The organism is Pseudomonas sichuanensis (assembly GCF_003231305.1).
GTDB classification, from domain to species: Bacteria; Pseudomonadota; Gammaproteobacteria; order Pseudomonadales; family Pseudomonadaceae; genus Aquipseudomonas; species Aquipseudomonas sichuanensis.
In genome coordinates, this window is the sequence record NZ_QKVM01000016.1 from 1 (window position 1) to 106,816 (window position 106,816).

94 protein-coding genes, 1 tRNA gene and 2 pseudogenes are annotated in these 106,816 nt (G+C 63.9%); 52 read left to right on the top strand and 45 right to left on the bottom strand.

All coding sequences use genetic code 11. The features are described 5' to 3' along the window. On the bottom strand, positions 1-930 hold a 930-nt coding region (locus tag DM373_RS10565), incomplete at its 3' end, for a site-specific integrase (protein WP_110993514.1). Between the two features lie 104 nt (positions 931-1,034). Here DM373_RS10565 and dusA point away from each other — a divergent pair. From dusA to DM373_RS10580, 3 genes are all read left to right on the top strand, one after another. Further along, positions 1,035-2,045: a tRNA dihydrouridine(20/20a) synthase DusA gene (gene dusA, locus DM373_RS10570; RefSeq protein WP_110993515.1), complete on the top strand. Its 1,011-nt coding sequence runs from the start codon at positions 1,035-1,037 to the stop codon at positions 2,043-2,045. Positions 2,046-2,509: 464 nt separating this feature from the next. After that, positions 2,510-3,436 carry a transaldolase gene (gene tal, locus DM373_RS10575; protein ID WP_110993516.1) on the top strand — a complete coding sequence of 309 codons (927 nt, stop codon included), beginning with the start codon at positions 2,510-2,512 and terminating at the stop codon, positions 3,434-3,436. A 183-nt stretch (positions 3,437-3,619) separates the two neighbouring features. Continuing rightward, entirely contained in the window at positions 3,620-5,482 is a 1,863-nt protein-coding gene (locus DM373_RS10580) for an alkaline phosphatase D family protein (protein WP_110993517.1), read from the top strand. A gap of 120 nt (positions 5,483-5,602) precedes the next feature. On the opposite strand, the gene rssC is transcribed toward DM373_RS10580, so the two are convergent. Both rssC and rssB read right to left on the bottom strand, forming a co-directional pair. Further along, a complete protein-coding gene (rssC, locus tag DM373_RS10585; protein WP_110993518.1) occupies positions 5,603-6,085 on the bottom strand; it encodes an anti-sigma factor antagonist RssC in 483 nt (160 codons plus the stop codon). Then, complete coding sequence (gene rssB, locus DM373_RS10590) at positions 6,082-7,266, bottom strand: two-component system response regulator RssB (protein WP_110993519.1); 1,185 nt, start codon at positions 7,264-7,266, stop codon at positions 6,082-6,084. The genes rssC and rssB overlap by 4 nt, the downstream gene beginning before the upstream one ends. Positions 7,267-7,640: 374 nt before the next feature. Here rssB and DM373_RS10595 point away from each other — a divergent pair, with 374 nt between their 5' ends. Further along, positions 7,641-7,940 carry a PilZ domain-containing protein gene (locus DM373_RS10595; RefSeq protein WP_110993520.1) on the top strand — a complete coding sequence of 100 codons (300 nt, stop codon included), beginning with the start codon at positions 7,641-7,643 and terminating at the stop codon, positions 7,938-7,940. Positions 7,941-7,964: 24 nt separating this feature from the next. Here DM373_RS10595 and DM373_RS10600 read toward each other — a convergent pair whose 3' ends face one another. Next, positions 7,965-9,266, bottom strand: a complete 1,302-nt coding sequence (locus DM373_RS10600) for a hypothetical protein (protein ID WP_167409822.1) — start codon at positions 9,264-9,266, stop codon at positions 7,965-7,967. 231 nt (positions 9,267-9,497) lie between these two features. Further along, positions 9,498-10,205, bottom strand: a complete 708-nt coding sequence (locus tag DM373_RS10605) for an MlaA family lipoprotein (protein ID WP_110993522.1) — start codon at positions 10,203-10,205, stop codon at positions 9,498-9,500. Positions 10,206-10,395: 190 nt separating this feature from the next. Between DM373_RS10605 and pcrP the strand changes: the two genes are divergently transcribed. Both pcrP and DM373_RS10615 read left to right on the top strand, forming a co-directional pair. Beyond that, positions 10,396-10,959: an HAD superfamily inactivated hydrolase PcrP gene (pcrP, locus tag DM373_RS10610; RefSeq protein WP_110993523.1), complete on the top strand. Its 564-nt coding sequence runs from the start codon at positions 10,396-10,398 to the stop codon at positions 10,957-10,959. A gap of 123 nt (positions 10,960-11,082) precedes the next feature. Further along, positions 11,083-11,346 (top strand): DUF4404 family protein, encoded by a 264-nt coding sequence (locus DM373_RS10615; protein WP_110993524.1) that lies wholly within the window; start codon positions 11,083-11,085, stop codon positions 11,344-11,346. 141 nt (positions 11,347-11,487) lie between these two features. Here the strand turns inward: DM373_RS10615 and queF are convergent, their stop codons facing one another. Further along, the gene (queF, locus tag DM373_RS10620) at positions 11,488-12,318 is read right to left on the bottom strand and encodes an NADPH-dependent 7-cyano-7-deazaguanine reductase QueF (protein ID WP_110993525.1); all 831 of its coding nucleotides are present in this window, start codon (positions 12,316-12,318) and stop codon (positions 11,488-11,490) included. 68 nt (positions 12,319-12,386) lie between these two features. Further along, positions 12,387-12,905, bottom strand: coding sequence for a cupredoxin domain-containing protein (locus DM373_RS10625; RefSeq protein ID WP_110993526.1), 519 nt, complete (start codon positions 12,903-12,905; stop codon positions 12,387-12,389). A 241-nt stretch (positions 12,906-13,146) separates the two neighbouring features. Here DM373_RS10625 and DM373_RS10630 point away from each other — a divergent pair, with 241 nt between their 5' ends. From DM373_RS10630 to DM373_RS10640, 3 genes are all read left to right on the top strand, one after another. Then, on the top strand, positions 13,147-13,827 hold the full coding sequence (locus DM373_RS10630) for a heavy metal response regulator transcription factor (RefSeq protein WP_110993527.1): 681 nt from the start codon (positions 13,147-13,149) through the stop codon (positions 13,825-13,827). After that, complete coding sequence (locus DM373_RS10635) at positions 13,827-15,176, top strand: heavy metal sensor histidine kinase (RefSeq protein WP_279630464.1); 1,350 nt, start codon at positions 13,827-13,829, stop codon at positions 15,174-15,176. Before DM373_RS10630 ends, DM373_RS10635 begins: the two co-directional genes overlap by 1 nt. A gap of 236 nt (positions 15,177-15,412) precedes the next feature. Continuing rightward, complete coding sequence (locus tag DM373_RS10640; protein ID WP_110993528.1) at positions 15,413-15,868, top strand: REP-associated tyrosine transposase; 456 nt, start codon at positions 15,413-15,415, stop codon at positions 15,866-15,868. 106 nt (positions 15,869-15,974) lie between these two features. On the opposite strand, the gene DM373_RS10645 is transcribed toward DM373_RS10640, so the two are convergent. The 3 genes from DM373_RS10645 to DM373_RS10655 form a co-directional block, all read right to left on the bottom strand. Beyond that, a complete protein-coding gene (locus tag DM373_RS10645; RefSeq protein WP_110993529.1) occupies positions 15,975-17,219 on the bottom strand; it encodes a lipoprotein-releasing ABC transporter permease subunit in 1,245 nt (414 codons plus the stop codon). A gap of 61 nt (positions 17,220-17,280) precedes the next feature. Continuing rightward, positions 17,281-17,964 (bottom strand): lipoprotein-releasing ABC transporter ATP-binding protein LolD, encoded by a 684-nt coding sequence (lolD, locus tag DM373_RS10650; protein WP_178125737.1) that lies wholly within the window; start codon positions 17,962-17,964, stop codon positions 17,281-17,283. 7 nt (positions 17,965-17,971) lie between these two features. After that, the gene (locus DM373_RS10655; RefSeq protein ID WP_110993531.1) at positions 17,972-19,222 is read right to left on the bottom strand and encodes a lipoprotein-releasing ABC transporter permease subunit; all 1,251 of its coding nucleotides are present in this window, start codon (positions 19,220-19,222) and stop codon (positions 17,972-17,974) included. A gap of 93 nt (positions 19,223-19,315) precedes the next feature. Between DM373_RS10655 and DM373_RS10660 the strand changes: the two genes are divergently transcribed. Then, entirely contained in the window at positions 19,316-19,900 is a 585-nt protein-coding gene (locus DM373_RS10660; protein ID WP_110993532.1) for a PilZ domain-containing protein, read from the top strand. Positions 19,901-19,931: 31 nt separating this feature from the next. Beyond that, complete coding sequence (locus tag DM373_RS10665) at positions 19,932-20,648, top strand: glycerophosphodiester phosphodiesterase (RefSeq protein ID WP_110993533.1); 717 nt, start codon at positions 19,932-19,934, stop codon at positions 20,646-20,648. Between the two features lie 48 nt (positions 20,649-20,696). Here the strand turns inward: DM373_RS10665 and sthA are convergent, their stop codons facing one another. The 3 genes from sthA to DM373_RS10680 all read right to left on the bottom strand — a co-directional run bounded on the left by sthA (position 20,697) and on the right by DM373_RS10680 (position 24,938). Beyond that, entirely contained in the window at positions 20,697-22,091 is a 1,395-nt protein-coding gene (gene sthA / locus DM373_RS10670) for a Si-specific NAD(P)(+) transhydrogenase (RefSeq protein WP_110993534.1), read from the bottom strand. 203 nt (positions 22,092-22,294) lie between these two features. After that, positions 22,295-23,293 carry an FAD:protein FMN transferase gene (locus DM373_RS10675; protein ID WP_110993535.1) on the bottom strand — a complete coding sequence of 333 codons (999 nt, stop codon included), beginning with the start codon at positions 23,291-23,293 and terminating at the stop codon, positions 22,295-22,297. 181 nt (positions 23,294-23,474) lie between these two features. Further along, positions 23,475-24,938 (bottom strand): glyceraldehyde-3-phosphate dehydrogenase, encoded by a 1,464-nt coding sequence (locus DM373_RS10680; RefSeq protein ID WP_110993536.1) that lies wholly within the window; start codon positions 24,936-24,938, stop codon positions 23,475-23,477. A 167-nt stretch (positions 24,939-25,105) separates the two neighbouring features. Between DM373_RS10680 and mfd the strand changes: the two genes are divergently transcribed. The 3 genes from mfd to DM373_RS10695 are packed head-to-tail and all read left to right on the top strand — an operon-like array spanning position 25,106 to position 32,459. Beyond that, positions 25,106-28,555 (top strand): transcription-repair coupling factor, encoded by a 3,450-nt coding sequence (gene mfd, locus DM373_RS10685; RefSeq protein ID WP_110993537.1) that lies wholly within the window; start codon positions 25,106-25,108, stop codon positions 28,553-28,555. A gap of 9 nt (positions 28,556-28,564) precedes the next feature. Further along, entirely contained in the window at positions 28,565-29,125 is a 561-nt protein-coding gene (locus DM373_RS10690) for a CsiV family protein (protein WP_110993538.1), read from the top strand. A gap of 1 nt (position 29,126) precedes the next feature. After that, a complete protein-coding gene (locus DM373_RS10695; protein ID WP_110993539.1) occupies positions 29,127-32,459 on the top strand; it encodes a DEAD/DEAH box helicase in 3,333 nt (1,110 codons plus the stop codon). A gap of 119 nt (positions 32,460-32,578) precedes the next feature. Here DM373_RS10695 and nagZ read toward each other — a convergent pair whose 3' ends face one another. From nagZ to DM373_RS10710, 3 genes are read right to left on the bottom strand one after another with little or no spacing between them, the layout of a single operon-like run. Beyond that, positions 32,579-33,577, bottom strand: coding sequence for a beta-N-acetylhexosaminidase (gene nagZ / locus DM373_RS10700; protein WP_208642791.1), 999 nt, complete (start codon positions 33,575-33,577; stop codon positions 32,579-32,581). Between the two features lie 22 nt (positions 33,578-33,599). Next, positions 33,600-34,124 (bottom strand): L,D-transpeptidase, encoded by a 525-nt coding sequence (locus DM373_RS10705; RefSeq protein WP_110993541.1) that lies wholly within the window; start codon positions 34,122-34,124, stop codon positions 33,600-33,602. A gap of 40 nt (positions 34,125-34,164) precedes the next feature. Beyond that, positions 34,165-34,869 (bottom strand): TetR/AcrR family transcriptional regulator, encoded by a 705-nt coding sequence (locus tag DM373_RS10710; protein ID WP_110993542.1) that lies wholly within the window; start codon positions 34,867-34,869, stop codon positions 34,165-34,167. Positions 34,870-35,088: 219 nt separating this feature from the next. On the opposite strand from DM373_RS10710, the gene lexA reads away from it, so the two are divergent. Beyond that, positions 35,089-35,697, top strand: coding sequence for a transcriptional repressor LexA (gene lexA / locus DM373_RS10715; protein ID WP_110993543.1), 609 nt, complete (start codon positions 35,089-35,091; stop codon positions 35,695-35,697). Between the two features lie 13 nt (positions 35,698-35,710). Continuing rightward, on the top strand, positions 35,711-36,187 hold the full coding sequence (sulA, locus tag DM373_RS10720) for an SOS-induced cell division inhibitor SulA (protein ID WP_110993544.1): 477 nt from the start codon (positions 35,711-35,713) through the stop codon (positions 36,185-36,187). A 51-nt stretch (positions 36,188-36,238) separates the two neighbouring features. Here sulA and DM373_RS10725 read toward each other — a convergent pair whose 3' ends face one another. The 7 genes from DM373_RS10725 to DM373_RS10755 form a co-directional block, all read right to left on the bottom strand. Then, on the bottom strand, positions 36,239-36,472 hold the full coding sequence (locus tag DM373_RS10725; protein ID WP_043215749.1) for a hypothetical protein: 234 nt from the start codon (positions 36,470-36,472) through the stop codon (positions 36,239-36,241). Between the two features lie 53 nt (positions 36,473-36,525). After that, a complete protein-coding gene (locus tag DM373_RS10730; RefSeq protein ID WP_110993545.1) occupies positions 36,526-37,047 on the bottom strand; it encodes a DUF6586 family protein in 522 nt (173 codons plus the stop codon). Positions 37,048-37,196: 149 nt separating this feature from the next. Beyond that, on the bottom strand, positions 37,197-39,806 hold the full coding sequence (gene topA / locus DM373_RS10735; RefSeq protein WP_110993546.1) for a type I DNA topoisomerase: 2,610 nt from the start codon (positions 39,804-39,806) through the stop codon (positions 37,197-37,199). 100 nt (positions 39,807-39,906) lie between these two features. Next, positions 39,907-40,158 carry a DUF1653 domain-containing protein gene (locus DM373_RS10740; protein ID WP_110993547.1) on the bottom strand — a complete coding sequence of 84 codons (252 nt, stop codon included), beginning with the start codon at positions 40,156-40,158 and terminating at the stop codon, positions 39,907-39,909. A 78-nt stretch (positions 40,159-40,236) separates the two neighbouring features. Beyond that, positions 40,237-41,412: an acetyl-CoA C-acyltransferase FadA gene (fadA, locus tag DM373_RS10745; protein ID WP_110993548.1), complete on the bottom strand. Its 1,176-nt coding sequence runs from the start codon at positions 41,410-41,412 to the stop codon at positions 40,237-40,239. A gap of 31 nt (positions 41,413-41,443) precedes the next feature. Next, a complete protein-coding gene (gene fadB / locus DM373_RS10750; protein ID WP_110993549.1) occupies positions 41,444-43,591 on the bottom strand; it encodes a fatty acid oxidation complex subunit alpha FadB in 2,148 nt (715 codons plus the stop codon). A 479-nt stretch (positions 43,592-44,070) separates the two neighbouring features. After that, positions 44,071-44,508: a hypothetical protein gene (locus tag DM373_RS10755; RefSeq protein WP_110993550.1), complete on the bottom strand. Its 438-nt coding sequence runs from the start codon at positions 44,506-44,508 to the stop codon at positions 44,071-44,073. Between the two features lie 110 nt (positions 44,509-44,618). Here DM373_RS10755 and DM373_RS10760 point away from each other — a divergent pair, with 110 nt between their 5' ends. Continuing rightward, the gene (locus DM373_RS10760; RefSeq protein ID WP_110993551.1) at positions 44,619-45,062 is read left to right on the top strand and encodes a universal stress protein; all 444 of its coding nucleotides are present in this window, start codon (positions 44,619-44,621) and stop codon (positions 45,060-45,062) included. A 62-nt stretch (positions 45,063-45,124) separates the two neighbouring features. Here DM373_RS10760 and DM373_RS10765 read toward each other — a convergent pair whose 3' ends face one another. Further along, the gene (locus DM373_RS10765) at positions 45,125-47,053 is read right to left on the bottom strand and encodes an ATP-binding cassette domain-containing protein (protein ID WP_110993601.1); all 1,929 of its coding nucleotides are present in this window, start codon (positions 47,051-47,053) and stop codon (positions 45,125-45,127) included. 207 nt (positions 47,054-47,260) lie between these two features. Between DM373_RS10765 and DM373_RS10770 the strand changes: the two genes are divergently transcribed. Beyond that, complete coding sequence (locus tag DM373_RS10770; protein WP_110993552.1) at positions 47,261-49,189, top strand: transglycosylase SLT domain-containing protein; 1,929 nt, start codon at positions 47,261-47,263, stop codon at positions 49,187-49,189. Positions 49,190-49,273: 84 nt separating this feature from the next. Here DM373_RS10770 and DM373_RS10775 read toward each other — a convergent pair whose 3' ends face one another. Both DM373_RS10775 and DM373_RS10780 read right to left on the bottom strand, forming a co-directional pair. After that, complete coding sequence (locus tag DM373_RS10775) at positions 49,274-50,077, bottom strand: MOSC domain-containing protein (RefSeq protein ID WP_110993553.1); 804 nt, start codon at positions 50,075-50,077, stop codon at positions 49,274-49,276. 61 nt (positions 50,078-50,138) lie between these two features. Beyond that, on the bottom strand, positions 50,139-51,074 hold the full coding sequence (locus tag DM373_RS10780; protein ID WP_110993554.1) for a chemotaxis protein CheV: 936 nt from the start codon (positions 51,072-51,074) through the stop codon (positions 50,139-50,141). Between the two features lie 353 nt (positions 51,075-51,427). On the opposite strand from DM373_RS10780, the gene DM373_RS10785 reads away from it, so the two are divergent. The 3 genes from DM373_RS10785 (at position 51,428) to DM373_RS10795 (ending at position 53,834) form a co-directional block, all read left to right on the top strand. Beyond that, positions 51,428-51,886: a histidine kinase gene (locus DM373_RS10785; RefSeq protein ID WP_244215056.1), complete on the top strand. Its 459-nt coding sequence runs from the start codon at positions 51,428-51,430 to the stop codon at positions 51,884-51,886. Positions 51,887-52,288: 402 nt separating this feature from the next. Beyond that, positions 52,289-53,185, top strand: coding sequence for a sensor histidine kinase (locus DM373_RS10790; protein WP_110993555.1), 897 nt, complete (start codon positions 52,289-52,291; stop codon positions 53,183-53,185). Further along, positions 53,175-53,834, top strand: coding sequence for a response regulator (locus tag DM373_RS10795; RefSeq protein ID WP_110993556.1), 660 nt, complete (start codon positions 53,175-53,177; stop codon positions 53,832-53,834). The genes DM373_RS10790 and DM373_RS10795 overlap by 11 nt, the downstream gene beginning before the upstream one ends. On the opposite strand, the gene yegS is transcribed toward DM373_RS10795, so the two are convergent. Continuing rightward, positions 53,818-54,711 carry a lipid kinase YegS gene (gene yegS, locus DM373_RS10800; RefSeq protein WP_110993557.1) on the bottom strand — a complete coding sequence of 298 codons (894 nt, stop codon included), beginning with the start codon at positions 54,709-54,711 and terminating at the stop codon, positions 53,818-53,820. The genes DM373_RS10795 and yegS overlap by 17 nt on opposite strands. A gap of 331 nt (positions 54,712-55,042) precedes the next feature. Here yegS and DM373_RS10805 point away from each other — a divergent pair. Both DM373_RS10805 and DM373_RS10810 read left to right on the top strand, forming a co-directional pair. Further along, a pseudogene (locus tag DM373_RS10805) lies at positions 55,043-55,162 on the top strand (hypothetical protein); the annotation flags it as partial. A gap of 64 nt (positions 55,163-55,226) precedes the next feature. Next, positions 55,227-56,462: a glycosyltransferase family 4 protein gene (locus DM373_RS10810; protein WP_110993558.1), complete on the top strand. Its 1,236-nt coding sequence runs from the start codon at positions 55,227-55,229 to the stop codon at positions 56,460-56,462. Here DM373_RS10810 and DM373_RS10815 read toward each other — a convergent pair. Together DM373_RS10815 and moaB are read right to left on the bottom strand one after the other, a co-directional pair. Then, positions 56,451-57,638: a molybdopterin molybdotransferase MoeA gene (locus DM373_RS10815; protein ID WP_167409824.1), complete on the bottom strand. Its 1,188-nt coding sequence runs from the start codon at positions 57,636-57,638 to the stop codon at positions 56,451-56,453. The two genes, DM373_RS10810 and DM373_RS10815, sit on opposite strands and share 12 nt — an antisense overlap. A 22-nt stretch (positions 57,639-57,660) precedes the next feature. Next, entirely contained in the window at positions 57,661-58,200 is a 540-nt protein-coding gene (gene moaB, locus DM373_RS10820; protein ID WP_110993560.1) for a molybdenum cofactor biosynthesis protein B, read from the bottom strand. A gap of 180 nt (positions 58,201-58,380) precedes the next feature. Here moaB and DM373_RS10825 point away from each other — a divergent pair, with 180 nt between their 5' ends. Next, positions 58,381-58,602, top strand: a complete 222-nt coding sequence (locus tag DM373_RS10825; protein ID WP_110993561.1) for a YgdI/YgdR family lipoprotein — start codon at positions 58,381-58,383, stop codon at positions 58,600-58,602. Positions 58,603-58,684: 82 nt separating this feature from the next. Beyond that, positions 58,685-58,761 (top strand) — tRNA-Pro (locus tag DM373_RS10830). Positions 58,762-58,885: 124 nt separating this feature from the next. Here DM373_RS10830 and mqo read toward each other — a convergent pair. From mqo to DM373_RS10845, 4 genes and pseudogenes are all read right to left on the bottom strand, one after another. Further along, positions 58,886-60,469: a malate dehydrogenase (quinone) gene (mqo, locus tag DM373_RS10835; protein WP_110993562.1), complete on the bottom strand. Its 1,584-nt coding sequence runs from the start codon at positions 60,467-60,469 to the stop codon at positions 58,886-58,888. Positions 60,470-60,634: 165 nt separating this feature from the next. After that, positions 60,635-61,402 (bottom strand): methyl-accepting chemotaxis protein, encoded by a 768-nt coding sequence (locus DM373_RS29625; RefSeq protein WP_371923647.1) that lies wholly within the window; start codon positions 61,400-61,402, stop codon positions 60,635-60,637. A gap of 165 nt (positions 61,403-61,567) precedes the next feature. Next, a pseudogene (locus tag DM373_RS29630) lies at positions 61,568-62,251 on the bottom strand (methyl-accepting chemotaxis protein); the annotation flags it as partial. Positions 62,252-62,442: 191 nt separating this feature from the next. Then, positions 62,443-64,206, bottom strand: a complete 1,764-nt coding sequence (locus tag DM373_RS10845) for an ABC transporter transmembrane domain-containing protein (protein WP_110993602.1) — start codon at positions 64,204-64,206, stop codon at positions 62,443-62,445. 268 nt (positions 64,207-64,474) lie between these two features. Here DM373_RS10845 and DM373_RS28935 point away from each other — a divergent pair, with 268 nt between their 5' ends. Then, entirely contained in the window at positions 64,475-64,648 is a 174-nt protein-coding gene (locus tag DM373_RS28935; protein ID WP_167409823.1) for a PA1571 family protein, read from the top strand. A 58-nt stretch (positions 64,649-64,706) separates the two neighbouring features. On the opposite strand, the gene pdxB is transcribed toward DM373_RS28935, so the two are convergent. From pdxB to rlmM, 3 genes are all read right to left on the bottom strand, one after another. Next, positions 64,707-65,849, bottom strand: coding sequence for a 4-phosphoerythronate dehydrogenase PdxB (gene pdxB / locus DM373_RS10850; protein WP_110993564.1), 1,143 nt, complete (start codon positions 65,847-65,849; stop codon positions 64,707-64,709). Positions 65,850-65,896: 47 nt separating this feature from the next. Next, complete coding sequence (gene tusA, locus DM373_RS10855; RefSeq protein WP_110993565.1) at positions 65,897-66,139, bottom strand: sulfurtransferase TusA; 243 nt, start codon at positions 66,137-66,139, stop codon at positions 65,897-65,899. A gap of 224 nt (positions 66,140-66,363) precedes the next feature. Continuing rightward, a complete protein-coding gene (gene rlmM / locus DM373_RS10865) occupies positions 66,364-67,428 on the bottom strand; it encodes a 23S rRNA (cytidine(2498)-2'-O)-methyltransferase RlmM (protein WP_110993567.1) in 1,065 nt (354 codons plus the stop codon). Positions 67,429-67,678: 250 nt separating this feature from the next. On the opposite strand from rlmM, the gene acnA reads away from it, so the two are divergent. From acnA to DM373_RS10880, 3 genes are all read left to right on the top strand, one after another. Next, the gene (gene acnA, locus DM373_RS10870; RefSeq protein WP_110993568.1) at positions 67,679-70,420 is read left to right on the top strand and encodes an aconitate hydratase AcnA; all 2,742 of its coding nucleotides are present in this window, start codon (positions 67,679-67,681) and stop codon (positions 70,418-70,420) included. 97 nt (positions 70,421-70,517) lie between these two features. Then, entirely contained in the window at positions 70,518-71,294 is a 777-nt protein-coding gene (locus DM373_RS10875) for a CPBP family intramembrane glutamic endopeptidase (protein WP_110993569.1), read from the top strand. Positions 71,295-71,493: 199 nt separating this feature from the next. Continuing rightward, positions 71,494-73,059, top strand: a complete 1,566-nt coding sequence (locus DM373_RS10880) for a methyl-accepting chemotaxis protein (protein ID WP_110993570.1) — start codon at positions 71,494-71,496, stop codon at positions 73,057-73,059. A gap of 91 nt (positions 73,060-73,150) precedes the next feature. Here DM373_RS10880 and DM373_RS10885 read toward each other — a convergent pair whose 3' ends face one another. The 4 genes from DM373_RS10885 to DM373_RS10900 all read right to left on the bottom strand — a co-directional run bounded on the left by DM373_RS10885 (position 73,151) and on the right by DM373_RS10900 (position 75,982). Beyond that, positions 73,151-74,035 carry a pseudouridine synthase gene (locus DM373_RS10885; protein ID WP_110993571.1) on the bottom strand — a complete coding sequence of 295 codons (885 nt, stop codon included), beginning with the start codon at positions 74,033-74,035 and terminating at the stop codon, positions 73,151-73,153. A gap of 30 nt (positions 74,036-74,065) precedes the next feature. Next, a complete protein-coding gene (locus tag DM373_RS10890; RefSeq protein ID WP_110993572.1) occupies positions 74,066-74,395 on the bottom strand; it encodes a transcriptional regulator in 330 nt (109 codons plus the stop codon). 67 nt (positions 74,396-74,462) lie between these two features. Further along, a complete protein-coding gene (locus DM373_RS10895) occupies positions 74,463-74,699 on the bottom strand; it encodes a glutaredoxin family protein (RefSeq protein WP_110993573.1) in 237 nt (78 codons plus the stop codon). 74 nt (positions 74,700-74,773) lie between these two features. Beyond that, positions 74,774-75,982, bottom strand: a complete 1,209-nt coding sequence (locus tag DM373_RS10900; protein ID WP_110993603.1) for an ammonium transporter — start codon at positions 75,980-75,982, stop codon at positions 74,774-74,776. 303 nt (positions 75,983-76,285) lie between these two features. Here DM373_RS10900 and DM373_RS10905 point away from each other — a divergent pair, with 303 nt between their 5' ends. The 6 genes from DM373_RS10905 (at position 76,286) to DM373_RS10930 (ending at position 83,255) form a co-directional block, all read left to right on the top strand. After that, complete coding sequence (locus tag DM373_RS10905; RefSeq protein WP_110993574.1) at positions 76,286-76,597, top strand: ElaB/YgaM/YqjD family protein; 312 nt, start codon at positions 76,286-76,288, stop codon at positions 76,595-76,597. Between the two features lie 9 nt (positions 76,598-76,606). Then, positions 76,607-76,981, top strand: a complete 375-nt coding sequence (locus DM373_RS10910) for a phage holin family protein (RefSeq protein ID WP_110993575.1) — start codon at positions 76,607-76,609, stop codon at positions 76,979-76,981. Continuing rightward, entirely contained in the window at positions 76,978-77,307 is a 330-nt protein-coding gene (locus DM373_RS10915; RefSeq protein ID WP_110993576.1) for a hypothetical protein, read from the top strand. Before DM373_RS10910 ends, DM373_RS10915 begins: the two co-directional genes overlap by 4 nt. Positions 77,308-77,380: 73 nt before the next feature. After that, positions 77,381-78,712, top strand: a complete 1,332-nt coding sequence (locus DM373_RS10920; protein WP_110993577.1) for a deoxyguanosinetriphosphate triphosphohydrolase — start codon at positions 77,381-77,383, stop codon at positions 78,710-78,712. Positions 78,713-78,991: 279 nt separating this feature from the next. Then, on the top strand, positions 78,992-79,612 hold the full coding sequence (locus tag DM373_RS10925) for a response regulator transcription factor (protein ID WP_110993578.1): 621 nt from the start codon (positions 78,992-78,994) through the stop codon (positions 79,610-79,612). 58 nt (positions 79,613-79,670) lie between these two features. Beyond that, complete coding sequence (locus tag DM373_RS10930) at positions 79,671-83,255, top strand: ATP-binding protein (RefSeq protein WP_244215057.1); 3,585 nt, start codon at positions 79,671-79,673, stop codon at positions 83,253-83,255. Positions 83,256-83,287: 32 nt separating this feature from the next. On the opposite strand, the gene DM373_RS10935 is transcribed toward DM373_RS10930, so the two are convergent. Then, entirely contained in the window at positions 83,288-83,632 is a 345-nt protein-coding gene (locus DM373_RS10935) for a YggL family protein (RefSeq protein ID WP_110993580.1), read from the bottom strand. Positions 83,633-83,817: 185 nt separating this feature from the next. On the opposite strand from DM373_RS10935, the gene dacB reads away from it, so the two are divergent. Next, positions 83,818-85,281, top strand: coding sequence for a D-alanyl-D-alanine carboxypeptidase/D-alanyl-D-alanine endopeptidase (gene dacB, locus DM373_RS10940; RefSeq protein WP_110993581.1), 1,464 nt, complete (start codon positions 83,818-83,820; stop codon positions 85,279-85,281). Positions 85,282-85,619: 338 nt separating this feature from the next. On the opposite strand, the gene uraH is transcribed toward dacB, so the two are convergent. Continuing rightward, positions 85,620-85,973 (bottom strand): hydroxyisourate hydrolase, encoded by a 354-nt coding sequence (gene uraH / locus DM373_RS10950; RefSeq protein WP_110993583.1) that lies wholly within the window; start codon positions 85,971-85,973, stop codon positions 85,620-85,622. A gap of 389 nt (positions 85,974-86,362) precedes the next feature. On the opposite strand from uraH, the gene puuE reads away from it, so the two are divergent. The 7 genes from puuE to DM373_RS10985 all read left to right on the top strand — a co-directional run bounded on the left by puuE (position 86,363) and on the right by DM373_RS10985 (position 93,408). After that, positions 86,363-87,289, top strand: a complete 927-nt coding sequence (gene puuE, locus DM373_RS10955; RefSeq protein ID WP_110993584.1) for an allantoinase PuuE — start codon at positions 86,363-86,365, stop codon at positions 87,287-87,289. Further along, the gene (gene uraD, locus DM373_RS10960) at positions 87,289-87,804 is read left to right on the top strand and encodes a 2-oxo-4-hydroxy-4-carboxy-5-ureidoimidazoline decarboxylase (protein WP_110993585.1); all 516 of its coding nucleotides are present in this window, start codon (positions 87,289-87,291) and stop codon (positions 87,802-87,804) included. The genes puuE and uraD overlap by 1 nt, the downstream gene beginning before the upstream one ends. Before the next feature lie 109 nt (positions 87,805-87,913). Beyond that, complete coding sequence (locus tag DM373_RS10965) at positions 87,914-88,417, top strand: ureidoglycolate lyase (RefSeq protein ID WP_046856488.1); 504 nt, start codon at positions 87,914-87,916, stop codon at positions 88,415-88,417. A 45-nt stretch (positions 88,418-88,462) separates the two neighbouring features. Continuing rightward, positions 88,463-89,782 carry a urate hydroxylase PuuD gene (locus DM373_RS10970; RefSeq protein WP_110993586.1) on the top strand — a complete coding sequence of 440 codons (1,320 nt, stop codon included), beginning with the start codon at positions 88,463-88,465 and terminating at the stop codon, positions 89,780-89,782. A 209-nt stretch (positions 89,783-89,991) separates the two neighbouring features. After that, positions 89,992-91,347: a nucleobase:cation symporter-2 family protein gene (locus DM373_RS10975; protein WP_110993587.1), complete on the top strand. Its 1,356-nt coding sequence runs from the start codon at positions 89,992-89,994 to the stop codon at positions 91,345-91,347. 140 nt (positions 91,348-91,487) lie between these two features. Continuing rightward, positions 91,488-92,273: an outer membrane protein OmpK gene (locus DM373_RS10980; protein ID WP_110993604.1), complete on the top strand. Its 786-nt coding sequence runs from the start codon at positions 91,488-91,490 to the stop codon at positions 92,271-92,273. Positions 92,274-92,625: 352 nt separating this feature from the next. Beyond that, entirely contained in the window at positions 92,626-93,408 is a 783-nt protein-coding gene (locus DM373_RS10985; RefSeq protein ID WP_110993588.1) for an outer membrane protein OmpK, read from the top strand. A 74-nt stretch (positions 93,409-93,482) separates the two neighbouring features. On the opposite strand, the gene DM373_RS10990 is transcribed toward DM373_RS10985, so the two are convergent. Next, positions 93,483-93,785 carry a hypothetical protein gene (locus tag DM373_RS10990; protein ID WP_110993589.1) on the bottom strand — a complete coding sequence of 101 codons (303 nt, stop codon included), beginning with the start codon at positions 93,783-93,785 and terminating at the stop codon, positions 93,483-93,485. A 149-nt stretch (positions 93,786-93,934) separates the two neighbouring features. On the opposite strand from DM373_RS10990, the gene DM373_RS10995 reads away from it, so the two are divergent. Continuing rightward, entirely contained in the window at positions 93,935-95,878 is a 1,944-nt protein-coding gene (locus DM373_RS10995) for an LTA synthase family protein (RefSeq protein ID WP_110993590.1), read from the top strand. Here DM373_RS10995 and DM373_RS11000 read toward each other — a convergent pair. Beyond that, positions 95,868-96,776, bottom strand: a complete 909-nt coding sequence (locus DM373_RS11000) for a DUF808 domain-containing protein (protein WP_110993591.1) — start codon at positions 96,774-96,776, stop codon at positions 95,868-95,870. The two genes, DM373_RS10995 and DM373_RS11000, sit on opposite strands and share 11 nt — an antisense overlap. A gap of 132 nt (positions 96,777-96,908) precedes the next feature. Here DM373_RS11000 and DM373_RS11005 point away from each other — a divergent pair, with 132 nt between their 5' ends. Next, positions 96,909-97,520, top strand: coding sequence for a TetR/AcrR family transcriptional regulator (locus DM373_RS11005; RefSeq protein ID WP_110993592.1), 612 nt, complete (start codon positions 96,909-96,911; stop codon positions 97,518-97,520). A gap of 122 nt (positions 97,521-97,642) precedes the next feature. Here the strand turns inward: DM373_RS11005 and DM373_RS11010 are convergent, their stop codons facing one another. Next, a complete protein-coding gene (locus tag DM373_RS11010) occupies positions 97,643-98,083 on the bottom strand; it encodes a GlcG/HbpS family heme-binding protein (RefSeq protein ID WP_110993593.1) in 441 nt (146 codons plus the stop codon). Between the two features lie 256 nt (positions 98,084-98,339). On the opposite strand from DM373_RS11010, the gene gcl reads away from it, so the two are divergent. The 7 genes from gcl (at position 98,340) to DM373_RS11045 (ending at position 106,812) form a co-directional block, all read left to right on the top strand. Further along, a complete protein-coding gene (gcl, locus tag DM373_RS11015; protein ID WP_110993594.1) occupies positions 98,340-100,115 on the top strand; it encodes a glyoxylate carboligase in 1,776 nt (591 codons plus the stop codon). A gap of 57 nt (positions 100,116-100,172) precedes the next feature. Next, on the top strand, positions 100,173-100,955 hold the full coding sequence (gene hyi / locus DM373_RS11020) for a hydroxypyruvate isomerase (RefSeq protein WP_110993595.1): 783 nt from the start codon (positions 100,173-100,175) through the stop codon (positions 100,953-100,955). Between the two features lie 176 nt (positions 100,956-101,131). Beyond that, a complete protein-coding gene (locus DM373_RS11025) occupies positions 101,132-102,025 on the top strand; it encodes a 2-hydroxy-3-oxopropionate reductase (protein ID WP_023631172.1) in 894 nt (297 codons plus the stop codon). A 215-nt stretch (positions 102,026-102,240) separates the two neighbouring features. Further along, positions 102,241-103,515 carry a glycerate kinase type-2 family protein gene (locus tag DM373_RS11030; RefSeq protein ID WP_110993596.1) on the top strand — a complete coding sequence of 425 codons (1,275 nt, stop codon included), beginning with the start codon at positions 102,241-102,243 and terminating at the stop codon, positions 103,513-103,515. After that, the gene (gene pyk / locus DM373_RS11035; protein WP_110993597.1) at positions 103,512-104,927 is read left to right on the top strand and encodes a pyruvate kinase; all 1,416 of its coding nucleotides are present in this window, start codon (positions 103,512-103,514) and stop codon (positions 104,925-104,927) included. Before DM373_RS11030 ends, pyk begins: the two co-directional genes overlap by 4 nt. A gap of 142 nt (positions 104,928-105,069) precedes the next feature. Beyond that, positions 105,070-105,945 (top strand): urea transporter, encoded by an 876-nt coding sequence (locus DM373_RS11040; RefSeq protein ID WP_110993598.1) that lies wholly within the window; start codon positions 105,070-105,072, stop codon positions 105,943-105,945. A gap of 45 nt (positions 105,946-105,990) precedes the next feature. After that, on the top strand, positions 105,991-106,812 hold the full coding sequence (locus DM373_RS11045; RefSeq protein WP_110993599.1) for an ion transporter: 822 nt from the start codon (positions 105,991-105,993) through the stop codon (positions 106,810-106,812). Positions 106,813-106,816 lie beyond the last annotated feature (4 nt).

The window sequence follows — 106,816 nt, forward strand, 5'->3', positions numbered from 1 at the left end:
GCGCAGATCGTGGAAGTGCAGGTCTTCCACGCCAACCATCTTGCATGCCCTGGACCAGGCCGTGCCGATTGAATCTGTGTTGTAAGGGAAGATCTCAGCGCACTGACGCGGCATGCTTTGCACAATCGCCCACGCCTCATCCGGTAGATGGCACCACACATCGTTGCCGATCTTCTGCCCAGGGTTCTTCATGTCTCGCACCTTCACCGCCTGGCGGTGCTCATCCAGATCCTCCCACAAGATGCGCGCGATCTCATCCATACGGCGCGTCGAGAAGATGGCAAACGCCACGACCTTGGGCATGTGAATGACGGTTGGGCGACGTGCCAGCATCTCGAAAAAATGCTCAAGCACCTTGTCGAGCTCTTCGAGGGTTGGCCGACGATCCCGCTCCCGGCTTTTCATGTTGTAACCGAGACGCTTCAACACAAGGCGCGCGTCGGGCATGGCTTGAGGGTTGACCACGTACTCCCACGCCGCCCTGGCCAGCGACAACACTGAGCCTAGGTGAGCCAGATCATTGCCGGCTGTCTGCGGCTTGATACCGCCGCCTTCAGGGCTCATACGCCATAGGGCGTAGTCCACCAGCACCTGCTGAGAGATGTCGGAGTCAACCACCTCGCCGAGGTAACTGTTCTTGATAGCCAGCAGGGTCTGCCGCTTAGTCTTGCCCAAGGGCCGGGCTTTCTCGGCCTCCACCAGGTAGCGATCGATCATGTCCTTGACCGCGTGCCCACCCCGGTTGGCCCGCTCGATCGCGCCAGGCTCTGCCAACTCGGTCTCTCGTCGCTTCGCCCAGGCTTGAGCCGCCTGCTTGCGGGCGAATGTCTGGGACTCTTGGTAGACTAGGACACCCTTTTTCTTGAGGCGGATCTGGACGGTATAGCTGACCGTTCCATCGGCCTTTTTCCTTGCTCTGATCGTTGCCATGATTTCCGGTGGTACAAGCCTGGTTGGCGGTGGTACATCGTACCACTGTCACTCCAAAAACGTCCCAAAACCGCGAAAAATGGTACAAGAATGTGTAGACCAGAATGCCCCTAGAAACTGCCTCAAAGCCACAAACCACGCGCCCTGAGCCGTCCCGCCGCTTCAGCGTTGCACCGATGATGGACTGGACGGACCGCCACTGCCGGTTCTTCCTGCGCCTGCTGTCGAAAAACGCCCTGCTGTACACCGAAATGGTCACCACCGGCGCGCTGCTGCACAACGACGCCCAGCGCTTCCTGCGCCACGACGTCTCCGAGCACCCGCTGGCCCTGCAACTGGGCGGCAGCGTGCCGGCGGACCTGGCGGCCTGTGCGCGGCTGGCCGAGCAGGCGGGTTATGACGAGGTCAACCTCAACGTCGGCTGCCCCAGCGACCGGGTGCAGAACAACATGATCGGCGCCTGCCTGATGGGCCACCCGGCGCTGGTGGGCGATTGCGTCAAGGCCATGCAGGATGCGGTCGATATTCCGGTGACGGTCAAGCACCGCATCGGCATCAACGGCCGCGACAGCTATGCCGAGCTGTGCGACTTCGTTGGCCAGGTGCGCGATGCCGGCTGTCGCAGCTTCACCGTGCATGCGCGCATCGCCATTCTTGAAGGGCTGTCGCCCAAGGAGAACCGCGAGATCCCGCCGCTGCGCTATGACGTGGCGGCGCAGTTGAAAGCGGACTTCCCGGACCTGGAACTGGTGCTCAACGGTGGCATCAAGACCCTCGAAGAGTGCCGCACGCACCTGCAGATCTTCGATGGGGTAATGCTGGGGCGCGAGGCGTATCACAACCCGTACCTGCTGGCCGAGGTCGACCAACAGTTGTTTGGCAGCGAGGCGCCGGTGGTGAGCCGCAGCGAGGCGATGGAGCGGCTGCGGCCTTATATCGTCGCGCACATGGAAAGCGGTGGTGCGATGCACCATATCACCCGGCATATTCTCGGGCTGGGCCAGGGGTTCCCGGGGGCGCGGCGCTTCCGGCAGTTGCTGTCGGCCGACATTCACAAGACCGACACGCCGCTGGCGGTGCTGGACCAGGCGGCGGAGTTGTTGCAGGGGCGGTGAGGCTGCCGTGGCCAAGTGAGGCAACCATTGCCTTTGTGCTGCGCACGATAGCGCCGGGAAGCACCCGTCGACTTTCGACTCGAATCGTTACCTTCGGCATATCCCCGGGCTGGCCTCGGGGCTGCTGCGCAGCCCATCGCGGGGCAAGCCCGCTCCCACGCAGACGCCGGGGGCCCTGTGGGAGCGGGTTTACCCGCAAATGCGTCGGCAACTTCACGACCGCCTTCGCGGGTGAACCCGCTCCCACAGCTCAGGTGTGCTGTCCATTGGCTTTGTGCTGCGTGCGATAGCGCCGGGAACCTCCGGTCAGCTTGCGACTCGAATCGTCACCTTCGGCATATCCCCGGGCTGGCCCCGGGGCTGCTGCGCAGCCCTTCGCGGCGCAAGGCCGCTCCTACACGGGGCCTTGAGCGGGCGTGAGGGCTCGGGTAATGTCGAGTCATTGCACAGGACAGAGCACGCCCATGACCTCCAAGCTGGAACAACTCAAGCAGTTCACCACCGTGGTCGCCGACACCGGGGACCTGGACGCCATCACCCGGCTCAAACCGGTCGATGCCACCACCAACCCGTCGCTGCTGCTCAAGGCCGCGGCCATCCCGGGTTACGCCGACCTGCTGAAAAAGGTCAAGGCCGAGGCCAAGGGCAATGTCGACCTGGCCTGCGACACCTTCGCCGTGGCGGTGGGCGCGGGTATTTTGAAAGCCATTCCTGGGCGGATCTCCACTGAAGTGGATGCGCGCCTGTCGTTCGACGAGCCGGCACTGCTGAAAAAGGCCCGCCTGCTGATCGAGCTGTACGAAGCCTCCGGCGTTTCCCGCGACCGCGTGCTGATCAAGCTGGCCTCCACCTGGGAGGGCATCCGCGCCGCCGAGAAGCTCGAGAAGGAAGGCATCCAGACCAACCTCACCCTGCTGTTCTCCTTCGCCCAGGCCCAGGCCTGCGCCGATGCCGGCGTGTTCCTGATCTCGCCGTTCGTGGGGCGCATCTACGACTGGTACAAGAAGAGCACCGGCAAGGACTATGTGGGCGCCGAAGATCCGGGCGTGCAGTCGGTCACGCGCATCTACGACTACTACAAGACCAACGGCTACAACACCGTGGTGATGGGCGCGAGCTTCCGCAATATCGGCCAGATCGAGCAACTGGCCGGCTGCGATCGCCTGACCATCAGCCCAGAGCTGCTGCAGCAGCTGTCGGACGACCAGGGCGAGCTGCCGCGCATTCTCAAACCGGGCAATGCCGGCGAAGCCAAGCAGCTGTTGAACGAAAGCCAGTTCCGCTGGGCGATGAACGAGGACGCCATGGCCACCGAGAAACTGGCCGAGGGCATCCGCCAGTTCGCCCGCGATCAGGAGAAGCTCGAGAAGCTGATGGCAGAAAAGGCCTGATACATATCGGGTTTGCCAATCGGGCGGGAAGTGCGCAGCATTTTCCGCCCGCTTTGTTTTACCACCCTGCATCAAGGGCCTCTTCGCGGGGCAAGCCCGCTCCTACAGGATCAGTCCTGTGCTGTAACTGTAGGAGCGGGCTTGCCCCGCGAAGAGGCCAGCTAAGCCCCCAGAGCCGTCTCGATGACCTCCCGCGCCCCATTGCCCCTTGTTCTTGCCGGCCCGGTACTGCGCCGCCTCGAACCCCAACGCCTGGCCATCTGGCTGGTCGGCTCGCAACCGCTGCAGCTCGAATTCATGCTCGGCTACCCGGGCATCACCCCTAGCCTGCACTGCACCACCCTCGCGGTCGGCGCACGGGCATTCGTACACTTGCTGGACATCCATTTCGACCGGGCGCTGCCCTGCGACATCGCGCTTGAATACGACCTGCTGATCAACGGCCAGGGCATCGGCGACTGGGCGCCACACCTGCTCTACCCCGGCACCACCCGGCCAGATCTCGTGCTGCGCGAGCGCCTCGACCAGGTGCTCCACGGTTCATGCCGCAAGCCGCACCACCCGGCGGCCGACGGCCTGCTATGCGCCGACCGCCTGCTGGCCGCCTGCACCCAGCCGCAACAACGCCCCGCCGTGCTGTTGATGACCGGCGACCAGGTGTACGCCGATGACGTCGCCGGCCCCATGCTGCGGGCCGTCCATGAGCTCATCGAGCGCCTGGAGCTGTTCGACGAGCCCCTGGAGGGCGCCGTGGTCGACAGCGGCGCGGCGCTCTACCGCCACCCGGCCTGCTACTACCACCGCGCCGACCTGCTGCCAGCCCAGCAGGGCAACGAAACCCTGCGCGAGCGCTTCTTCGGTGGCAAGCGCAAGCCGATCTTCTCGTCCAGCAATGCCGACAACCACCTGGTGACCTTCGCCGAGGTGATGGCCATGTACCTGCTGGTGTGGTCGCCGACGCCGTGGGCGCTGGTACGGATGGACATGCCGGCGGATCTCAGTGAGCAACGCCAGGCGCGCTACCGGCACGAACTGCCGCTGATCGAAGCGTTCGCCGATGGCCTGGGCCAGGTGGCGCGGGTCATGGCCCACCTGCCCTGCCTGATGATCTTCGACGACCACGACATCACCGATGACTGGAACCTCTCGGCGCAGTGGGAACAGACCGCCTATGGCCACCCGTTCTCGCGGCGCATCATCGGCAACGCGCTGCTCGGCTACCTGCTGTGCCAGGGCTGGGGCAACGACCCGGATGCCTGCGCGCCGCTGATCGAGCAGTGCCAACGCTTTGCTCGGCAGTGCACCTCCCAGGATGAACTGATCGGCGAGCTGCTGCGCTTCCAGGGTTGGCAATATGAGCTGCCCAGCAACCCGCCGCTGCTGGTGCTGGACACCCGCACCCGCCGCTGGCGCAGCGAAGGCAACCTGGGCAAACCGTCCGGCCTGCTCGACTGGGAAGCGCTGTGCGAACTGCAGCAGGCGCTGATCGACCACCGTTCGGCGGTGATCGTCTCGCCGGCGCCGATTTTCGGGGTCAAGCTGATCGAAACCGTGCAGCGGGTTTTCAGTGCGCTGGGCTACCCGCTGCTGGTGGATGCCGAGAACTGGATGGCCCACCGCGGCGCGGCACAGGTGATCCTCAACATCTTCCGCCACTCGCGCACGCCGGGGCATTACGTGGTGCTGTCGGGCGACGTGCACTACTCGTTCGTCTATGAAGTGCTGATCCGCCACCGCCAGCGCAGCCCGCACCTGTGGCAGGTGACCAGCAGCGGCATCAAGAACGAATTCCCCCGGCGCCTGCTGGATGTGCTCGACCGGCTCAACCGCTGGCTGTATTCACCGCGCTCGCCGCTCAACTGGTTCACCAAGCGCCGGGAGATGGAGGTGGTGCCACGGGTGCCCAGCCACAGCAAGGCCGGTGAGCGGCTGTGGAACAGCGCGGGGCTGGGGCAGGTGTTTTTCGATGAGCAGGGGCGGCCAGAGCGGGTGTATCAGCTCAATGCCGATGGGGCGGCAGCGACGGAGTTTGTGCGGCGGGAGTGAACGGCTGGAGGTTTTGCGGCTGTTTTGCCGGCCTCTTCGCGGCTAAAGCCGCTCCCACAGGGATTTCGCTGTTCCTGTGGGAGCGGCTTTAGCCGCGAAGAGGTTTGTGCAGGCGCTGGATCAGGAACGTTCGAGCGCGCTCACCAGGTCGTGGAACGCCTCGCGGTTGGAGTCGTTAAGCCCCATGAGGATCTTGTGCGCCTCCAGCACCTTGGAACGTACCACGTCTTCGCTCTGGTCCTGCGACGGCAGGTCGGTCAGGCACTCGGGGCATGGCACCGGGCGGTCGACGATGTTGAACACCTGGTCGAAGCCCATGGACTGCAACAGGCGCGAGATGTCCGGGTTGGTGGTGACCACGGTCGGCAGCAGGCCGATTTTCTGCCGCGACAGGATCGACAGCTTGGCCAACAGGCCCAGCGTGGTGCTGTCGATGCTTTCGGTTTCGGTCAGGTCGATGACGATGGCCGAGAAGTTCAACGCAGTGAAAATCTTCTCGATCGTCGCATCCAGCGCCGAACACAGGGTCAGGCGCACTTCACCGACAAATTTCAGAACGAAGGTGCCGCTCTGTTCGGCGAACTGGATTCTACCGGTACTCATTCAAGGTTCCTGCTCAACACCAATAGGGCGATATCATCCGGCATCTCCCCAAGCGTAGCCAATTCGAATCGTTGGCGCAGCCCCTCCAGGCTACCCCCCGCTTCCTTGACGATTTCCGGCAAGGTCGCTTCCTTATCTTTGAGTGTGCCCCCTGGCAAAAGGTCCAGAATGCCATCGGACATGAGCGTGAGGCTGAACTGCGGTGGCAGCTCCAGCACCAGGTCCTGGTAACTGGCCTCTTCGAACAGCCCCACCGGCAGGCCGCGGCCCTCCAGGTAGCGGACTTCACCCGGGGTGTACAGCACCGGCAACGGCAAATGGCCGCCGACGCTGTAGGTGAGCAGGCCGGTTTCCTCGTCGATGACGCCACCGACCATGGTCACATGCTTGCCCAGCTTGCAGTTGATCAGCCCGCGGTTGATGTGGCTGAGCACTTCCGAAGGCTTGAATTCACGCACCTTGCTGCCGCGCTTGAATTCGAACAGCAAACGCGTGGTCATGAACTTGAGCAGCACGGTGACGAACGCCGACGACGCACCATGGCCGGAAACGTCTGCCAGGTAGAACGCAATGCGCCGTTCATCCACGCGGAAGTAGTCGGCAAAGTCGCCCGACAGGTACAGCGACGGGATGATTTGGTGCTCGAAGGTGTATTCGCCGGCAACCCAAGGGTTCTCGGGCAGCATGTTCATCTGCACCTGGCGCCCGGCGGTCTGGTCTTCCTGCAGCAGGTGCAGGCTGGCCTCGAGCTCGCGGTTGGCGGCTTCGAGCTTGTCGCGGTAGCGCTGGTTCTCCAGCACCAGGCGCGAGCGGTCGAGCGCGCGGCGCACCGAGTGCTCGAGCACGGCGAGGTCTTCAAGCGGCTTGATCAGGTAATCGGCGGCGCCCAGGCGCAAGGCCTCGACCGCGTCGCTCATGACACCGGCACCGGACACCACGATCACCGGCAACTGCGGCGCGCGCTCGCTGATCTGGCGGATCAGTTCGAGGCCGCCCATCTGCGGCATGCGCAGATCGCAGATCACGAGGTCGGGCTGGTGTTCTTCGAAGACCTGAAGGCCCTGCTGGCCGTTCCCGGCCTGGAGGACGCTGAAGCCACTGTCTTCCAGATAGGCGGCGAGGCTGGCACGGACCACATCGTCGTCATCGATAATCAGCAGCGTTGCACTGGTTTTCTGCATGTGGGCGAACGGCGCCGATTTGGGTTGGCGTAGCGGGCGTCGGCAAGCCGACGCAAAGCTACTGGAATACTGTGTGATCACTCACTCTCTGAGTTGTAGGACAAGAAAACTCGCCCGGCAAATAGCAGTGGTGCCCTGTAAGGCGCAGACGGTACTCCCATCCGCCGGGCGTTTCAAGCATGCAAGGGTCGAGTGCTGCGCAGTAATCACTCGTGGTTATTAAGGGCTCTGTTTCGCAGACTGATATGCATATCCGCAGGCCCTGCAGACGCTGCTGGCCTGCCGTGCAACTGAAGATTGCCGATGCAATTTGCCTGGACGTATGATCGGCCCTACAGCCTGCACAGCGGCGCAACCGATGGAAAGGACCGAGCATGCACCTGACGCCCGACAGCCACAGTGAAAAACGCGATTTCATTCGCATGCGCATCGACACCGAGGTCAGCCTGCTGCATGAGGGCCAGGTAATTGCCGCCGTCTGCCTGGACCTGTCCAGCAGCGGGATGCAAGTGCAGGCGCCACAGCGCTTCCAGGTGGGCGACCGCGTCGAGGTACGCATCGACTCCGACCACCCTGCCCTCAAGGGCCTGCATGCCAGCACCGAAGTGGTATGGATCGCCGACCAGCCGGGGGGTGTGCAGAAGTTCGGGCTGCGCATCCTGGCGATGCACTGAAGGGGTGGCCCAATCGAATGCCACTCAAGAGCCAAGCAACCAATAGATGTCATCCAGCGTGGTATGTATCAAGTCGCCATCTGGTGTGACAGGCTCCAGAAAAGTGGGCATCAATAGGGCAAAACCTTCACTCTGCTTCCTTGGCAATGTCACAATTCCACTTTCTCCGAAATGGCTGTCCGCAAGCCCGGATTCCAGATATCGTCGCACTTGAGTCCGCTCTGCCGACTCCGCCAAAGTAGCGGAGTGAAAGACGAATCGATAAGTTTCTCCAACCCCATGGGAGCGGAGATTCGAGCCAAAAATGGTTTCCGGCGGCGCGGGAATTATCAATTCCTGACCATTATTGAAACCACCATCTAATTTTCCATCCTTGCTCAACCCAATAATGCGCAGATCAGCCCGCCCTGGATAGATTCCGTGCAACTTGATGCGTTGATCTTCATCAACAAAAAAATCGACCCCCTCCATCTCATCCATTTCGAAAGTATAAAAACCATTCTCGCCGAATTGTTCGTCTATCGTCTCTCCCCCCGTGAAACGAACCAGATAGCCCTTGAGCCCAGGCTGCCCCAGGTATTCTCCCGTTTGCGTAAGCATCAGCAGCAAGTCTTCGCGCCCAGGCAACGTTTTCTGACGATCAACCCCACGGGGCAGCGAAAACCCAAATTCTTTACTGTCAAAATGATAAACGCCGTTTTCTCCAAATGCCTGATCAAGTACGCCGTTTTCATTCAGACGTGCCACGACGGTCCTAAAGCCTCCCCACCCACCCCATACGCTTGCACTTACAAGGTAAAGGCTTTTGCCGCTCAACATGGCAGTCACACTATCGCCTATTTCCGGAAACCGTGAGGCGTGGCTCACATCTGCGACGCTCCGCTGATCTACCGGAGCGAAGTCGACAATCGCTACCCCATCTTGACCGTAACTTGAGTCGAGATTTCCATTTGGCAGGTATTTCTGCACAAACAACCGGGCACGATCGAGCTTATCAGCCATATAAAAACTTCCATCGCCGGCGACCTGTAGCGACTGGAATGCGTTTACATCGATGACCCCATCCTCTCCGAAGGCCTGATCCCGATTACCGGCCTTGGTAAATTTGGTGATGCATCGAGCACCACTGAGCAAAGTGCCCCCGGCAACCAGCAATGCGCCATCAAGGGTGGGTTTCAGCGCCACCAACTTGACTTTATCATTCGGCAGCTTGAGCAAATGAGAGAGATCAACTTTGCCACCATTGAACTCCAGATTGAGATCGCCGGGTTTGTATTTGGATACCCTCTTCATAGCACCACGCCGCCTTTTCATACCGAGCTGCATTTATATAAGCCCGATCTGCCCTGCGATGAAACTAGCAAAAATGCCAGGTCGCAGGCATTTACCTCAGTACGAGCAGGCCAAGACCGTGAGAGAAGGCGTTGTGCTTCATTTGATCTGTAAAAGCGGGACGCAGACAAACAAACGCCCCGAATCAATCGAGGCGTTCATGGGTGCCGGGAGAGCGGCTTGCCCATGCCATGAGGCATGGGCGTCGCGCAATGATCTCAGTGATCAGAAATCGTCTTCGACTTCGCCATCCTTGACCTTGAACTCACGGTTTTGCAGGTAGGCGTTGCGGATGAAGATGTACTTGTCACCCTGGATCAGCTTCTCGGCAGGCAACAGGCTGGCGCGGGTATCGATCACGTCCAGGGCGAAGATCGAGTTGCGCGTCGGCACGTGGTCGATATAGCGGTAGGGTTCGGTGTAGGTGTCCGGGTACTTGGCCAGGCCGTCACGCACGGTGCTTGGGCCAAGCAGCGGGATGACCACGTAGGGGCCGCTGGGCACGCCCCAGTAACCGAGGGTCTGGCCGAAGTCTTCGTCGCTGCGCTGCAGGCCCATCTTGGTGCCGACATCGAAGAAGCCGCCCAGGCCGAAGGTGGTGTTGACGATCAAACGTGCCGTGTCGATGCCCGCCGCACGCGGCTTGAGCTGCAGCACGTTGTTGGCCAGGTTGGTCACATCGCCCAGGTTGCGGAAGATGTTGTGGATGCCATCTTCGAGGAACTGCGGGGTGACGGCCTGGTAACCCTGGGCCAGGGGCTTGAGGGCGTAGGTATCCAACACATCGTTGAACTTGAAGATCGGTCGGTTGACCGTCTCCCACGGGTCGTCCTCGGTGGCCGCCTGGGTGGCTGCCACGGGCGCCAGCAACAGGCTGGCGCAGACACAGGCCTGGGTGAGTCGCTCGATCACTCCGGCACCGATCCTACGCATAGATGTTTCTCCCTCGGATTTCACGGCCGCAACGGCTGATGGCGCGCTGCAGAACAAGGCGCCAGTATAATGGGTCGCTGGCTGATAAACAGCTTTACATAAATTAGCTCAACATTTTGTGAACAACTGTTGCAGTCATCGCTCGGTAACAAACGCTGGATAGCCTGCAGGGTATTTCAGGGAAGTAGCCATGCAAGACGCACCTGCCTTCACTGCCGTGCTGTTCGGCCTGCGTGGCTGCCTGGTCCATGCCAGCGACGGCAGCCCCCTGCCCGCTCCCGGCGCCCTGGCCTTGCTGGCCAGCCTGCGCGCCCGCCAAGTGCCCTGCATCTGGCTCGACGAGGTCAGCCCCAGCGCGGGCAAACGCCTGACCAGCGTACTCCCTGAGTGGCTGCCGGGCCTGCCCAGCAACGGCTGCAAATGGCCGGCGCCAAATGCCTGCTGGCAGGCCCTGATGGCCCTCGAAAGCCAGCAACTGGAAGGCTGCGTGCTGATCAGTGGCGAGCCGCTGCTGCTGCAGTCGGGCCTGAACGCCGGGTTGTGGACCGTCGGCCTGGCCGCCTGCAGCCCGTCCTGTGACCAGGCCTCAAGCCAGTGGCAGGCCATGACCCAGCAGGAGCAGGAGCGTGCCCGCGGCAAGGCCACGCTCGAGCTGTTCGGCCTGGGCGTGCACTCGGTCATCGACCATCTGGAAGCCCTCGACACCTGCCTGTCGGACATCGCCCTGCGCCGGCACAAGGGCGAGAAGCCCTGACACGTCCGCGTTGATACGGGTCATGCAAAGCACCGGCAGGTGGATTACGCTAGAGGTCAGGCACGAACCTTTACCATTGCGCCGAGGTCCATGCCTTGCCAAGCCATTGATGGAGAACGAACAATGCCTGCCCGCGAACTGCAAGAGCGCCTCAACAGCCTGCGCGAGCAACTGGACCGCAACGTGCCGCTTTCGGATGAAGAACTGGCCAACCTGCATGAAGAAGCCCGACAGATCGAGGCTCAACTGAAACTTGAGGAAGCCACGCCGGACAACAATCTGGTGGATGGCGTAAACCTTGCCATCGAACGCTTCGAGGCCGACCACCCGGACCTGACCGCCACCCTGCGCAGCATCGTCAATTCGTTGCACAGCATGGGGATCTGAGCCTTTCAAACACCGCTGGGGCTGCGTTGCAGCCCTTTCGCCGGCAAGCCGGCTCCCACAGAAGCAGCACATGGCTTGAAGTGTGCCGTCGGTGTGGGAGCTGGCTTGCCAGTGATGGGCCGCAACGCGGCCCCAATTGCCTTACTGACGAACCAGGCGCAGGTTCGCCGGGCTGATCGGCCTGGTGCTGCGGTACGGGTTGATGTCCAGCCCACCCCGGCGCACATACCGCGCGTACACCGTCAGGTGCTCCGGCTGCAGCAGCTTCTTCAGGTCCAGGTAAATACGCTCCACGCACTGCTCATGGAAATCGGCATGCTGGCGGAAGCTGATCAGGTAGGTCAGCAGGCTGGCGTGATCCAGCGCCCGCCCCTTGTACTCCACCACCACGCTGCCCCAGTCCGGCTGGCCGGTCACCGGGCAGTTGGACTTGAGCAGGTGGCTGTGCACGGTCTCTTCCACCACGCGCTCCGCAGAGCAGCGCAGCAACTCAGGCTGTGGCTGTTCATAGTTGCTGATGGTGATGTCCAGCGCATCGATGCACTGGCCTGGCAAGGCGGTCACGCCCTGCGCTTCGACTTCGGCCAGGGTGCGGACCTTGACCAGCACCGGCTTGCCGGCAGCGCCGGACAGGTCTTTCTCAAGGCAGGCCTGCAACTCGGCCACAGACGCGAACACGGTCTGGTTCAGCGAGTTGAGGTACAGCTTGAACGACTTCGATTCGATGATGTTCGGCGAGTCGCAGGGGATGGCGAACTCGGCGATGGCCACCACCGGCTTGCCCGACGGCAGCAGCCAGGACAGCTCGAAGCAGTTCCAGAAATCCACGCCCTGCCACGGCAGGGCGTCGCCGCTGACCCCCAGCTCGGCCCACTTGGCCAGGCGCGGAATGGGGAACAGCAGCGCGGGGGTGTAGGTGGCGATGTATTCGCTGGACTTGCCCAGCGGGGAGTGTTCGGCGGCGGGATGCATGGAAACTGACCTGAGGGTTCGAAAATGCCCTTAGTCTACCGGTTTTACACCCCGCCTTGGAGCGCAAGCTACTCGATGGTCAGTGGGCCGACCATGCCAGCCTGGTAGTGCCCGGGTACGTTGCAGGCGAACTCGATGGGCGCCGAGCTGCGGAAGGTCCAGGCCAATTCGGCGCGCTGGCCGGGCTGCACCAGCACGGTGTTGCCGCCGCCGTGCGCGTGGCCGCCCTGGCTCATCTGGCCGTGGCCCATCTGGCCATGGTCCATGCCCTCGTGGTTCATGCCGGCGGTGAAGATCTTGCCCTGCATCGCCACCATCTCTTTCTGGTGCTCTACATGCATGGCCTTGTCACCCAGGTTGAACTCGTGGGGCAGCTTGCCTTCGTTGACCAGCACGAAACGTACCGTCTCACCGGCCTTGACCTTGAGGCTCTTGGGCTCGAAGGCGATATCCTTGAGCACGACCTCGACGGTGCGGGTGGCCTTGGCTGCCGGCGCCGGCTCGCCGAAGGCGAAGTGCTGTGCTTGGTCGGCGAAGGTGGGCAGGCTGGCCAGCGCAAGGGCGGCGGTGATGAACAGGTGCTTCATGTGAACTCCGGGAACTGCAGCGAGAATGAGGCCATTCTGGAAAGCGCCGGCTGGCAGCTGGCTGACGGGAAGATTACAACTTTGTCAGCTTGGGCGAGGCAGCGGATCGTCACGTATGATTTCGAGCACTGTCTTTGTGGGAGCGGGTTTACCCGCGAATGCTGCAGTGAATGCACCGACGTATTCGCGGGTGAACCCGCTCCCACAGGGCCCGAGTGAATCTTCAGAACTGTGGACGCCCATGAAACTACTGATCGTCGAAGACCAGGCCAAGACCGGCCAATACCTGGCCCAGGGCCTGAGCGAGGCCGGCTTCAACACCGAGCTGGCCGGTGACGGCGACACTGGCCAGCACCTGGCGCTGACTGGCGACCACGACCTGCTGATCCTCGACGTGATGCTGCCCGGGCGCAATGGCTGGCAGATCCTCCAGGCGGTGCGCCAGGCGGGCCTGGCCACCCCGGTACTGTTCCTCACCGCCCGCGATGCCGTCGAAGACCGCGTGCACGGCCTGGAGCTGGGCGCCGACGATTACCTGGTCAAGCCCTTCGCCTTCTCCGAGCTGCTGGCCCGCGTACGCAGCCTGCTGCGCCGCGGCGCCAGCGCCAGCCAGGACACCTGCCTGCTGCTCGCCGACCTGCGCCTGGACCTGATCCGCCGCCGGGCCGAACGCTCGGGCCAGCGCATCGACCTGACCGCCAAGGAGTTCGCCCTGCTCGAACTGCTGCTGCGCCGCCAGGGCGAGGTGCTGCCCAAGTCGCTGATCGCCTCCCAGGTGTGGGACATGAATTTCGACAGCGACACCAATGTCATCGAAGTGGCCATCCGCCGTCTGCGCCTGAAGATCGACGACAGCCACGCCACCAAGCTGATCCATACCGTGCGCGGCATGGGTTATGTGCTCGAAGAGCGCCAGGACTGATGCGCCGCCTGTCCCTCGGCGGCCGCCTGGCCCTGCTGTTCGCCGCCTGCACCGCCAGCGTCTCGTTGGGTGCCGGGCTGTTGTTCAACCGCGCCAGCGAACAGCACTTCGTCGAACTCGACCAGCAGTTGCTCAGCGGCCGGCTGTCATTGATGCGCAGCCTGCTCGAGGGTGTGGCCACGCCTGAGCAGCTGCGCTCACGCCTGCCCCTGTTGCGCGACGAACTGAGCCACCAGTCCGAGCTGGCCCTGCGTTTGCGGGGCGCCGACGGCACAACCTGGTTCGACAGCCGTCCCGGCCTGCCGGACGAACCGCGCGACGCAGGCCTTGCGACCCTGCATACCAGCGGCATCGACTATCGCAGCCTGAGCACCGCGCTGGCAGACCATCAGCCAAGCGCCCCGCAGCTGACCCTGTTTCTCGACATCACCCATCACCAACACTTCCTGCAGAGCATGCAGCGCCTGATCTGGCTCACCGTCGGCCTGTCCGCGCTGGCCACCGCGCTGCTCGGCGCCTGGGCCGCGCGCCGCGGGCTCAAGCCGCTGCGGCAGATGGGCAAGGTGGCCGCCAGCGTCAACGCCCGCTCACTGACCACGCGCCTGCCGCTGGCGCAATTGCCCGAGGAGCTGGCCGAGCTGGGCGCCACGGTCAACGCCATGCTGCAGCGCCTGGATGACGCCTTCCAGCGTCTGTCGGCGTTCTCTGCCGACATCGCCCATGAGCTGCGCACGCCGCTGTCCAACCTGCTCACCCACACCCAGGTCACCCTCACCCGCCCGCGCAGCCTCGAGGAGTACCGCGAAGCGCTGCACGGCAATCTGGAAGAGCTGCAATGGATGGCCCAGCTGGTCAACGACATGCTCTACCTGGCCAAGGCCGACCACGGCCTGCTGATGCCCAGCCGCCAGCCTCTGGACCTGGCGGCGGAGGTGGACGCATTGCTGGAGTACTACGCGCCGCTGGCCGAAGACGCCGAGGTGCGGCTGCAGCGCGAGGGTACGGCGCACACCGAAGGCGACCGGCACATGCTGCGCCGGGCGCTGTCCAACCTGCTGGACAACGCCCTGCGCTTTACCCCTGCCGCAGGCGAGATACGCGTGACGCTGGAGCCCAGGCTGCGCATCGTGGTGGCCAATCAGGGGCCGGCGATTGCGCCACCGCTGCTGGAGCGATTGTTCGACCGTTTTTATCGGGCAGACCCGGCCCGCCAGGAAGGCAGCAGCGAGCATGCGGGGTTGGGTTTGGCGATCACCCGCTCGATCGTGCAGGCGCATGGGGGAAGCATCAGGGCAGAGTGCGCGGATGGCTGGACACGGTTTGTGATCGAGCTGCCTGACAAGCCGTGAACTGGGGCTGCTTTGCAGTCCTTCGCGGGGCAAGCCCGCTCCCACGCCTTCGACTGCTCCAAGAAGTTGCATACAAATGCAACACGTGAGGCCACTGCACTGCATCTGGTATCGAATTTCGGCGTGGGAGCGGGCTTGCCCCGCGATAGGGACGCACTGGAAACATGCAGTAGCGCTTCGCATAGATGGCAATTGCACCAGCCATCTAACTTGAAGTTTTACCTTAAGGAGGCGCTATGGACTGCCCTGCTTCTCACCGACTGCGCCGTGGCCGATTCTCCGAGCCAGGTCGGGCCTATCTGCTGACTACAACCACCAAAGACCGTTTCCCGTACTTTGCAGACTTTCAAGCCGCCCGCAGCCTGCCTCTGCATTTCAACCAAGCCGAACAGGAAGGATCCTTGCAAAGCCTGGCGTGGGTGATCATGCCAGATCACGTGCATTGGTTGATTGAACTGGGTGAAGACACGCTTGCCACGGTCATGCGCCGCTTCAAGTCACGTAGCCGATGTTCACTGTTCAAGCTGGGAATGCTCAACGGGCCGCTGTGGCAGCCGGGGTATCACGACAGGGCGTTGAGACGCGAGGAAGACCTTCGCGAGTTCGCCAGGTATGTGCTGGCAAATCCCTTGAGGTCAGGGCTCGCCAAGCGTTTGGGGGAGTACCCGCACTGGGATGCCGTATGGGTCTGATCCATCGCGGGGCAAGCCCGCTCCCACGCCGAAATTCGATACCAATCGATGGCGTGGGGGCGGCGCGTCGCCACCGCGAACTGCCCCGCGATGAAAATCTGAAGCCTTACTCGTAGCGCAACGCCATCGCCGGCTCGATCTGCGAGGCGCGATACGCCGGGTAGATCGTCGCCAGGAAGCTCATCACCAGGCCCGCCGTGCAGATCAGCGCCACGTCGCCCCACTGCAGCTCGGACGGCAGGCTGCTGATGAAGTAGATGTCGGACGTGAAGATGTGCTGGCCGCTGACCCGCTCCAGCCAACCGACCACCGCGCTGACGTTCAACGCCAGGGCCACCCCGAGCACACCGCCGAGCAGGGTGCCGACGATGCCGATCAGGCTGCCCTGGACCATGAAGGTGCCCATGATCTGCGCCGGGGTGGCGCCGATGGTGCGCAGGATGGCGATGTCCGCGCCCTTGTCGTTCACCACCATCACCAGGGTGGCGATGATGTTGAACGCCGCCACCGCGATGATCATCATCAGCAGCAGGCCGATCATGGTCTTTTCCATCTTCATGGCGCTGAACAGGCTGCCCTGGGTGTGCGACCAGTCATCGGCGCGGTAGCCATCACCCAGGCCTGCGGCAATGGCCTTGGACACCTGCGGCGCGGCATACAGGTCATGCAGCTTGAGGCGCACGCCCTGCACCTGGCCAGGGGCCCAGCGCTGCATCTCGCCGGCATCGGCGATGTGGATGTAGGCCTGGGAGCCATCCAGTTCGGCGCCCACCTTGAAGATACCGACCACGGTCAGGCGCTGCATGCGCGGGGTGATGCCACCCGGCTCCTTGCTGACTTCGGGGACGATCAAGGTCAGCTTGTCACCGGTGTTCAGGCGAAAGCGCCGAGCCGTCAGCTCGCCGATGACCACCCCGTAGTCACCCGGCTGCAGCGCCTGCAGGCTGCCTTGGACGATGTGCTGGGTGACGATGGAGACCTTGGCTTCCTCGGCCGGGTCGATACCGGCGACCTGGATCGGCTGCATCGCCCCCCGGTACGACAGCATGCCTTCCATTTCGGTGATAGGCGCCGCGGCCATCACCGCCGGGTTGCCTTCGGCAGTGCCGGCGACCTTGCGCCAGTCATCCAGCGGCTGCACGCCAAGGATGGCGGCATGCGGCACCAGGCCGAGCACGCGCGAGCTCATCTCGCGCTGGAAGCCGTTCATCACCGACAACACCGTGATCATTGCCAGCACGCCAAGCGACAGCCCGATCATCGAGGTCATGGAGATGAACGAGATGAAGTGGTTGCGACGCTTGGCACGGGTGTAGCGAGCACCGATGAACAAGGACAAGGGTCTGAACATGAACCGGGATACCCAATATAAGTGTGAACCGGGGCGCCTCAGGGCGCCCCGCGCAGGCGATTCAGATCGCCACCAGGCGCCCGTCTTCCAGGCTCAGCACGCGGTCCATCTGGCGCGCCAGGTTGAGGTCGTGGGTCACCACCAGGAACGCGGTCTGCGATTGAGTGGACAGCTCGCGCATCAGTTCCTGGATACCCAGGGCCGTGTGGTGGTCGAGGTTGCCGGTCGGCTCGTCGAGCATCACCAGGCCCGGGCGGTTGACCAGGGCGCGGGCGATCGCCACGCGCTGGCGCTCACCGCCGGACAACTCGGCCGGCTTGTGATTCAGACGATGGCCCAGGCCGACGCGCTTGAGCAGCGCTTCAGCGCGCTCGCGGGCCTCGGCGATCGGCGTCTTGCCGATCAGCAGCGGCATGCAGGCGTTCTCCAGCGCGGTGAACTCTGCCAGCAGGTGGTGGAACTGGTAGACGAAGCCCAGCGCGCGGTTGCGCAGCAGCCCACGGGCACGCTCACCGAGCGCCGAGAGCTCTTCACCGGCCAGCCAGACACTGCCCTGGGTTGGCGTGTCGAGGCCGCCCAGCAGGTTGAGCAAGGTACTCTTGCCCGAACCCGAACTGCCGACGATGGCCACCCGCTCACCCGGGTGCAGCTCAAGGTTCAAGCCGGACAGCACCTGGACCGACTCCGGGCCCTCGTCGTAGCTCTTGCCCAGGTTGCGGCAACTCAACACGGCTTTATCACTCATGCGCGACTCACTCATAACGTAGCGCCTCTGCAGGCTGGGTGCGCGAGGCACGCCAGGCCGGGTACAGGGTGGCGAAGAAACTCAGGACCAATGCCGCACCGCAGACCATCCACACATCCTGTGCCTGGAGCTGCGAGGGCAGGTAATCGATGAAGTACACGTCGGCGTTGAGGAACTTGTGCCCGATCAGCGTCTCGATGCCGGCGATCGCCGCACTGACGTTGAGTGCGCCGAGGATGCCGACGACCGCGCCGATCAGGGTGCCGACCACGCCGATCACCGTGCCCTGGACCATGAAGATGGCCATGATCTGGCCCGGCGTTGCGCCCAGGGTACGCAGGATGGCGATGTCGCCGCGCTTGTCGTTGACCACCATCACCAGGGTGGAAATGATGTTGAACGCCGCCACCGCCACGATCAGCAGCAGCAACAGGCCGATCATGGATTTCTCCATGCGGATGGCCTGGTAGAGGTTGCCGTGGGTGCGGGTCCAGTCACGCGGATAGAACTCCTGCTCGCCCAGCTGCTGGGCGATGGCCCAGGCGGCACGCGGGGCCTGGAACAGGTCGTCGAACTTGAGGCGGATACCCTGGACCTGGTCGGATTTCCAGCGGTGCAGGCGCGACAGGTCGGCAATGTTGGTGAGGCCGAGGTAACCGTCGATCTCGCCGGCGCCGACATGGAAGATGCCGACCACGGTGAAGCGCTTCATGCGCGGGAACATGCCCGCCGGCGTGACGCTGACTTCGGGGGCGACAAAGGTCAGCTTGTCGCCGATGCCGACGCCAAGCTTCTGCGCGGCCTTGTCGCCGATCATGATGCCCCACTCGCCCGGTGCCAGCTTGTCGAGGCTGCCATCGAGCACGAACTTGTCGATGATCGACACTTCACGCTCGCGCGCCGGGTCCACGCCATTGAGCAGCACTTTCTGCACCTTGCCTTCGTGCGTCAGCAGGCCCTGCATCTGGGTGAAAGGCGCAACCGCCAACACCTGCGGATTCTGCTTTACTTTGGAGGCAAGGCCCTGCCAGTCGTCAATCGGCTGACCGGTCTCCAGCGTGGCATGGGGGATCATCCCCAGCACGCGGGTACGCATCTCGTGATCGAAGCCGTTCATGACCGACAACACCACGATCATCACCACCACGCCCAGGGCGAGGCCGATCATCGAAGTGAGTGAAATGAACGAGACAAAGTGATTGCGACGTTTGGCACGGGTGTAACGCGTACCAATGAATACGAAAAGAGGTCTGAACATGTCGGGGCTTGTTCGGATGAAAGGGAACGTCCTTGTGGCGATGCGCCTACGGCGGCTTTACACTCGGACCACCGCCGTAACCTTGGGTTCGCCATGACGACATTAGACGAAGAAGATCGCCGCGAATACTACCGCATCGAAGATCGGATCGCACTTCAAATCAGCCCACTCAGCGCGGCCGAAGCCCTTGAGACAGAACTGTTGCAGGATGATTCAGAGCTGTTCAACCTGCTCAGCGAACTGCACTTGTCCGACTTCGAGTCGCAACACCTGCTGCGTCAGCTGAGTGAGAAGGACCGCACCCTCGCCGCCTTCCTGCGCGCCCAGAACAAACGCCTCGACCTGCTCAGCGCCGTGGTCGCGCAAACCCTGCTCGGCGAAGTCGGCCAACCGCAGCCGGTGATCATTTCCGAAGGCGGCATCGAGTTCACCCAGCGGCAACCGATCAGCGCCGGCACCCGGGTGAAAGTGAAGATGGTCCTGATGCCCCGCGCCCATGGCTTGCTGCTGCGCGGCCGCGTCACCCATTGCGACCCGCGCCCCGATGGCAGCTTCGAGGTAGGCACCGAGTTCATCGACATGACCGACGCCCAGCGCCAGCTGCTGGCGCGCTACATCCTGCAGCGCCAGCAACAGCAGCGGCGCCAGGCACTGGAACAGAACAACCCCGCCTCCTGAGCCATTTTTTCTCTGATTTGAAGGAACGAACGTGACCCTGATCTATGGCCATCGCGGCGCCAAGGGCGAAGCCCCCGAGAACACCCTGACCAGCTTCCGCCAATGCCTGTCCCACGGCGTGAACCGCTGTGAACTCGACTTGCACCTGTCGGCCGACAACGAACTGATGGTGATCCACGACCCTACGCTCAAGCGCACCACCGGCCGGCGCGGCAAGGTGGTCGAGCACCCGGCAGCCGACCTGGTCACCTACGACGCGCGCCAGGGCGGCCCGGGCCACGTGCAGCCTTGCACCATCCCGCGCCTGGAAGAGCTGTTCGAGAAATGCCCGTTCGAGCATTGGCAACTTGAAGTGAAAAGCGCCTCGCGCACCCGCGCCGCCACCACCGTGCTGGCGATTCGCGAACTGGCCCAGCAGTACGGTCTGCTGGACAAGGTCACCATCACCTCGAGCTCACGGGAAGTGCTGGGCGCCGCCCAGGAACTGGTGCCCGACGTGAAGCGCGGCCTGGTGGCCGAATACGCCTGGCTCGACCCATTGAAGGTCGCACAGAACTACGGTTGCGAGATGCTGGCGTTGAACTGGACGCTGTGCACCCCCGAGCGCCTGATCAAGGCACAGCGCCAGGGCTTGCACGTGTCGGTGTGGACGGTCAACGAACCGGCACTGATGCGCCGGCTCGCTGATTTTGGCGTGGACAGCCTGATTACAGACTTTCCCGGTTTGGCCAAGACCACCCTCGGGTAGGGCTGAAATCGGTCTCCCCGACCGGCTCAGGCCACCGGCCGGAGCCGCTCAAAAAAGCCGGTTCAGACCGTCGTAGGCAGCTACCCGATAGGCTTCGGCCATGGTCGGGTAGTTGAAGGTGGTGTTGACGAAGTACTTCAGATTGTTCTGCTCACCCGGCTGGTTCATGATCGCCTGGCCGATGTGGACGATCTCCGAGGCCTGGTAGCCGAAGCAGTGCACGCCGAGGATCTCCAGGGTTTCGCGGTGGAACAGGATCTTCAGCATGCCTTGCGGCTCACCGGCGATTTGCGCGCGGGCCATGCTCTTGAAGAAGGCCTTGCCCACTTCGTACGGCACCTTGGCCTGGGTCAGTTCCTGCTCGTTCTTGCCGATCGAGCTGATCTCCGGAATGGTGTAGATGCCGGTGGGCACGTCATCGACGAAGCGCCAGCTGCCGTTGTCGACGATGCTGCCAGCGGCGGAGCGGCCCTGGTCGTGGGCGGCACTGGCCAGGCTCGGCCAGCCGATCACGTCACCGGCGCCGTAGATGTTCGGCACGCTGGTGCGGTAGCTCTTGTCGACTTCGATCTGGCCACGGCTGTTGACCTTGATACCGATGTTTTCCAGGCCCAACTTGTCGGTGTTGCCGGTACGGCCGTTGCACCACAGCAAGGCGTCGGCCTTGATCTTCTTGCCCGACTTCAGGTGCAGGATCACCCCGTTGTCCAGCCCTTCAACCCGGTCGTACTCCTCGTTGTGGCGTACGGTGATGTTGTTGTTGCTGAAGTGATAGCTCAGCGCCTGGGAGATCTCCGAGTCGAGGAAGCTCAGCAGTTGGCCACGGTTGTCGACCAGCTCCACCAGCACGCCCAGGCCGCTGAAGATCGAGGCGTATTCGCAACCGATCACCCCGGCACCATAGACGATCAGCTTGCGCGGGGTGTGGCTGAGGCTGAGGATGGTGTCGCTGTCGTAGACGCGCGGGTGGTGGAAGTCGATGTCGGCCGGGCGGTACGGGCGCGAGCCGGTGGCAATGATGATCTGCTTGGCGTTGAGCTTCTCGACCACGCCGTTGGGGCAGACCACTTCGACGGTCTGCTCGTCGGCGAAGCTGCCGGTGCCGGTGAACACGTCGACGCGGTTACGGGCGTAGTAGCCGGTACGCGAGGCGACCTGCTTGCTGATCACCTTCTCGGCGCTCTTGAGCACGTCGGGGAACGAGAACCAGCGCGGTTCGCCGATGGCGCGGAACATCGGGTTGGTGTTGAACTGCATGATCTGCCGCACGGAGTGACGCAGCGCCTTGGACGGGATGGTGCCCAGGTGGGTGCAGTTGCCGCCGACCTGGCGACGGCTGTCGACCATGGCCACCTTGCGCCCTGCTTTGGCGGCGTTCATTGCCGCGCCTTCTCCGGCCGGGCCGGAACCCAGCACCACTACGTCGTAGTTGTAGACAGCCATGCGTACTCCTTCAGAACTGGCCCGCCGGCCGGTTGGCCGCGGGGCGCGATCATGTCGCCTTAGCGCCATGAGAAAATTCGGGTGCAGTCTAATCAAGCGTGAACGCCGCGCACATTAACCCTTGGTCGCGTCGTAGGCCACTTTTGCCTGCACTACATGTGGTTTCACCGAATCCATGGTGGCGATCATCCGTGGCTTGCCTTTCACTCGCCTTTCAGCGCCCGCTCGAACGCCGGGGTGGAACGGGAGACGAAACCACCTTCGGCCCGAGTCACCAGCACCGCGGCGATGCCTTGGGCGATGGCGAAGTCCCAGCCCTGCTGCGGCCCCAGGATCAACAACAGGGTCGAGTAGCCGTCGGCCAGCAAGGCCGAGGCGTCGAGCACGGTCACCGACGCCAGGTCATGTTCGACCGGGCGCCCGAGGCGGGCATCGAAGGTGTGCGAATAGCGCCGGCCATTGTCCTCGAAATACTGCCGATAGTCACCCGAGGTCGACACCGCCAGCCCTTGCACGGCAATGACCTGGCGGGCGACCTGGCGATCTTCGCGGGGCAGCTCCAGGGCCACCCGCCAGGGGCTGCCATCGGGCTTGCGACCTACGGCCTTGAGCTCGCCGGTGGCCTCGGCGAGGAAGCTGTCGATGCCCATCCTTTGCAGGTGCGCAGCGATCAGGTCGACCGCATGGCCGGCGGCGATGCTGTTGAAATCCAGTTCGATCGGCGCGTCCTTGCACAGGTTTTCGCCCTCGATGCGCAAGTGGCGGTAGCCAACCCGCTGGCGTGCCAGGGCCTGCGCCTGCGCATCCGGCACGTGCAGCGCGCGGGCCTGCGGGCCAAAGCCCCAGAGGTCCAGCAGCGGCTCGACGGTGAGGTCGTAGGCGCCTTGGCTCTGCTCGGCCAGGCGCTGGGCGAAGGTGACCAGTTCGAGCATGTCGGCATCGACGGGCAGGCACTGGTTGGCCGGCAACTGGTTGAAGCGGCTGACGGTGGAGTCACCGCGGTAGGTGGAGTAATGCGCGTCGATGGCCTGCAGGATGCTTTCGACGGCCGCCTGCACCTGCTCCGGTGCCGGGCCGCCGGCCTGGCGCACGTACTGGATGCTGTAGCTGCTGCCCATGGTCGGGCCGCCGAAGCGTTCGAGGGTGGGCGACGGGTCACAGGCTGACAGCAACAGCAGGATGAACAGAAGCACGATGCGCAAATTGAATGTCTCGATAGTCAGGGCCGACCTCATCGCGGGGCAAGCCCGCTCCCACGCCGATCGCGGGACACCTCGTGGGAGCGGGCTTGCCCCGCGATAAGGCCATTACAAAAACACCAATGCCAGGCGAAAAAAAACGGGAACCCGAAGGTTCCCGTTTTTTCAACGCATTACAAGCGGATCAGCGTGGAAACGCTGGCGGGTTCACACCGGCCATGTCTTCCATCACACGAACCACCTGGCAGCTGTAGCCGAACTCGTTGTCGTACCAGACGTACAGGACAACGCGGTTGTCGCTGCAGATGGTCGCTTCAGCGTCGACCACACCGGCGTGGCGCGAACCGACGAAGTCGGTGGAAACCACTTCCTGGGAGCTCACGTAGTCGATCTGCTTGTGCAGTTCGGAGTGCATGGCGGTCTGGCGCAGGTACTCGTTGAGCTCCTCGCGGTTGGTGGCCTTCTCAAGGTTCAGGTTGAGGATGGCCATCGACACGTTCGGCGTCGGCACGCGGATCGCGTTGCCGGTCAGCTTGCCCTTGAGCACTGGCAGTGCCTTGGCGGCAGCGGTGGCAGCACCGGTTTCGGTGATGACCATGTTCAGCGGCGCGGCACGGCCACGGCGGCTGCCCTTGTGGAAGTTGTCGATCAGGTTCTGGTCGTTGGTGAACGAGTGAACGGTTTCGACGTGGCCGTTGACGATGCCGTACTGGTCGTTGATGGCCTTGAGCACCGGCACGATGGCGTTGGTGGTGCAGGAAGCAGCGGAGATGATCTTGTCATCGGCGCTGATGTCGCCATGGTTGATGCCGTGCACGATGTTCTTCAGCGCGCCCTTGCCCGGTGCGGTGAGGATCACGCGGGCAGCGCCCGGGCAGGCCAGGTGCTGGCCCAGGCCGTCGGCGTCACGCCATACGCCGGTGTTGTCGACGATCAGTGCATCCTTGATGCCGTACTGGGTGTAGTCGACTTCGCTCGGGCTCTTGGCGTAGATCACCTGGATCAGGTTGCCGTTGGCGGTGATGGTGTTGTTGGCTTCGTCGATGGTGATGGTGCCATCGAACGGGCCGTGCACCGAGTCACGGCGCAGCAGGCTGGCGCGCTTGACCAGGTCGTTTTCGGCGCCCTTGCGCACGACGATGGCGCGCAGGCGCAGGCCGTCGCCGCCACCGGTCTTCTCGATCAGGATGCGCGCCAGCAGGCGGCCGATACGGCCGAAGCCGTACAGCACGACGTCGGTGCCCTTGCGTGCGGAGGCGTTCTGCTGACCGACCACATCGGCCAATTCTTCACGCACGAACTGCTCGGCAGTGCGGCCATTGCCTTCCTGCTTGAACTTGTTGGCCAGCTTGCCCAGGTCAACCGAAGCGGCGCCCAGTTTCAGCTCGCTCATGGCCTTGAGCAGGGGGAATGTCTCGTGGACGGACAGTTCGGTTTCGTCGGTCTGACGGTGACGCGCAAAGCGGTGGGCCTTGAGAATCGAGATAACCGAACGGTTGATCAGGCTGCGGCCATAGATCGAGCTCACCACATTGTTGTTGCGGTAGAGCTGACCGATAAGCGGGATCATCGCTTCAGCCAGGGCTTCACGATCGATCCACTCACCAAGACACTGGTCGGGCTTCTGAGTCACGGTAACCTTCCACATGTAGGGGAACAAAAAAGGGGCTACATTATGACGCCCCGCGGCGTATCGGGCAATGAGCGCCTGTCGCCGGCCACAAGCCCCGTCGCCACGCCCTTTCGAGCCTGACAGCGCGCCCGCTCACCGGTACAATCGACCTCTTTGCCGCAACGCTTGGAGTCCGATCTCCCGTGTCAGTTCTGCGCCTACCGCAAATGTCGGCCACGGCCGGCAAACATACCTGGGGCAACCTGCCCGGTGCCGCCTTGAGCCTGGCCATCGCCGAAGCCGCCAGCAGTGCCGGCCGCTTCACCTTGCTGCTGACCGCCGACAGCCAGGCCGCCGATCGCCTGGAGCAGGAGCTGCGCTTCTTTGCCCCGGACCTGCCGGTGCTGCCCTTCCCCGACTGGGAAACGCTGCCCTACGACCTGTTCTCGCCGCACCAGGACATCATCTCGCAGCGCATCGCCAGCCTGTACCGGCTGCCGGAGCTGGACCACGGCATCCTGGTGGTGCCGGTGACCACCGCCCTGCACCGCCTGGCCCCCACGCGCTTCCTGCTGGGCAGCAGCCTGGTGCTGGACGTGGGCCAGAAGATCGACGTCGAGCAGATGCGCACGCGCCTCGAGGCCAGCGGCTACCGCTGCGTCGACACGGTGTACGAGCATGGCGAGTTCGCCGTGCGCGGGGCGCTGATCGACCTGTTCCCCATGGGCAGCAAACAGCCGTACCGCATCGACCTGTTCGACGACGAGATCGAGACACTGCGCACCTTCGACCCGGAGACCCAGCGCTCGATCGACAAGGTCGACTCGGTACGCCTGCTGCCGGCCCGCGAGTTCCCCATGCACAAGGACGAGGTGACCCGCTTCAAGGCCCGCTTCCGTGAGCGCTTCGATGTGGACTTCCGGCGCAGCGCGATCTTCCAGGACCTGACCAGCGGCATCATCCCGGCCGGCATCGAGTACTACCTGCCGCTGTTCTTCGAAGAAACCTCGACCCTGTTCGACTACCTGCCGGCCGACACCCAGGTGTTCTCCCTGCCGGGCGTGGAGCAGGCCGCCGAGCACTTCTGGAACGACGTGCGCGGGCGCTACGAAGAGCGCCGCGGCGACCTCAGCCGCCCGCTGCTGCCGCCGGCCGAGCTGTTCATGCCGGTCGAGGACTGCTTCGCCAAGCTCAAGCAGTGGCCCCGCGTGGTAGTCAGCACCGATGACCTCGAGCCCGGCGCTGGTCGTGAGCGTTTCCCGGCGCGTGCGCTACCCAACCTGGCCATCGAGGCCAAGGCCAACCAGCCGCTGGCGGCGCTGTCGAACTTCCTCGAGCAGTTCCCAGGCCGGGTGCTGTTCACCGCCGAGTCCGCCGGCCGGCGCGAAGTGCTGCTGGAACTGCTCGAACGCCTGAAGCTGCGCCCGCAGACCGTCGAGGGCTGGGCCGACTTCATCACCGGCAGCGAGCGCCTGGCGATCACCATCGCCCCGCTTGACGACGGCCTGCTGCTGGACGACCCAGCCATTGCCCTGGTGGCCGAGAGCCCCTTGTTCGGCCAGCGCGTGATGCAGCGCCGGCGCCGCGACAAACGCGGCGAGGCGGCCAACGACGCGGTGATCAAGAACCTTACCGAGCTGCGCGAAGGCGCGCCGGTGGTGCACATCGACCATGGCGTAGGCCGCTACCTGGGCCTGGCCACGCTGGAAATCGACAGCCAGGCCGCCGAGTTCCTCACCCTGGAATACGCCGAGGGCGCCAAGCTCTACGTGCCGGTGGCCAACCTGCACCTGATCGCCCGCTACACCGGCAGCGACGACGCCCTGGCGCCGCTGCACCGGCTGGGTTCGGAAGCCTGGCAGAAGGCCAAGCGCAAGGCCGCCGAACAGGTGCGCGACGTCGCCGCCGAGCTGCTCGACATCTATGCCCGCCGTGCCGCGCGCAAAGGCTACGCCTTCGCCGACCCGGCCGCCGACTACGCCACCTTCAGCGCCGGCTTCCCGTTCGAGGAAACCCCCGACCAGCAGAACGCCATCGAGGCCGTGCGCGAGGACATGCTCGCCGCCAAGCCCATGGACCGCCTGGTGTGCGGCGACGTCGGCTTCGGCAAGACCGAGGTGGCCATGCGCGCCGCCTTCATCGCCGTGCACAGCGGCCGTCAGGTGGCGGTGCTGGTGCCGACCACCCTGCTCGCCCAGCAGCACTACAACAGCTTCCGCGACCGCTTCGCCGACTGGCCGGTGACAGTCGAGGTGATGAGCCGCTTCAAGTCGGCCAAGGAAGTCAGCGCCGCCGCCGCCGAACTCGCCGAAGGCAAGATCGACATCCTCATCGGCACCCACAAGCTGCTGCAGGACGACGTGCGCTTCAAGGACCTGGGCCTGGCGATCATCGACGAGGAACACCGTTTCGGCGTGCGCCAGAAAGAGCAGCTCAAGGCCCTGCGCAGCGAAGTGGACATCCTCACCCTGACCGCCACGCCGATCCCGCGCACGCTGAACATGGCGGTGTCGGGCATGCGCGACCTGTCGATCATCGCCACCCCGCCGGCGCGACGCCTGTCGGTGCGCACTTTCGTCATGGAGCAGAACAAGAGCACGGTCAAGGAAGCGCTGCTGCGTGAACTGCTGCGCGGCGGCCAGGTGTACTACCTGCACAACGACGTGAAGACCATCGAAAAATGCGCCGCCGAACTGGCCGAGCTGGTACCGGAAGCACGCATCGGCATCGGCCACGGGCAGATGCGCGAGCGCGAACTCGAACAGGTGATGAGCGACTTCTACCACAAGCGTTTCAACGTGCTGATCGCCTCGACCATCATCGAGACCGGCATCGACGTGCCCAGCGCCAACACCATCGTCATCGAGCGCGCCGACAAGTTCGGCCTGGCGCAGCTGCACCAGTTGCGCGGCCGGGTCGGGCGCAGCCACCACCAGGCCTACGCCTACCTGCTCACGCCACCGCGCCAGCAGATCAGCGCCGATGCCGAAAAGCGCCTGGAAGCCATCGCCAACACCCAGGACCTGGGTGCCGGCTTCGTCCTGGCCACCAACGACCTGGAAATCCGCGGCGCCGGCGAGCTGCTCGGCGACGGCCAGAGCGGGCAGATCCAGGCGGTCGGCTTCACCCTGTACATGGAAATGCTCGAGCGCGCGGTCAAGGCCATCCGCAAGGGCAACCAGCCGAACCTCGAGCAACCGCTTGGCGGCGGCCCGGAGATCAACCTGCGCCTGCCGGCGCTGATCCCCGAGGATTACCTGCCGGATGTGCATGCGCGCCTGATCCTCTACAAACGCATCGCCTCGGCGGCGGACGAGGAAGGCCTCAAGGACCTGCAGGTCGAGATGATCGACCGCTTCGGCCTGCTGCCCGAGCCGAGCAAGAACCTGATGCGCCTCACCCTGCTCAAGTTGCAGGCGGAAAAGCTCGGCATCAAGAAAGTCGATGCCGGCCCCAATGGCGGCAAGCTCGAGTTCGAGGCGCAAACCCCGGTCGACCCGCTGACCCTGATCAAGCTGATCCAGGGCCAGCCCAAACGCTACAAGTTCGAAGGTGCAACCCAGTTCCGCTTCATGGTGCCGATGGAACGCCCCGAAGAACGCTTCAATACACTGGAGGCGCTGTTCGAGCGCCTGACCCCACAGCCAAACTAAGGAAGCTCCATGCGTGCCATTCGTTGCCTGACCCTGCTGCTGGCGTTGTTCGCCCCGACCGCCTTCGCCGCCGGCCCCTATCAGGTGGAAATGATCCTGGTGCGGCAGAACGCCGTGCCGGCGATCACCAGCCCGTTCGCCCCGGAAGACTGGAGCGCCGGCGCGCCGCGCCTGGAAAAAGGCGCCGAGCGCCCGGCCGGCCTGGGTGACGAAATCACCCGCCTGCAGGCCACCGCCGACTACACCGTGCTGTTGCACAAAGCCTGGCAGCAGGACGGCGAGACCATCGCCCTGGGCGCCGGCGACGAGCAGTTCGGCCACTTCCCCATCGAAGGCAACCTGAGCATCAAGGAAGATCGCTTCATCGCCGTCGACGCCAACTTCTGGGTCAACCAGCTCGACAGCAACGGCAGCGTGATGCAGAGCGAACAGCTCAAGCAGAGCAACAGCAACATGAAGGCTGGCCAGCTGACCTTCCTCGACGGCGGTCACCTGGCCGTGCTGATCAAGGTATCGCCTGCCGGCATGCGCAAGATGCCGCTGCCGGACCCGGAGATGATGGAGCAGTGAGGTGAGTGAAAGCGATGCGCAGTTCCTCGTCCGCAATCACGACGGCTGGACATTCGCGTTCGACCGCGGGGCACTGCAACGCGGCCTGAAGTATGCCGAAGAGGGCAGAAGCGAGATCGTGTCGATCCTCGACATGACCATCCGCGCCCAATGCCATGGCTCCGCTGGCAGCGTCTATTACCAGCGGATCACGCTGGACATGACCGAGGACGGCCTGGCGTGTGACGGCACCTGTTCATGCCCGGTAGGCAAGAACTGCAAGCACTGTGCAGCTGCACTGTTTGCCCTTGAGCGCGGCGCTGACCATGTCGAAGGTGATCAACACCTCCCGGCCGCGTCACACTCCCTGGACTTGCCGCCCGAGCTTGCGCACTGGGTGGAGGCACTCGAGGTACCGGCGACGCCCGCCAGCGAGCCGGCCAAGCGCAAGGGCCCATCGCTGTACTACCTGCTGGGTATCGATCACGGTCGCTGCATGCTCAGCGTGTTCAAGGGCACGCGCCAGGCCGACGGCAGCTTGAAACTGACACGCCCCGGCTCGATGCCGGAGCTGATCTATTACACGCCGCGCTACGTGACTGACGAAGACCTGCGCACACTGCGCCTGATCGACGCCATGAGCAAGGATTACGCCCTGCCCATTGCCCGCCTTGAAGGCAAGAAAGGCGCGGATCTATACGAGTACGCGCTGGCAACGGGCCGGCTGCTGTACAGCGAACAGCAGACCCCGCTCGCCCCAGGGCCCGACCTGCATGCCGATTTTCGCTGGGTGCGGCTGGACAATGGCAGCTACCGCGGCGCGTGGCACCATGAAGACAAGGCGCACTGGCTGGCATTGCCGCTCGAACCGCTCTACTACGTAGACCCGCAAACGGGACAGACCGGCAAACTGCTGCACGATCTCGACCCGTTCATCGCCAGCCAGCTTGCCAGCGCCCCTACGGTCCCGGAACACCTGATCGTGCCGTTGAGCCACCGCCTGAACGCCCTGAATCGCCAGGTACCGACGCCCACGACAGTGCGCAGCGAGCAGATAGAAGACATCCAGCCCACGGCGCGCCTGACCCTCGGCAGCCTCGAATACAGCGCCTACACACCGAAGACCGGGCGCATGCAGCGGCAGATGCAACACCGTGCAGCGCTGTCGTTCGATTACGACGGCCTGCGCACCAGTGGCAACGACAGCAAGCCGCTGACCCGCCTGGTCGACAGCACCAGCCAGCGCATCCGCCGCCAGCCCCAGGCCGAGCAGGCGCTGCGCAATACGTTGCGCGATGCCGGCTTCAAACCCGCCACCCGCCAGAGCAAAGCGCTGCCCGACAGCGCCGGCGAGATGTATCAGCTAGCCGATGACGAAGCCTGGCTGCGCTTTGCCCGCGAGGGCCTGCCGCGCTTGCGCGAAGCCGGCTGGGCAGTGGACGTGCACCGCGACTTCGCCTTCAACCTGCACGAGGTCGACGACTGGTACGCCACCATCGACGAAGCGCCGGGCCACGAATGGTTCGATCTGGAACTGGGTATCGTGGTCGAGGGCCAGCGCCACAGCCTGCTGCCCATCGTCCTGCAGTTGCTGCGCAGCAGCCCGGAACTGCTGCGCGCCAGCGAGCTGGCACGGCGCAGCGACGACGAACACCTGCTGATCGACCTCAACCGCGCCCGCCACGACAGCCCTGCCCTGCGCGTCGCCCTGCCCTACGGGCGCATCAAGGCGGTGATGGGCACCCTCGGCGAGCTGTACCTGCACGAAGACGCCGTCGGCCCGAGCCTGCGCCTGGAGCGCGCTGACGCCGCGCGCCTGAACGACATCGAACACCTGCCCCTGCTGTGGGAAGGTGGCGCCCAGGTGCGCGACCTGGGCCGGCGCCTGCGCGATGCCCGCGACCTGCAGGTGCAAGCACCCAAAGGCCTCAATGCAACCCTGCGCCCCTATCAACAGCAAGGCCTGAACTGGCTGCAAGCCCAGCGCGAGATGGGCACCGGCGCAATCCTCGGCGACGACATGGGCCTGGGCAAAACCCTGCAAACGCTTGCCCACCTGTTGCTGGAGAAGGAGGCCGGGCGCCTGACCCATCCAGCCCTGGCGGTGATGCCCACCAGCCTGGTGCCCAACTGGCTCGACGAAGCCAAGCGCTTCGCCCCCAAACTGCGTGTGCTGGCCCTGCACGGTCCAGGCCGCAACAAGCATTTCCCCGCACTGGGCGACTACGACCTGGTGCTGACCACCTACGCGCTGGTACCCCGCGACCTTGAGCACCTCAAGCCACAACCCTGGCACCTGCTGGTACTGGACGAGGCGCAGAACATCAAGAGCAGCACCAGCAAGGCTGCCCAGGCGGTGCGCGAATTGCAGGCCACCCAGCGGCTGTGCCTCACCGGCACGCCCATGGAAAACAACCTGGGTGAGCTGTGGTCGCTGTTCCATTTCCTGATGCCCGGCTGGCTGGGCGACAGCAAGCGCTTCACCCAGGACTATCGCACCCCGATCGAACGCCACGGCGACACCGAGCGCATGGCCCATCTGGCCAGCCGCATCCGCCCGTTCCTGTTGCGCCGCACCAAGGAACAAGTGGCCACGGAACTGCCGGCCAAGACCGAGATGATCCACTGGGTCGAGCTCAGTGACGCCCAGCGCGACACCTACGAGGCGGTAAGGGTGGCGATGGACAAGAAGGTCCGCGACGAGATCGCCCGCAACGGCGCGGCGCGCAGCCAGATCATCATCCTCGACGCCCTGCTCAAGCTGCGCCAGGTGTGCTGCGACCTGCGCCTGGTCCAGGGCACCGAAAGCAGGGGCAACTTCGCCGACAAGGGCAAGCTGGGCAGCCTGCTGGAGATGCTCGAGGAGTTGCTCAGTGAAGGGCGCAAGGTCCTGCTGTTCTCGCAGTTCACCTCGATGCTGGCGCTGATCGAGTTCGAGCTGGAAAAACGCGGCATCCGCTACAGCCTGCTGACCGGCGACACCCGTGATCGCCGCGCCCCGGTGCAGCAGTTCCAGAACGGCGACAGCGAGGTGTTCCTGATCAGCCTCAAGGCCGGCGGCACCGGCCTGAACCTGACCGCGGCCGACACCGTGATCCACTACGACCCGTGGTGGAACCCGGCCAGCGAAAACCAGGCCACCGACCGCGCCTATCGCATCGGCCAGGACAAACCGGTGTTCGTGTTCAAGCTGATCACCCGGGGCACGGTTGAAGAGAAGATCCAGCAACTGCAGCAGGAGAAGGCGGCGCTGGCGGCCGGGCTGCTCGATGGTGGCCAGGCCGGGCAGTGGCGATTGGGGGATGAGGAGATTGACGCGCTGTTCGCACCGCTGCCGGGCAAGCGCGGCCGTTAAACCAGGTTTCCCTGTGCCGGTCTCTTCGCGGGTAAACCCGCTCCCACAGGGACAGTGCCAGTCTCAAGGGCGGCACGAATACTGTGGGAGCGGGTTCACCCGCGAAGAGGCCGGTGAGGTCAATCGACCAGTTGTGCCTCTTTCAACGCCCCCAGCGCCTCCAGCCAACGCGGCTGCTGGCGGTAATCGGTGCATGCGAAGCCCTGCCCGCGCATGCGCGCGATGCGCGGCGACGGCTTGACCTTCATGCGCTGTGCTGCGCTCAGGGCCAGCTCGGCCGCCGCCCGGTCATTGCACACCAGGCCCATGTCGCAACCGGCGCTCAACGCGGCTTCGATGCGGCTGGCGGCATCGCCCACCACGTGAGCGCCAGCCATCGACAGGTCATCGCTGAAGATCACCCCATCGAAGCCCATCTCGCCACGCAGGATGTCCTGCAACCAGCGGCGCGAGAAACCAGCCGGCTGGTTGTCGACCTGCGGGTAGATGACGTGGGCCGGCATCACTGCCGCCAACTGGCCGCTGAGGCGGCAGAACGGCACCAGGTCCGCGGCGCGCAGTTGCTCCAGGCTGCGCTCATCGACCGGGATGGCAACGTGGGAGTCGGCCTCGGCCCAGCCGTGCCCGGGGAAGTGCTTGCCGCAGGCAGCCATGCCAGCGGCATTCATGCCACGGATGAAGGCCCCGGCCAATTGCGTGGCACGCTCGGGGTTACCTTCAAAGGCCCGGCTGCCCACTACGGCGCTGCGCTGGTGGTCGAGGTCGAGCACTGGCGCGAAGCTCAGGTCCAGGCCAACCGCCAGTACCTCGGTCGCCATCAACCAGCCGCATTGCTCGGCCAGGTACTCGGCGTTGTCGTTGTCGGCGATCGCGCGCATGGCTGGCAGGCGCACGAAACCTTGACGCAGGCGCTGCACCCGGCCGCCTTCCTGGTCCACGGCAAGGATGAGCTCGGGGCGCACGGCGCGGATCGATGCGCACAGCTCGCGCACCTGGCGCGGGCTGTCGATATTGCGGGCGAAGATGATCAAGCCGGCCACTTCGGGCTGGCGCAGCAGATGGCGGTCTTCGGCGGTCAGCCATTTGCCGGCGATATCTACCATCAGAGAGCCTTGCAGGCTGGCGGTCATAGCGAGTCCTTCATTGAAGATTCAGGGAGGCCCAATGCGGGCAAGCGGCCTCGTCTATCCGTACCGGGCAATGGGCGGGTACGCGATCGAACAAGGCAAGCAGATCGTCGTTGCGCAGGCGTACACAGCCATGGGACAGCGCAGTGCCCATAGGTTCAGTGTCGGGCGTGCCATGCAGATAGATGTAACGCTGGAAGGTATCGACCGGACCCAGCCGGTTGTACCCCGGCTCGCAGCCGCTGAGCCAGAGAATGCGCGTGAGGATCCAGTCGCGATCCGGAAACTGCGCTTGCAGCGCCGGCGACCAGACCTCGCCCGTCCAGCGCCGGCTGCTGAGCACCGCGCCCATTGGCAGGCCGCTGCCGATCCTGGCGCGCACCTGATGCAGGCCACGCGGCGTGCACCCAGAGCCTTTGCGCTCTCCCGCGCCATTGAGCGCCGTGGAAATCGGCAGGCGCAGCAGCAGCACGCCATGGGCGAAGCCATAGAGGCATTGATCAGCGAGGGAAATGTGCAGGAAATCGAGGTCGGGCATGGCGCTAGCTTATCTGAAGCGCCCTGCTCCGCCCAGTGAGTCAGGCCTTGGCCGGGGCGCTGGCTTTGCTGCGCGGGCGCAGTTGTGCGCCAGCCATGGCCGCGTCGGTAACGCCGGTGTCGGCGCGCATGCCGGCTGCCAGGAACGGCACCATCAGGCGCATCACCTGCTCGATCGAGGTATTGATGCCGAAGTCGGTCTCGGCGATGGCGCGCAAGGCCTTGATCCCGGACATGCTGAACGCCGCAGCACCCAGCATGAAATGCACACGCCAGAACAGCTCCAGCGGAGGAATGCGCGGGGCGGCCTCGTTGACCAGCAGCATGTAGCGGCGGAACACCTTGCCGTACATGTCTTCCAGGTAACGCCGAAGGTGCCCCTGGCTCTGGCTGAACGCCAGGCCCAGCAGGCGCATGAAGATTGACAGGTCGTTGTTGCTGCGCGGCTGTACTGCAAGGGCCTGCTCGACCAGCATCTCCAGCAGTTCTTCAAGCGAGGCCTTGTGCTCGGGGCGCGCCTGGTGGCGCTCCAGCTCGCGTTCGAGGCTGGCGCAGAACGGCCCGAGGAATCGCGAGAACACCGCCTGGATCAGGGCCTTCTTCGAACCGAAGTGATAGTTCACCGCCGCCAGGTTGACCCCCGCCTTGCTGGTAATCAGCCGCAGTGAGGTTTCTGCGAACCCGCGCTCCGCGAACAGCTGCTCCGCCGCATCGAGGATGCGTTCAACGGTTTCCGATTGGGCCATGACTACTCCGCCTGACAAACAGTTGTTTGAAACATACGTTTCAGGCCTGCTGATGTCAAGGCTCGGTGACCGGGCAGTCGCCATTTAAAAGCGCCAAGCCACAAGCTGCAAGCGACAAGATGCGCGGGGCTTTTGATCTTTCTTGCAGCTTGCGGCTTGCAGCTCGCAACTCACTGTATATAATCCCAGTCACTGTATAAAAAGACAGAGTCCTCGCCCATGCTGAAACTGACGCCACGCCAAGCCGAGATCCTGGCTTTCATCAAACGCTGCCTCGAAGACAACGGCTTCCCTCCGACCCGTGCCGAGATCGCTCAGGAACTGGGCTTCAAGTCGCCCAATGCGGCCGAGGAACACCTCAAGGCACTGGCGCGCAAGGGCGCCATCGAGATGACCCCCGGCGCCTCGCGCGGCATCCGCATCCCCGGCCTGGAAGCCAAGGCCGAAGAGCACGGCCTGCCGATCATTGGCCGAGTCGCCGCAGGTGCGCCGATCCTCGCCGAACAGCACATCGAAGACTCCTGCAACATCAACCCGGCATTCTTCCACCCCCGCGCCGACTACCTGCTGCGCGTGCACGGCATGAGCATGAAGGACATCGGCATCTTCGACGGCGACCTGCTCGCCGTGCACACCACCCGCGAGGCCCGCAACGGCCAGGTGGTGGTCGCGCGCATCGGTGACGAAGTAACCGTCAAACGCTTCCAGCGTGAAGGCAGCAAGGTCTGGCTGATTGCTGAAAACCCGGAATTCGCCCCAATCGAAGTCGACCTGAAAGAGCAGGAACTGGTGATTGAGGGCTTGAGCGTTGGCGTCCTGCGCCGCTGATCGAGGAGGCGTCATGCAGCCGTTCATCCCTGCACCGCAACAAGTCCAGTTGCCACTGTTCGAGGCATTTTTCGCCAATCCGGTTCTGCCGGGCTTCAAGGCCCGCGAACAGCCGCGCAAAAGCATCCAGCCCGAGCTGTTCAGCGAACTGGCTCTGCGCGGCGCCCCTGGCCATTGCCAGAGCCTGCTGGCACCTGTTTTGCGCGAGCTCAGCGAAGAGGACGACAGCCGCTGGCTCACCTTGATCGCCCCGCCTGCCAGCCTCACGCAAGCATGGCTGCGCGACGCCGGCCTCAACCGCGAACGCATCCTGCTGCTTCAGCCAGGCAGCAACCAGAACGCCCTGCAGCTGGCTTGCGAAGCTTTGCGCCTGGGGCACAGCCATACCGTCGTCAGCTGGCTGGGCAGCGTGAGCAGCAGCGCCCGGCAACAACTGCTGCGCGCCGCCGCCAGCGGAAAAGCACAAAGCCTGAACATCCGCCTTGGCTGATGTTCAGGCTTTGCCTGTCATCCGTTTGTAGCCGTGAGCCTCTAGCGTGGCTCAGTGAAGGACGCGCGGCCCTTCATCACGCTCGAAATCGCCCTCTACCAAGCGACCGGCCATTTGCACACCGACGCTGAGCATGGCCTTGGCCACTTCCACATGCTGTCCTTGCAGGAATGCCTTGGCATCCTCGGAGAAATCCAGGGTTACCAGGGAACCTTCATCCTCGGCGCGGCGCAGCTCGATCCGGCCATCAGGCAACTCGACAATTTCTAGAAAGGACGTTGACATACTTGGGGCCTGCTTTTCACGAAAGGCCGATAGTGTATCAGCCATGATTGCTGTCAGCACTCACTCAGCGCGTCGCGGAATCGTCTCACCAAGCCCTTCAAATGCTTCCGCCAATCTTCAAGCTCTTCTTGCGAGAGCTCTAGCGGCTCGGGCTCATCCAGATTGACCGCCTGGATCAATGGCTGGGTTACATCGGTTTTCGCGCTTTTCTTCGCGACCGGCGGTCGGAACAAATCGGCATAAGCTGCAAGCAGGCGAGCCAGCCAGGTTTCCGGCTGCCGTGCCAGTTCCAGCATCTCTGCCATCTCCGGAATTGCCACGCTCTGCAGCACCTCATCGTTGAGCAGCAGCTCAGCCCGTGCCGCGGCCGCTTGCGGCAAGCGGTAGAAACCGGCGATTTCATGGCACAAGCCCAGCAACGCACCATACAGATGGAACAACGCCGCTTCGCGCTCGGCCTGGACCAACCCCTGGGCGTTCATGGCACCGCTTGCAGTGGCCTTGGCCATGGACTCCAGCGCAAGGCCAGCAAAGAACAGTTTCTGATTGGTGCGGGTGTAGAGTTCCTGGGCCATTTCGGGTGACCTCCTGAAGGCTGCAAGGCGATTGCCTGCAGTTTCAGGGATTGCGCTTTGCTTGTCATCAAATGAGTGGGGCCGCTTGGCCCCCATCGCCGGCAAACCGGTGATGGGGGCCAAGCGGCCCCGATCAAAGCGCTGATCGATCAGCGCTTGTCTTCGACCTTCCACGCCTTGCCGTCGTAGAACGCCTTCCAGCCAGTCGGCTTACCGTCGACTTCAGACTGAACGTACTGCTCCTTGGTCTTGCGGCTGTAGCGGATCACCGCCGGGCGACCTTCAGGATCCTTCTGCGGCGCTTCGCAGAGGAAGTGGTATTTCGGATCGATCTCGTGCTTGTGCGGCACGATCTCCAGCACCAGCGGCGCACGGGTTTCGCGATTCTTGGGGAACTGGCTGGCGGCCAGGAACAGACCTGAGGCACCGTCACGCAGCACGTAGGTGTCGTCGACCTTCTCGCACTTGAGCTCGGGCATGTCCACCTTGTCCATCTTCGGTGGCGCCGCCTCGCCGCTCTTGAGCAGCTTGCGGGTGTTCTTGCACGTCGCATTGGTGCAACCGAAGAACTTGCCGAAACGGCCGGTCTTGAGCTGCATCTCGCTGCCGCACTTGTCGCATTCCAGGCTCGGCCCTTCGTAACCCTTGATGCGGTAGCTGCCCTCTTCGATCTCGTAGCCGACGCAATCCGGGTTGTTGCCGCAGATGTGCAGCTTGCGCTTCTCGTCGAGCAGGTAGGCGTCCATCGCGGTCGAGCAGATAGGGCAGCGATGCTTGCCACGCAATACCAGCGACTCGGACTCACCTTCGTCGTCGGCAGCAATCTCGTCGCCCGGCACCAGGTTCACAGTGGCCTTGCAACGCTCTTTGGGTGGCAGGCTATAGCCCGAGCAGCCAAGGAATACGCCGGTGGAGGCCGTGCGGATCATCATCGGCCGCCCGCATTCCTTGCACTCGATATTGGTTGGGGTCGGCTGGTTGGCACGCATGCCATGCTCGGTGGACTCGGCGGTTTGCAGCTTCTTGCTGAAGTCACCGTAGAACTCGTCCAGCACGTTCTTCCAGTCACGCTCGCCCTGGGCTACGTCGTCGAGGTTCTCTTCCATGCCAGCGGTAAAGCCGTAGTCCATCAGGTTGGAGAAACTCTCCGACAGGCGTTCAGTGACGATGTCGCCCATTTTCTCGGAGTAGAAGCGGCGATTGTGCAGGGTCACATAGCCACGATCCTGGATGGTCGAAATGATCGCGGCATAGGTCGATGGTCGGCCGATACCGCGCTTTTCCATTTCCTTGACCAGGCTGGCTTCGGTGAAACGCGCCGGCGGCTTGGTGAAGTGCTGGCTAGGGTCGATCTGGATCAGTTTGAGCGCTTCGCCCTGCGCCATGTCTGGCAGCACGTCGTCTTCACCTGGCTTGCTCTGCTGCGGCAATACACGGGTGTAACCGTCGAACTTGAGGATACGGCCTTTGGCACGCAGCTCGAAATCGCCAGCCGCCACGGTAACGCTGGTGGACAGGTACTGCGCCGGCGGCATCTGGCAGGCCAGGAACTGGCGCCAGATCAGCTCGTACAGGCGCTCGGCATCACGCTCCATGCCGGTGAGCTTGGTCGGGTGGGTGTTGACGTCGGACGGGCGAATCGCCTCGTGCGCTTCCTGGGCCCCTTCCTTGCTACCGTAGACGATGGGCGCGGCCGGCAGGTACTGCTTGCCGAACTCTTTCTCGATGTAGCTGCGCGCCATTTCCACGGCATCGACCGACAGGTTGGTCGAGTCGGTACGCATGTAGGTGATGTAACCGGCTTCATACAGACGCTGGGCCATCATCATGGTTTTCTTCACCCCATAGCCCAGGCGGTTGCTCGCGGCTTGCTGCAGGGTGGAGGTGATGAACGGTGCCGAGGGCTTGCTGCTGGTCGGCCGGTCTTCGCGCTTGCTGACGCTGTAGCTCGACGCCTTGAGCTTCTCCAGCGCGGCCATGGCCTGGGCTTCGTTGAGTGGTTTGAAGGCTTCGCCCTTCTCGCGCGCCACTTCGAAGCGCACCTTGGCGTTCTTGGCGGTACCCAGGTCGGCGTGGACTTCCCAGTATTCTTCCGGGTTGAAAGCGCGGATCTCGCGCTCACGCTCGACGACCAGCTTCACCGCCACCGACTGCACACGGCCAGCGGACAGGCCACGGGCGATTTTAGCCCACAGCAACGGCGAAACCATGTAACCCACCACGCGATCGAGGAAACGACGCGCCTGCTGGGCATTGACCCGATCGATATCGAGCTCGCCCGGCTGCGAGAACGCTTCCTGGATGGCTTTCTTGGTAATTTCGTTGAACACCACACGCTTGTAGCGGCTGTCGTCACCACCGATGGCTTCGCGCAGGTGCCAGGCAATGGCTTCCCCCTCGCGATCCAAGTCGGTTGCGAGATAGATGGTGTCGGCATCCTTGGCCAGGCGGCGCAGCTCTTCGATCACCTTCTCCTTGCCGGGAAGGATCTCGTACTTGGCTTTCCAACCGGCCTCAGGGTCGACGCCCATGCGTGCCACCAGCGTGCGGCGGGCCTTTTCCTTGGGCGTCAGTGCCGGAGCCTCAGCTGCGGCCTTGCCACGCTTGGCCGCCGGTTCCTTGCTCGCACTGGCGGAACCGCTGGTGGGGAGGTCGCGGATATGGCCGATACTCGACTTCACCACGTACTGGTTGCCCAGGTACTTGTTGATGGTCTTGGCCTTGGCCGGGGATTCCACAATGACCAGCGATTTGCCCATGGATCGGAGTATTCCTGAATCTGAAGATGAAAAACGCGTCAGGTGCCAGACGCGGCACCGCTATATATAGTGGCAAAACAGTGAGGTCAAGCGCGAACGCTCAGTCGCCGGCCTTGGCCAGCAACCCGGACAGCCCTTCTTCGGCCTCGACCAAAGCAAAGCGTGGCACCTGCTCGCCGTCAACCTCGACCGACTCCAGGAACATCGAAAGCGGCCTCACCCACAGGCCGAACTCGCCGTACAGAGCCTGGTAGAACACCACCCACTCTTCGGTCTCGGAGTGGCGCGCAGCGCCGAACACACGATACTCGGGGCCCTTGTAGTGCCGGTACACACCGGGTTGTATCTGCATGTCGCCCTGCCTCTTGAACAAATCCTGTAAAAAACAAAAACCGGGGCACAGGGCCCCGGTTGCTGCCTTGCAACGCGATCAGACGCGTTCGAAGACAGTGGTGATGCCTTGGCCCAGGCCGACGCACATGGTCGCCACGCCGAGCGTGCCGCCATTCTGCTTCATGACGTTGAGCAGGGTGCCGGAAATTCGCGCACCCGAGCAACCGAACGGGTGGCCCAAAGCGATGGCGCCGCCGTGCAGGTTAACCTTCTCATCCATCTTGTCGAGCACTTTCAAATCTTTCAGCACCGGCAGGGCCTGTGCAGCGAAGGCTTCGTTGAGCTCGATGAAGTCGATGTCGGCCATGCTCAGGCCGGCGCGCTTGAGGGCTTTCTGCGTCGAAGGCACCGGGCCGTACCCCATGATGGCCGGGTCCACGCCCGCCACCGCCATCGAGCGGATCACCGCCAGCGGCTGGATGCCCAGGTCCATGGCGCGCTGGCCGGACATGACGATCATGCACGAAGCGCCGTCGGTGATCTGCGACGAAGTACCGGCGGTAACGGTGCCCCCTTTCGGGTTGAAGGCCGGCTTGAGCGATGCCAGGCCTTCGAGGGTGGTTTCCGGGCGAATGGTCTCGTCGAAGTCGAAGACCTTCAGGAAGCCGTTCTCGTCATAGCCCTGCATCGGGATGATCTCGTCCTTGAACTTGCCTTCCACCGTCGCCTTGTGGGCAAGCTGGTGCGAACGCAGGCCGAACAGGTCCTGCTGCTCGCGGCTGATGCCGTGCATCTTGCCCAGCATCTCGGCGGTCAGGCCCATCATCCCGGAGGCCTTGGCGGCGTGCAGGGACATATGCGGGTTCGGGTCCACGCCGTGCATCATGCTGACGTGGCCCATGTGCTCAACACCGCCGATGACGAACACGTCACCGTTGCCGGTCATGATCGCCTGGGCGGCGGTGTGCAGCGCGCTCATCGACGAGCCGCACAGGCGGCTGACGGTTTGCGCGGCAGAAGTGTGCGGGATCTGGGTCATCAGCGACGCCATGCGCGCGATGTTCCAGCCCTGCTCCAGGGTCTGGTTGACGCAGCCCCAGATCACGTCCTCGACTTCTTTCGGGTCGACCTTGTCGTTGCGCTCCAGCAGCTTGCTGATCAGGTGCGCAGACATGTCCTCGGCGCGGGTGTTGCGGTGCATGCCACCCTTGGAGCGGCCCATCGGCGTGCGACCGAAGTCGACAATCACCACGTCTCTTGGATTCAGGCTCATATCAGTATTCTCGCTCTAGCTCGTTGGGCGCTCAGTTGAAGAAGCGCTGGCCGCTCTTGGCCATTTCGCGCAGCTTCGCGGTGGGGTGGTACAGCGGCCCCAGGTCGGCGTACTTGTCGGCCAGTGCGACGAACTCGGCGACCCCGATCGAATCGATGTAGCGCAGCGCGCCACCGCGGAAAGGAGGGAAACCGATGCCGTAGACCAGGCCCATGTCGGCTTCGGCGGCGGTTTCGACGATGCCGTCTTCCAGGCAGCGCACGGTCTCCAGGCACAGCGGGACCATCATCCAGTTGATGATGTCTTCGTCGGTGACCTCACGCTGTTCGAAGACTACCGGCTTGAGCACGTCGAGCACGTCGGCATCAAAGACTTTCTTCGGCTTGCCGCGCTTGTCGGTCTCGTAGGCGTAGAAGCCCTTGCCATTCTTCTGGCCCAGGCGGTTGGCCTCGTACAGCGCGTCGACGGCCGAGCGACGGTCGTCCTTCATGCGGTCCGGGAAGCCTTCAGCCATCACGTCACGGCCATGGTGGCCGGTGTCGATACCGACCACGTCCATCAGATAGGCCGGGCCCATCGGCCAGCCGAACTTTTCCATGACCTTGTCGATGCGCACGAAGTCGACACCGGCGCTGACCAGCTTGGCGAAGCCGCCGAAGTACGGGAACAGCACGCGGTTGACCAGGAAGCCCGGGCAGTCATTGACCACGATCGGGTTCTTGCCCATTTTCTTGGCATAGGCCACGGTGGTGGCAACGGCCACTTCACTGGACTTCTCGCCACGGATGACTTCGACCAGCGGCATCATGTGCACCGGGTTGAAGAAGTGCATGCCGACGAAGTTCTCTGGACGCTTGAGTGCCTTGGCCAGCAGGTTGATCGAGATGGTCGAGGTGTTGGAGGCCAGGATGGCGTCCTCTTTCACCTGCCCTTCCACCTCGGCCAGGACCGCTTGCTTGACCTTCGGGTTCTCGACCACGGCCTCGACCACGATGTCGACGTTGGCGAAATCGCCATACGACAGCGTCGGGCGAATGGCGTTGAGCGCTTCGGCCATCTTCGCCGGGGTGAGGCGGCCTTTCTCGACGCGCTTGCCGAGCAGCTTGGACGCTTCGTTCAGGCCCAGCTGGATGGCTTCCTCGCGGATGTCCTTCATCAGGATCGGCGTGCCCTTGACGGCCGACTGGTAGGCGATGCCGCCACCCATGATGCCGGCGCCGAGCACGGCGGCCTGCTTCACGTCGTGGGCGATCTCGTCATGGGCCTTGGCCTTGCGCTTGAGCTCCTGGTCATTCAGGAACAGGCCGATCAGGCTCTCGGCAACCGAAGTCTTGGCCAGCTTGGCGAAGCCCGCGGCCTCGACTTCCAGCGCCTTGTCACGACCGAAGTTGGCGGCCTTCTGGATGCTCTTGATGGCTTCGACCGGCGCCGGGTAGTTCGGGCCGGCCTGGCCTGCAACGAAGCCCTTGGCGGTCTCGAAGGCCATCATCTGTTCGATGGCGTTAAGCTTGAGCTTCTCAAGCTTGGGCTGGCGCTTGGCCTTGTAGTCCAGCTCGCCGCTGATGGCGCGCTTGACCAGGTCCAGTGCACCCGCCTGCAGCAGCTCAGGGGTAACCACGGCATCGACGGCGCCGACTTTCAGGGCGTCTTCGGCACGGTTTTCCTTACCCGAGGCGATCCACTCGATGGCGTTGTCCGAGCCGACCAGGCGCGGCAGGCGCACGGTGCCGCCGAAGCCTGGGTAGATGCCCAGCTTGACTTCCGGCAGGCCGATCTTGGCAGTGCTAGACATGATCCGGTAATCGGCGGCCAGGCACATCTCCAGGCCACCGCCCAGGGCGATGCCGTTGATGGCGGCAACCGTCGGCACTTCGAGGTCTTCGAAGGCGTTGAAGATACGGTTGGCTTCCAGGTTGCCGGCAACCAGCTCGGCCTCGGGCAGCTTGAAGTTATCGACAAACTCGGTGATGTCGGCGCCGACGATGAACACGTCCTTGCCACTGCTGACGATGACGCCCTTGACCGAAGCGTCGGCCTTGATGGCGTCGACGGCCTCGCGCAGCTCGTTCAGAGTGAGGCGGTTGAACTTGTTGACGGACTCACCCTTGAGGTCGAACTTCAGTTCGACGATGCCGCTTTCAAGAGCCTTAACCGTGATGGCTTTACCTTCGTAAATCATCAACTGATCTCCACGATATGGAAGCTGAACTGTACACGCCGATCGCTGGCGCAAGAGCCGGTCTGCCGGTGTCTTGCCGCAGGCACACCCGTCGGCGCGCTAATCGGGGTTCTGTAAGAGCGATCTGACATACAAACGCTCAATTCATACGCCCGTTTGATTTGGGTGTGCACACATTCTCCGAAAAGATCGGCGTTGTCAAATGCTCTCAAGCACCTTGAAAACGCGACTTTCCAGTCATTTTGTACGCAGCAGGCATCAAGCATGATGACAGTGATCGCCGACCATTCATGTCAGCGATAGACCATGGGCAAGCGCCAACGGCCGCATTTTATTAAACACGCTCGCCAACACTGGCTACACTGGCAGGTGTTCAACGTGTTCCCGGCCTGCCTGGCCTTTTCTGCGCAGCAGAACGCAAAGCGGCGCGCAGGAGCCTTCCGGTTCCTGCGCGCCGCTTTGTCGTTGTCGAGAAGGGATCAGGCGAGAGTTTCGAGCACCTTGGCAATATCCTGCAAAACAGAATCTTCGCCGCGCTCACCCCAGAACAGGGCGATCATCCGGGCGTCGGCCTCGACCTTGTAAACGCTTTCTGGCAATCCAGCAAAGGCTTCGAGCAGCCGCGGGTCCTCACAGGGTTCACGGTAACGGTTCCACCACACACCTGGGCTGACCTGCCAGTAACACCAGCTGTCGTCACGCCCCTTGCGCCGTGCCCGGTGGTACTGCGGGCACGGGCTGGGCGGCTGTTTTTCCAGCCAGTGCGGCCAGTCCTGCGGCGCCAGCTGCATGGCCAGGCCCATGCGCCGCCCCTCCAGGCGCAGGTTCATCTGCCGGCTCTGCTTGCGCGAGGGGCGCAACCAGGCGAGCGGGCTGAGAATCAGCGCAAGGATTGACACCACCAGCCATACCGTCATATCTGTAGACCTTATAAAGCGTTGCAAATGAGCGGGTTACTCATGCTTCACGGACGACCCGCGCGAAAGCGACCATACTTCTTCTATCGCGATTGTCAGGAGTACAGCTCATGTCCTACGAACATCTTCTGGTCGCCGTCGACCTGACCGAAGAATGCGACCCGGTGATCAAGCGCGCGAAAGCGATCGCCTTGGGCAGCGGCGCGAAGGTCTCCCTGGTGCATATCGTCGAGCCAATGGCCATGGCCTTTGGCGGTGACGTGCCGATGGACCTCTCGCAACTGCAGCAGCAACAGTTCGATCAGGCCAAGGAGCGCATGGACCGCCTGTTCAACAAGTATCCGGACATCAACCGAGGCGATTCGCACCTGGTGTATGGCCAGCCACGCCAGGAAATTCACCAGTTGGCGAAAGACCAGAAGTGCGACCTGATCGTGGTGGGCAGCCATGGCCGGCATGGCCTGGCACTGCTGCTGGGCAGCACCGCCAACGATGTGCTGCACGGCGCGCCATGCGACGTATTGGCAGTACGCCTGCTGAAAAAAGCCGAATGATGCCTTGATCGCGGGGCAAGTCGGAGCGGCAGTGTGGCGATCCGACTTGCCCCGCGATGATGTCAGCCCTCCAGCTCAGCCCAGCGTTCCACCAGCGCATCCAGCTCGCCCTGCAGCTTCTCGATCTTGGCCAGCACCGCCGAAGTCTCGGCGATCGGCCGCTGATAGAAGCCCGCAGCGTTCACTTCTTCCTGCGCCTCGGCCATGCGCTGCTCCACCTCGTCGATTTGCCCTGGCAGCATCTCCAGCTCACGCTGCAGCTTGTAGCTGAGCTTTTTCTTCGACGCGTCAGGGGCCGCAGCAACCGGTGCCGGGGCCACCGGCTCCGCCACCTTCTCGACCACTGCACTGTTGAGCTCGGACTTGCCGCCCTTGCTTTCGGTCACACCCAGCAGCTTCGGCGAACCACCCTGGCGAATCCAGTCTTCGTAGCCGCCCACGTACTCGCGCACGCGCCCTTCACCTTCGAACACCAGGGTGCTGGTGACCACGTTGTCGAGGAAGGCCCGGTCGTGGCTGACCATCAGTACCGTGCCTTTATAGTTCGACAGCACCTCTTCGAGCAGCTCGAGGGTTTCCACGTCCAGATCGTTGGTCGGCTCGTCCAGCACCAGCAGGTTGGCGGGTTTGCTGAACAGCTTGGCCAGCAGCAGGCGGGCACGCTCACCACCGGACAAGGCCTTGACCGGGGTACGGGCACGCTGCGGGCTGAACAGGAAATCGCCGAGGTAGCTCAGCACATGGCGGCTCTGGCCATCGATATCGATGAAGTCGCGGCCTTCGGCCAGGTTATCGATGACGGTCTTCTCCAGATCGAGCTGGTGACGCATCTGATCGAAGTAGGCCACTTCCAGCTTGGTACCGATCTCGACCTTGCCCGCTGTCGGCTGCAGATCACCCAGCATCAGCTTGAGCAAGGTGGTCTTGCCAGTGCCGTTGGCGCCGAGCAGGCCGATACGGTCCTGGCGCTGCAGCACCATGGAGAAGTCCTTGACCAGCTTCGGTCCACCCTGGTGCGCGAAGCTGACGTCTTCCAGCAGCATTACCTGCTTGCCGGATTTGTCCGCCACTTCGATCTGGATGTTCGCCTTGCCCTGACGCTCGCGGCGCTCGCCACGCTCCACGCGCAGCGCCTTGAGCGCGCGCACGCGGCCTTCGTTACGGGTACGCCGGGCCTTGATGCCCTGGCGGATCCACACCTCTTCCTGGGCCAGGCGCTTGTCGAACAGCGCGTTGGCGGTTGCCTCGGCTGCCAGTTCGGCCTCCTTGTGCACCAGGAAGCTGGCATAGTCGCCGTTCCAGTCGATCAGGCCGCCACGGTCCAGTTCCAGGATGCGCGTCGCCAGGTTCTGCAGGAATGAACGGTCGTGGGTGATGAACAGCACGGCACCGTTGAAGCTGTTCAAGGCCTCTTCCAGCCAGGCGATGGCGCCGATGTCCAGGTGGTTGGTGGGCTCGTCGAGCAGCAGCAGGTCCGGCTCGGACACCAGCGCCTGGGCCAGCAGCACGCGGCGGCGCCAGCCACCGGACAGCTCGGCCAGGGTCTTGTCGGCCGGCAGCTGCAGGCGGCTGAGGGTGCTTTCGACCACCTGCTGCAGGCGCCAGCCATCGCGAGCTTCCAGCTCGTGCTGAACGTGCATCAGCTTGTCCAGGTCTTCGGCAGTGTGGATGTTCAGGCTCAGGTGATGGTATTCGGCCAGCAGCTCACCCACGCCGTCCAGGCCAGCGGCCACCACATCGAACACCGTACGCTCGTCGGCCACCGGCAGTTCCTGCGGCAGTTCGCCGATCTTGAGGCCCGGGGCACGCCAGATATCGCCATCGTCGGCCTTCTGCTCGCCCTTGATCAGGCGCAGCATGCTCGACTTGCCTGTACCGTTGCGGCCGATGATGCACACCCGCTCACCACGGGCGATCTGCCAGGAAACCTTGTCCAGCAACGGCATGGCGCCGAATGCGAGGGACACATCGCTGAATTTGAGCAGGGTCATGATCATCTCCAAAAACTGGGCGCGCATTCTACCCGACTTGCCTGCGCAGGGCATTAAAACCGCGTTGCCGGCAGCATCGCGTCGGATAACAACTCGATACAAGCACAGTGCTTTCACCGGCCCACAGCAAACGGCTAAGCTAGGCAGTAATACCCAACAGTGCTGGCTCCGCCGTCACTCTCTATGGTTCAACTGCCCGGACGTATCATGCGCAGCCGCCTGTTACAAATTGCTTCCTGCCTATTGCTCACCGCAACTGCCGCGAGTGCCGCACAGGCCGCCGATCTCACCCAGCAGCGCCAGTACTACGACGAAGCCAAGCGCGCCCTGGCCAAAGGCGACAAGGGCCCCTACCTGCGTTACGCGCAAGCACTGCGCGACTACCCGCTGACGCCCTACCTCACCTATGACGAGCTCACCGCACGGCTCAAAAGCGCCAGCAACGAGGAAATCGAAGGCTTCCTCGCCGCTCACGGCGACCTGCCCCAGGCCAACTGGATGAAACTGCGCTGGTTGCGCTGGCTGGCCGAACGCGGCGAATGGAACACCTTCGTCAAATACTACGACCCCAAGCTCAACTTCACCGAGCTGGACTGCCTCAACGGCCAGTACCAGCTGAGCCACGGCCAGCGCGCCCAAGGTTTCGCCACGGCAGACAAGCTATGGAACGTCGGCAAATCGCAACCAGAGGCCTGCGACACGCTGTTCGCCATGTGGGCAGCCGAAGGGCAGTTGACCGAGGCCAAACGCTGGCAGCGCGCCAAACTGGCGGCCCAGGCGCGTAATTACGGGCTGGCCAACAACCTGGTGAAAACCCTCACCACTTTGGCTCCCCAGGGCAAGCTTCTGATCGATGTGGCGCAGAAGCCCGAACTGCTCAACCAGCCTTCGCGCTTCACCCCGGTCAACGAAGCCATGTCCGACGTGGTCAGCCTCGGCCTGCGCCGTCTGGCACGCCAGGATCCGGAGCAAGCCATGGCGCTGCTCGATGACTACGCCCAGCGCATGCACTTCTCCCGCGACGAGAAGGTTGCCATCGCCCGCGAGATCGGCCTCACGCTTGCACGTCGCTATGACCCACGCGCGCTGGACCTCATGACCCGTTACGACCCCGAACTGCGCGACAACACCGTCAGCGAGTGGCGCATGCGCCTGCTGCTGCGCCTGGGCCGCTGGGAAGACGCCTACGAGCTGAGCAAACGCCTGCCGCAGGACCTGGCCAGCAGCAACCGCTGGAAGTACTGGCAAGCCCGCAGCCTGGAACTGGCGCAACCCAACAACCCGCAGATCCCGCTGCTGTACAAGACCGTGGCCCGCGAGCGTGACTTCTATGGTTTCCTCGCCGCCGACCGGGCACAGACCGCCTACCAGCTGAACAACAAGCCATTGCAGCTCAGCCAGCAGGTGATCAACAAGGTGCGCAACACTCCCGGCGTGCGCCGTGCCCTGGAGTTCCATGCCCGCGGCCAGATCGTCGAAGGCCGGCGCGAGTGGTACCACGTCAGCCGCCACTTCAGCCGTGACGAAATGGTCGCCCAGGCGCGCCTTGCCTATGACATGCGCTGGTACTTCCCGGCCATTCGCACCATCAGCCAGGCCCAGTACTGGGACGACCTGGACATCCGCTTCCCCATGGCCCACCGCGACACCCTGGTGCGCGAAGCCAAGGTGCGCGGCCTGCACTCGAGCTGGGTGTTCGCCATCACCCGCCAGGAAAGCGCATTCATGGAAGACGCCCGTTCCAGCGTTGGCGCCAGCGGCCTGATGCAACTGATGCCCGCCACCGCCAAGGAAACCGCACGCAAGTTCAGCATCCCGCTGGCCTCCCCGGCCCAGGTGCTCAACCCGGACAAGAACATCCAGCTCGGCGCCGCCTACCTGAGCCAGGTCCACAGCCAGTTCAACGGCAACCGCGTGCTGGCCTCGGCCGCCTACAACGCCGGCCCCGGCCGCGTACGGCAATGGCTCAAGGGCGCCAAGCACCTGAGCTTCGACGTGTGGGTCGAGTCGATCCCGTTCGACGAGACACGCCAGTACGTGCAGAACGTGCTGTCGTATTCGGTGATCTACGGGCAAAAACTCAATTCGCCGCAACCGCTGGTGGATTGGCATGAGCGGTACTTCGACGACATGTGATCGGAGCTCTGTCGCGGGGCAAGCCCGCTCCCACGCCACCCTATGTACCTTATGGCGTGGGAGCGGGCTTGCCCCGCGATGACACTATTCGAGAACCTCGACGTTCATCCCCACTTTCAGCTCGCCCGCGCCATCCACTGCCAGGTTCTGGCCGAACAGCACATCCCCCTCTTTCTCGCGGAATGTCTTGAGCGTGGTCAGCGGCTCACGGTCCGGGCTGCGCTCGCCCGTGGCGGGGTCGAGGGTGGTGAGGATGCAACGCACGCTGGGTTTGAGCACACGGAAGGTCATGTCGCCAATACGGATGCGCTTCCAGCGGTCTTCGGCAAATGCCTCGGCGCCTTCGACCACCAGGTTCGGGCGAAAACGCAGCATCTCCATGGGGCGCCCGATACGCGCGCTCAGCTCGTCCAGGGAGGCCTGGCCGATCAACAACAACGGAAAACCATCAGGGAATGCGGCGCGGTCGCTGTTCAGGCCATAACCGCTGGGCAGGTACCTCGCCCGCTGGTCAGGGCAATGCACCAGCCGCACCGGCTTGCCCAACAGCTCGCTGAGCCATGCCGCTGCCGCATCCCCCGCATCGGGCACGCGCAGGGTGTCACGCCAGATGGTGACACCACGCAACTCATCGTCGGCAGGTGGCACTGGCACGCTCAATGCCGCCCGCCCCGGCGCGGTGAGCAGCAATTGGCCATTCGCGCCGTAGTCGGCCGTGATCTGCCCGAGTGCAGGCCACGCCCGCTGCGTGAGGAAACGACCGTTCTCGGCCTCTACCACCAACCAGCGCCGATCGCCGTGCAGGCCCAGGCAATCAACCGGCGAGCGTTGCAGGCTCTGCGCCTGCGTCGACTTCACCGGGTAACGATACAACGCACTCAGAATCATCCCTGCCTCACCCTGTGCCGGTAAAAGCCCAAGCTTATACCGGACACCACTGATCCAGGTATCAGGCCGAAGCGGTGTCCATGCTCAGGCGCTGACGGACCACATCCACCAAACGGTCGGGCTGGAACTTGGAGAGGAAGTTGTCGCAACCGACCTTCTTCACCATCGACTCGTTGAAGCTGCCCGACAGCGAAGTGTGCAGCACCACGTAAAGGCCGCGCAGGCGCGGGTCGTTGCGAATTTCGGTGGTCAGCCGGTAGCCGTCCATCTCAGGCATTTCCGCATCGGTGAAGATCATCAGCAGCTTCTCGCAGACATCCTCCCCGGCATCGGCCCAGCCTTTGAGCAGACGCAGCGCCTTCAGGCCATCACTGGCCACGTGCAGCTTCACGCCCAACTGCGACAAGGTATCGCGCAACTGGGCCAGGGCCACGCTGGAGTCATCCACCAGCAGCACTTCGCGGCCACGGGCACGGGCCAGCACCGGGTCTTCGAGCTTGTCACGGGACACCTTGGCGCTGTAGGGCACGATCTCGGCCAGGACCTTTTCCACGTCGATGATTTCCACCAACTGCTCTTCGACCTTGGTGATCGCCGTCAGGTAGTGCTGGCGGCCGGCGCTGGTCGGCGGCGGCATGATGGCCTCCCAGTTCATGTTGACGATCCGGTCGACGCCCCCCACCAGGAAGGCCTGCACCGAACGGTTGTACTCGGTGACGATGATGGTGCTGCCTGGCCCCGGTTGCAGTGGCCGCATGCCGATCGCCTGGGACAGGTCGATCACCGGCAGTGTCTGCCCACGCAGGTTGACCACGCCACAGACGAATGAATGGCGCTGCGGCATCAGCGTCAGCTTGGGCAGTTGCAGCACCTCCTGCACCTTGAACACGTTGATGGCGAACAGTTGCCGGCCAGCCAGACGGAACATGAGGATTTCCAGGCGGTTCTCACCTACCAGTTGCGTACGTTGGTCTACCGTGTCGAGAATGCCGGCCATTTGGACAACCCCCTGGCTTGTGTCGGGAAAATTGATTGCATCCGCCGGTGTATCGGCGGGTATGTGCGCAGCTTGACCCCGGATGGAAAAAGCCGGGATCAGAGATTGATATCACTTTACCATCATGCTTTACTGCCGCCACGCCCCACCACAAGACAACCCTCACAACGAAGCATTCGCCCCTATCTTCATCAGGGAAACCCCTACCCGCAATCGGGTGCAACCTGATGTTCGCAATATCCTTTAGCCATTAATGTGACGCCATTCTCAATGCATGAATGGAGTCAGGCTTTTGCTCGCGATCGCCCAGGTGTGGCCCACCCAGCTCCAGCCCCGCGCGCTGGAGTGTCATGATGGATAACGCACCACTGCAGGACTTCCTGCTGGATGCACAGTCCCTGCTGAGCAAGGCCCAGGAATGCCTGCAGCACCTCGAACTCATCGGCAACGACCCCGACGCTTGCCATTGCCTGAACGAAAGCCTCGACCTCCTGGCCTTTCGAGCCGACGCCCTCGGCCTGCTCGAAGTGGCCCATTACGCCCACACCCTGCAACAGCTGCTCGCCCCTGCGTGCAGGCAACGACACTTGCAGGGCAAGACATTGCCGGCACTGGCGGCCTGCCTGACACTGCTGGCGTGGCAGCTGGAACTGGTTGACCCGCTCACCGGCCGGCTGAGCCTGGACAGCGAAGAGCAACATCTGCTGCTCAACGAGCTGGCCAACGCCCTCGGCCAGCCATGCCTCCCCTGCCCGCCCAACGGCGGCAACTGCACGGCTGCGCATGCTGGGCAGGCAACAACGGGACTCTGATGTTGCAAGCGCAGCAAGCAACAACTAACCGGCTGCTCTTGCGCAGCAACTAAGCCAGACCATCGCCCAACTTGCAAAGTTGCACAAGTTGCGTACGGCCCACACCCCAGGGTTTACCTTAGTTGCACTTGCCCCCTCTCACGCGCACCGCGATCATGGCACCTCGAGATCCAGCGGATTGGCCTCACGCGTCGCAATAACCAGTAAATTCTGAGGTTTCAAGCAGTTGCACCCCCGCGACCAAAGCAGACCGAAGTGTTAACATGCGTACACTCGAACTCGCGCAGTGCCGATACCGGGCCATTGAATTCGTACCCGACGCTCGATTGAAAGCGGCAGCCAAACCGCTGGCCAGACTTGTGCAACGCCCCCAACAGCAACAACTTAGTGGCCTCCCTTTCTATGCTCCCAGGCTTGAAGCTTTTCCAGCGCTGCCGCTCCAGCATCACCCTGCTGCGCTGGGCAACCGCGTTGTTGTGCCTGGCCTCACTGGCGGCCAACCTGTTTTTCTACTGGCACGCGCAACCACTGCCCGGCAGCCTGCTGCTGTTGCAATTGCTGGCGATGCTCGGCGCGGCCTGGCAACTGCGGCACGGCGCCCGCTCGATCAGCCTGCGCCCCGCGGAACTGGCGGACCGCATGCTCAAGGTACAGGAGAGCGAGCGCCAACGACTGAGCCGGGAACTGCACGACGACATTGGGCAGTTGTTAACCGCCGCCATGCTGCAGGTCGACTGGCTGCAACGTCGGGCACCCGAGGCACAGCAGACGCAGTTCACAACCCTGCGCGCTACCCTGGACCAAACGTTGGCTAACGTTCGCGACGTGTCCGCCATCCTCAATCCGCGACAACTGGCGAGCCTTGGGCTCGAGGCCAGCCTGCGCGCACACCTGTTGCGCACCTTGCAGAACAGTGACCTTCACTGGAGCCTGGACTGCCACCAGCGCCTGGGCGGCATCAGCGAAGACGTCTCCATGGCGGCCTTTCGCATCACCCAGGAAGCGGTCACCAACGTGCTGCGCCATGCCAACGCCCGCAACTTGCTGATTCGCCTGCAACGCACGCCGCCAGGCCTTGCCCTGACAATCCAGGACGATGGTCGTGGCTTCGTGCCCGCCCAGGCCCCGGCCGATGCTGGCCAACGCGGCATGGCTGGCATGCAGGAGCGGGCCACCGCACTGCAAGGCAGCCTGACCGTCAACAGCCAGCCAGGCCAAGGCTGCCAGATCGACGCCCTGTTCCCGTGGCCGCCACGCAGCCAGGAACGTGCCAGGACCTCCCCCCATCATGACGTGTAGATTGCTGCTGGTAGACGACCATTCGCTGATTCGCGCCGGCGTGCGCGCGCTGGTATCGGACCTGCCCGATTACCAGGTGGTCGGCGAAGTCGAGGATGGCGGCCAGTTGCTGGAGCAGGTCCTGCGACTGGCGCCGGACATTGTCCTGCTGGACATATCCATGCGCTCGACCAGCGGCCTGGACGCGCTTGCGCAGTTGCGCGCAAACGGTTGCGCTTGCAAGGTACTGATGCTGTCCATGCACACCGACCCCGACCTGATCATGCGTGCCCTGGAAAGCGGCGCCCATGGCTACCTGCTCAAGGACACCAGCGCCACCGAGCTGGAACAGGCCCTCGCCGCACTGCGCAACAACGAGCGTTACCTGAGCCCGGCCATCGCCCATACCGTGATCAACCAGGCGCTGCTGCGCGCGCAGAGCGGCAAGCCACCCAGCGAAGAGCGACATAACCTGACCGCTCGCCAACTGGAGATCCTGCGCCTGATCGTGCGCGGCAAATCCACCCGCGAGATCGCCAATGGCCTGGGGCTGTCGATCAAGACCGTGGAAACCCACCGTTCGCAAATCATGAAACGCCTGCAGATCTACGACGTGGCAGGCCTGGTGCTGTTCGCCGTGCGCGAAAAGATCATCAGCCTGGACGACTGAGCAACGGCGAATCCGCCGGCAGGTGCACGCGCAGTGCCCGGGGCACGGCCTCGAAACGCAGGCTGTCAGCCTGCAGCGGCTCGCCGTCGAGGTTGATGTCCAGGCCTTGGGCGCTCTTGATCTCCACCCATGGCAACCGCGCCCGCACGAACAGCTCCTCCCCTGCCAGCAGGCCACGCAAAGCCCCCACCATTTCCTGCGGCGCCGGCAGGATGCCGATGTCCAGCAAGCCATCGTCAGCCTTGGCGTCCGGACAGAGCACATGCCCGCCTCCGGCCTGGCGCCCGTTGCCGATGCCCAGCGCCAGCAGCTCGCCCTGCCACTCGAAACCCGGCCCGTGCAAGGTGACCGAGGCGGCCTGCAACTCACTGAAGCGCGACAGGCCGGTGAACAGGTATGCCGCCGCCCCCAGCACTTTCTTGAGGTCTTCCGAGGTGCTGGCCGTGACCTGGCTGCCAAAGCCGCCGGTCGCCATGTTGAGGAACAGCTGGTCGCCCACCTGCCCCAGGTCGATCGGCTGCGCCGGCACGTCCAGCAGTGCAAGTGCCGCCGCCGGCTCCAACGGCACCCCGGCGGCCCTGGCGAAGTCATTGGCCGTCCCAAGGGGCAACAACGCCAGGCTTGGCCGCGTGTTGGCGGCCCCCTGTGCCACAGCCTCGGCCACGTCACGCAAGGTGCCATCACCACCACCTGCCACCACCAGCGGATAGCCTGCGGCCTGCGCCTCCTCGACCAGGCGCCTGGCATCGCCGGCCTCCCAGGTGAGGCGCACATCCAGTTGCCAGCCGCGCTCACGCAACTGGCCCACGGCCTCGCGCACCTCGCCGTTGGTCGCCTGCTTGCCATGCAGGATCAGCAGTGCCTTGCGCTCATTCATCGTTGTTCTCCATGGAAAAGCCCTACCGCAATCTCGACCACCATCAACCCGAGATTGCTCCCTGAGCCAAGCGATTAAAGCTGACTTCACACAATTGACATTGAAAGCCTAAGGCTACGGGCGCATGATTCGACAAATATTTGGCCATCGATGACGATCAAAGCCGAGAAAGTCATTTTATTGACTTTTACCGCCAGATGCCTGACAGGTCGTGATTTCCGTTCGTTGCGCTGCCCCAGCGCCCTGAGTAGAGGCTATGACTATGAGCGTTCTGCCCCCCTTTATCATCGCTGGCACCCGATCGTGGCCGGCTTCCCGTGAAGCCGTGCCCGAACCCGGCGTCATCGGCCTGGTGATGATCGAAGTGCAGAGCGGCGAGCACCTGGGCGAGGACGGCATCGTACGCTTTACTGATATCCATGGACGCGCCCCGGCAGCCGCCATCGGTTGACTGCCAGCGGGCGCGTCTTGTCTTCCAGGGCCGACAGCCGGCCACGCAACGAGGAATCGGGCTCATGCGCATACTCTGGACCCTGCCCTACCTGCCCTGGCCAACCACCAGCGGCAGCAAGACCCGGCAATATCATCTGCTGCGCCAACTGGCGCAGCGTGGTCACCGGATCACCTTGCTGGTGCAGTCCAAGGTGCCGCTGGGCGATGCGGCGCGCGAAGCCCTGGAGCCCTTGCTCGAACGCCTGATCGTGCTGCCCCGGCGCCCGCTGCACAGCCCGCTGAACCTGCTGGCCTCACCGATCATCGACTACCCCATGCGGGCGATCGTCAACGGCCTGGCACCGTGCCTGCGGCATCGCTTCGAGCAGTTGCTGGACGAACCCTGGGATGTCATCCAGATCGAGCACAGCTACGGTTTCCAGCCCTTCGAAAAGGCCCTGCAGGCCCGCGGCCTGCCCTTCATGCTCAGCGAACATACTCTTGAATCGGTGATGGGCGGCGCCTGCCATGACCGCCTGCCGCTATGGCTGCGCCCCTTCAATGCCTTCGACCGCTGGCGCTACCGCCGCTGGGAGCAGCGCGTGCTGCGTCAACCCAGCGAAGTGGTGGCGGTCAGCAACCACGATGCCGAACTGATCGAGCAGATCAGCGGGCGAGCGGTCAACGTGGTGGTCAATGGCGTCGACTGCGACTACTTCGAGGCTGTCCGGCCGTGCCCCCACAGCCAGCGCCTGCTGTTCGTCGGCAACTTCGAGTACGGGGCGAACCTCGAGGCCATCGAGTGGGCCCTGGAAGAAATCCTGCCACAGGTGTGGATGAGCAACCCGGCCGTCCGCCTGGCCATTGCCGGGCATGCGCTGCCGGCCAGCTGGAAACTGCATTGGAACGACCCGCGCATCGAGTGGCTAGGCTACCGCCCCGACCTGCGCGAAGTGCAACGGCGCTCGGCGCTGTTCTTCGCACCGCTGCGCTATGCCGGCGGCTCCAAGGTGAAAATCCTCGAAGCGATGGCCGCGGGCCTGCCGGTGATCAGCACCGGCAAGGGCGTTTCGGGCCTGGTGGCCAACAACGGCGAGCACTATCTGGGCAGCGACGACAGCGGCCAGCTGGCCTTGCTGATCACCCAACTGCTCAACCAACCCTGGCGCATGGCCCAACTGGGTGAAGCCGGCCGCCAGTTCGCCCGCCAGCGCCACGACTGGAGTGTCGCGGCGCAACAGCTGGAGAACGTGCACATGCGCCTGACCCAACTGGCGCCCGCTGGCGCATCGCCCACCGGTGAGGTGCTAGCCGAGTAGCTCACTGAAGGGAATGAACGGCACCAGTTCGCCCTGGCGCGGCATGCTGCCCTCACGCACCTCCACCACGCCTTCGGCCCAGGCCGCGCTGCGCAGCACCCCGGAGCTCTGGTTCTTGTAGATGCGTACCTGGCCGTCTTCGATGCGCGCCCTCAGGTATTCCCGACGATTGCCCGGCTTGGGCCAGTCGAAACCCGCCGGTACGCTGAAGCGCAGCGGCGCGACATTGGCCACGCCCTGACGACGCAGCAGGTACGGACGGGCCAGCAGGCCGAACGTGACCAGGGTCGATGCAGGATTCCCCGGCAGGCCGATTACCGGTACACCCTGGTAATGACCGAAGGTCAGGGGCTTGCCCGGCTTGATCGCCAGCTTCCACAACGCCAGCTCACCGGCTTCGCGCAGGGCCAGGCCAAGGTAATCGGCCTCACCCACCGACACGCCGCCGGTGGACAGGATCAGGTCGACATTGCCCAGCCCGGCCAGGCATTGGCGGGTGCGCTCAAGGTCATCGGCCAGAATGCCGGCATCCACCACTTCACAACCCAGGCGCTGCAACCAGCTGACCAGCAGGCGCCGGTTGCTGTTGTAAATCTGCCCCGGGCCCAGCGGCAAGCCGGGCTCGACCAGTTCGTCGCCGGTGGACAGCACCGCCACCCTGGGCCGGCGCACCACGTCGAGGCGAGCAAACCCCAGGGTCGCCGCCAGGCCCAGCTGGATCGGCCCCAGGCGTGTGCCGGCGCTCATCACCTGCTCGCCGGCACGGGTTTCCTGGCCTTTGGGGCGCACGTTCTGGTCGACGGCCAGCGGCTCGAGGAAGCGCACCCGGCCATCCTCCAGCACTTCGGCGTTTTCCTGCATCTCGACGCAATCGGCCCCTTCCGGCAATGGCGCGCCGGTGAAGATACGCGCACAAGTGCCTGGCTGCAGGGGCTGCGGCGCGTGACCGGCAAAAATGCGCTGGCTCACCGGCAGCGCCTCGCCCTGCCAATCGGCCAGGCGCAGCGCATAGCCATCCATGGCACTGTTGGGCCAGGGCGGCAGGTCGAGCCCGGCTACAAGCTCACGCGCCAACACGCGGCCTTCGGCATCGGCCAGCGCCACCGCTTCAGAGTCACCGATCGGCGCGGCCTCGGCCAACGCCAGCAGGCGCTCGAGGGCTTCTTCCACCGGCATCAACGGCCGGGCGGGCGCAGCCTCAGCCACGGCTTTCACAGGCCGCTGCCTGCTTCAGGTGAGGGACGAAGTTGCAGGGGCGATGGCGGGCGTCGAGCTGTTCGGCGAGGATGCCATCCCAGCCGGTGCGCACGGCATTGGTCGAACCCGGCAGGCAGCACACCAGGGTGCCATTGGCCAGGCCCGCCAAGGCGCGGGACTGCACGGTCGAGGTGCCGATATCGGCCACCGAGATCTGCCGGAACAACTCGCCGAACCCCTCGACCTGCTTGTCCAGCAGGCAGGCCACGGCTTCCGGAGTGCTGTCACGGCCGGTGAAACCGGTACCGCCAGTGATCAACACCACCTGCACCTGGTCATCGGCGATCCAGGTCGCGACCTGGGCGCGGATCTTGTACAGGTCATCCTTGAGCAGCACCCGGGCGGCGAGCTGATGGCCGGCCGCCGTGAGGCGATCGACGAACAGCTGGCCGGAGGTGTCGGTCTCGAAGGTACGGGTGTCGCTGACCGTCAGTACAGCGATGTTCAACGGCACGAAGGGGGTATCTGCCTTGGCTTTCATGGGGGTCCGTCGCAGGGAAACTGGGATGTGCGCTGTTATATCACAGGCCGGCCGAGCGCTGCCCCGCCGTTGCTCCCGGTCAATGCCCCGGCCTGAGCGCTATGCTGCACTGGACAAGGAACTTGCGTAGGCGCCCTGCGTCATAACGTCATCAAGCACACTCGAACCAGGAGAAACACGATGATCCAACGGACCCTTCCCGCTTTCCTGCTTGCCCTGGGCCTGGGCGCCCTGGCCGGCTGCGCCTCGCCAGCCGTCATCACCCTGAACGACGGCCGTGAGATCCAGGCGGTGGATACCCCGAGCTATGACGAAGACTCCGGCTTCTACGAATTCGAACAACTTGACGGCAAGCGCACGCGCATCAACAAAGACCAGATCCGCACGGTCAAAGAGCTGTGATCCAGCCCCTGCATTTCGACGCAACTCCTTTTTGCAACAAGGGGTTGCGTTGAAAAAAACGATGCAGTAGCATTTTGGCCATCGGAGTGTAGCGCAGCCAGGTAGCGCGTCTCGTTCGGGACGAGAAGGCCGCAGGTTCGAATCCTGTCTCTCCGACCAAATCCCCGAAAAGCCCGCCAAGTGCGGGCTTTTTTGTGCCTGAATCACATCGCGGGGCAAGCCCGCTCCCACGTTGCCGCAAATCCTCGGCAGTGTGGGAGCGGACTTGCCCCGCGATTGGCGATTATCGAGCCGACACCGCCGTCTCCGGCATTACCGGCACATGCAGCAGTTGCAGCCGTGCACTGCTCCATTCGCGAGTCTTGTTGGTCAGTGCCAGGTCGTTGTTCAGCTTCTGGCCGTAGGTTGGCACGATCGCTTTGAGCTTGGCCTGCCATTCAGGGCTCTTGATGCGGTCCTTGAAGGTCTTCTCCAGCACCGTCAGCATGATCGGCGCGGCGGTCGACGCGCCGGGCGAGGCGCCCAGCAGCGCGGCAATGCTGCCGTCCTCGGCGGCCACCACTTCGGTGCCGAACTGCAGGATGCCGCCATGCACAGGGTCCTTCTTGATCACCTGCACCCGCTGGCCGGCCTGCAGCAGCGTCCAGTCCTCGTTCCGGGCGTTGGGGAAATACTCGCGCAGGGCCGCCATGCGGTCATCGAAGCTGAGCATCAGCTGGCCCATCAGGTAGGTGCTCAGGTCGATGTTGTCGATACCGGCATGCAGCATGGGGCTGACGTTGTGGCTGGTCAGCGAGGCGAACATGTCCAGCAGCGAGCCGTGTTTCAGGTACTTGGTGGAGAAGGTCGCGAACGGGCCGAACAGCAGGACCTGCTTGCCATCGATCATCCGGGTGTCGAGGTGCGGCACCGACATCGGTGGCGCACCGACCGACGCCTTGCCATACAGCTTGGCCTGGTGCCGGGCGACCGTGTCGGGGTTGTCGGTCATCAGGAACTGGCCGCCCACCGGGAAACCGGCATAGCCGTCGGCTTCCGGGATGCCGGATTTCTGCAGCAGCTTGAGCGCACCGCCCCCGGCGCCGATGAACACGAACTTGGCCTTGACGCTGGTCTGCGCGCCGCCGTTGGCCAGGTCGGCCACCACCACGTTCCAGCTGCCGTCCTCATTGCGCACGATGTCGCGCACCTCATGGCTCAGGTGCAACTGGACATTGGGGTTGCGGGTCATCGATGCGAACAGCTGGCGGGTGATCTCGCCGAAGTTCACGTCGGTACCGATGGCCATGCGCGTGGCCGCGACCTTCTGCCCCGGGTCGCGCCCTTCCATTACCAGCGGTGCCCACTGGCGGATCTGCTCGCGGTCTTCGGAGATCTGCATGCCGCGGAACAGCGGGCTGTGCTGCAGCGCCGCCACGCGCTTGTGCAGGAAGGCGATGTTCTCCTCACCCCAGACGAAGCTCATGTGCGGCACATTGTTGATGAATGACGGTGGGTTGCTCAGCACGCCCTGTTCGACCTGGTAGGCCCAGAACTGCTTGGACACCTCGAACTGCTCGTTGACGTTGACCGCCTTGCTGATGTCGATGCTGCCGTCCTTGCCTTCGCTGGTGTAGTTCAGCTCGCAGAAGGCAGAGTGGCCGGTACCGGCGTTGTTCCAGGCGTTGGAGCTCTCTTCGGCGACCTGGTCCATGCGCTCGTAGACGTCGACCTTCCAGCCCGGCTCAAGCTCGGTGAGGTAGGTCCCCAGGCTCGCGCTCATGATGCCGCCGCCGATCAGCAGGACATCGACGGTCTTTTGTGGCTCCGCAGGCTTGGAGCAACCGATGACGCTCAGGCACAGGAGCGTCAGCAGGATTTTCTTCATTGGATCTTTCCGGTTGTTGTGTAAGCGCGGCCTCGATAGCGAAGAGCGTGCCAACCGGTTGCAAGCCAATGTTCATGGGGGCGACACCAGGCCGCATGGCGACAAACCGCCACAGGCAGGGGGAAGATCCCGCCCGGATGGCGGATTTCCCCCGCGATGGCGGCTTCAGGCGGTCAGGCGCGAGGTGACCTCACCCAACTGCCCCGACAAGCCATGCAAACGCTGCCCGGCCTGCTCGGTATGCTGCACCGCCTGCTGGTTGGCCGTGGCGATACGGGTGATCTCGATCAGGTTGCGCGAGATATCTTCGGCCACGCTGGTCTGCTCCTCGGCCGCCGTGGCGATCTGCCGGTTCATGTCGCGGATCGCCTCCACCGCCAGGGTGATGCGCTGCAGCATCTGCCCGGCCTGCTGCACCTGTTCGGCGCCCTCCTCACTGCGCTGCTGGCCACTCTCGATGGCCTTGACCGCCTCTACCGCGCCCGACTGCACCGCTTCGATGATCTGGTGGATTTCGGCGATCGACGCCGCCGTGCGCTGGGCCAGGCTGCGCACCTCGTCCGCCACTACGGCAAAGCCACGCCCGGCCTCGCCCGCGCGCGCCGCCTCGATGGCCGCGTTGAGTGCCAACAGGTTGGTCTGCTCGGCAATGCCACGGATCACCTCGAGCACCTTGCCGATGCGCGTGCTGTCGTTCTCCAGATGGCGAATCACCGCAGCCGTGCCGGCGATCTCGCGGTTCACCAGGCCAATGATATCGATGGTCTGCTGCATCACCTGCTCGCCGGCCTGGGCGCTGTGGTCGGCGTCGTCCGCCGCGCGGGCCGCCTCGGCGGCATGGCGCGCGACTTCCTGGGCAGTGGCGGACATCTCGTGCATGGCGGTGGCGACCTGGTCGGTACGCTGAAACTGGTCATGGGTGCCGCTGGCCATGTCGCCGGCGATGTTGCGCAGCTGGCCGCTGGCGCTCTCCAGTTCTTCGGCATTGTCCTTGAGGCGGCCGACGGTGTCGGCGAGAAAATCGCGCAGGGTATTGGCGGCACGCGCCAGGCGCCCCAGCTCGTCCTCGCGACGGCTGTCGACCCGCGCGCCGAAGCGGCCCTGGCTGAGCTGGGCGACATAGTCGATCAACTGGCGAATCGGCTCGACCAGGCTGCGGTTGATCAGCCACAGGCTCAGCAGCCCGACCAGCACGGCCGAAGCCAGCATCACCAGCACGCCGAGCCACACGGTGCGCTCGGCATCAGCATTGATTTCGGCCGCACGGCCACGGGCATCACCGCGCAACTGCTCGACCAGCGCGCTCATCTGGTCGCTGGTGGCGCGGTCCACACCCTTGACCGCCATGTCGCCGGCCACCGGGTCACCGCCGGCGGCAAGGAAGGCCTGGCGGCCCTGCTGGTAAGCCACACCCAACTGCCGGTGGCTGGCCTTGAGCTGCTCCAGGCGCGCCTTGAGCGCCGGATCGCTGCTGTCGATCAGTTGGCCGAGCAGGGTCTGAACCTGCTGCTCACGGGCCTGGAACTGCTGCCAGTACTTGTCCAGCTCGGCCGGCTGGCGGCCGCGCAGCAGCACGTTCTTCCACTCCTGCACCTGGATCTTGAACTGAAGGTTAGCTTCATCGATCAACTGCGAGGCCTGCAAGGGCCCGTCTACCAGCCGGGCATAGCCATGCACGCTGGAAGACAGGAACTGGAAGCACACCAGGGCGATCAGCAACATCGCCGCCAGGCTACCGCCGAGCAGGGTGAGAATTTGCACTCTGAGGGATTTACGCAACATCGTGGATCTCGGAACAAGGAGGTAAGGAAGCGGACACGACAGCGCCGCCGACTAAAGACATCCTTGTCCTCGTTCGCAGGCCAAAAAAAAGCTGCCATCGATCGATAGCAGCCAGGTCGAGCACATACGCAACAGCTGAGCCAGATACTCTCAGGCAATTGCTACAGAATTGTTACAAGCTCGCGACAGCCTCATCCATTGTTGAACTGCAGCGCCGCCAGGCGCGCATACAGCGGGCTCTCTTCCACCAACTGGCGGTGCGTCCCTACCGCCACCAAACGCCCCTGGTCGATCACCGCGATGCGGTCGGCATGCTGCACCGTGGCCAGGCGATGGGCGATCACCAGCGTGGTACGCCCGGCCATCAACTGCGGCAACGCTTGCTGGATCAGGTGCTCGCTCTGCGCATCGAGGGCGCTGGTGGCCTCGTCCAGCAGCAGGATCGGCGCATCCACCAGCAGTGCCCGGGCAATCGCCAAGCGCTGGCGCTGGCCGCCGGACAAACCAATGCCACCCTCCCCCAGCCGGGTCTGGTAACCCTGCGGCAACTGGACGATGAATTCGTGGGCATGGGCGCTGCGCGCCGCCGCCTCGACCTCGGCCTGGCTGGCCTCGGGGCGGCCATAACGGATGTTGGCCTCGACCGTGCCACGGAACAACGCCGGTTGCTGGGCCACCAGGGCGAACTGACGGCGCAGCTCGGCCACTTCCAGGCCGGTGATCGGCTGGCCATCGAGCAGGATGCTGCCGCCCTGGGGGTCGTAGAAGCGCAGCAACAGGTCGAACAGGGTCGACTTGCCGGCGCCCGACGGCCCGACCAACGCGACCGTCTGGCCAGGCTGCACCTGCAGGCTCAGGCCATCGATGGCGGCCACCGCCGGGCGCGACGGGTAGGCGAAGCGCACCTCGCGCAGCTCGATGGCACCACTGGCGCGCCCGCCTGCCAGGCCGACGGCCTGGCGCGGCGCCAGGATCGCACTCTGCGCCGCCAGCAACTCGGCAATGCGCTCGGCAGCACCCGCTGCCCGCTGCAGCTCGCCGATCACCTCGCTCAAGGTGCCGAAGGCACTGCCGACGATCAGGCTGTAGAACACGAAGGCCGCCAGCTCGCCGCCGGAGATGCGCCCGGCGATCACATCCATGCCACCCACCCAGAGCATCACCCCCACCGCCCCCAGCACCAGCACGATCACCAGGGTGATCAGCCAGGCACGCTGGGCGATGCGCCGTCGCGCCACGCTGAACGCCGCTTCCACGGTGTCGGCGAACAGCGCGCGGTCACGGGCTTCGTGGTTGTAGGCCTGCACGGTCTTGATCTGGCCGAGGCTCTCGGCGACGTAGCTGCCGACATCGGCGACCCGGTCCTGGCTTTGCCGCGACAGGCTGCGCACCCGCCGGCCGAACAACAGGATCGGCGCCAGCACCAGCGGCAAGGCCAACACCACGATGCTGGTGAGCTTGGGGTTGGTGACGAACAGCAGAATCACCCCACCCACCACCATCAGGGCATTGCGCAGGAACATCGACAAGGACGAGCCGATCACCGACTGCAACAACGTGGTGTCGGCGGTCAGCCGCGACTGGATCTCCGAGCTGCGGTTGTCCTCGAAGAACCCCGGATGCAGCCCCAGCAGATGATCGAACACCGCCCGGCGGATGTCGGCGACGCAGCGTTCACCGATCCACGACACCAGGTAGAAGCGGGCGAAAGTCCCCACGGCCAGGGCCAGCACCAACAGCAGGAACAGGCCGATGGTCTGGTTGAGCTGGTGCATCGACCCCGTCATGAAGCCCTGGTCCACCAGCAGGCGAATGCCCTGCCCCATGGACAGGGTGATGCCGGCGGTGACCACCAGCGCCAACAAGGCCAGCAGGGCCTGACGGCGGTAAGGGCGCAGGAACTGCCAGCCCAGGTGCAGGGCACGACGTTGGCGCGAAGAGATCGGTTCAGGCATGGCGGGCATGTTCGGCAGGAAGATGGGCCAAGCCTACCACTGGTCCACCTTGCAGGAACTGCTCCAGCCGCAGGGGCATCACATCGGAGGTATCGGACGGCGTGGGGCGAAAAAGCCTTATGCCCTGCCTATGACCTTTCGTTCTAAGGTGCCGCTGGAGCTTTGCCACGCTTTCTGTTGGACTGGTCCTGTCATGCCCCGCCAGCTGTCACAGGCCAGTCATGGCAAAGCGGTACGTTTGAGCTTGAACCTGAAGAGGAGACAGGACATGAGCTTGCAGCACGGCAACGAGACGCCCAAGACCCCGAAGCATCCGCAACCTCAAGTGTGCGGTTCGATCATCGATGGCCAGGGCCGCGAGATCCCGATCACCGAGCAGATGATCCAGAAAGCCTGCAAGGACCTGGAAGAAAGCCGGGTCAAGAAAGTCGGCAAAGACTAAAACAAGAATTCCTTCGAACCCGGCGCCTGCGCCGGGTTTTTATTTGCAGGTCAAGCGGTCAAACCAGCACCGCGCCCAACGCACTTACCACCTGCGCCAGCTGCGGCGCCTCGCCCCGCAGGCGCACCGCCAAGCCTTCGATCTCACGCCGCACCGGATACTGCTTGCGCAGCAGGTCGAAGGCCGCACGCTGCTCGGCGGGGTCGTCGCTCAGGCTGCGACGGAAATCGGCATCGTCACGGCGCGGGTCGTACACCGCCCGGCACAGGGTGGCCAGGGCCCAGGCCGGCTCGGCGCCAGCATCCAGCTCGATCTGCGCCAGCGCAGGTGCTGGCAGCAGGTCTGCCAGCCGTACCTGCTCGATTTCACCCTGCACACGGCAGAACGCCTGGTAGATCTGCGCCGTGCCGCGCTGCTTGCCGTCCAGGCTGTAGCCGGCGATATGCGGGGTGGCCAGGGTGCACAGGTCGGCCAGTTGCAGGTCCACCTGCGGCTCGCCTTCCCACACGTCGAGCACCGCGTGCAGGTCTTCGCGATCCAGCAGCAGCTCACGCAGCGCGGCATTGTCCACCACCGGGCCACGGCTGGCATTGATCAGCCAGGCGCCGGGGCGCAGGCGCGCCAGGAGCGACTCATCGAGCAGGTGCCAGGTCGGGTGTTCGCCACCGCGCTGCAGCGGCGTGTGCAGGCTGATCACGTCGCACTGCTCGACGATGGTCGCAAGGTCGACGAAATCGCCCCCCTCGCTGGCCTGGCGCAGCGGGTCGCACACCAGCACCTTCCAGCCCAGGCCATGCAGTACGCGCACCAGACGCCCGCCGACTTCGCCGGCACCGACCACGCCATAAACCCGCTTGCCCAGCTCGACGCCCTCGAGTTCGGCCAGGGTCAGCAGGCTGCCCAGCACATAGTCGACCACGCCACGGGCGTTGCAACCCGGGGCGCTGCTCCAGTGGATGCCCGCTTCAGCGAAGTAATCGAGGGCGAGGTGATCGGTACCGATGGTGCAGGTGCCCACGAAGCGCACCTTGCTGCCTTCGAGCAGTTGCCGGTCGACGCGGGTCACCGAGCGCACCAGCAGCACGTCGGCGTCCTTCACGCAGGCGGCATCGATGGCCCGGCCGGGGTAGCGGCGAATCTCGCCGAAACCGGCAAAGAAGGCATCGAGCAGCGGGATGTTTTCGTCGGCAACTATCAGCATGGCGCTCTCCTGTCAGGGGAGCGCAGTGTAGCCTGATCGCGCCGGCCTCAGTCGGCCTTCTTGCGGATCCAGTACAGGTAGGTGCCGGCCTCTTCCTGCTGGCCTACCAGTTCGTGGCCGAGGAAGTTGCAGAACTTGGGGATGTCGCGGCGGGTCGAGGGGTCGGTGGCGATCACCTTGAGCAGGCCGCCGGCGGCCAGGTTGCGCACGTGCTGGTGCAACATCATCACCGGCTCCGGGCAGTTCAGGCCGGTGGCGTCGAGGATGGCGTCGGGGGTGAAATCGGTCATGAAAGGCTCCGCGAAATGATCGTCATTGTGGCGTATCCGTCGATGGGCTCCAAGGGGCTGGCAGGTCGCAGCGGCGAACCGCAGCTCCCTGTAGGAGCGGCCTTGTGTCGCGAAAGGGCCGCAACGCGGCCCCAGGATTTCAGCGTAAAAGCAGTAATCGCCGGGGCTGCTCTGCAGCCCTTTCGCGACACAAGGCCGCTCCTACAGTGGCCGTGCAAGCCCGTTCAACGCGGTTTCAGGTCCAGCCGGCGCAGGTGGCAGGTCACTTCCTCGCGGTCGTGGTACAGCTGCTTGCAGGCGATCGACACCTTGACCTTGCGCGCCTTGAAGCCTTCCTCGATGCGGTCGAGCAACTTGCGCACCTCGGCGTGACGCTGCTTCATCGGCAGCTTGAGGTTGACCACCGCCTCGCGGCACAGCCCCTCGCCCAGCCAGGTCTCGATCAGTGACGCGGTGCGCGCCGGCTTCTCGACGATGTCGCAGACCATCCAGTCCACGGTCTGTTTCGGCTTCCAGGTAAAGCCGTCGGCCATCAGGTGCGTGACCAGCCCGGTGTCCATCAGGCTCTCGGCCATCGGCCCGTTGTCGATGGCGGTGACCAGCATGCCGCGCTTGACCAGCTGGTAGGTCCAGCCGCCGGGCGCAGCCCCCAGGTCGACACCGGTCATGTCGTCGTTCAGGCGCTGGTCCCACTGCTCGCGCGGGATGAACTGGTGCCAGGCTTCTTCCAGCTTGAGGGTCGAACGGCTGGGCGCTTCCCGTGGGAACTTCAGGCGCGGGATGCCCATTGGCCACAGCGCCTGGTTACCCGCTTCGGCCTGGCCCAGAAATACCCGCCGGCCACTGATGAAGGTCAACAACAGGCGCGGACGCTGCGCGTCGTCGACCAGCCGCCCGGCCTTCTCCAGTGCCTTGCGCAGCGGCACTTCGAACTTGCGGCAGAAGGTCGACAGCTCCTTGCCGTCGTTGGTGTCGAGCACCTCCAGCCACAGGCTGCCGAATACCGGCAGCTCGGCCAGGTGCTCGAGCAGCACGCTGATACGGTCGGTCTCGGGCAACTCGATGTAGCTGCCACGCGCCCACTGGCGCGGGAAGATCAGCTGGTCGAAACGCATTTCACGCATCAGCCGCGCGGCACCGTCGGGCTCGCTGCAGACGAATTCGGCGCAGGCGCTGTTTGGCTTGCCTTTGGCATAGCCGGCCACGCCCAGGTGGGCGGCGTGTTCGCTGATTTCAGCGCAGACCTCGCCCTCGAAGCCGGGCCGGCAATGCATGAACAGGGTATTCATCTCTAACTCCACATCACTGGCGCAGGCGGCGCCAGCCTTGATCCGGCGCAACGCAAGGTACGGCCGGGCGGCGAATGATAAAGGAAGATCGGAACCCGCGACACGCCCCACCGGTCCAGAAAAGGGTCAGGCCCGGCAAACGGGGCTAACCTGACTGTTCAGCCAGGTCCGTGCCGTGCGGACCGATCCACAGCGGTGACACTGGCGATCCTTTGGCAGTCGCCGGGCACCGGAGCACAAGGAGTTGTCAATGCCCTCGCTCGATAGCCTGAAAACCCTCAAGTCGCTGAAGGTGGCCGACCACACCTACCACTACTTCAGCCTCGCCGAAGCCGCCCGCCAGCTGGGCGACCTGCAACACCTGCCGATGTCGCTGAAAGTGCTGCTGGAGAACCTGCTGCGCTGGGAGGACGGCAAGACCGTCACCGGCGACGATCTGCGTGCCTTGGCCGAGTGGCTCAAGGATCGCCGCTCGGACCGCGAAATCCAGTACCGCCCGGCGCGGGTACTGATGCAGGACTTCACCGGCGTACCGGCCGTGGTCGACCTGGCTGCCATGCGCGCGGCCATGCACAAGGCCGGTGGCGACCCGCAGCGCATCAACCCGCTGTCGCCGGTGGACCTGGTGATCGACCACTCGGTGATGGTCGACCGCTACGCCAGCCCCGCCGCCTTCGCCCAGAACGTCGACATCGAGATGCAGCGCAATGGCGAGCGCTACGCGTTCCTGCGCTGGGGCCAGAACGCCTTCGACAACTTCCGCGTGGTGCCGCCGGGCACCGGCATCTGCCACCAGGTCAACCTGGAATACCTCGGGCGCACGGTCTGGACCCGCGACGAGGACGGGCGCACCTACGCCTTCCCCGACACCCTGGTCGGCACCGACTCGCACACCACCATGATCAACGGCCTGGGCGTGCTCGGCTGGGGCGTGGGCGGCATCGAGGCCGAGGCGGCCATGCTCGGCCAGCCGGTGTCGATGCTGATCCCCGAGGTGATCGGCTTCAAGCTCACCGGCAAGCTGCGCGAGGGCATCACCGCCACCGACCTGGTGCTGACCGTGACGCAGATGCTGCGCAAGAAAGGTGTGGTGGGCAAATTCGTCGAGTTCTACGGCGACGGCCTGGCCGACCTGCCGCTGGCCGACCGCGCCACTATCGCCAACATGGCCCCGGAATACGGCGCCACCTGCGGTTTCTTCCCGGTCGACCAGGTAACCCTCGACTACCTGCGCCTGTCGGGCCGCCCGGAGCAGGCGGTGCAACTGGTCGAGGCCTATTGCAAGGCCCAGGGCCTGTGGCGTCTGCCCGGCCAGGAACCGCTGTTCAGCGACAGCCTGGCGCTGGACATGCATGAGGTTGAAGCCAGCCTGGCCGGCCCCAAGCGCCCGCAGGACCGGGTAGCCCTGAACCAGGTTCGCCAGGCCTTCGACCAGTTCATCGAGCTGCAGCCCAAGCCACTGGCCAAGGATGTCGGGCGCCTGGAAAGCGAAGGCGGTGGCGGCGTGGCCGTGGGCAATGCCGACCAGGCCGGCGAGATCGACTACAGCCATGCCGGCCAGACCCACACCCTGCGTGACGGCGCGGTGGTGATCGCCGCCATCACCTCGTGCACCAACACCTCCAACCCGAGCGTGATGATGGCGGCTGGGCTGGTGGCGAAAAAAGCCGTGGAAAAGGGCCTGCAACGCAAGCCCTGGGTCAAGAGTTCGCTGGCCCCCGGCTCCAAGGTGGTCACCGACTACTACAAGGCAGCCGGCCTGACCCCTTACCTGGACCAGCTGGGCTTCGACCTGGTGGGCTATGGCTGCACCACCTGCATCGGCAACTCCGGGCCGCTTGACGAGGCCATCGAACACGCCATCGGCAGTGCCGACCTGACGGTCGCCTCGGTGCTGTCGGGCAACCGCAACTTCGAGGGCCGGGTGCATCCGCTGGTGAAAACCAACTGGCTGGCCTCGCCACCGCTGGTGGTGGCCTACGCCCTGGCCGGCAGCGTGCGCGTGGACCTGAGCCAGGATGCCCTGGGCACCGGCAAGGACGGCCAGCCGGTCTATCTGCGCGATATCTGGCCCAGCCAGCAGGAGATTGCCGCAGCGGTCAGCAACGTCGACACGCGCATGTTCCACAAGGAATACGCCGAAGTGTTCGCCGGTGACGCCCAGTGGCAGGCCATCGAGGTACCGCAGGCGGCCACCTATGTCTGGCAGGACGATTCCACCTATATCCAGCACCCGCCGTTCTTCGACGACATTGGTGGCCCGCTGCCGCAGATCACCGATGTGCAAGGGGCTCGCATCCTCGCCCTGCTCGGCGACTCGGTGACCACCGACCACATTTCTCCGGCCGGCAACATCAAGGCCGAAAGCCCCGCCGGGCGCTACCTGCGCGCCAAGGGTGTGGAACCGCGCGACTTCAACTCCTATGGCTCGCGCCGCGGCAATCACGAAGTGATGATGCGCGGCACGTTCGCCAATATTCGCATCCGCAACGAAATGCTCGGCGGTGAGGAAGGCGGCAACACACTGCATGTGCCGAGCGGCGAAAAGCTGTCGATCTATGACGCCGCCATGCGCTACCAGCAGGAAGGTACGCCACTGGTGGTGATCGCCGGGCAGGAATACGGCACCGGCTCCAGTCGCGACTGGGCGGCCAAGGGCACCAACCTGTTGGGGGTCAAGGCCGTGCTGGCGGAAAGCTTCGAGCGTATCCACCGCTCCAACCTGGTGGGCATGGGCGTGTTGCCACTGCAGTTCAAGGCCGGTGACGACCGCAAGCGCCTGGGGCTGACCGGCAAGGAGCGCATCGATGTGCTAGGGCTGAGTAACGCGCAGATCCGCCCGGGGATGAGCCTGCCAGTGCGTATTACCCGCGAGGACGGCCAGCAGAAGGAGATCGAGGTGCTGTGCCGGATCGACACGCTCAATGAGGTGGAATACTTCAAGTCGGGGGGCATCCTGCACTATGTGCTGCGGCAGCTGATTGCCGGGTGATCATGGCCAGGGGCCATTTATTGGCCCCTGATCAGGTGTCCTGAAGGGCGCGAGCTCAGTCGAAGCAGTTCCGCACTCGCTGCCACAAGGATTTTGCATGTCGTTGCCCCACTGGATCGCGCTGGGCCTGCTGGCCCTCGGCTACTGCTTTGCACTGACCCACGGCAGCCTCGGCCTGGCTGCCCTGCCCAGCCTGCTCGCCCTGCTGTGCACCGCCCTGCTGGTACGGCGCAGGGTGCGCTGGCAACAGACCCTCGGCCACCTGCTGTTCATCGGCATGGCCGCTTCACTGGCCCTGCATTGGCTGCCGGGCTTCAATGGCGCCAAGGTCATCGACAAGGCCGTGTTCAGCCAAGGCGCGCTGCCGTTCTCGATGTACCTGAACCTGGACAAGCCGCTAATCGGCCTGTGGTTGCTGCTGGCCTGCCCGTGGCTGGTGGTGTTGCGCGGGCGCGGGCTGGCGCTGAGCCTGCTCGCCATCCTGCCGCTGACCCTGCTCGCCTGCCTGGGCGGTGCCTGGGCCCTGGGGCTGGTGGCCTGGGCGCCTAAATGGCCGGACCAGGCCTGGCTGTGGCTGTTGAACAACCTGCTGCTGGTCAGCCTGACCGAAGAACTGCTGTTTCGCGGTTACATCCAGGGCGGCCTGCAACGTCTGTTCAGGCATGAAGGCCTGGCGTTGCTGGCAGCGGCGCTGCTGTTCGGCCTGGCTCACCTGGGGGGCGGCTGGCAGTGGTTCTACCTGGCGACCTTGGCAGGGGTGGGTTACGGCCTGGCGTACCGCCATGGCGGCCTGCTTGCAGCGGTGGCCTGCCATGCCTGCGTCAACCTGGCGCACTTCGCGGGCTTGAGCTATCCGATGCTGGCACTTGGCTAAGCAATCGGTCATGATCCGACCTGATCGTCATAAACCATAAATAAAGCTGCAATATTGACGGCAACGGACGCGAACGCGCGGGTTTAAACCACAATCGCAGTGTTCATCCGTTGCGCCAGATCAATGCAGGTTAAATATTCATTCAATAAAACCAGCGGCTTGCCGATACCTGTCGAAAGCCTTGCGGATTGAACAGCCAATGCGTAACAACCAGCCGATTACCCAGAGAGAACGGACTTTCCCTGCCCAACAGCGGTTGATCTCCACGACCAATGCCAAAGGCGTGATCACCTACTGCAACGATGCCTTCGTCGAGATCAGCGGTTTCTCTCGCGAGGAACTCATGGGCGCGGCGCACAACCTGGTGCGTCACCCCGACGTGCCGCCTGCGGTGTTTGCCCACATGTGGCAGACCCTCAAGCAAGGCCTGCCATGGATGGGCATCGTCAAGAACCGCTGCAAATCCGGCGACCACTATTGGGTCAACGCCTACGTCACCCCTGTCTTCGAGAAGAACCAGGTGGTTGGCTATGAGTCGGTGCGGGTCAAACCCACCGCCGAGCAGATCCGCCGCGCCGAAGGCCTGTACCAGCGCATCAACCAGGGCAAGTCTGCGATCCCGCGCCGCGACCAGTGGCTGCCGGTGCTGCAGGACTGGCTGCCGTTCATCCTGATCAGCCAGGTCGGCTTCCTGATCGGCAACTGGCTCGGCCACTCCTGGGGCTTCGCCCTGGCCGCCGGCCTGTCGGTCCCGCTGGGCCTGCTCGGCCTGAGCTGGCAGCAGCGCGGCCTCAAGCGCCTGCTGCGCCTGGCCGAACAGAGCACGTCCGACCCGCTGATCGCGCAGATGTACACCGACAGCCGCGGCGTCCAGGCGCGCCTGGAAATGGCCATGCTCAGCCAGGACGCACGGATGAAGACCTGCCTGACCCGCCTGCAGGACAGCGCCGAACAGCTCAGCGACCAGGCCCGCCAGTCCGACACCCTCGCCCACCAGAGCTCGTCGGGCCTGGAGCGCCAGCGCGTGGAAACCGAGCAGGTGGCCGCCGCCGTCAACCAGATGGCCGCCACTACCCAGGAAGTGGCCAACCACGTTCAGCGCACCGCCGATGCCACCCAGGAAGCCAACCGCCTGACCAGCCAGGGCCGCAACATTGCCGGCGAAACCCGTGACGCCATCGAGCGCTTGTCGGCTGCCGTGGGCGAGACGGGCCTGACCGTGACGCAACTGGCCAAGGACAGCGACGAGATCGGTGGCGTGGTCGATGTGATCAAGGGCATTGCCGACCAGACCAACCTGCTGGCGCTCAACGCCGCCATCGAAGCAGCCCGTGCCGGTGAGATGGGCCGCGGTTTCGCCGTGGTTGCCGACGAGGTTCGCCAGCTGGCCCAGCGCACCGCCGAGTCCACCGGGCAGATTCACGGCCTGATCGCCAAGCTGCAACAGACCGCCAACAACGCGGTGCAGACCATGGAGACCGGCCACCGCCAGGCCCAGGAAGGCGTCGAGCGGGTCATGCAAGCCGACCAGGCGCTGGTGGGCATCAGCGAAGCGGTCGCCAACATCACCGACATGGCCACCCAGATCGCCGCCGCCACCGAAGAGCAGACCGCGGTGGCCGAAGAGATCAGCCGCAACATCAGCACCATTGCCGACCTGGCCGACCAGACTGCCGGCCAGGCCCAGCGCTCGGCGCTGCTCAGCGAAGAGCTGACCAGCACCGCCGGCACGCAGTACTCGTTGGTGGAGCGCTTCAACCGCTAAAGCCTGAACGAACCATCGCGGGGCAAGCCCGCTCCCACAAGTGCTGTGCAGAATGCCAGACCTGTGGGAGCGGGCTTGCCCCGCGATGCTTTTACCAGTCGAGCGTCAACCGACTCTCGAAATACCTCTCCTGCCCCGTCAACGGATCCTCGAAACGCAGGCTCTGCGCCAGCAGCTTCAATGGCCGCTCATAGTCATCCTGTTCATCGACCAGTTGCGGATAGAACGGGTCGTTGCAGATCCCAGCCCCCAGCGCCGCCATGTGCACCCGCAACTGATGGGTCTTGCCGGTCACCGGCGACAAGCCATAGCGCCACAGCCCACCGTTCTTTTCCAGTACACAGGCATGGGTTTCGCTGTTATCGGCCCCTTGCACTTCATGCATGCGGAAGAACGGCTCGCCATGCACCAGGCGGCTGCAGTGCACCAACGGGAAATCATGCTGCGGCATGGCAGCGGCGATGGCCTGGTAGTGCTTGTCGATGCGCCGCTCGGGGAACAGCCGCTGATAGGCACCCCGGGTTTGCGGGTTGGCCGAGAACAACACCAGCCCTGCGGTGTGGCGGTCGATGCGGTGCAGGGGCACCAGGTGCGGGTTGTCCAGCCGACGGATCAAGCGGCGCAGCAGGGTCTGCTCGACATACTCGCCAGTGGGCGTCACCGGCAGGAAATGCGGCTTGTCCGCCACCACCAGATGCTCGTCCATGTGCAGGATCTGCTCCTGTACCGGGATCGGCTTCTCGTTGGGTACTTCACGAAAGTAATGCAGGCGCATGCCCTGGCGGTAGGCAAGGTCGGCGGCAATCGCCTGGCCTTGTGCATCCAGCACCCGGCCCCGGGCGAAACGGTCCAGCCATTGCTCGCGGTCGATGCCCTTGAAGTGATCGCACAGGCAATCGAGCACTGTCACCCAGCGCCCGGGCGGCAGGCATACCGTGCTGGCTTGCAGGTGGGCGGGGTTGAAAGGCGTGGTCATCGTCGGGCTCTGCTGATCGGGAGCCGGGCATTATCCCCCAGCCTGCGCGGCGCAACCAGCCTCGCCGGCCGGCTCGCAGCGCGCCTTGAGCCAACGCAGCACCTGCACCGCATCCCAGCGCCCGGGGTCGAACAAGGCGTAGCTCAGGCCCTGGTAGCCAACCACGTCCAGCGGCCGGTGAAAGCCGGCGCGCTGGAACAATGCCTCGATCTCGGCGAAACAGGTATTGAAATGGACCTTGCCGAACGGCGTCTGCTCATCGGTGACGATGCCGTCGAGGCGCAGTTCCAGCACGGCGTCGCACACACGCTCCGGGGCCATGTGGTTGATGCTGTACTTGAGTTGCTCGACATTGAGCATGGCTTCACCTCGATACTGTATTTATATACAGCATACGGAGCGGGCCACGCCGTCGTCAATGCGCGGCTCAGCGCAGGAAAGCCACCACCTGCTCGGCATCGAAGGGCCAGTTCAGCTCGGCCCCGCTATCACAGCGGCGCAATACCGGGATGGTCAGGCTGTAGCGCTCGAACAGCACCTCGTCGTCGGCAATATCGACCAGCTCGACCAGCAAGCCATGCTCGACGAACGGCATCAACATGGCCTCGGCCACTTCACACAGGTGGCACCCGAGGGTGCCGAACAGCTGGCATTCAGGGAGCATGGGGCAAACCCGGAAATCGCAGTTAAGGGATGCTTATTCTAGGTCCGTGCTTGCCATCGCGCACCTGCGCCGGATCAATCCTGGCTGGTGGCGCCAATGCGGTGCAGCGACAGGTCGGCGCCCTGGAACTCCTGTTCGTGGCTCAGGCGCAGGCCGTGTACCGCCTTGATCAGGCCGTATACGGCAAAACCGCCGACCAGTGCTACCAGCACACCGGCGAAGCTGCCAAGCAACTGGCTGACCAGGCTCACGCCACCCAGGCCACCCAGCGCCGCCTGGCCGAACACGCCACAGGCGATGCCGCCCCACACCCCACACACACCGTGCAGCGGCCAGACACCGAGCACATCGTCGATCTTCCAACGGTTCTGCGCCGCGGTGAAGCACCAGACGAACAGGCCACCTGCGACGAGGCCGGTGGCCAGCGCGCCGATCGGGTGCATCAGGTCGGAACCGGCGCAGACCGCCACCAACCCTGCCAGCGGGCCGTTATGCAGGAAGCCGGGGTCGTTGCGCCCAGCCACCAGCGCCGACACGGTGCCGCCGACCATGGCCATCAGCGAGTTGATCGCCACCAGGCCGCTCACCCCTTGCAGGGTCTGTGCGCTCATCACGTTGAAGCCGAACCAGCCGATGATCAGGATCCACGAGCCCAGCGCCAGGAACGGAATGCTCGACGGCGCGAACGCCACCAGCCGGCCATCGCGATAACGGCCACGGCGCGCCCCCAGCAGGATCACCGCCGCCAGCGCCAGCCAGCCGCCCATGGCATGCACCACCACGGAGCCGGCAAAGTCATGGAAGGGTGCACCGAAGCGGGCCTGCAGCCAGGCCTGCCAGCCGAAGTTGCCATTCCACACCACACCTTCGAAGAAGGGGTAGATGAACGCCACGATCAGCGCCGTGGCGCACAGTTGCGGGACGAACCGCGCACGCTCGGCGATGCCGCCGGAGATGATCGCCGGGATTGCCGCAGCGAATGTCAGCAGGAAGAAGCACTTGACCAGCGCATAGCCATGATCGTTGGCCAGCACTGCCGCGGGCTGGAAAAAGGTCACGCCGTAGGCGATCCAGTAGCCGATGAAGAAGTACGCCAGCGCCGAGATGGCGAAGTCGCTGAGGATCTTCGACAGGGCGTTGACCTGGTTCTTGTGGCGCACGGTACCGACTTCGAGAAAAGCGAAGCCGGCGTGCATGGCCAGCACCAGGATGGCGCCCATGAGGATGAACAGGGTGTTGGAGCCATGGACCAGGGAGTCCATCGCGCTGTGCATGTTTTCCATGTAGAGGCAGGCCTGCAAAAAAAGGCACCAGGACAGTTCAAGAACCGGCATCCCTGCACCGAATCGGTGCCAGGCGCCTGCCCCGCTTCTGTGAGTGGGTGAACGCCTGCGTGGTTTTTTCTTGGGTTTGTCGTGGATTGGGTTAAGGTTTAGCGTCATCCGCAGGGCGGGTGCACGGTTACGGCGCGCACGCTTGTGAGCACGCCTCGTACATAAGCAAGCGCTGTACCAGCACATCGTGCTGAACCTTCGGCGCCCGCCATCACTCGAAATAGCCACACACATCCACAGGGAGAGGCCCATATGGCCAGCAAATCGGCAAAGACTGCTCAAGACATACTGATGGCTGACTTCCAGGCCTTGGTCCGCGACACCGAGAAACTGCTCGCCGACACCGCCAACCTGGCCGGCGACCAGGCCGACGAGCTGCGCGAACAGATCCACGAGCGCCTGGCCCAGGCCCGCGAAACCCTGCAGCTCACCCAGGACTCGGTACGCCAGCGCGGCCAGGCGGCCCTGGGCAGCGCCGAGCAATACGTGCAGGAGAACCCTTGGCAGGCCATCGGTATCGCGGCCGGCGTCGGCCTGCTGATCGGCCTGCTGGCCAAGCGCTGAGGAGCCGCCATGGACAACGACGCCATCGGCGCCGGTGCGTCCGGCAGGCGCCTGGGCGCCGCGATGCTGGGCCTGTTGCACAGCCACATCGAGCTGTTCGGCATCGAGCTGCAGGAGCAGAAGGGCCGCACCCTGCGCCTGCTGCTGTTCGCCGGCCTGGCGCTGGTGTTCGCCCTGCTGCTGCTCACCGCCCTGTCCGGGCTGGTACTGGTGCTGCTGTGGGACAGCTATCGACTGGCCGGGATCATCGGCCTGTGCCTGTTCTACGGCATCGCCGCGCTGTACTGCGGCCTGCGCCTGAAAGCGGCGGTGTTCGATGAGTCCTCGCCGTTCAGCGCCACGCTCGAAGAGCTGGCCAAGGACCGGGAGCGCCTGCTGCCATGAACCTGCCCGAAATGCCCGACACTCGAAACCCGCGTGAGCTGCGCAAGGCGCTGCTGCGCCTGCGCATGGAGATGCACCGCCAGCAGATCAGCCACGAAACCACCCAGCTGCTCGAACCGGCTCGCCGCCTGCGCGGCATGGGCAACGCGTTCGGCGAGGGCCTGGGGGTCAAGCACGGCTCGCTGTGGGGCCTGGGCGCTATCGTCGCGCTGGGTTTTCTCACTGGCAAAGGCGTGCGCAGCGGCAACATCAGCCGCCTGCTGCAACTGGGCACCAGCCTGGCACCGCTGATCCGCCTGTTCCTGAGCAGCGGTCGCCGCCCCTGAACGTCGTGCGCGCCCTTGCCAGGGCGCGCCAGACGCAGGAAGCTATGCCGATTCAACGACCGGAGATCGAGCCTTGGACTGGCACACCCTGCTGACCCGCGAACGCCTGGGCAAAGCCCTCTACAGCCCTGAAGAGCTCGGCCGCAGCCCCTTCCACAAGGACCACGACCGCATCATCTTTTCCGGCGCCTTCCGCCGCCTGGGGCGCAAGACCCAGGTACATCCGGTCACCAGCAACGATCATATCCACACCCGCCTCACCCATTCGCTGGAAGTCAGCTGCGTTGGCCGCTCACTGGGCATGCGCGTTGGCGAAACCCTGCGCGGCGCCCTGCCCGACTGGTGCGAGCCCAGCGACCTGGGGATGATCGTGCAGTCGGCCTGCCTGGCCCACGACATCGGCAACCCGCCCTTCGGCCACTCCGGCGAAGACGCCATTCGCCACTGGTTCCAGCAGGCCGCCGGGCGCGGCTGGCTGGACGACATGAGCGACGACCAACGCGCCGACTTCCTCAACTTCGAGGGCAACGCGCAAGGCTTTCGCGTGCTGACCCAGCTCGAATACCACCAGTTCGACGGTGGCACGCGCCTGACCTACGCAACGCTGGGCACCTACCTCAAGTACCCCTGGACTTCGCGCCATGCCGACGCCCAAGGCTACAAGAAGCACAAGTTCGGTTGCTACCAGAGCGAGCTGCCCCTGCTCGAGCAGATCGCCGGCAAGCTGGGCCTGCCGCAGCTCGAACACCAACGCTGGGCCCGGCACCCGCTGGTCTACCTGATGGAGGCCGCCGACGATATCTGCTACGCCCTGATCGACCTCGAAGACGGCCTGGAGATGGACCTGCTGCAGTACGCCGAAGTCGAAGCGCTGCTGCTCGACCTGGTCGGTGACGACCTGCCGGAAACCTACCGTCAGCTCGGCCCCAACGAATCCCGCCGGCGCAAGCTGGCAATCCTGCGCGGCAAAGCCATCGAGCACCTGACCAACGCCGCCGCGCAAGCCTTCGTCGAACAGCAGAGCGCCCTGCTCGCCGGCCGCCTGCCCGGCGATCTGGTCGAGCACATGCATGGCCCGGCCCAGCGCTGCGTGCTGCAGGCCAAGGACATGGCACGCAAGAAGATCTTCCAGGACAAGCGCAAGACCCTGCATGAAATCGGCGCCTACACCACTCTGGAAATCCTCCTCAATACCTTCTGCGGCGCGGCGCTGGAGCAACATGGCGGGCGTACGCCGTCGTTCAAGAGCCGCCGCGTGCTGGACCTGATCGGCAATAACGCGCCCAATCCACATGGCTCGCTGCATGGCGCCTTCCTGCGCATGATCGATTTCATCGCCGGCATGACCGACAGCTATGCCAGTGAAATGGCCTGCGAGATGACCGGGCGCACCAGCCCAACTTGAGCCAGGGCGGTGACGGTAGCGTGGATATTACCTTCACCGCCAAACTTGTAAGACTCTTCCCACAAACACTATAAACATCAAACATTAATTCCCAAGACAGCCAATTAAACCTTGCAAATCAATCAATCCGCCTAAAAGTCCACATTCTTCGTAGCACACACACGCTCTCGCCGTAAGGAATTTCCTATATACATAAATTAGCCTGAGCATCCCTGCCCGCCACCATTCAACTGAGCTAATGTGCCGACTGCTTTCGCCTCGCCGCATGGAATGTTGAATATGCAAACAATCTTTATCGTCGACGATCATCCCGTTATCCGCCTGGCTATCCGGATGTTGCTGGAGAACCAGGGTTACAACGTCTTGGGCGAATCTGACAATGGTGTCGATGCCATGCAGATGATTCGCGAATACCGACCCGACCTGGTCATCCTCGACATCAGCATCCCCAAGCTCGACGGCCTTGAGATGCTGTCACGCTTCCAGTCCATGGCCATTCCGCTCAAAGTCCTGGTACTGACCGCACAATCACCCGCACTCTTCGCGATTCGCTGCATGCACTCTGGCGCCGCGGGCTACGTTTGCAAGCAAGAAGACCTGGGTGAACTGCTCAGCGCCATCAAGGCGGTATTGTCCGGCTACAACTACTTCCCCAGCCAGGCACTCAACGCTGCGCAAAAGAACTGCAACAAGGAACTGGAGTTGTTCCGCCAGGTCAATGACCGCGAACTGATGGTGCTGCAACTCTTCGCCCAGGGCCGTAGCAACAAGGAAATCGCCAAGGGCATGTTTCTCAGCAACAAGACGGTCAGCACCTACAAGAAACGCCTTATGCACAAGTTGCAGGCCAGCACCTTGGTCGAGCTGATCGACGTCGCCAAACGCAACGCGCTGGTCTGAGGTCGTGATGTGGAAGTACCTCGGTATATCGCTGCTTTGCCTGAGCCTGGGCGCCCCCATGCCGACTGTCTGCGCGAACATCGACGAAGGCAGGCGCTACGCCCTGCTCAGCCGCTCGGCACCGACGTCGATCCACCCCGCCCTGACCCTGGAGCAACGCAACTGGCTGGCCACCCGCCATGAACTGGTACTCGGCACTTCCGCACCTGACTACCCGCCGTTCGACATCGCCAGTGGAGGGCGCGAGTACCAAGGCTTGACCGCCGACTACGCAGGCCTGATCGGCAATGCCCTGGGCCTGCCGGTGCGGGTGCAACGCTTTCCCAGCCGGCCAGCGGCAGTCGCGGCGCTCAAGAGCGGGCGCATTGATCTGCTCGGTAGTGCCAATGGCTATGAAGTCACCACCCAGGGGCTGGCGCTGTCACGCCCCTACGCCATCGACCAACCGGTACTGGTAACCCGGGAGGACGAAACCCGCGCCCTGGACACCGGCCTGGACGGCATGCGCCTGAGCATGCTCTATCACTACCTGCCGCCCGAAGAGATCCGTGCCAACTACCCCAAGGCCGAGCTGCTGACCTTCGAGTCCTCCACCCAGGCGCTCAACGCCGTGGCCTTCGAGCAGGCCGACGTGTTCATCGGCGACACGGTCTCCACCCACTACCTGATCAGTCAGGGGCACCTGCCGCGCCTGCGCATGGCCAATTTCGGCAAGCATGAGGCCGTGGGCTTCAGCTTTGCCATGCGTGACGACGACCCGATGCTGCTGGCCCTGGTCAACGCCGCCCTCGACGCCCAGTCGAGCGCCACCCGCAACGATATCTTCAAGCGCTGGAGTGCCAGCAGCGGCAGCCTGTTGACTGATCGCAAGCTGCAGCTGTCGCCACGGGAAGAGAACTGGCTGCGCGAGCACCCAGTGATGCGGGTGGTGGTCAACGACACCGCAGCGCCGCTGACCTTCCTCGACGGCAATGGCCGGCTGCGCGGCATCGTCGCCGACCTGCTCGAACTCATCCGCCTGCGCACCGGCTTGCGCTTCGACATTGGTCGCGCCAGCGGCGATGGCGACATGATCGACCAGCTTGAGTCCGGTCGCACCGACATCATCGCCACGCTCTCCACCGACACCCGCCCAGGCAACCCGCTGCAACTGAGCAGGCCCTACCTGCAAAGCGCCTACGTACTGGTCAGCCGCGACGGCAATCACCAGCCTGCCAACCTGAAGCAGCTCAAGGGCAAGCGGGTTGCGGTACCCCGCGACAGCAGCGTGGCCGCACTGCTCAATGCCAAGTATCCATTGATTCATCAGGTAGCCACCGACAGCACCTATTACTCCCTGGCCTTGCTGGGCAGCGGCGCGGTGGATGCCGCGATCGCCACACTGATCGACGCCAACCATATGCTGGCCAGCAACAACGGCCTGGTGATACGCACCACCGTCGGCACCGAGCCTGCGACCTTCTCGCTGGCCACCCTGCCCCAGGCCAGCGAACTGGCTTCGATCCTCGACAAGGCGCTGCTGAGCATCACTCCGGAGGAGCTGGGGGTGATCAACAGTCGCTGGCGGGATCACGGCGCGGCCGACGACGCCTATTGGCGCAATTACCGCAGGGTGATCCTGCAGGTGGTCGCGGTCATCGGTGTGCTGCTGGTGCTGGCACTGGTGTGGAATGCCCGGCTGCGCCGCCAGATCAAACAGCGTCAACGCGCCGAGCGGGCGCTCAACGACCAGCTGGAGTTCATGGGCGCCTTGCTCAATGGCACGCCACACCCCATGTACGTGCGTGACCGCGAAGGGCGCCTGCAAAGTTGCAACGACAGCTACCTGCAAGCGGTCGGCGCCAGCCTCGAGCAGGTCATCGGCAAGCGCCTGCAGGACACCCGCTTCAGCGACTGCGACTACACCCGGCAGATCCAGGACGATTACCGACGCGTGATGGAGCAAGGCAAGCCCTTGATCCTCGATCGCCCTCTGCGGCTGAGGGAAAAGGACCTGACCATCTACCACTGGATCCTCCCCTACCGCGATTCGCTGGGGGAAATGCAGGGCATCATCGGCGGCTGGATCGACATCAGCGAACGCCGCAACCTGGTCCAGGACCTGCGCCTGGCCAAGCAACAGGCCGATGACGCCAACCGCGCCAAGAGCACATTCCTCGCCACCATCAGCCACGAAATCCGCACCCCGATGAACGCCCTGATCGGCATGCTCGAACTCGCCTCACGGCGCGCCGAACAGGGCCAGCTGGACCGCCCGGCCCTGGAGATTGCCCATCACTCGGCCAGGGACCTGCTGGGGTTGATCGGCGATATCCTCGACATCGCCCGGATCGAGTCGGGCCATTTGTCTCTGGCCCCCGAGCCGGTGGACCTGGCAACGTTGGTCGAGTCCGTCGGACGTGTATTCGACGGGCTCGCCCGACACAAAGGCCTGGCGCTCGAAGTGGTGATCGCTGCCGAAGCGCGCTGCCATGCGCTGCTCGACCCGCTGCGGTTCAAACAGGTGCTGTCGAACCTGGTGAGCAACGCGATCAAGTTCACCGAACAGGGCCAGGTGAGCATCAGCGTCAAACTGTGCAGCAGTGGCGAGCCACTGACCCAGACCCTCGACATGGAAGTCCGCGACACCGGCATCGGCATCCACGAGCAGGAACTCGAGCAGCTGTTCACCCCCTTCGTGCAGGCCAACCCCTACAGCGACGGCGCTCGGGCCGGCACCGGCCTCGGGCTGGTGATAAGCCGAAGCCTGTGCGCGATGATGGGCGGCGAACTGACCCTGCAGAGCCTGCATGGCGTAGGTACACGGGTCAGGCTGCGCATGCCCTTGCAGTGCGTTGCCCCGGTCGAGTCGAGGCCCCAGGACGCGAGCGACATCGAACGCCCGGATGCACGATTGAGGATCCTGGTGATCGACGATCACCCGGCCAACCTGTTGCTGATAGCACAACAGTTGAACTACCTGGGCTTGCGCCAGGAGAGCGCCCGCGATGGTCGCGAAGGATTGCGCAAATGGCGCGAAGGCTGTTTCGACGTACTCATCGTCGACTGCAACATGCCGCAGATGAACGGCTACGAACTGGCCAGGACCGTGCGCACGGAGGAACGCCTGCACGGCAGGCCACGCTGCACCCTGGTGGGCTATACCGCCAACGCCCAGCCCGAAGTGCGCCAGCAGTGCCTCGATGCAGGGATGGACGACTGCCTGCTCAAACCCATCGGCTTGCAGGTGCTCGGCCAGCGGCTGGCGGCCATTGCCCGCAACACCCGGCCGTGCAAGGAGGGCTGCGACGAGTGCGGTCATCGCTTCCACCTGCAGGGCCTGAGCGCCATTGTCGGCGACAGCGCCAGTGACCGCGACCGTATCCTCAGCACCTTGCACCTGAGCCTGCAGCAGGACCTGGGCATCCTGATGACCATCGACCCGCAACAGGACGCCGATGCGCTTGTCGCGCAGGCGCACAAGATCCTCAGCGCGGCGCGAATGCTGGATGCCAGGTCATTGATTCAGGCGTGTGAACTACTGGGGGAGCCTGGGTTGCCCCTGGCCGAGATGAAGCTGTACCGTCAGGCACTGGCACGGCACATGCGCCGTGTGGAGAAAGCCCTGGCCCGGCAATTGGACCGCCAGGCCGAGCCAAGGTGAGGCGGCGCCCGCTCGGGCACCGCCGCCACGGATCAGGAAGCCGGGTTGATCGGCTTTTCCGGGTACCAGGCGTCCAGCAGCGGGCTGACTTCGATGTTGGTCAGTTCGCTGCGGCCTTTGAGCCAGGCTTCGACAGCAGCGCGCTGCGCTTCTTCCACCGAGCCACGGGTGGCCTTGCAGACCAGGCCGAAGTCATCGCCACCGACATAGTCCAGGCCGTTGGCGTCCATGGCTTCAGTCAGGAAGGCGTCGAGGAAGGCATCGATGGCTTCATCGGACAGGTCTTCCTTGAAACCCAGGTTCAGTTCGAAACCCAGCTCCTGGAATTCATCCACGCACAGTTTCTTGCGCAGGCGACGGGAACGGTTGGTAGCCATGAAACAATCCTCTCAAGTATTAACGCGCGGCACTTTACCAGTTTCCGGCGAGCAGCGGCGCATTTGTGTCGAACGGGGCGCATACGGCGTGCGCTTGGGGCATAATGCGCACTTGTTTTCGTGCTGGGGCCATCATTCTTACAGCCCCATGTTCTTTTTCCCTCGCCTGCAGGGTTCATCTATCCATGATCAAGACGCTCCGCCCACTATTGCTCGCCGGCCTGCTCCTGCCACTCGCCCTGCCCAGCCAGGCCGCCGCCGTCAACACCAGCTTGCCAGCCAAGGTGCAGCAGGCCCTCAAGACCAACAAGCTGCAGGACTCCGCCCTGTCCCTGGTGATGCTGCCGCTCAACGGCCCCGGCACCGCGACCGTGTTCAATGCCGACGTCTCGGTGAACCCGGCCTCGACCATGAAACTGGTCACCACCTACGCCGCGCTCGAGCTGCTGGGCCCCACCTTCCAGTGGAAGACCGAGTTCTACACCGACGGCACCCTGAGCAACGGGGTGCTCAACGGCAACCTCTACCTCAAGGGCGGCGGTGACCCCAAGCTGAACATGGAAAAACTCTGGCTGCTGATGCGCGACCTGCGCGCCAACGGCGTGCGCACCGTGACCGGCGACCTGGTCCTTGACCGCAGCCATTTCGTGCAGCCCAACCTGCCACAGTTCAATGACGACGGCGGCGACGACAACAAGCCGTTCCTGGTCAAGCCCGATTCGCTGCTGGTCAACCTCAAGGCGCTGCGCTTCGTTGCCCGCAACGACGGCGGCAAGGTCACGGTGGCGGTCGAACCGCCGATCGCCAGCATCCGCATCGACAACCAGGTCAAGGCCGTGGCGGGCAAGCAGTGCACCGGCGAAGTGCGCTACAACCCGGTGACCCAGGCCGACGGCGTCAGCGTGACGGTCAGCGGCCAACTGGCCGAAGGCTGCAACTCGCAGACTTACCTGTCGCTGCTGGACCACCCGACCTATGCCGCCGGAGCCGTGCGGGCCATCTGGAACGAGCTGGGCGGCAGCATTCAGGGCGCCGACCGCATCGAGAACGTGCCCAAGAGCGCCCGCCTGCTGGCCCGGGCCTTCTCGCCGGACCTGGTCGAGGTGATCCGCGACATCAACAAGTACAGCAACAACACCATGGCCCAGCAGCTGTTCCTCAGCCTCGGCGCGCAGTTCCGTACCGACGCCGATGGCGACGATGCCCGTGCCGCCCAGCGCGTGGTGCGTCAGTGGCTGGCGAAGAAAGGCATCACCGCGCCGCACCTGGTGATGGAGAACGGCTCGGGCCTGTCCCGCGCCGAACGGGTCAGCACTCGCGAGATGGCCGCACTGCTGCAGGCTGCCTGGAACAGCCCGTACGCCGCCGAATTCATCAGCTCCATGCCACTGGTGGGGATGGATGGCACCATGCGCAAGCGCCTCAAGCGCACAGCCATGAGCGGCGAGGCCCATATCAAGACCGGCACCCTCAATACCGTCCGCGCGATCGCTGGTTTCAGCCGCGACAGCAATGGCAACACCTGGGCGGTCGCAGCCATCCTCAACGACCCCAAACCCTGGGGTGCCTCGCAGGTGCTGGACCAGGTATTGCTGGACCTCTACCGGCAACCGAAGCTGGCCAACGGCACGGCGGGCATCGCGCCCTGATGCCGGCCTGAACGGCTTGCACGAGCAAACGACAAAGGGGCGCATGGCGCCCCTTTGTCGTATCTGCCTGCGTTTAACTCATCACAGGCTGCGCCCCTACAGTTACAACGCTTGGCGTCAAAGCGGCGCGCATCCTGTGGGAGCGGCGGTTCGCCGCTGCGATTTACCCGCGAACACCGGCAGAGCCGGTGCCATCCATCGCGCCGCCTGCTTCGCGGTGGTCCGGCACTCCGGTAAACCCGCTCCCACAGGAATTGCGCCGCTCCAACAGACAGGCAAAAAAAAGCCCGCCAGTGTGAGAGCGGGCAAGGACCTACGAAGATTCTTCTAGCGACCAACTAGCTTCCACGATAGGTCGAGTAGCTGTACGGCGAGATCAAGAGCGGCACATGGTAGTGCTCTTGCTGCTCGTCGATGCCAAAGCGCAGCACGACAACGTCAAGGAACGCCGCGGCGGGCAGTTGCACGCCGCGAGCGCGGTAATAATCGCCAGCGCTGAACTGCAGCTGGTAAACGCCGGTGCGATAGTCGTCACCCTGCAACAGCGGTGCGTCGACGCGGCCATCGCTGTTGGTCAGCACGGTGTTGATCAACTCCAGCTGCTGGCCTTCGACACGGTACAGCTCAACCTTGATCGAGCTGCCCGGGCAGCCATGCGCGGCGTCCAGTACGTGTGTGGTCAAACGTCCCATTTGCTTGTCGCCTCTTGTCGTATGCGTGGGCAAAAAATACACGGCATGCACCGGGCACGGGGGCCAGCGGTGTGCGGGAATGACGCCATTAAGACAGTTTCTCAAAAAATTGTACACAATTTTTTAAACCCTTCTCCCAGCCCGCCCGCTCACCCCCTGAAAACAAGCCACCAATCGCAAAGACAGGCAGCAAGCAGGGGTCAACGTCATTAGCTGACCAATCAGGCAGGTTTCTTGCAAGCTGCTTCAGGGCGACAAATGGGAAGAAATGCGGAAAAACAGGCTTACAAAGTATTTAAGAAGTTGTATACAATCAGCCCATCCGGTGGTGCGACATCCCGACGCGGCCCGCCCACCAACCGCACTAACGTACAAGAAGGAAGACTGCAGTGAGCGCTGACTACCCTCGCGACCTGATCGGTTACGGCAACAACCCACCTCATCCGCAATGGCCGGGGAATGCCCGCATTGCACTGTCCTTCGTGCTCAATTACGAAGAAGGTGGCGAGCGCAACATCCTGCACGGCGACAAAGAGTCCGAGGCCTTCCTGTCTGAAATGGTTGCCGCCCAGCCGCTGCAGGGCCAACGCAACATGAGCATGGAATCGCTCTATGAATACGGCAGCCGCGCCGGTGTATGGCGCCTGCTCAAGCTGTTCAAGGACAGCGGCGTGCCGCTGACCGTCTTCGCCGTGGCCATGGCCGCCCAGCGCCACCCCGACGTGATCCGTGCCATGGCCGAGGCCGGCCACGAGATCTGCAGCCACGGCTACCGCTGGATCGACTACCAGAACATGGAAGAAGCGCAAGAGCGCGAGCACATGCTCGAAGCCATCCGCATCCTCACCGAACTGACCGGCGAGCGCCCGGTGGGCTGGTACACCGGCCGCACCGGCCCGAACACCCGGCGCCTGGTGATGGAGGAAGGCGGCTTCCTCTACGACAGCGACACCTACGACGACGACCTGCCCTACTGGGAACCGAACAACCCGACCGGCAAGCCGCACCTGGTGATCCCCTACACCCTGGACACCAACGACATGCGCTTCACCCAGGTACAGGGTTTCAACTGCGGCGAGCAGTTCTTCCAGTACCTCAAGGACGCCTTTGACGTGCTGTACGCCGAAGGCGCCGAAGCCCCGAAAATGCTCTCCATCGGCCTGCACTGCCGCCTGGTCGGCCGCCCGGCGCGGCTGGCTGCGCTCAAGCGCTTCGTCGATTACGCCAAGAGCCATGAGCAGGTCTGGTTCGCCCGTCGCGTGGACATCGCCCGCCACTGGCACGCCACCCACCCGTACAAGAAAGAGAACGCCTGATGACCGCCTTCAAGACCCTCAAACCGTCCAGCCTGGACCGCGCCGCCTTCGTCGAAGCCTTCGCCGACATCTACGAGCACTCGCCGTGGGTCGCCGAAAAAGCCTACGACCTCGGCCAACTGGCTGAACTGGACGAGATCGAAGCGCTGCATCAGCGCATGAGCGACATCCTGCTCAGCGCCAACCACAGCGACCAACTGGCCCTGATCAACGCTCACCCGGACCTGGCCGGCAAAGCCGCCGTACAGGGCGAGTTGACCGAATCGAGCACCAACGAGCAGGCCGGCGCCGGTATCCACCAGTGCACCGCCGAAGAGTTCGCCCGTTTCACCGAACTGAACGACGCCTACAAAGCCAAGTTCCAGTTCCCGTTCATCATGGCGGTCAAGGGCAGCAACCGGCACCAGATCCTCGCCTCCTTCGAAAAACGCATCCACAACGACAAGGATGCCGAGTTCAAGGAAGCCCTGGCGCAGATCAACCTGATCGCCCTGTTCCGCCTGCTGCAGCTTTGAGGATTGTGCCCAGGCCTGGCCCGAGTGCGTGACGCGTCCGTACCCAGGGCCAGGCCTGACCCGCCAGTCCACCCAAATCAAGAACAACGAACATAGAAGAGATAACCGCATGCGCACCCTGATGATCGAGCCCCTGACCAAAGAAGCCTTCGCCCCGTTCGGAGATGTGATCGAAACCGACGGCAGCGACCACTTCATGATCAACAACGGCTCGACCATGCGCTTCCACAAGCTCGCCACGGTCGAGACCGCCGAGCCTGAGGACAAGGCGATCATCAGCATCTTCCGCGCCGACGCGCTGGAAATGCCGCTGACCGTGCGCATGCTGGAACGCCATCCGCTGGGCAGCCAGGCTTTCATCCCGCTGCTCGGCAACCCCTTTCTGATCGTGGTCGCGCCAGTTGGCGATGCACCTGTATCAGGCTTGGTCCGCGCCTTCCGCAGCAACGGCAGGCAGGGCATCAATTACCATCGCGGCGTTTGGCACCACCCGGTGCTTACGATCGAAAAGCGGGATGATTTCCTGGTGGTTGATCGCAGTGGTTCTGGCAACAACTGCGATGAGCATTACTTCCCCGAGGAACAGATGCTGATCCTCAATCCCCACCAATAAGAAAGGGTCGGTCATCTATGTGGTGACCGGCGAGAGGTAAATACTGTGGAAGCACACCTTCACGAATGGCTGAACCTGAGCATTCGCTGGGTTCACATGATCACCGGCGTCGCCTGGATCGGTGCATCGTTCTACTTCGTCTGGCTGGAGAACCACCTGAACCGAAGCAACCCGCGCGATGGGTTGTCGGGTGACCTTTGGGCCATCCACGGTGGCGGTATCTACCACCTGGAAAAATACAAGCTCGCGCCACCGAAAATGCCCGAGAACCTGCACTGGTTCAAATGGGAAGCCTACTTCACCTGGATGTCCGGGATCGCCTTGCTGTGCGTGGTGTTCTACTGGAACCCGGCCCTGTACCTGCTGGCCCCCGGCAGCACCCTGAGCGGTGCCGAAGGCGTGGCCATCGGTATCGGTTCGCTGATCGCCGGCTGGTTCGTCTACGACTTCCTCTGCGACTCGCCCCTGGGCAAGAAACCGGCCCTGCTGGGTGGCGTGCTGTTCGTGCTGATCATCGCCGCATGCTGGGGCTTCAGCCTGGTGTTCAGCGGCCGCGGCGCCTACCTGCACACCGGCGCGATCATCGGCACCATCATGGTCGGTAACGTGTTCCGCATCATCATGCCGGCCCAGCGCCAGCTGGTGGCGGCCATCGAGAACAACCAGACCCCCGACCCGGTACTGCCGGCCAAGGGCCTGCTGCGCTCGCGCCACAACAACTACTTCACCCTGCCGGTGCTGTTCATCATGATCAGCAACCACTTCCCGAGCACCTACGGTAGCCAGTACAACTGGCTGATCCTGGCCGGGATCGCGGTGGCCGCGGTACTGATCCGTCACTACTTCAACACCCGCCACGACAGCAACAAGTACGCCTGGACCCTGCCTGTCGGCGCCCTGGCGATGATCTGCCTGGCCTACGTGACCGGCCCCAAGCCGCTGCCGACCGCCCCTGAGCAGGCCGCCGCCAAGGTCGAGTACCAGCCGCTGCCGGCCACGGCCGTGGGTGGCAAGACCGCCGCCGAGCTGCGCGCCGAGGAGGCTGCAAAGCCTGCCGAAGCACCTGCCGCAGCACCTGCCCAGGCCAGCGCCCAGGCAGCCACCGGCGGTTTCGACAAGATCCACAACGTCATCCAGGAACGCTGCACCGTGTGCCACTCGTCCAAGCCGACCAGCCCACTGTTCAGCGCCGCCCCTGCCGGCGTGATGTTCGACACCCCGCAGCAGATCCAGGCCCAGGCCGCGCGCATTCAAGCGCAGGCCGTCGCCAGCCAGATCATGCCGCTGGGCAACATCACCCAGATGACCGTTGAAGAACGCAAGCTGGTCGGCGACTGGATCGCCAAAGGCGCCCAGGTCAACTGATCCAACCCGCAACTGTGTGGGAGCGGCGGTGCGACGTTTCGACTTGACCCGCGATGAGGCCGGCAATCCCGGCCTCAGCTTCACGATCTACGCAACAAGCAAGCATCGAGCGTTCGATTTCAAGCGGGAACCTCAGGTCGCCTTCATCGGGCCTGCCGCTTGAAGCCGACGCTTGGATCCGAGAATAAAAACAAAACTCGAGGTGCTGCATGTCCGAGTCACCCAAGGCGTACATTCCTGTTGCGCCGCCACGACAGCCCCTGCCCCTGTTCCAGCTGATCCTGGTGGGTTTGCAACACGTTCTGCTGATGTACGGTGGCGCCATTGCCGTGCCGCTGATCATCGGCCAGGCCGCCGGCCTGTCCCGCGAGGAAGTCGCCTTCCTGATCAACGCCGACCTCTTGGTCGCCGGCGTTGCCACCATCATCCAATCCTTCGGTATCGGCCCGGTCGGCATCCGCATGCCAGTCATGATGGGCGCCAGCTTCGCCGCCGTCGGCAGCATGGTGGCCATGGCCGGCATGCCGGGCGTCGGTTTGCAGGGGATCTTCGGCGCGACCATCGCCGCCGGGTTCTTCGGCATGCTGATCGCGCCGTTCATGTCCAAGGTCGTGCGTTTCTTCCCACCCCTGGTGACCGGCACGGTCATCACCTCCATTGGCCTGTCGCTGTTCCCGGTGGCGGTCAACTGGGCCGGTGGTGGCCATGAAGCCGAGACCTTCGGCTCGCCGATCTACCTGATGGTCGCCGCCCTGGTGCTGTCGGTGATCCTGCTGATCAACCGCTTCATGCGCGGTTTCTGGGTAAACGTTTCGGTGCTGGTGGGCATGGGCCTGGGTTACATCCTCGCCGGCTCCATCGGCATGGTCGACCTGTCCGGCCTGAACGAGGCGCCCTGGCTGCAGGTGGTCACCCCCCTGCACTTCGGCATGCCGACCTTCAGCCTGGCGCCGATCCTGTCGATGTGCCTGGTGGTGGTGATCATCTTCGTCGAATCCACCGGCATGTTCCTCGCCCTGGGCAAGGTCACCGACCGTGAAGTCACCCCGGGGATGCTCCGTCGCGGCCTGCTGTGCGACGCCGGGGCATCGTTCATCGCCGGGTTCTTCAACACCTTCACCCACTCCTCGTTCGCCCAGAACATCGGCCTGGTGCAGATGACCGGGGTGCGCTGCCGTTACGTCACGGTGATGGCCGGCGGGTTGCTGATCCTGCTCAGCCTGCTGCCCAAGGCGGCCTTCCTGATCGCCTCGATCCCGCCTGCTGTACTGGGCGGCGCATCCATCGCCATGTTCGGCATGGTCACCGCCACCGGGATCAAGATCCTCCAGGAAGCGGACATCTCCGACCGTCGCAACCAGCTGCTGGTTGCGGTCAGCGTCGGCCTGGGCCTGATCCCCGTGGTTCGCCCGGAGTTCTTCGCGCAGATGCCGCACTGGATGGAACCCATCACCCACAGTGGCATTGCCATGGCCACCCTCAGCGCCCTGGTGCTGAACCTGCTGTTCAACATCCTCGGTGGCGCTGATCGCGCCGCGCACAACGACGCCTGCCACCAGCATTGAGGACCAGGGGCGGCAGCGTTTGCCGCCCCGCTTACCACCTGCAGTAACCGCACGACCGTCGGCCCGCCGGAATGGGCCGCCCGGGGCGCCTGCGCGCCGAAAAAACCGCCAACAAAAACAATAAGTCCGGGAAACACAACATGAAGCGCATCACTTCCTCGCTGTTGCTGGGCAGCAGCCTGCTGGCCACCCTCCCCTCCCACGCCGGCGAATGGCTGCAGTGGCACGGCGAAAGCCTGACCTACCTGTATGGCAAGGATTTCAAGGTCAACCCCGATATCCAGCAGACCATCACCTTCGAGCACGCCAACAAGTGGAAGTACGGCGACACCTTCCTGTTCGTCGACAAGATCTTCTACAACGGCAAGCCCGACCCGAGCAAAGGCGTGACCACCTACTACGGCGAGTTCAGCCCGCGCCTGTCGTTCGGCAAGATCCTCGACCGCAACCTGGGCTTCGGCCCGGTCAAGGATGTGCTGCTGGCCATGACCTACGAACGCGGCGAAGGCGACAACGAGGCCTACCTGATCGGCCCCGGCTTCGACCTGAACGTTCCCGGCTTCAACTACTTCACCCTGAACTTCTACCTGCGCAACACCGAAGGCAGCCGCCCGGGCGACAACGTCTGGCAGATCACCCCCGGTTGGTCCTACACCATTCCCGTGGGCCGCTCCGACATTCTGATCGATGGCTACATGGACTGGGTCACCGACAACGACCAGACCCGCCGTGGCACCTACCATTCCAACCTGCACTTCAACCCACAGGTCAAATACGACCTGGGCAAGGCCCTGAACCTGGGTGCCAAGCAGCTTTACGTGGGCTTCGAGTACAGCTACTGGAAGGACAAATACGGCATCGACAGCCGCGGCAACCTGGAAAGCAATCAGAGCGTCGCCAGTGCCCTGATCAAGGTCCACTTCTGATAACCTGACCAAACGCACAACTTTGTAACACCGTGCTCCAGGACGGAGCACTTGAGGACCGGCGCGCAAGCCAGTAATCTGCGCGCCCCCTCGATCGGGGCAGGAAGGATCCTGCCCACGTTTGCTGACCGCTCAGTCAATTAATTCGGGCGGTTGGTCAACGTGTTGCCAGCCTGAAAGAACCATGTTCATCCGTTCAGCAAGACGTCGAGCAGGATGGTTGTGGCCAACCCGGAAAAGTTGGCGCAGCTCTTGCCAAACAGCTGTGGCCAATCGAAAAAAGCTGACTCAAAAGACAAAAAACAGCGCCCGAGCGCTGACAACAGATCCAATCAAGGGAGCGACACACGCAATGCGCATCATCAATAGCCTGATCCTCGCTGGCGGCCTGCTGGCCTGTGGCGCCAGCCAAGCCGGTGACCTGCTGCAGTGGCAGAACAACAGCCTGACCTACCTGTGGGGCAAGAACTTCAAGGTCAACCCCGAAATCCAGCAGACGGTGACCTTCGAGCACGCCGATGCCTGGAAGTACGGCGACAACTTCTTCTTCCTCGACAAGATCTTCTACCAGGGCAAGAAGGACGCCAGTAACGGCCCGAACACCTACTACGGCGAGTTCAGCCCACGCCTGTCGTTCGGCAAGATCTTCGACCAGAAGATCGAGTTCGGCCCGGTCAAGGACGTGCTGCTGGCCATGACCTACGAGTTCGGCGAGGGTGACACCGAGTCCTACCTGATCGGCCCAGGCTTCGACCTGGCCATCCCGGGCTTCGACTACTTCCAGCTGAACTTCTACCAGCGCACCACCGACGGCAGCCGCCCGGGCGACAACGTCTGGCAGATCACCCCGGTGTGGTCCTACACCATCCCTGTGGGTTCGTCCGACGTGCTGATCGACGGCTTCATGGACTGGGTGGTGGACAACGACGAGAACCGTCGCGGCACCTACCAGGCCAACCTGCACTTCAACCCGCAGATCAAGTACGACCTGGGTAAAGCGCTGCACCTGGGTGAGAAGCAGCTGTACGTCGGTATCGAGTACGACTACTGGAAGAACAAGTACGGCATCAAGGACAGCGACGCCTTCACCACCGACCAGAACACCGCCAGCCTGTTGGTGAAAGTGCACTTCTGATGACTGAAACGAAACAGCGCCTCTAATTGAGGCGCTGTTTCGTTAGAGCATGTAGGAATAAACCTACATATAACTCAGCCTTTTCTTACTTTTGAAAAACCTGTCCTGTAAATCAATATCAGCATTATTGGCAAAACCACGCCTACCGCCAACAAACCAGCCTCAACCTGAGCGTGGTCAAGCACCCGCCAGATATCCAGCATCAGCATGAATCCATTGATCAGCAGCGCCACGCCAAACATGGCGCAACACCTGAGCAACGCCCCGACGCCCACGCCACTCATCAGGAACCACAGGCCCAGCACGCCCCAGGCCAGCGCGGTGAGCAGGTATAGCGCAAGATGATAGGCATCGTAGGTCAACACATTGCCAAACATGTTTAGCCCTCGCCATTATTGAAAAAGAATGGCCTGAACTATAAAGGTGAAAATTCACTCAGCATACAGCGAAATTTTGACAAAACTTTTGCAAACACTCCGATACCCTGCCTGCTTTCCTGCACCCAATAAGGACATAGGCAGAACTCATGCGTGCACCTCTCGCCGCCCCCTGGCGCTTCCTCATACTTTTGTGTTCTACCTGGTTCGGCGTTTTTCTGCTGACCCGATTGGTCCTGTTGCTGGCTCACGCAGACGAGTTCAGCGGTAACTACTTCGCGGTATTTTTCACCGGCGCGCTGTACGACCTCAGTTTCCTCATCTATGCCGCCCTGCCGCTGGGCCTCTACCTGGCCCTGTGCCCAGCGTCGCTGTGGCGCACCCGGGCACACCGCTGGTTGATGCAGGGCGTGCTGGCCGTCAGCCTGTTCGTGATGCTGTTCGTCGCCGTGGCCGAATGGCTGTTCTGGGACGAGTTCGGCGTGCGCTTCAACTTCATCGCCGTCGACTACCTGGTGTATTCCAAGGAAGTGCTGGACAACATCCGCGAGTCGTACCCCCTGCCAACGCTGTTCGGCAGCCTCGCGGTGGCTGCCGTGGTGCTCTGCCTGCTGCTGCGCAAGCCACTGCTCGGCGCACTGTCCGCAGCGCCTGCCAACGGGCGCCAGCGCCTGGCCGGCGTTGCCGTGCTGGCGGTACTGTGCGGCGCCTCGGTACTGATCATCGACCAGCAGTTCCCGCGCAACCCGGATGGCAACGCCTACCAGCGCGAGCTGTCCAGCAACGGCCCATACCAGTTCTTCGCTGCCTTTCGCAACAACGAGCTGGACTACACCCAGTTCTACGCCACCCTCGGCGCCGATGACGTCGGTGCCCAGATGCACCACGAACTGGCCGCCGCCAATGCCCGCTTCGACCTGCGCGAGCCCCAGGACATCCGCCGCCACATCAGCGCCAGTGGCCCGCAGCGCACGCCCAACATCATCCTGGTGACCATCGAAAGCTTCAGCGCCAAGTACATGGGCAGCAACGGCGACCCGCGCAACCTCACGCCCAACCTCGACGTGCTGCGCAAGCAGAGCCTGTATTTCAACAATTTCTACGCCACCGGCACGCGCACCGACCGTGGCCTGGAAGCCATCACCCTGTCGATCCCGCCCACCCCCGGGCGCTCGATCGTCAAGCGCATCGGCCGCGAAAGCGGCTACGCCAGCCTTGGCCAGCAATTGGCGGCCGTGGGTTACGACGCGGTCTACGTCTATGGCGGGCGCGGCTACTTCGACAACATGAACGCGTTCTTCAGCGGCAACGGCTATCGCATCGTCGACCAGAGCAGCGTCGATGAAAGCGAAATCAGCTTCAAGAATGCCTGGGGCATGGCCGACGAAGACCTGTATCGCCAGGCGATCAAGCTGGCCGATGCCGACCACGCCACGCAAAAGCCGTTCTTCCTGCAGTTGATGACCACCTCCAACCACCGCCCTTACACCTACCCCGAGGGGCGTATCGACATCCCCTCAGGTGACGGTCGCGAAGGTGCGGTGAAGTACACCGACTACGCCATCGACCAGTTCCTGCAACAGGCCCGCAAAAAGCCCTGGTTCGACAATACCCTGTTCATTTTCGTCGCCGACCACACAGCCGGTAGCGCCGGCAAAGAGGACCTGCCGGTCGCCAACTATCAGATTCCGCTGTGGATCTATGCACCGAAGATGATCGAACCGGCCGAGAACCCGACCCTGGCCAGCCAGATCGACCTGGCGCCGACCCTGCTCGGCCTGCTCAACCTGAGCTACACCTCGACCTTCTTCGGCCGCGACCTGCTCAAGGGCGACGACTTGCCACCCCGGGTACTGATCGGCAACTACCAGCACCTGGGCCTGTACGACGGCAAGGACCTGGCGATCCTCAGCCCACGCGGCGGCCTGCGGATTCACCAGGATGCCCTGGGCAACAGCCATGAGACCACGGTGGGCGTGGACAACCCGCTGATCCGCCGGGCCATTGCCTACTACCAGAGCGCGGCCTACGGCTTCAGCCAGAACCTGCTGAGCTGGCGCCCGCAGGAGAAGCGCGTCACGGTCAGCCCCTGACCGCGTGCCATAGCTTCGATGCAGCGCTGACCAGCGCCAGCACCACGGCCCCGGCGACCACGCCGGCCACGCCGTTGAGCAAGGCGCCGGTCAGCGCCCCGCCCCGGCCTTCGGCGAAGGCCTCGATGGCGTGATGCAGCGGCGCAATGCCATGCACCAGGATGCCGCCGCCGACCAGGAACATGGCCGCGGTACCAATCACCGACAGGCTCTTCATCAGGTATGGCGCCGCGCGCAGGATGCCGTTGCCGACGGCACGGGTGACGCTCGAGGCCTTCTTGCTCATCCACAGCCCGAGGTCATCGAGTTTGACGATGCCGCCGACCAGGCCATACACACCTATGGTCATGACAATGGCGATGCCCGACAGCACGATGATCTGCTGGGTCAGCGGCGCATCGGCGACGGTGCCCAGGGTGATGGCGATGATCTCGGCGGAGAGGATGAAGTCGGTGCGCACCGCACCCTTGATCTTGTCCTTCTCGAAGGCCACCAGGTCGACATTGGCATCGGCTACGGCTGCTTTACGCGCCTCGTGCTGCGCCTCGTCCTCTTCCTTGCCGTGCAGGAACTTGTGCGCCAGCTTCTCGAACCCCTCGAAGCACAGGTAGGCGCCACCGACCATCAGCAGCGGCGTCACCGCCCACGGGATGAACGCGCTGATCAAAAGCGCCGCCGGCACCAGGATCGCCTTGTTGACCATCGAGCCCTTGGCCACTGCCCAGACCACCGGGATCTCGCGCTCGGCGCGCACGCCGGAAACCTGCTGGGCATTGAGCGCCAGGTCGTCACCGAGCACGCCGGCGGTCTTTTTCGCCGCGACCTTGGTCATCAGCGAGACATCGTCGAGTACCGTGGCGATGTCGTCGATCAGTACCAGTAGACTGCTTCCTGCCATGTTTGCCTGTATCCCGTGGTTTGAGTGCTGCGGATTCTAGCCGAAAGTCGCTGCCTTGAGCGCCCGTCGGGGCGGGTGCTACCATGCCGGACCCCTCACGGAGGGGGCCATACACGAGGAAGACCCCCGACAATGAGCACCATTCGCGAGCGCAACAAGGAACTGATCCTGCGCGCGGCCAGTGAAGAATTCGCCGACAAGGGCTTCGCCGCCACCAAGACCAGCGATATCGCGGCCAAGGCCGGCCTGCCCAAGCCGAACGTGTACTACTACTTCAAGTCGAAGGAAAACCTCTACCGCGAGGTGCTCGAGAGCATCATCGCGCCGATCATGCAGGCTTCGACGCCGTTCAGCGCCGATGGCGACCCCAAGGAAGTGCTGAGCGCCTATATCCGCTCGAAGATCCTCATTTCCCGCGACCTGCCCCACGCCTCGAAAGTGTTCGCCAGCGAGATCATGCACGGCGCGCCGCACCTGTCGCCGCGCCAGGTCGAGCAGCTCAACGAGCAGGCCCGGCACAACATCGAGTGCATCCAGCGCTGGATCGACCGCGGGCAGATCGCCCACGTCGACCCGCACCACCTGATGTTCAGCATCTGGGCGGCGACACAGACCTACGCGGATTTCGATTGGCAGATTGCCGTGGTGACGGGGAAGGCCAAATTGGCCGACAGTGACTACGATGCGGCGGCCGAAACCATCATTCGCCTGGTGTTGAAGGGCTGCGAGCCCGAGGCGGCCTGAGCCACGGCGATAGCCCATTCGCGGGTAAACCCGCTCCCACAGACTCACCACAACCTTCAGCATTGTGGTGAGCCTGTGGGAGCGGGTTTACCCGCGAATGGGCCGGTAGCGTCAATAAAGAATCAGGCAGCCACTCCGGCATCCGCCGTCAGCCCCACCTCCTCGATCGCACTGATCGCACACTGCTCGTCGATATCCGACGTATCCCCGCTGATCCCTACCGCACCCAGCACCTTGCCGTCCTGATCGCGAATCAGCACGCCACCCGGCGCCGGCACCACCGACCGCTCACCCAAGCCATTCAACGCGGCATAGAACGCCGGCCGCTGCTGCGAATCCAGCGCCAGCAGGCGCGAGCCCTTGCCCAGGGCCACTGCGCCCCAGGCCTTGCCGATGGCCACCTCCGGGCGCAGCAGGCTGGCGCCATCCTCCCGCTGCAGCGCAAGCAGGTGCCCGCCGGCATCCAGCACCGCCACGGTCAGCGGCGCTGCGTTGATGTTGCGGCCTGCTGCCAGCGCAGCGTTTACCACGCCGACGGCGACTTTAAGGGTCAATGCGTTCATGAAAAGGTCCTCTTCTTGTTGTGAGAAGCCCTGAGGGCAGTTGAAAACCGATGGGAGAATAGAACACAACAGAGATATGTTTTGTATACAATAATTTGACGCAATCGTACCAACTGCGACGAAATGCCGCTTTTCAAAGGCCCGAGCGCCAATCGGAGCCTGCCGACGAAAATGGATTGACCTTTGGGTCGAAGCGTGAATACACTCTGTCGCAAAGCAAGTTGTATACAATTACAAAATCGATGAGGCACAAACCATGAGCAAAATGAGAGCAATCGATGCAGCCGTTCTGGTCATGCGCCGTGAAGGTGTAGATACCGCGTTCGGCATTCCTGGCGCCGCGATCAACCCGCTTTACTCGGCCCTGAAAAAAGTCGGTGGCATCGATCACGTCCTCGCTCGCCACGTCGAAGGTGCCTCGCACATGGCCGAGGGCTACACCCGCGCCAACCCGGGCAACATCGGCGTATGCATCGGCACCTCCGGCCCTGCCGGCACCGACATGGTCACCGGCCTGTACAGTGCGTCGGCCGACTCCATCCCGATCCTCTGCATCACCGGCCAGGCGCCGCGTGCCCGCCTGCACAAGGAAGACTTCCAGGCCGTCGACATCACCAGCATCGTCAAGCCGGTGACCAAGTGGGCGACCACCGTGCTGGAGCCGGGCCAGGTGCCTTATGCGTTCCAGAAGGCCTTCTATGAAATGCGCACCGGCCGCCCAGGCCCTGTGCTGATCGACCTGCCGTTCGACGTGCAGATGGCCGAGATCGAATTCGACATCGACGCCTACGAGCCGCTGCCGGTCAACAAGCCGTCCGCCACCCGCGTGCAGGCCGAGAAAGCCCTGGCCCTGCTCAATGACGCCGAACGCCCACTGCTGGTAGCCGGCGGCGGCATCATCAACGCCGACGCCAGCGACAAACTGGTCGAGTTCGCCGAACTGACCGGCGTACCGGTAGTCCCGACCCTGATGGGCTGGGGCACCATCCCTGACGACCACGCACTGATGGTAGGCATGGTCGGCCTGCAGACCTCGCACCGCTACGGCAACGCGACCATGCTCAAATCCGACCTGGTATTCGGTATCGGCAACCGCTGGGCCAACCGCCACACCGGCTCCGTCGACGTCTACACCGAAGGCCGCAAGTTCGTGCACGTGGACATCGAGCCGACCCAGATCGGCCGCGTGTTCACCCCGGACCTGGGTATCGTCTCCGATGCCGGCAAGGCGCTGGACGTGTTCCTTGAAGTGGCCCGCGAGTGGAAAGCCGCCGGCAAGCTGAAGTGCCGCAAGGCCTGGCTGGAAGACTGCCAGCAGCGCAAGGCGACCCTGCAGCGCAAGACCAACTTCGACAACGTCCCGGTCAAGCCACAGCGCGTGTACCAGGAAATGAACGAAGTGTTCGGCAAGGACACCACCTACGTCAGCACCATCGGCCTGTCGCAGATCGCCGGCGCGCAGTTCCTGCACGTGTACAAGCCACGCCACTGGATCAACTGCGGCCAGGCCGGCCCGCTGGGCTGGACCATCCCTGCAGCCCTGGGCGTGGTCAAGGCCGACCCGAAACGCAAGGTTGTCGCGCTGTCCGGTGACTACGACTTCCAGTTCATGATCGAAGAGCTGGCAGTGGGTGCGCAGTTCAACCTGCCGTACGTCCACGTGCTGGTGAACAACGCCTACCTCGGCCTGATCCGCCAGGCGCAGCGTGGCTTCGACATGGATTACTGTGTACAACTGGCGTTCGAGAACATCAACTCCACCGACGCCGCCACCTACGGTGTCGACCACGTCGCCGTGGTCGAAGGCCTGGGCTGCAAGGCCATCCGCGTGTTCGAACCGGCCGAGATCGCCCCTGCCCTGCTCAAGGCGCAGAAGATGGCCGAAGAGTTCCGCGTACCGGTCGTGGTCGAAGTGATCCTCGAGCGTGTCACCAACATTTCCATGGGCACCGAGATCAACGCGGTCAACGAGTTCGAAGACCTCGCCCTGGTCGGCAACGACGCGCCAACCGCCATCTCGATGCTCGACTGATTGCCTGACGCCCCCGTGCACCGGCGTGCCGGGGGCCCTCATTGCAAGGAGACAACCATGCCTCGCTTCGCTGCCAACCTGTCCATGCTGTTCACCGAACAGGACTTCCTGGCCCGCTTCAAGGCCGCCGCCGATGCTGGCTTCAGCGGTGTCGAATACCTCTTCCCGTACGATTTCAGCGCCGCCGAGATCAAGCAGCAGCTCGACGCCCACGGCCTGACCCAGGTGCTGTTCAACCTGCCGGCCGGTGACTGGGCCAAGGGTGAGCGCGGCATCACCTGCCACCCGGACCGCGTCGAAGAGTTCCGCGCCGGCGTCGACAAGGCCATCGAATACGCCAAGGTGCTGGGCAACACCCAGGTCAACGCCCTGGCCGGTATCCGCCCGCAAGGCCCGGACTGCGCCACCGTACGCAAGACCTTCGTGGAAAACCTGCGCTACGCCGCCGACAAGCTCAAGGCCGCCGGGATCCGCCTGGTCATGGAAATGATCAACACCCGCGACATCCCTGGCTTCTACCTGAACACCACCCAGCAGGCCCTGGAAATCCAGGCCGAAGTGGGCAGCGACAACCTGTTCCTGCAGTACGACATCTACCACATGCAGATCATGGAAGGTGACCTGGCCCGCACCCTGGAAGCCAACCTGCCGCTGATCAACCACGTGCAGTTGGCCGACAACCCGGGCCGCCACGAACCCGGCACCGGCGAGATCAACTACCGCTTCCTGTTCGAGCACCTGGACCGCATCGGTTACCAGGGCTGGGTGGGCGCGGAGTACAAGCCCAAGACCACCACCGAGGCGGGTCTGGGTTGGCTGAAGACTCACAACGCTATCTAACGGCTGAGCGCAGGCCCCTGTTGAACACAGGACACTGTGGGAGCGGGTTTACCCGCGAACACCGGCGAAGCCGGTGCCATCCACCGCAGTGCCTGCTTCGCGGGTAAACCCGCTCCCACAGGGACCTGTACAGCCTGCTCCAGCGAGATTCAACAATTACAACGAGGTAATCTCTCATGGCTAAAATCGGTTTCATCGGCACCGGCATCATGGGCAACCCCATGGCCCAGAACCTGCAAAAAGCAGGTCACAGCATCTTCGTATCGACCCACCACGACGCAGCTCCGGCCAACCTGATCGCCGCCGGCGGCGTGGCCCTGGCCAACCCCAAGGAAGTGGCCCAGGAAGCTGAATTCATCATCGTCATGGTGCCCGACACCCCGCAGGTCGAAAGCGTCCTGTTCGGTGAAAACGGCGTTGCCGAAGGCGTGGGCCCGAACAAGGTCGTGATCGACATGAGCTCGATCTCGCCGACCGCCACCAAAGCCTTCGCCGAGAAGATCAAGGCCACCGGCGCCGCCTACCTGGACGCCCCGGTGTCCGGCGGTGAAGTCGGCGCCAAGGCCGCCACCCTGAGCATCATGGTCGGCGGCTGCCCGAAAGCCTTCGAACGCGCCCTGCCGCTGTTCGAAGCCATGGGCAAGAACATCACCCGCGTCGGCGGCAACGGTGACGGCCAGACGGCCAAGGTCGCCAACCAGATCATCGTCGCCCTGAACATCCAGGCCGTTGCCGAAGCCCTGCTGTTCGCGGCCAAGAACGGCGCGGATCCAGCCAAGGTGCGTGAGGCCCTGATGGGCGGCTTCGCCTCCTCGAAGATCCTCGAAGTACATGCCGAGCGCATGATCAAAGGCACCTTCGACCCAGGCTTCCGCATCAACCTGCACCAGAAGGACCTGAACCTGGCCCTGCAAGGCGCCAAGGAGCTGGGCATCAACCTGCCCAACACCTCCAATGCCCAGCAAGTGTTCAACACCTGCCAGGCCCTGGGCGGCGGCAACTGGGACCACTCGGCGCTGATCAAAGGCCTGGAGCACATGGCCAACTTCTCGATCCGCGACGACAAGTAAGGCCCAATCGCGGGGCAAGCCCGCTCCCACGATTAAGAGCATCAAGTGGCGTGGGAGCGGCGGTGCGCCGATGCGACTTGCCCCGCGATGAATTTCACACCGCCTGGGTGTCAGGCGGTGACCCCGAGCAACACCCGCCCCTGGTTCGGCCTGCACGGAGGCAGTTCCAGGGGCGTTTTTGATTCTGCAGAACAACAATAATCTGGGAGCCTGCCATGTCGGTCGATCCACAAAAACTCCTGCGCGAGCTGTTCGACACAGCCATCGCCGCCGCCCACCCCCGTCAGGTCCTCGAACCCTACCTGCCCGCCGACCGCAGCGGCCGGGTCATCGTCATCGGTGCAGGCAAAGCCGCCGCCGCCATGGCCGAAGTGGTCGAAAAGAGCTGGCAGGGCGAAGTCTCAGGCCTGGTCGTCACCCGCTACGGCCACGGCGCCAACTGCCAGAAGATCGAAGTGGTCGAAGCCGCCCACCCGGTCCCCGACGCCGCCGGCCTGGCCGTGGCCAAGCGCGTGCTCGAGCTGGTCAGCAACCTCACTGAAGACGACCGCGTCATCTTCCTGCTCTCCGGCGGCGGCTCGGCCCTGCTGGCCCTGCCCGCCGAAGGCCTGACCCTGGCCGACAAGCAGCAGATCAACAAGGCGCTGCTCAAGTCCGGCGCCACCATCGGCGAGATGAACTGCGTGCGCAAGCACCTCTCGGCGATCAAGGGCGGCCGCCTGGCCAAGGCCTGCTGGCCGGCAACCGTCTACACCTATGCGATTTCCGACGTACCCGGCGACCTGGCCACGGTCATCGCCTCCGGCCCTACCGTGGCCGACCCGAGCACCTCGGCCGATGCCCTGGCGATCATCAAGCGCTACAGCATCGACGCCCCCAAAGCCGTCATCGACTGGCTCAACAACCCGGCCTCCGAAACCGTCAAGGCCGACGACCCGGCGCTGGCGCGCAGCCACTTCCAGCTGATCGCCAAACCCCAGCAGTCGCTGGAGGCCGCCGCCGTGAAGGCCCGCCAGGCCGGCTTCAGCCCGCTGATCCTCGGCGACCTGGAAGGCGAGTCGCGGGAAGTGGCCAAGGTCCACGCCGGCATCGCCCGGCAGATCGTCCTGCATGGCCAGCCGCTGAAGGCCCCGTGCGTGATCCTCTCCGGCGGCGAGACCACCGTCACCGTGCGCGGCAACGGCCGCGGCGGACGCAACGCCGAGTTCCTGCTCAGCCTCACCGAAAGCCTCAAGGGCCTGCCGGGCGTGTACGCCCTGGCCGGTGACACCGACGGCATCGACGGCTCGGAAGAGAACGCCGGCGCCTACATGACCCCGGACAGCTACGCCCGCGCCGAGGCCCTGGGCCTGTCGGCCAGCGACGAGCTGGACAACAACAACGGCTACGGCTACTTCGCCGCCCTCGATGCGCTGATCGTCACCGAGCCGACCCGCACCAACGTCAACGACTTCCGCGCCATCCTGATCCTCGAGACTCCGCAATCATGACGCCTGATAAAAAAGTAAAAATCCTCGCCACCCTCGGGCCTGCGATCAAAGGCATCGATGACATCCGCCAGCTGGTCGAAGCCGGGGTGAATATCTTCCGCCTCAACTTCAGCCACGGCGAACACGCCGATCACGCCCTGCGCTATCAGTGGATCCGCGAAGTCGAGCAGCAGCTCAACTACCCGCTGGGCATCCTCATGGACCTACAGGGCCCGAAACTGCGCGTTGGCCGTTTCGCCGACGGCAAGGTGCAACTGCAGCGTGGCCAGGCCCTGCGCCTGGACCTGGACAAGACCCCGGGCGACAGCCGCCGGGTGAACCTGCCGCACCCGGAGATCATCGCCGCGCTGGAGCCCGGCATGGACCTGCTGCTCGATGACGGCAAGCTGCGCCTGCGGGTGACCGCCAAGCACGCCGACGCCATCGACACCGAAGTGCTGGCCGGCGGCGAGCTGTCCGACCGCAAGGGCGTCAACGTGCCGCAAGCGGTGCTCGACCTGTCCCCGCTCACCGACAAAGACCGCCGCGACCTCACCTTCGGCCTGGAGCTGGGCGTGGACTGGGTGGCCCTGTCGTTCGTGCAGCGCCCGGAAGACATCGTCGAGGCGCGCCAGCTGATCGGCGACCGCGCCTACCTGATGGCCAAGATCGAGAAGCCCTCGGCGGTCGAGCAACTGCAAGCCATCGCCGAGCTGTCCGACGCGATCATGGTCGCCCGTGGCGACCTGGGCGTGGAAGTACCGGCCGAGAGCGTGCCGCAGATCCAGAAAGCCATCATCGGCACCTGCCGCCAGCTGGGCAAACCGGTGGTGGTGGCCACGCAGATGCTCGAATCCATGCGCTTCTCCCCTGCCCCGACCCGCGCCGAAGTCACCGACGTGGCCAATGCCGTGGCCGAAGGTGCGGACGCGGTGATGCTGTCGGCCGAGACCGCCTCGGGTGACTACCCGCTGGAAGCGGTGCAGATGATGAGCAAGATCATCCGCCAGGTGGAGAACGGCCCGGACTACCAGGCCCAGCTCGACGTCGGCCGGCCCAAGGCCGAGGCTACCGTGTCGGATGCCATCAGCTGCGCGATCCGCCGCATCAGCGGCATCCTGCCGGTGGCGGTGCTGGTCAACTACAGCGAGTCGGGGAACTCCACCCTGCGCGCCGCCCGCGAGCGGCCACGGGCGCCGATCCTCAACCTGACGCCAAACCTCAACACCGCACGGCGCCTGAGCGTGGCCTGGGGTGTGCACTCGGTGGTCAACGACCGCCTGCGCCAGGTCGACGAGGTGGTCTCCACTGCGCTGGAGATCGCCCAGGCACAAGGCATGGCCAGCCGCGGCGACACGCTGTTGATCACCGCCGGTGTGCCTTTCGGCAAACCAGGTTCGACTAATACGCTGCGGATCGAGACCTTGGTCTGATCTGAAGAAATCGCGGGGCAAGCCCGCTCCCACGTTGCACAGCGTGGGAGCGGGCTTGCCCCGCGATGGCTGTAACCCTGAACCCGCGGAAAACCGAGGCCCAAAGAGGCCCACCGCTGACCACTCACCTTACCGACTGCCCATGTACACCAAAAATTTCGTCAACCCGTGCCCTGACTGGGCCACGGCGCTGCTCAACGGTTTCAGCCAGGTGCTGTTGCTGCGCAACCCCTTGTGCGGCCTGTGCTGCCTGCTGGCCATCCTGCTGACCGCCCCTTCGCTGGTCGGCGGCACCCTGCTCGGCGCCCTCGCCGGCCTGCTCACCGCCCAACGTCGCGGCTATGACCGCGCCGACCGCCAGGCCGGGCTGTACTGCTATAACGGTGTGCTGATCGGCATCCTGATCAGCGCCGTGCTGCCCTGGTCGGCCATCCTGCCGCCGCTGATCATCGCCGCCGGTGGGCTGTCGAGCATGCTCACCCATCAATGGCGAAAACGCGGTGGCAAGCTGCTGGTGGCCTACACCGCCCCCTTCGTGCTACTCGGCTGGGCCGCCCTGCTGCTGGCCGAACCCACCGCCAACAGCTACGTCGAGGCCGACCCGCTGTATGCCATGCTGCGCGGCATCGGGCAGATCTTCCTACTCGACAAACCGATGGCCGGGTTGCTGATCGTCATCGGGATGTACTTTGCCAACCCCTATGCGGCCACCTGGGCGGTGATCGGTTCGACCATCGGTGGCGGTGTCGCGCTGCTGGCCGGCGAGGCGCAAGGGGCCTGGCTGGGGCTGTATGGCTTCAATGCCGCACTGGTGGCCCTGGCCTTCAGTCGCCAGGGTGAGAAGCCCTGGGTGACGTTGCTGGCCATCGCCCTGGCACTGTTGCTGCAGCCGCTGTTCAACCTGCTGCCGATCGCCGGGCTGACCGCGCCGTTCGTGGTCGCCTGCTGGCTGATGCATCTGGGCAGCCACCTGGCGCAGCTCAACCAGCGCCGCAACGCGCCCCGCTTGCACAGCTGATAGCCAGCCCCTAGGCTCTGCCCATTTGCACAATGGAACGCGCCCATGGATAACCCTGCAAGCCTGCGCGAGCGGCTCTACGTCATCGTCTTCCAGACCGACACCGAAGCTGGAAGACGCTTCGATCAGATTCTCCTGCTGATCATCCTCGCCAGCCTGGTCACGGTGATCCTCGACAGCATCGACGATGTGCACCAAGGCTACGCCGGCCTGCTGGCCGCCATCGAGTGGGGCTTCACGGCGATCTTCCTTGCCGAATACATCACCCGCCTGTACTGCTCGCCCAAGCCACTGCGCTACGCCTTCAGCTTCTATGGGCTGGTGGACCTGCTGGCGATCGTGCCGGGGATCCTCGCCCTGTACTACAGCGATGCCCAGTACCTGCTGATCATCCGCGTCATCCGCATGCTGCGGATCTTCCGCGTGCTCAAGCTCAGCCCCTACCTCAAGCAGGCCCACTACCTGCTGGCGGCGCTGCAGGGCAGCAAGCAGAAGATCATCGTGTTCCTGGTCAGCGTGTCGACCCTGGTTACCGTGTTCGGCACCCTGATGTACGTGATCGAAGGCCCCGAGCATGGCTTTACCAGTATCCCCAAGGGCATCTACTGGGCCATCGTCACCCTGACCACCGTGGGCTTCGGCGACATCGTGCCGAAAACGCCGCTGGGGCAGGTGCTGTCGTCGCTGGTGATGATCATCGGTTATTCGATCATCGCCGTGCCCACCGGGATCTTTACCGCGGAGCTGGCCAATGCGCTGCGTGGGGAGCAGTTGCAGCACGACTGCCCGACCTGCGCCAAGAACCACCATGAACATGGCGCGGCGTTCTGTTCGCGGTGTGGCAATGCGTTGTTTCCCAAACATTGAGATC

What these genes read in the sequence shown, in the direction of transcription:
- dusA (WP_110993515.1), top strand. Translation starts at nt 1,035, where the DNA reads ATGCCCCTAGAAACTGCCTCAAAGCCACAAACCACGCGCCCTGAGCCG.
- tal (WP_110993516.1), top strand. Translation starts at nt 2,510, where the DNA reads ATGACCTCCAAGCTGGAACAACTCAAGCAGTTCACCACCGTGGTCGCC.
- DM373_RS10580 (WP_110993517.1), top strand. Translation starts at nt 3,620, where the DNA reads ATGACCTCCCGCGCCCCATTGCCCCTTGTTCTTGCCGGCCCGGTACTG.
- rssC (WP_110993518.1), bottom strand. Translation starts at nt 6,085, where the DNA reads ATGAGTACCGGTAGAATCCAGTTCGCCGAACAGAGCGGCACCTTCGTT.
- rssB (WP_110993519.1), bottom strand. Translation starts at nt 7,266, where the DNA reads ATGCAGAAAACCAGTGCAACGCTGCTGATTATCGATGACGACGATGTG.
- DM373_RS10595 (WP_110993520.1), top strand. Translation starts at nt 7,641, where the DNA reads ATGCACCTGACGCCCGACAGCCACAGTGAAAAACGCGATTTCATTCGC.
- DM373_RS10600 (WP_167409822.1), bottom strand. Translation starts at nt 9,266, where the DNA reads ATGCAGCTCGGTATGAAAAGGCGGCGTGGTGCTATGAAGAGGGTATCC.
- DM373_RS10605 (WP_110993522.1), bottom strand. Translation starts at nt 10,205, where the DNA reads ATGCGTAGGATCGGTGCCGGAGTGATCGAGCGACTCACCCAGGCCTGT.
- pcrP (WP_110993523.1), top strand. Translation starts at nt 10,396, where the DNA reads ATGCAAGACGCACCTGCCTTCACTGCCGTGCTGTTCGGCCTGCGTGGC.
- DM373_RS10615 (WP_110993524.1), top strand. Translation starts at nt 11,083, where the DNA reads ATGCCTGCCCGCGAACTGCAAGAGCGCCTCAACAGCCTGCGCGAGCAA.
- queF (WP_110993525.1), bottom strand. Translation starts at nt 12,318, where the DNA reads ATGCATCCCGCCGCCGAACACTCCCCGCTGGGCAAGTCCAGCGAATAC.
- DM373_RS10625 (WP_110993526.1), bottom strand. Translation starts at nt 12,905, where the DNA reads ATGAAGCACCTGTTCATCACCGCCGCCCTTGCGCTGGCCAGCCTGCCC.
- DM373_RS10630 (WP_110993527.1), top strand. Translation starts at nt 13,147, where the DNA reads ATGAAACTACTGATCGTCGAAGACCAGGCCAAGACCGGCCAATACCTG.
- DM373_RS10635 (WP_279630464.1), top strand. Translation starts at nt 13,827, where the DNA reads ATGCGCCGCCTGTCCCTCGGCGGCCGCCTGGCCCTGCTGTTCGCCGCC.
- DM373_RS10640 (WP_110993528.1), top strand. Translation starts at nt 15,413, where the DNA reads ATGGACTGCCCTGCTTCTCACCGACTGCGCCGTGGCCGATTCTCCGAG.
- DM373_RS10645 (WP_110993529.1), bottom strand. Translation starts at nt 17,219, where the DNA reads ATGTTCAGACCCTTGTCCTTGTTCATCGGTGCTCGCTACACCCGTGCC.
- lolD (WP_178125737.1), bottom strand. Translation starts at nt 17,964, where the DNA reads ATGAGTGATAAAGCCGTGTTGAGTTGCCGCAACCTGGGCAAGAGCTAC.
- DM373_RS10655 (WP_110993531.1), bottom strand. Translation starts at nt 19,222, where the DNA reads ATGTTCAGACCTCTTTTCGTATTCATTGGTACGCGTTACACCCGTGCC.
- DM373_RS10660 (WP_110993532.1), top strand. Translation starts at nt 19,316, where the DNA reads ATGACGACATTAGACGAAGAAGATCGCCGCGAATACTACCGCATCGAA.
- sthA (WP_110993534.1), bottom strand. Translation starts at nt 22,091, where the DNA reads ATGGCTGTCTACAACTACGACGTAGTGGTGCTGGGTTCCGGCCCGGCC.
- DM373_RS10680 (WP_110993536.1), bottom strand. Translation starts at nt 24,938, where the DNA reads ATGTGGAAGGTTACCGTGACTCAGAAGCCCGACCAGTGTCTTGGTGAG.
- DM373_RS10690 (WP_110993538.1), top strand. Translation starts at nt 28,565, where the DNA reads ATGCGTGCCATTCGTTGCCTGACCCTGCTGCTGGCGTTGTTCGCCCCG.
- DM373_RS10705 (WP_110993541.1), bottom strand. Translation starts at nt 34,124, where the DNA reads ATGCCCGACCTCGATTTCCTGCACATTTCCCTCGCTGATCAATGCCTC.
- DM373_RS10710 (WP_110993542.1), bottom strand. Translation starts at nt 34,869, where the DNA reads ATGGCCCAATCGGAAACCGTTGAACGCATCCTCGATGCGGCGGAGCAG.
- lexA (WP_110993543.1), top strand. Translation starts at nt 35,089, where the DNA reads ATGCTGAAACTGACGCCACGCCAAGCCGAGATCCTGGCTTTCATCAAA.
- sulA (WP_110993544.1), top strand. Translation starts at nt 35,711, where the DNA reads ATGCAGCCGTTCATCCCTGCACCGCAACAAGTCCAGTTGCCACTGTTC.
- DM373_RS10725 (WP_043215749.1), bottom strand. Translation starts at nt 36,472, where the DNA reads ATGTCAACGTCCTTTCTAGAAATTGTCGAGTTGCCTGATGGCCGGATC.
- DM373_RS10730 (WP_110993545.1), bottom strand. Translation starts at nt 37,047, where the DNA reads ATGGCCCAGGAACTCTACACCCGCACCAATCAGAAACTGTTCTTTGCT.
- topA (WP_110993546.1), bottom strand. Translation starts at nt 39,806, where the DNA reads ATGGGCAAATCGCTGGTCATTGTGGAATCCCCGGCCAAGGCCAAGACC.
- DM373_RS10740 (WP_110993547.1), bottom strand. Translation starts at nt 40,158, where the DNA reads ATGCAGATACAACCCGGTGTGTACCGGCACTACAAGGGCCCCGAGTAT.
- fadA (WP_110993548.1), bottom strand. Translation starts at nt 41,412, where the DNA reads ATGAGCCTGAATCCAAGAGACGTGGTGATTGTCGACTTCGGTCGCACG.
- fadB (WP_110993549.1), bottom strand. Translation starts at nt 43,591, where the DNA reads ATGATTTACGAAGGTAAAGCCATCACGGTTAAGGCTCTTGAAAGCGGC.
- DM373_RS10755 (WP_110993550.1), bottom strand. Translation starts at nt 44,508, where the DNA reads ATGACGGTATGGCTGGTGGTGTCAATCCTTGCGCTGATTCTCAGCCCG.
- DM373_RS10760 (WP_110993551.1), top strand. Translation starts at nt 44,619, where the DNA reads ATGTCCTACGAACATCTTCTGGTCGCCGTCGACCTGACCGAAGAATGC.
- DM373_RS10765 (WP_110993601.1), bottom strand. Translation starts at nt 47,053, where the DNA reads ATGACCCTGCTCAAATTCAGCGATGTGTCCCTCGCATTCGGCGCCATG.
- DM373_RS10770 (WP_110993552.1), top strand. Translation starts at nt 47,261, where the DNA reads ATGCGCAGCCGCCTGTTACAAATTGCTTCCTGCCTATTGCTCACCGCA.
- DM373_RS10775 (WP_110993553.1), bottom strand. Translation starts at nt 50,077, where the DNA reads ATGATTCTGAGTGCGTTGTATCGTTACCCGGTGAAGTCGACGCAGGCG.
- DM373_RS10780 (WP_110993554.1), bottom strand. Translation starts at nt 51,074, where the DNA reads ATGGCCGGCATTCTCGACACGGTAGACCAACGTACGCAACTGGTAGGT.
- DM373_RS10785 (WP_244215056.1), top strand. Translation starts at nt 51,428, where the DNA reads ATGGATAACGCACCACTGCAGGACTTCCTGCTGGATGCACAGTCCCTG.
- DM373_RS10790 (WP_110993555.1), top strand. Translation starts at nt 52,289, where the DNA reads ATGCTCCCAGGCTTGAAGCTTTTCCAGCGCTGCCGCTCCAGCATCACC.
- DM373_RS10795 (WP_110993556.1), top strand. Translation starts at nt 53,175, where the DNA reads ATGACGTGTAGATTGCTGCTGGTAGACGACCATTCGCTGATTCGCGCC.
- yegS (WP_110993557.1), bottom strand. Translation starts at nt 54,711, where the DNA reads ATGAATGAGCGCAAGGCACTGCTGATCCTGCATGGCAAGCAGGCGACC.
- DM373_RS10810 (WP_110993558.1), top strand. Translation starts at nt 55,227, where the DNA reads ATGCGCATACTCTGGACCCTGCCCTACCTGCCCTGGCCAACCACCAGC.
- DM373_RS10815 (WP_167409824.1), bottom strand. Translation starts at nt 57,638, where the DNA reads ATGCCGGTGGAAGAAGCCCTCGAGCGCCTGCTGGCGTTGGCCGAGGCC.
- moaB (WP_110993560.1), bottom strand. Translation starts at nt 58,200, where the DNA reads ATGAAAGCCAAGGCAGATACCCCCTTCGTGCCGTTGAACATCGCTGTA.
- DM373_RS10825 (WP_110993561.1), top strand. Translation starts at nt 58,381, where the DNA reads ATGATCCAACGGACCCTTCCCGCTTTCCTGCTTGCCCTGGGCCTGGGC.
- mqo (WP_110993562.1), bottom strand. Translation starts at nt 60,469, where the DNA reads ATGAAGAAAATCCTGCTGACGCTCCTGTGCCTGAGCGTCATCGGTTGC.
- DM373_RS29625 (WP_371923647.1), bottom strand. Translation starts at nt 61,402, where the DNA reads ATGGCCAGCGGCACCCATGACCAGTTTCAGCGTACCGACCAGGTCGCC.
- DM373_RS10845 (WP_110993602.1), bottom strand. Translation starts at nt 64,206, where the DNA reads ATGCCTGAACCGATCTCTTCGCGCCAACGTCGTGCCCTGCACCTGGGC.
- DM373_RS28935 (WP_167409823.1), top strand. Translation starts at nt 64,475, where the DNA reads ATGAGCTTGCAGCACGGCAACGAGACGCCCAAGACCCCGAAGCATCCG.
- pdxB (WP_110993564.1), bottom strand. Translation starts at nt 65,849, where the DNA reads ATGCTGATAGTTGCCGACGAAAACATCCCGCTGCTCGATGCCTTCTTT.
- tusA (WP_110993565.1), bottom strand. Translation starts at nt 66,139, where the DNA reads ATGACCGATTTCACCCCCGACGCCATCCTCGACGCCACCGGCCTGAAC.
- rlmM (WP_110993567.1), bottom strand. Translation starts at nt 67,428, where the DNA reads ATGAATACCCTGTTCATGCATTGCCGGCCCGGCTTCGAGGGCGAGGTC.
- acnA (WP_110993568.1), top strand. Translation starts at nt 67,679, where the DNA reads ATGCCCTCGCTCGATAGCCTGAAAACCCTCAAGTCGCTGAAGGTGGCC.
- DM373_RS10875 (WP_110993569.1), top strand. Translation starts at nt 70,518, where the DNA reads ATGTCGTTGCCCCACTGGATCGCGCTGGGCCTGCTGGCCCTCGGCTAC.
- DM373_RS10880 (WP_110993570.1), top strand. Translation starts at nt 71,494, where the DNA reads ATGCGTAACAACCAGCCGATTACCCAGAGAGAACGGACTTTCCCTGCC.
- DM373_RS10885 (WP_110993571.1), bottom strand. Translation starts at nt 74,035, where the DNA reads ATGACCACGCCTTTCAACCCCGCCCACCTGCAAGCCAGCACGGTATGC.
- DM373_RS10890 (WP_110993572.1), bottom strand. Translation starts at nt 74,395, where the DNA reads ATGCTCAATGTCGAGCAACTCAAGTACAGCATCAACCACATGGCCCCG.
- DM373_RS10895 (WP_110993573.1), bottom strand. Translation starts at nt 74,699, where the DNA reads ATGCTCCCTGAATGCCAGCTGTTCGGCACCCTCGGGTGCCACCTGTGT.
- DM373_RS10900 (WP_110993603.1), bottom strand. Translation starts at nt 75,982, where the DNA reads ATGGAAAACATGCACAGCGCGATGGACTCCCTGGTCCATGGCTCCAAC.
- DM373_RS10905 (WP_110993574.1), top strand. Translation starts at nt 76,286, where the DNA reads ATGGCCAGCAAATCGGCAAAGACTGCTCAAGACATACTGATGGCTGAC.
- DM373_RS10910 (WP_110993575.1), top strand. Translation starts at nt 76,607, where the DNA reads ATGGACAACGACGCCATCGGCGCCGGTGCGTCCGGCAGGCGCCTGGGC.
- DM373_RS10915 (WP_110993576.1), top strand. Translation starts at nt 76,978, where the DNA reads ATGAACCTGCCCGAAATGCCCGACACTCGAAACCCGCGTGAGCTGCGC.
- DM373_RS10925 (WP_110993578.1), top strand. Translation starts at nt 78,992, where the DNA reads ATGCAAACAATCTTTATCGTCGACGATCATCCCGTTATCCGCCTGGCT.
- DM373_RS10930 (WP_244215057.1), top strand. Translation starts at nt 79,671, where the DNA reads ATGCCGACTGTCTGCGCGAACATCGACGAAGGCAGGCGCTACGCCCTG.
- DM373_RS10935 (WP_110993580.1), bottom strand. Translation starts at nt 83,632, where the DNA reads ATGGCTACCAACCGTTCCCGTCGCCTGCGCAAGAAACTGTGCGTGGAT.
- dacB (WP_110993581.1), top strand. Translation starts at nt 83,818, where the DNA reads ATGATCAAGACGCTCCGCCCACTATTGCTCGCCGGCCTGCTCCTGCCA.
- uraH (WP_110993583.1), bottom strand. Translation starts at nt 85,973, where the DNA reads ATGGGACGTTTGACCACACACGTACTGGACGCCGCGCATGGCTGCCCG.
- uraD (WP_110993585.1), top strand. Translation starts at nt 87,289, where the DNA reads ATGACCGCCTTCAAGACCCTCAAACCGTCCAGCCTGGACCGCGCCGCC.
- DM373_RS10965 (WP_046856488.1), top strand. Translation starts at nt 87,914, where the DNA reads ATGCGCACCCTGATGATCGAGCCCCTGACCAAAGAAGCCTTCGCCCCG.
- DM373_RS10975 (WP_110993587.1), top strand. Translation starts at nt 89,992, where the DNA reads ATGTCCGAGTCACCCAAGGCGTACATTCCTGTTGCGCCGCCACGACAG.
- DM373_RS10980 (WP_110993604.1), top strand. Translation starts at nt 91,488, where the DNA reads ATGAAGCGCATCACTTCCTCGCTGTTGCTGGGCAGCAGCCTGCTGGCC.
- DM373_RS10985 (WP_110993588.1), top strand. Translation starts at nt 92,626, where the DNA reads ATGCGCATCATCAATAGCCTGATCCTCGCTGGCGGCCTGCTGGCCTGT.
- DM373_RS10990 (WP_110993589.1), bottom strand. Translation starts at nt 93,785, where the DNA reads ATGTTTGGCAATGTGTTGACCTACGATGCCTATCATCTTGCGCTATAC.
- DM373_RS10995 (WP_110993590.1), top strand. Translation starts at nt 93,935, where the DNA reads ATGCGTGCACCTCTCGCCGCCCCCTGGCGCTTCCTCATACTTTTGTGT.
- DM373_RS11000 (WP_110993591.1), bottom strand. Translation starts at nt 96,776, where the DNA reads ATGGCAGGAAGCAGTCTACTGGTACTGATCGACGACATCGCCACGGTA.
- DM373_RS11005 (WP_110993592.1), top strand. Translation starts at nt 96,909, where the DNA reads ATGAGCACCATTCGCGAGCGCAACAAGGAACTGATCCTGCGCGCGGCC.
- DM373_RS11010 (WP_110993593.1), bottom strand. Translation starts at nt 98,083, where the DNA reads ATGAACGCATTGACCCTTAAAGTCGCCGTCGGCGTGGTAAACGCTGCG.
- gcl (WP_110993594.1), top strand. Translation starts at nt 98,340, where the DNA reads ATGAGCAAAATGAGAGCAATCGATGCAGCCGTTCTGGTCATGCGCCGT.
- hyi (WP_110993595.1), top strand. Translation starts at nt 100,173, where the DNA reads ATGCCTCGCTTCGCTGCCAACCTGTCCATGCTGTTCACCGAACAGGAC.
- DM373_RS11025 (WP_023631172.1), top strand. Translation starts at nt 101,132, where the DNA reads ATGGCTAAAATCGGTTTCATCGGCACCGGCATCATGGGCAACCCCATG.
- DM373_RS11030 (WP_110993596.1), top strand. Translation starts at nt 102,241, where the DNA reads ATGTCGGTCGATCCACAAAAACTCCTGCGCGAGCTGTTCGACACAGCC.
- pyk (WP_110993597.1), top strand. Translation starts at nt 103,512, where the DNA reads ATGACGCCTGATAAAAAAGTAAAAATCCTCGCCACCCTCGGGCCTGCG.
- DM373_RS11040 (WP_110993598.1), top strand. Translation starts at nt 105,070, where the DNA reads ATGTACACCAAAAATTTCGTCAACCCGTGCCCTGACTGGGCCACGGCG.
- DM373_RS11045 (WP_110993599.1), top strand. Translation starts at nt 105,991, where the DNA reads ATGGATAACCCTGCAAGCCTGCGCGAGCGGCTCTACGTCATCGTCTTC.